Here is a 115343-nt window from a genome sequence, read left to right on the forward strand (position 1 = left end):
TCAAGATCTTTACCTGAGTGTATTGTCTCAATAACTGCTCTTATTCCATAAATGAGATTCTCAAACTTCTTCTCCATTACATTCCCTTTCTAAGTTCTCCTACTTGATTGTACCAGACCTGCTCATACTCGCGATCTCGCTTCAATGTGTACATTGAGGGTGTAAAGAGAGTTGAAATCCGAATGAATTCAAATTCTTCACCTGTAATATATTGCCAGACCTCTGATCTTTCAGACCTAAAAACCTTGTCTGGCTTACCGAAGATTAAGTAAATAACTCCTCGATCCGTTTTCCAACCTTGTTTATAATCTGTGAACAAACGATTCACTGTTTCTACTCGGTTATAAAAGTTTCTAATGGCAGATTTGGCTCTAAAGCGAGATCCATAGGTATTCACCCAAAAGCTTTCGAAGGCTCCTTTACTCATCTTATTCGTCAATGTATTCAATTCAGACTCTGTGGAAATGTAGGTCAATGGTGGAACTAACTCCTCAATCCTTCGTTGTGCCGGATAATAACCTGGACAACTTAAAAGTGTCAATCCATTCTGTGCGGTACTGTCCTCCTGAATTAAATAAAAATGATAGGTTCCTAATTGAGAAAGCTGTCCATCAAAGAAAAACGAACTATCAATTTCCAAACTAGGTGCAATTGGTCGCATACGCCCCATTGCAGGATCTGCTGGACCAAAATCATCTAAATACGCGTATGAATGATAAGATGTTAAATCACCTTTCAATTTGATCGATCCAGACACGTAATTAGTTAAAATTGGAACTCCTTGTTCATCTACCGGATAAAACGAAGGAAAACCTACCGGAGAATTGACACGAACATCTTCCACCTTGAAAACACCACGATTTATATCAAACCAGGCTATTAACAGCAGCGACTTACTTGTTTTAGACAATGTCAGTTGAAAATACTTTGCTTCTCCTTGATCAAAAAGCGTATCCAATGTGTAAGATCGAAGTGTATCGTGAGCTACCGAGTTATATTCATCTTGAATTAAAAAAGTCTGATCCCAATGATTAATGGTGTCGGTGACTACTTTATATATCACTTTGATTTGACCTCCTTCTTCCACCACTCGGTGCGCAAACTGAATCCCTGATTCCGGGTCATATTGATAAGTCAAATTCACCTTGGACATATCGATCCCAACTGCATATGCAACACATACAATTTGTAAAAGAAAAAACGGAAAAAGTCTGGTTCTTGTCATAGGTGGAAAAAGTTAACTAATAATTTGGTTTCTTTGCCAAAAAAAGAAGGAATGAGTGTTTACACTACGGAAATAGCATCGGATCAGATTCCATCTGACAACCCAATACATCAGCGTTTGTTACAAGCCTATTACGAAGCTGCTCCATTCATTGAAGGTGATTTACTTGAATTAGGCTGTGGTGAAGGACGAGGAGTAGAAATACTAACAGAAAAAGCAAACAGCTATTTAGGATTAGACAAGATTGAAGAAGTAATTGCCAATCTAAAAGCAAAATTCCCAGACCATCAATTTGAGTCCAGTGTATTTCCTCCTTTTAAAATACCTGACAATTCATTTGATACCGTGGTTAGTTTCCAGGTGATTGAGCACATCAAAAAAGATGAATTGTTCCTATCTGAAATTCAAAGAATACTAAAGCCAGGTGGCAAGGCGATCTTATCTACTCCAAATATCAAAATGACTCTGAGTAGAAATCCATGGCACGAAAGAGAATATACAGCTGATGAGTTGGTTGGTTTAGCCGGGAAATATTTCAGTAAAGTGGACATGCGTGGCATAGCGGGGAATGAAAAAGTCCTTGAATACCATGAAAGAAACAGAAAATCTGTACAAAAAATAATGAAGTACGATTTCCTTGATCTACAGTATAAATTACCTGCTTCTTTCCTAAGGTTACCATATGATTTGCTAAATCGAAGAAACCGCAATAAACTTCAAAATGAAGCTGACGAATTAGTACTTTCTATCATACGAGAAGACTACTTTTTAAACGAAAAATCCGAAACAAATCTGGATCTGTTTTGTATACTATATAAGTAACAAAACATTAATAAAATGGCTTCAGATAAATTATTAACAGAATTAAATCAGCTTTTAAGCGACTTACATATCTACTATCAAAACACTCGTGGATTCCACTGGAACATCAAAGGAAAAAGATTCTTTGAGTTGCATGTGAAATTTGAAGAGTTGTATACAGAAGCGCTTGAAAATATCGATGAAATTGCAGAACGAATTTTAACCATAAAAGGTCAACCGCTACATTCTTTTGAGGCTTACCTAGAAACAAGTAACATCAAGCCTGTGACCAATATGTCAAAAGATGAAGACATTGTGGCTTCTCTTCTTGATCAGATTGGATTATTGGTAAAGCAAGAAAATGTAGTGAAGGAATTGGCTGCTTCTGAAGATGATTCAGAAACGGAGGACATGATGATCGCATTGACTAACTCACATGAAAAAACCATGTGGATGTTCAGATCATGGTTAGGCTAAAAATCGCTTATACCATTTATTAAAAACATATAAAGACCATACAAGTATGGCTGAATCGCCCGGATCGAAAGAGTGCAATTGCTTTTTGATTCGGGCGATTTGTTTCCACTCAAATATTCCTTGTGACTCAATCAACTGTTGATTGAAAACAAACTGATCAAGCTCACTACTCAGTTCTTTTCTAAACCAATCCAATAAAGGCACTTCAAAACCGTGCTTTGGTCGGGAATAAAGCTCCTCTGGTAAATAATCTCTGAAAGCTTCTCTTAATACAATCTTTCGTTGATTTCCTTTGATCTTCATGTCCTGATCCATTTGGAATGCCTGGGCCACCACACGATGATCCAAAAACGGCACTCTAACTTCCAAACTATTGGCCATAGACATCAGATCCACTTTCTGAAGCATATCTCCTTGCAACACCATTTGTGCATCTGAGGCTAACACCTCATTGATATGTCCGGAAGAAATCAGTTGAGTAAACTCTTTTTCCAGCTCTTCCGTGTCGGACTGATAATCTGACTTCAGCAGCTGATTTACTGTAGACTTCTGAATGAAACTAGCCAAATACCAATAGCGCTCGGGTAAGGTCAATCCTTGCAACTGCGCAAATCGATCCAGCTGTCGGAAAGTATTGGTGAGTTTATTATTTCTGGAATGAGGCAACGCAGACCATATTGGACCTAATGACTTAATCAATCCATTTCTAGCAGACTGCTGCTGACTCAAAAGCCAGGCACTGTGTTTGTTATATCCAGAAAAGATTTCATCTGCACCATCTCCAGATAAAGCAACGGTCACATGTTTGCGAGTCTGCTGACTCAGGATATACACCGGCAATGCGGATGAATCTGCAAATGGCTCATCGATATACTCAACCACATCACCCACTTGAGACAATAAATCATCATTGCTTAATGAGAAAACCTGATGATCGGTCTTATATTTTTCTGCAACCAGATTGGCATAGTGTGTTTCATCAAAGAACTTATTGTCTTTAAACCCAATACTAAAAGTTTTAAGCTGTTTAACCTGCTCGCTCGCTAATGCTGTGATGATGGAAGAATCTATTCCACCACTGAGAAACGCACCCAAAGGCACATCGGCCACCAATCGATCCTGCACAGAAGAACGCAAAGCATCTATCACTGCCTGCTTGGCATTTGTCAAATCATGAATGGAAGGATTGGTATGATCAGGAAATTGATAGAATTGATGCTTAGAAACTTTTCGATCCTTGATCTCTAAATAGTGACCAGGTTCCAACTTATTAACTCCTTCAAATATTGAATGTGGCGCCGGAATATAGGTCAACTGAAAATACAAGTTCAGCGCGGCTTTGTCAATCTTGCGGTCAATACCATAAGTCATCAAAGACTTCATTTCTGAAGAGAATAGAACTCTATCTTCATTGATGGTATACAGAAGTGGTTTTATACCAAAGCGATCACGAGCAATCAACATGACCTCCTCACTTTTATCATAAATGGCAAAGGCAAAGAATCCATTTAGCATATTGAGCATTTCTGCTCCCCAATGAATGTACGCTTTGAGTAATACTTCAGTATCGCTTTCAGTTAGAAATGAAAATCCCTTCTGGAGTAGTTCCTGACGAATGGACTGGTAATTATAGATTTCCCCATTAAAAACAATCCCATACCGACCAGATTCATCAAACATTGGTTGATTAGCTCCCGTAGAGGTATCTATAATGGAAAGTCTGCGGTGTCCGATCCCCGCAATATCATCAAACCAGGTATTGTGCGCATCTGGTCCACGCTTAGATAGACTTCTTGTAGCAGCCTCTAAGTGAACTAAATTGATCCTTCCAATGGAGTTAAATGCAAAAATCCCTGTAATCCCGCACATATGGCATTAAATTTATGGACTTACATGGAATCCGATAGCCAATTACGAAAAAAGATAGAAAATCAGAAGAGGATATGAATAGTGTTTATGTAAGACTGGTGATTTTTACATTTTTTACAATGAGTTTTCTTGCTCCTACTCTCGCTCAGAGCAAGAAAAAAATGAAGAAAATTGAGAAGGTGATTTCAATGGCTCACACCTATCTAGGAGTTCCTTATAGATATGGTGGAATGGGCAAAAATGGCATTGATTGTTCTGCTTTGATCTACAATTGCTACCGTGTAATCGATGTAGATCTTCCAAGAACTGCTAAAGAACAATCCAAAATAGGTAGCAGCAAAGGCTGGGGCAATTTGCGACCTGGTGATATTGTCTATTTCAAATTCAAAAACAAAGGTGAAAAATGGTACCACAGTGGCATGATCACCTATGTAGGAAAAGACGACATCAAATTCATTCATGCATCTACCAGTAGAGGCGTTACCATGTCCAGCCTGATGTCTGACTACTATAAAAAGAATGTCAAGAAATTCAGAAGAGTGATTTAATTATCCAGATTAAGATCACTCATCATTTTCTTTATGGCTTTCAATGAGCCAAAAAGCACCATTCGATCATTTTCTTTGAAGATAGTACCACCGTGAACAACCCCAGTAACCTGGTGATTGACCACTTCATGACCTAAGATGTTTTTAGAGATCTTTTGACCAAGAACTGTCACTAAAGAAACTTTATAGGTATCAATAATCTTCAATTCATTGATCGATTTACCAATAAATGATTCTGGAACTTCCACTTCAGTGATTTCATAAGTATCATCCAAAGCAAATGATTTTATAGAACCCGACACCATCAATCGATTGGCAAACTGATGTGCAAAATCAGACTCTGGATTAACCACTTCTGTTACTCCCATGGCTTCAAGGATCGTCTGATGCACAGGCGATATCGCACGACCAATGATACGGGTCTTACCACAATGCTTTTTCAAGAGTGCTGTGGTTGTAACTGAAGCTCCTACATCTTCACCTATTCCCACCACTACTACATCAGAATCCGCAAGTGGCAATTCCGTCAACGCAAATTCGTTGGTACTATCCATTACCAACGTATGCGTGAGTTTATCCTGCAAATGATTAACATAGGTTGCATTTGTATCAACACCAATTACTTCATGTCCTTCTTCCATTAAGCGCAGCGATAGCGCAGCACCAAAATTTCCGAGACCTATTACAATGCATTTCATATCAATATTGGTTAGTTGATAAATATCTTTTCTTCTGGGTATTGAATCGGTTTGTACTCATACGTATAGAACTGACGGGCAATTCCTGTTAATAAAGTGAGCAATCCTACACGACCAACAAACATGGTTACAATTATCACTACTTTACTAGGAACACTCAAGTCTCCTGTGATTCCCATACTCAATCCTACAGTACTAAATGCAGAGAAGCATTCAAATGCGATTGGCAAGATTCCCAATTGCTCATCGAATGTGATTAGCAAGAATGTAGACAATCCAATCACAATAAGCGAAAGAGAAATAATAGAGGTAGACCGTTGTAAAGCTCCCTGATCTATTCGCTTCCAGCCCACACGAATACTTTTAAAGCCAAATGCCTGCTGGAAAATATTCAAGGTGGCCACAGCAAATGTGGTTGTTTTAATACCTCCTCCTGTAGATCCTGGCGATGCACCAATCCACATCAACAACATGACTATCATAATACATGAATGAGTCAGTGCTCCAGTATTGACAGTATTAAATCCAGCAGTTCTAGTAGTGATAGAACCAAATAAGGCAGTTACAAATTTACCAAACGCACCATGTTCCTTCAGTGTATTATCGTATTCCAGCACATAAAATAAAATGGCTCCAAATACAATCAGAATCAATGAAGTAACCAGTACAATTTTGGTATTCAAACTTAGCTGTGGGCGTATCTTGTTGTTATTGTTATTTCCAAGAACCAGGTCAAACCATCTGAAGATTCGATAGCTAACACTTCTTTTACTGTACTGATACAGATTAATAATTACTCCATATCCAATACCTCCGAGTACTATCAAGACACAGATCACCAAATGCAGTGAGTAATTGAACCGAAAACTCTCTTCGTACAATGAATTGCTCAAAGTAGAGAATCCTGCATTACAAAAAGCTGAAATGGAATGGAAGAAGGAGAAAAACCATCGATTATCTGAAAATCGAAAATCCTCACCCACTGTATAGTAGATCAAAATGGCTCCCACTACCTCCACAAACACTACGAAAACCAGTATTTGAATTAACGTCTTGAAGGTGTTTCCTAAAGTTTCGGCATTGATAAGGTTCTTTAGGTTAAGTCTATTTTCATAAGAGCCAAATCCTTTGAACAATAAACCAAACATGGAAGTAAAACTCAACATGCCAAGAGCACCACATTGGATCAAAAACAAAATTGCTAATTGACCTACATGGGAAAAATCTTTACTCGTATCCAATACAGCCAATCCAGTCACACAAACGGCACTTGTTGACGTAAACAACGCATCCACAAATGATATCCCATTTGTTGTTGAATTTGGCAACATCAAAATAAGTGTGCCAATGAATATCAGCACCAGGAAACTAATGACGAATACCAATGCTGGATGTAGTGTTTGTCTATCCAATGTTGCTAATCGACTAGATAAGTCAAACATGGCAACAAGGAACACCAACATCGCAGTAACAAAATTGAGATCCTTGTTCTGAAACAGCACAAATAGCAGTGTATTCACGATAGAAATTATCGCGAGAATCAGTACAATCCCAAAAACTACGTAGGTTCCTCTTCTCTTAACAGGCTTGTGATATCCTGGAGGTCGCAACGTGTTTTTCATAAACACCAGCACTGCCCAACCAAGTATCATATAATAGATATCGGTCACCAGGTGATGCCAATAATTCTCAGGATATCCATAATCAAGAATTAAAGCAACCAGTGCGAGAACACTGAGAATAAAAATATGCCAGTCCGGTGTTTTGGTCGATCGATTCATTGAGCAATCAATGTAAGCAGCTCAAAGATAACTGATCAATCGAGGGATAGTTCATGACGACACCACAAATAAAAAAACCACTCAGATTTCTCGAAGTGGTTTCTGTGGAGCATATCGGGTGATGACGAGCCGAAGGCTATCATCATAGTGACAAGCTATGCTTCGTCACTATTCGAACTTGCTTAAAGGATTAATTAGAAAAAGCCTGACCGATAAGTCAGGCTTTTAATGGTGGAGCATATCGGATTCGAACCGATGACCCCTACGCTGCCAGCGTAGTGCTCTAGCCAGCTGAGCTAATGCCCCGTAAATCTGCTCTAGCCTCCCGATAGTTATCGGGAGAGCTAATGCCCCATTTATTCAAATGGATAAATTCTTATCACTATCATAGCGTAGTGCTCTATCCTGCGCGGACCGACCAGCTAAGCTAATCCCCGTAACTCTGTGGGTTAGCGAATTTAATCCAAAAATCTAATTCACCAAGGTTTAGCCTAGAATTGAAAATAGTTTAACACATTCGGAAATCTTTGCAATTCTTTTTTCGTTACGGTTTGATGTAACTTTCGAAAACACCCCGTTTTCACTAATCAATCCTAATGAGTAAATCTAAAGTAACCATAGGCCATGTGTTTAAAACGATCGTGTGGCCACGTAGAAATATTTTAGCCGTAGGGCTTGTTTTAATCATCATCAGCCGGCTTGCAAGCCTTGTTTTACCAGGCGCAAGTAAGTATCTGATGGATGATGTTATCCAGAAAGGAGATATGGAAATGCTGAAAACCCTGGTTCTTGCAGTTGCTGGATCCATTGTTATTCAGTCCATCACATCCTTTTTATTGACCCGAATATTAAGTGTAGAAGCACAACACCTAATCGCCCAACTTAGAGCAAGGGTACAAAAAAAGATCATCTACTTGCCAGTTCGCTTTTTTGACAATAGCAAAAGTGGAGAGCTTGTTTCGAGAATCATGTCTGATGTAGAAGGCGTGAGAAACCTGGTAGGTACAGGCTTGGTACAATTAGTTGGAGGACTGATCACTGCAGTTATTTCATTGGTGTTGCTCATCAACATCAGTCCTATGATGACACTCTATGTATTGGTTCCTGTTACCATTTTCGGAGTGATCTCCTTAAAAGCATTCGGGTACATCCGTCCAATCTTTAGAGAGCGAGGCAAAATCAATGCTGAAGTAACTGGCCGACTGACAGAGACTCTGAATGGAATCCGTGTAATCAAAGGATTCAATGCGGAAAAGCAGGAGGTAAAAACTTTTGAAGATGGAGTGGAGCGTTTATATCTCAATGTAAAAAAGAGTTTAACCTCTACAAGCTTCGTTACTAGCTCGGCAACATTCCTGTTAGGCTTGGCCAGCACGGGAATTATGGGAATCGGAGGCTACATGATCATTGAAGGAGATATTACCATTGGTGATTTCCTTTCTTTCACATTGTATCTAGGCTTCATGATTGCACCAATTGTGCAGATGAGCAATATTGGCAGTCAACTAACAGAGGCCTTCGCAGGACTGGATCGTACAGAAGAAATCATGAATATGGATCCGGAAGATGATGGATCGGTTAGAAATATTCAAATTCCTCAAATCAAAGGAGATGTAAGTTTTCAGAACGTGAGCTTCGCGTATGAAGAAGAAAACCGAGTGATAAAAAATGTTTCTTTTGAAGCTCCAGCAGGAAGTGTTACCGCATTGGTCGGAACTTCAGGATCAGGTAAATCCACGATTGCCAGTCTAGCAGCATCATTCTTAAACCCAGATGACGGCACAATTTTCATCGATGGTCAGGACCTATCTAAAGTTTCTTTAGACAGCTATCGAAGACAACTCGGTGTAGTACTTCAAGACGACTTTTTATTCGAAGGTACTATTCGAGAAAACATTCTTTTCCCGAAACCAGACGCCACCGAAACTGAACTGTTAGAAGCAGTGAAAGCAGCTCATGTGGATGAGTTTACCGATCGATTCGAAAAAGGACTAGATACTACTATTGGAGAGCGTGGAGTTAAACTTTCTGGTGGCCAGAAGCAGCGCATTGCAATAGCCAGAGCCATACTAGCGGATCCGAGAGTACTCATTTTGGATGAAGCAACTTCCAATCTGGACACAGAAAGTGAAAGCTATATTCAGGAAAGTTTGGCTCGACTCATGAAAGGTAGAACCTCCTTTGTGATCGCTCACCGGTTAAGCACCATTCGTCAAGCAAACCAAATTTTGGTTATTGAAAACGGGCAAATTGCAGAGCAAGGAACACATGATGACTTAATTGCAAAGCAAGGAAGGTATTATGATTTGTATACCTATCAAGCAAGAATCTAAAGGGTTTAGAAAATTCCAAGGATTTTTTGCACTTAGATTTGTATATTTATGATTCCCAAACCAGAAGAGACTGTGACTTTGCTCCCCAACCGAGCATAGATTTAGTAGTGTTAAGCAGTATATAGAGAAGAGAATCAAATGATTATAGGTATTGGTGGCGTGAGCCGCGCAGGGAAATCTACGCTAGCAGAAAGACTAAAAGAGCATTTCGAGAAAAATGGCAAAACAGCAAGCGTCTATTGTCAAGACGAATATGTGAAACCAACCATTTCTTTACCAAAGGTGCAAGGAGTACCAGATTGGGAGAGGCCAAGTACTATTAAATGGGACAAACTTCTGAAAGATGTTCAGAAGTCAGACACAGATGTTAAAATCATCGAGGGCCTTTTTTCCTTCTATCCAGCGTCGCTCAGATCTGAATATGATTTGAAGATTTTTGTAGAAATACAAAAAACAACGTTCCTTAAAAGAAAGCTTGAAGACAATCGATGGGAAGAAGAACCAGATTGGTATGCAGAGCATGTCTGGAGATCTTTCTTGAAATACGGCCAGATGAAAGGTGACAAACAAGAGTATATTCCCATATCTGGAGAATCTGAAATTAACTTACAGGAGATTATCAATCTGATACCAGATTAAGCAACCTCCTCAATTAGATAAACAATTTTATTAAAGGTGACTTGTTCACCTTTTTTTGTACCCAAAAACATCTTCCCAAGAGGCGAAACAGGAGACAAACAAAAAACATCCACTCCTTCATGTTTGATTTTACCAAGACTCACAGACAGGTAAAACAGGCCTTTATTGGTTTTGATCACAGATCCAAGTTCTGCTACCTGATCTGTCTGAGCATCTAATTGATCCAACACTTTTTTCTGCTTTAACACCTCATTGAGTGCATGAGCGACCTTCTCTTTTTCCAGATGCATCATAGCTCTTCCGGTCTCATACTTATCTCCAGCGCTACTTTTCGTTTCTTCATTCGCGGCATCTTGAAACCCCTTCAAATTCGTCTGAAGACCAGCAATTTTCTCACCTACAATGCCCAAACACTCCGATAACAACTTCTGTTTCAGCTCTTTCATATCCTGATTCATCCAGATTACTTCTCAACTCAGTTAAACCGATATGCAACCTAGTGATAGTTTTTGACATCTTTAAAAGGAATAACGCCAATCACCATGCTAAAAAATTTCTTTAAAACTACTTTTCGTAACCTCTGGAAAAACAAAAGCTACGTCATCATCAACATCCTTGGCCTTAGCCTTTCGCTTGCTTGTTGTATCGTTGCCTACCTCAATTACAATTTTGCAGCAGATTATGATAGCAATCATTTAAATCAGGATCGCATCTACAAAATACAGGTTGCTAAATCAGTCCAAAATCAGGAAGTTCCTTATGGAATAACTCCGTTACCACTTGGAGCCGGTCTAGCAGATCAACTGAGCGAAGTGGAGTATAGCACACGCTACACACAAGGAGGAATGATTTTCAAAAAAGGCAACAATGTGCTAGACGAGGGCATAGGTTTTGGCGAGGAACATTTCTTTGACATCTTCACCTTTCCTTTCAAATACGGAAACAAAGAAGCCTTTAAAGATCCTGGCCAAATCATTCTATCTCAGGAAACATCAGAAAAACTTTTTGGCCAAATCGACCCAACCGGAGAAATGGTCACCCTTATAAAAGAAGATGGATCTCAACTAACCAAACTAGTAGGAGGAGTCCTTGAAGAGATCCCTATGAACTCTAGTGTTCATTTTAGCGGACTCCTTCCTTTTGATGAATACTTTTCAATTTATGAGGTGGACCGAAATGATTGGGGCCGGTTTTTAGCTGCGACGTTCATCATGACAAACACCAATCAATATCCAGAAAATGCCATCAAGGCGTTAAATGATCAATACATCACTATTCAAAATGAAGCGCGTGATGACTGGAAAGTAGCGACATACACTTTAGAATCACTAAATACACTTGGTGTAAACGGCGAAGACCTAAGAGCCAACTGGCTATATCAAGCTCCACCAAAGCCTGCCGTCATCGTACCGTTTATTATGGCTATCTTAATGTTGCTCATTGCTTGTTTCAATTTCACTAATACGTCCATTGCGATTTCCAGTAAGCGACTAAAAGAAATAGGAATACGTAAAGTAATGGGCGGAAATAGAAGTCAGCTAATATTTCAATTTCTTGGTGAGAATATTGTATTGACTTTCATTTCATTGGCCCTATCCACCATCATCGCCATGTATCTGGTTCCAGCATATTCTGCGATGTGGGACTTCATTGATTTGGAGCTGAATTTCACTGCGAACCCTGAATTATATCTATTCCTGGGTGGTTTGCTGGTATTCACCTCATTGATAGCAGGAGGTTATCCTTCGATTTACATTAGCGCTTATCAACCGGTAAAAATTCTACGAGGCAATCTTAGCATGGGTGGCACGAGCATTTTTTCAAAGGTGCTTCTCACTTCTCAGTATGTCCTTACTGCCATTGCGCTGATCGCCAGCTTGGCCTTTTCTCAAAACGCCAAGTATCAAAGTGATTTGGATGTTGGGTTTGAGAAATCAGATGTCATTTTCGTGAGAGTACCAAATGAATCCACATATGACCGATTGGCTCAACGAATTGAACAAAACCCTTCTATTGAAAAGATTGCTCAGACTGAAGAACATATTGGTATGTGGAACTACAGTCGTACGCTGAAAAATGAAGATCAGGAACTAGAGGCATTTATGCTGGATCTAGGCTTAGATTATCCTGAAGTGATGGAATTGGAAATGGTAGCGGGAAGATACTTTACCGAAGACCTTTACGAACACGACAAACAAAACTCCATTATTGTCAATGAAAAACTAGTGGAAGAATTCGGATGGGAAGAACCCATTGGAAAAATGGTAAAGATCGATGATTCTACTAGACTTCAGGTGGTGGGTGTAATGAAGAACTTCTACATGGATGGATTCTGGAACCCTCTAGAACCTTACGGAATCAGGCCAGCACATAAGGATCGTACAACTTTTGCAGTGATCAAAGCAGCTCCGGGCACGAGCAAGGCTACCAATAAAATCATTGAAGAGGCATGGTATGAAATAGAACCCAACAAACCATATCCAGGCAGATATCAAGATGAATATTTGAGAGATGCCGAAGAAGTAAATGGCAATATCATGGTCATGTTTAGTTTCCTCGGAATTTTGGCATTGGTATTATCTTCAATAGGGCTATTCACTCTTGTTTCACTTAACATCATTAAACGAGTCAAAGAAATTGGCGTGAGAAAAGTGTTGGGCGCTTCAATCGCTCAAATCATCGCCAAAGTCAACACCCAATTTGTCTGGATTTTGATGATTGCGATCACTTTAGGTGGCGCACTCTCTTACCTGGCAATAGATGCACTGATGGGATCCATTTTTGCATATTATAAAACCATGTCCGTGCTGACTCTCTTTGTACCTATTGGAGTTTTATTGCTAGTAGCTGCTGGCACATCCATTGGGCGCACATTAAATGCAGCCAGGAAGAATCCGGTGGACTCGCTGAGGTATGAGTAAAAGTTTTCCCATAGCGTAATCAACAGAAGTTGTCATTTCGAGCCTGTCTGTCTACAGACAAGGAAACCAGAAATCTTTCCGTGATATAGGTTAGCCCTATTGAAAAAGAGAGATTTCTCCTTTGTAGAAATGACAGCAATGGGAAAAGTTAAAAATCTATATCAAATCAAAATTCAAATTTGATTCCTTGTGCTAAAGGAAGCTCAGTTGAATAATTAATTGTATTGGTTTGTCTTCTCATGTAAGCTTTCCACGCATCAGATCCAGACTCACGTCCACCGCCAGTTTCTTTCTCACCACCAAATGCTCCACCAATCTCAGCTCCTGAAGTACCGATGTTTACATTGGCAATACCACAATCTGAACCAGCATGTGATAAGAACAACTCTGACTCACGCATATTGGTCGTCATAATAGCAGAAGAAAGACCTTGAGGAACTGCATTTTGCATTTCAATCGCTTCATCCAATGTGCTGTATTTAATTAAATACAAAATTGGAGCGAATGTCTCATGTTGCACCATTTCAAATTCATTCTTCACTTCGAAGATTGCCGGCTTCACATAGCATCCAGACTCATAGCCTTCACCAGAAAGCACTTCACCTTTGATGATTTCCGTTCCACCTTCAGCTACAACTTTACCAAGCGCATCCTCAAACATCTGAACAGCATCTTTATCGATCAATGGACCAACGTGATTGTTTTGATCCAACGGATTACCAATTCGCAATTGGCCGTAAGCCTTCACTAATCGCTGCTTCACTTCTTCGAACAGACTTTCGTGAATGATCAATCTTCTGGTACTTGTACAACGCTGACCTGCTGTTCCAACTGCACCAAACACCGCACCTGGAATCGCTACGTTAAGATCCGCATTCTCGGTAATGATGATCGCGTTGTTACCTCCCAGCTCAAGAATGGTTTTACCCAATCTTCTACCAACTGCTTCTCCAACAGATTTACCCATGCGAGTAGAACCCGTAGCAGAGATCAATGGCATACGCTTATCATCAGCCATTTTCTTACCTATGGTTGCGTCACCAATAATGAGGTTACACACACCCGGGTGAACACCGTTTTTATCAAAAATGCCCTGAACGATTTTCTGACATCCTATAGCTGACAAAGGAACTTTCTCAGATGGCTTCCAAACACATACATCACCACAAACCCATGCGATAGCAGCATTCCATGCCCAAACAGCCACTGGGAAGTTAAAAGCAGAAATGATTCCTACAATCCCAATTGGATGCCATTGTTCGTACATTCTGTGAGCAGGACGCTCCGAGTGCATAGTCAAACCATAAAGCTGACGCGATAGACCCACTGCAAAATCACAGATATCGATCATTTCCTGCACTTCACCAAGACCTTCCTGAAGCGACTTACCCATTTCGTAAGACACTAATGCCCCAAGATCATCTTTGTGCTTTCTAAGCTCCTCACCGATTTGACGTACGATTTCTCCTCTTTGCGGAGCTGGCTTCAATCTCCAGGTTTTGTATGCCTCTTTAGCAGCTTTGATTACTTTTTCATAAGCATCTTCGTCTGCCAAAGTCACCTCTGCAATCGCTTTTCCATCAGCTGGTGAAAATGAAGTAATCTTCTGTCCTCGAGTTGGCAACCATTTGGTTCCTATCGCAGCACCGGGGTTTGATGCCTCTACACCGAGATTCTTCAGAATCACACTAATTTCTTTTGTTGAACTTGCCATATTCAAGTATTGGTTATTTTGTTGTTTCGAGGTGGCAAAGCTAAAAAAATATCCCACCTAAAAGCATAAAAAATGCCACTCCGGCAAATAATTCCGAAGTGGCACTAAAACTACTCTAACCTAACTAATCACCAACCTAAGCCGTAATATGCTTTTTCTCCGCTCGGATAAATTCCTTCTATCAACACTCCTTCTCCCCTTGCTGCATCCAACGATGCTGTAAGGTCATCGACGGTTCGGATTGGTCGTCTATCTATTTTAGTAATAATGAAGCCCTCTTCTATTCCAGCTTCCTTAAACTTACCATTGTCCAAATCTCTAACCTGAACTCCGTTATCCAATTTTAACTTTTGCTTCATGGTATCAGAAACAGGCTCTACCTTAGCTCCGCTTACCTCATAAGCTCCTTTTTCAGATGCTGAACTTGCCGTAACTACTTCAGTAGTCATAAACTGATTCTTCAAAGTAGCTTTTACCGTTTCCGTTTTTCCATCTCTGATATAAGTCACATCGATTTGATCACCTGGTCTATTCAGTGCCACCTGCTCTTGCAACTGAGCTACATTAGAAACCTTCTTACCATCAATAGCGATGATGACATCTTTCTCTTTCAATCCTGCATCTGCAGCCGAAGTACCTTCATTCACTCTAGCTACGAATACTCCCTTCAGCACATTCAGATTTTCGGCATCAGCCAACTCAGCCGTTACATCACGAATTTGAATTCCAAGAAGTGGACGCTGTACAGCACCAAAATCCTTCAAGTCATAGATCACCTTTTTCACCAAAGTGGCTGGAACTGCAAATGAATACCCTGCGAACGCTCCTGTAGGAGAAGCAATTGCTGTATTGATTCCCACAAGCTGACCTTTCAGGTTAACCAATGCTCCACCTGAGTTCCCAGGGTTAACCGCAGCATCTGTTTGAATAAACGCTTCAATTCTGGTATTGCTTCCACCTCTTGCCAAAATATTGATGTTACGCGCTTTTGCACTTACAATACCTGCAGTTACGGTAGATCTAAACTCGAATGGATTACCAATTGCCAATACCCATTCGCCGATCTGAATATTCTCTGAATCTCCAAAACTCACATAAGGCAGCTGTTCTTCATCTATTTTAATCAAAGCCAAATCCGTATCAGGATCAGTTCCTATCAAAGTTGCCTTGTATGTTCTGTTATCATTGAGCATCACCTCAATATCAGAAGCTCCTTCTACCACGTGATTATTGGTTGCGATGTATCCATCTTCCGAAATGATCACACCCGAACCAGCTCCCTGACGCGGAGATCGCTCACCTCGTTCATATCGATCGCCGAAATATTCTTTAAAGAATTCATCCATCGGGTTTCTAGATGCATAATCTCTAGCTGCTCCAGAGTACTCCGTTTTGATATGAACTACTCCAGGAGTTGCTTGCTTGGCAGCAAATACAAAGTTCAATCCTTCTGGCACCACATAATCTGTGGTATCAAACACATAATTATTAGTCAAACTAACCGGACTAGATCCGTTCACAGGAGTTACCTGTGGCACACGCTGTGGCTCTATTACCAATGAATAGCCTCCAATAGCTATAACCGCTCCCAGGAACGAGGAGAGCACCATAGCAAAATACACGTTTCTCTTACTCATATTCATTTCCTTGTCTTGTCAAAAAAGTCGTACTAATTATACTCAATTCTTTCACTCATTGTTCTACCAAAAACGGACCAAGTGCCCTATGAGTGCTATACCTTAACAATTCTTAACAAAAAACCCCAGCCAATAGTCTGACCAGGGTTTCCAACTTCACATCGCTCACCTAATTACTTTATAGTAATGGTTTTTTTAGTTTCCTTTTTCTCGTCTTTAGGAATCACGATGTTCAAAATGCCGTCCTGATAAGAAGCGTCAATTTTTTCAAGATTCACATTGTCTGGCAGATAGAATGATCTACTGAACGTACCGTAGAAACTCTCAACGCTATGATAGTTTTTCTCATTCTTTTCGTTTTTGAATTTTCTTTCGCCGCTTACAGTGAGACGATCGTCATTTACATCAATTTTGATATCGTCTTTATTTACCCCAGCTAAATGAAATTGCAACTCAAATTCGTTTTCAGTTTCAGCGATATCTACTTTAGGTGAGAAGCTTGAAGCTCTTTTACCTCCAAAGAAATCATCGTCAAAAAACTTGTCAACGAAGCTGCTAAATGTTGCTGGTCTGTAACTGTTTGGGTTGTACTTTATAAGTGCCATTGTTTTAATGTTTTAGTTATTGTTGAAAATCTTTTAAATCAAATACACTAGGCAATAGACGAATTCTGTGCCAAGCCAAAAAATTCAAGATTTCATGCCATTATGTCTGCTTTTATGCGATTCAGGGAAAATAAACATGTCATTTTGTCTGCAACCGATGTAAAAAACGTCAGTTTGATAAAAAGTGAAAAAAATTTAGCGCTAGGCATTGCAGATTATCAAACAGAAAATTAAGTTTGCAATCCTTTTGAGAGACACATAGAAAAGTGACTCAAAAAAAGACCCTAAATTCCTCAGTAGCTCAGTTGGTTAGAGCATCTGACTGTTAATCAGAGGGTCGCTGGTTCGAGCCCAGCCTGAGGAGCTGAAAATCAAGGAGTTACATTGTTATAAATGTAACTCCTTTTTTATTGGGTACACCATTGGATACACATTTCCAATTTACTAAATCACCAGCTAACTAGCAGAATTACAGCAACTTACATATTTTTCCTTTTTCTACTAATTCCTACCATTTTTCACCCAAAACCACCCAAAGCAGGAAGTTAATTTTCACACCTGTTGAATATTGCAAACTATTGATAAACAAGTTTACTTATGGAAAATCCTTTTACCTCCAATGAAGCCCATTAAATTCTATTACTAATTCATGAGAGCAGAAGTTAATTCTTCAAGTTAAATGCATTACGTACGTGAACACTACCATCCTGGCATTCATCCTATGACAAACATAAAAGAACAGACCTTTTGAGCCTGTCCTAGTTCTCAACTAAATATAACTGCTTCTATCAATTAATAATGGGGTTTTTATGACCGGGAAAATCACAGAGTTTTGCACAAATAGTCATGTAGGAATTTTCTCATAACCACCTTGGATATGGTGGAAACCATTTTGAACCAAATATTGGCAGTTACGACATACCCGGCATGAGCGGGTATAACCATGGCCTGACCAGCCTACAGAGTATAGAATATTGTCATCGATAGACACATTAGCAACCCTATCAATAATCTGAATGAACGTATCAAAAGGTGTTATCTTTTCTGTGATCGTTTCTCCTGAATCAAAGGGTAAAGCACCAATACTCCCTGTAGTTTTCTTGATGATTGTTTTTATTACTATAGATTTAAGAACATATTCATTGAACCCCAATTCGATCCATGCTTTACAGCTTCGGGCTTATCTCTATTCATTAGTTAGTATTAATCTCTCCCAATATTTTGGATTGATTTTACTTTAGCAATTGCCAATGGACTTGTTAAAACAAGTTTTACAGATAACCACCAAGAATAGAGCCCCTTTGATCTCAAAGAAGCTCATGCCTGATTGCTACAGGAATTATGTAAACTAATGCCCAAATAAGACTACATGATTATGAGACTCACCATAAGGTGAACATCAAATGAAATTTTCGCTCCAGCACTCGACTAGATCATTCCGTTGTACTGTCTTCAGGAATGATTTTGTTAATTTGATAAATGACTTCCGCGCGATTAAGGTCTAAACGAGTCTGCATTCTTTTTAGCAAATCCTCTTCTTTACCCTTTTCTAATATTAAGTCTTCATCGGTAAGGCTTGGGAATTTCGTTTTTAGTTGGTTTGATTGCTCCTTCCAGTTGCCTAATATTTTGTAAGGTACGAAGGTATAGGTCATCTTTTCCATAGGCTCTTTTATTTACGGCATTGCACCTATGTAAAGATGGGTGGAATTATTGCCTTACATGTTACAAGATGACTGTTCAAATTTACAAGAATCACAGATTATTCTTTTTTATAAAATCCCCCATAACTAACTGTTAACCAAAACAATAAGCTGTACCTTGTGGCGCTTCTGCAGTTACTTCATGCTGTGGTGAAAATGCAACCCTATGAGAGTTTCTGTTAATCGAAAACACTTCCAGTTTTTACCCGATTCCAGTAGAGTGATTGCCCGATTTTTTATGAATGGGGATGTCCGCACCATACATTTGATACAGCGGATTCAGGCAATGCAAGAACATAACGTCCACCACATGCTGGAACACACACTACGTGAGTTTGCCAACCGTCATCGAAACATATCCCGCATTTTTTTCAAACACTGTCAATACATTGAAGACATCATTGAACATATGGGAATTGACTACTCTCAGCTTTCCGATGAGCGTAAAATGCTGATCGGCTCTTATCTAACAATGGAGTACTCCATAGAATCTGCTGCCTTTTTTAACCCTTCTTTGATTGCCGACTCTGATCAGAGGCATCTGGACAATGGAGAAAAACGGGTCATCTTCTCCTTTCGAGCTACTGGGGAAGGGCATATTTCATCTTTAGTTTTCAGACGAGGAATACTAGACCAGCACAATGACCTCCGGATTATGCCTATCGGTGACCATGTAGACATGGCAGATGTGATCCACAAGCGGCTTTACAACAAGGAACGCTTTATCAAGAAACTAAGTGAAATGCGTATTCCTGAAAAATACTTTGAATTAATCATGCAAGACCTTCCAGAAGACTTTGAATACTTTGCCTTAAAGAAAAATGTGAACAGGGTGTTGGATGAACCTGGCATCAGTGGAGCAAGAAAGATGGCACTTGAGGAAATCACCTGGCTGGCAGATTCGTTTTACGACATCCAATTTCAGCGAGATTCGGATATTTCTGAAAGAGTTTTGTTCCCTATTTCTGATTCTGAAAGCAAAGGGATAGAAGACGCACGGTTTGTGCGTTTTAGAGAAGATGATGGCTCTGAAAAAATCTACGCCACATACACTGCGTACAATGGACACACCATTTTGCCAAAACTTCTGTCTACAGAAGACTTCTACACCTTCAGGGTGATGCCGCTACACGGCAAAGGAGCTCAAAATAAAAACCTGGCTTTGTTTCCTCAAAAAATCAAAGGGAAATATGCCATGCTGGCCAGAATAGATGGAGTGAATAACTACCTGATGTACTCTGACCGCAACACCGTCTGGAATAACCCAAAAATCATTCAGGAACCAAAGTATCCCTGGGAATTTACCCAAATAGGTAATTGCGGCTCGCCCATCTGGACAAAGGAGGGCTGGCTGATCATATCTCATGGAGTGGGTCCTATGCGGCGCTATTGCCTGGGTGCATCTCTTTTTGATTTGGAGGATCCCTCAAAGGAAATTGGACGACTGGACGAGCCTTTGCTTGTGCCAAGGGAAGAAGAGCGGGAAGGATATGTGCCCAATGTAGTCTATTCCTGTGGCGCTATGATTCATAATGACAGCCTGATCCTACCTTACGCCGTTTCCGATTATTCATCTACTTACGGAGTTGTAAACCTTGAGGAACTTTTCCATGCATTAAAGTACCCCAATTGATTTACAAAAAACCATCAAGAGGCACACTACCTCGACTTCAATATTTTTCGATATATGCTGATATAGTCATCAATCATTCGGTCCTGATGAAAGTTTTTTATAGCATGATGATGGCAATTTTCAGGAAGGATGTCAGATAACCTTTGAATAGCCTGAACAGCCTCAGCTACATCATTTACCAAGTATCCCGTTTTTCCATCTACAATAAGTTCACCCATACTGCCTTTATTAAAGGCAATTACAGGAGTTCCTGACATCATGGCTTCTATTACACTCAATCCAAAAGGCTCTTCGAACCCAATAGGGTGTAGTAAGGCTGCTGCATTGGCCAATAGTTTATTCCTAATTACCGATCCGGCATTTCCCGCATAAAGCACCTCCCCACTATCTATATGAGGCTTGATTTTATCATTGAAATATTCCTCATCTTGTATCAGTCCAGCTATTTTCAGCGATAAGCCTGCCTCTTTGGCGATTTTTATAGCCAGATGTGTCCCCTTGTCCGGATGTATTCGTCCAAACGATAGCAGGTAATTTTCTTTCTTACTACTGTAGGTGTATTCTTCTGGATTAATGCCATGATGGATACAACCCTGATAAGACAGTTCCCGGTGTTGATCTGATTTAGATATGGAAATATAGGAAGTGGTCTTATTGTATTTTTTGTAAACAGGCAAAATATCCGAAGACGAAAAACCATGAATGGTAGTCACCATTGGAGTCTCTATGAGCCGAGAATAAGTCAAAGGAAGAAAATCGAAATGATTGTGAATGATATCAAATTCTTGAGCTCTCTCCATCATATGACTGATATGCAGACATTCCCATACCTTGGCATTTGACGCAGAACTCTCTCCCAGTGGAATTTTGCAGACAGAACCTAGTTTAGCCTGAGTCTGAGAATCAGATGTAGCAAATAAAGTAACATCCATTCCACGCTCCACCAGACCTTCTGTCAGCACAGAGGCCACAAGCTCCCAAGGACCATATTTTTTAGGGGGTGTTCTCCAGGAAATAGGTGAAAGTATAGCTATTTTCATATGTATTGTGTCATTATATTAATCCAGTACTGAAATGCGCTGGAAAGTTCGAATCAATTATTTTTCGAGCGGCTGGATCGTCCTTGAAGAGTGCTCACCTCAAGATTCGGTTTGGTAAAATTCTTCATAGGCCTTTTGGACAGTGAGGTGTGATATAAGGTATGCTAGAGAACTTTCTGCTCCTTGATTTCGATTGACCCCATAGTTTTCAAATCCATCACAGCATCCTTTGGTTTCAAAGTCATACAGACTCATGCGGAGATCATTGTCACCCAAAAACCACATAAAAGCGGTAAAGAGCTTGTTGAGGTATTCTTTGTCTTTCGTCAGGTGGAATACCTGATGATACATGAGCACCATTGCCAAAGCATCAATTGGCTGCTGAGCATATCGAGACCTTTTACCCTCCTGCTTATACCACTCCTTATTGCCAATAATAGATAGGTAGCCATCTTTCATGGTCACTCCAGTTAAAAAATGCATACTTTCCATTGCTGTCTGAGTGATCTCTTCATCGTTGAGGATCTCTGCAGCATGCAGCATCGCTAGTGGCAAGATGCCATTGTCATAAGCAAGTAACGCTTCATACCAGTGCCATTTTTCTGTCCTATGCTCTTTGTATTGCTTGTTCAGTTTTTGGGCAAGGTTTCTGAGACGCTCAGTCATTTGATCATCACCTGGATTGCTTAGCAGGTAATGACAGATCCCTATGATGGTATTCGCAATACTTCGAATGGATCTGAGTTTTTCAAAATTGGGAGCTGCTTCAAAAAAGACCAATTTTCCCGTCTGATAATAGGCATCATTTGGAGGATTTCCTAGGAGGTAACCCAATGCCCAGATAGTCCGGCCGAAAGAATCTTCAGACCCTACATCATCCAGAAAATGACGACTGAAGCTAAGGAAATTGCCAAATAACCCGTTTTTTCGCTGCATGTAGTGAATGTAACTCAGATAAACAGGCATCATATCAAAGGCTAATGCATCTTTTTTCTGTTTATAGGCCATCAAAGCCACCAGGAGTGCTCGTGCATTGTCATCCAGACAATAGCCTTCCTTCAGGTTAGGGATGCCAAATTTTGCATGCTGAATGATCCCCGTATCGTCTGTCAATCTTTTAATATGGGTCAATAAAAAAGGAGGCAAGAGTAACAGGTCGATTTTACTGTCCTTTTTTACTGTCACATGATCTTGTTCACGCTGTACTGAGAATGCCAAAGACAAATATTTCTGTCCTGTTTTGGACCAGGTCATTTGCCTGCCATGTTGCAGCGCTCGCTTTTTCAAACTCTGCAATTTACCCGGATGGCTTAGCGTTTCATTTAACAAGTCTGAAAGTTCTTCTGATTGGTTGAAACCAAAAAGCAGGCCCCGGTCGTCAGCCAATAATTCCGTAGCATGCCAATAGGGAGTGGAGACAACTGCGCACCCTGCACCCATGGCATACGAGAGCGTACCACTGGTAATCTGCGCTTCATTGGTATAAGGGGTGATATAAATATCACAGGCTGCCAAGTACTTGAATAGCTCAGTTTGCTCAACAAATTCATTGAGAAAAGAGACATGCTGAGACAGGTCTAATTTTTTGACCAATAGTTGCAAATAAGAGCGGTATTCTTCCCCAGAGTGCCGCGAGACATTAGGATGTGTCTTGCCCAGAACCAGATAGAGCACATCAGGATGTTCTTTGATGACAGCAGGCAGCGATTGAATAACAGTCTCAATACCCTTATTCCTCCCTAGAAAACCAAAAGTCAACAGAACTTTCTTGTCCCTGAGTTTAAATTCTTTTCGAGCCTGGTTGTAGTCAAAATGTATGTCAGGCACCCCATGCTCGATAAACGTAATTTTGGTCTCCGGCACATCATATATTCCTACCAGGAATTCGATGGCCTTGTGACTCATTACCACCACCTGATGTGCCATGTTACATATTTCTTTCAGAATGGCCTTTTCGTTATAAGAGGGCACCTTTAAGACCGTATGTAGGGTGACTATTACGGGAATCTTCAACCGATGAAGCAACGGAAGAAGGTATACACCTCCCTGACCACCAAAAACACCAAACTCATGCTGTATCACACAAACATCCGCACCACTGAGATTAATGAAATTGGCTGCCTCCAGATAATCGGTTTGCTGCTCCTGATCTATGCTTAATTTGACCTCCGGCGGATAGGTATAATTGAAATGATGATCATTAATAGCCACTACATAACTTTCCTCAATGGCATCATTTCTGGCATCTTGCATTGAGAATACCAGATTTTTAGTAAAAGTACCTATACCACATTCTCTTGGTGGGTATGTGCCAATGTAGGCTATCTTCATAAGCTTGGAGTCAGTGTAATATTATCAATGATTTTTACGGCCTTTTTTTGTGGGTCGGATTGGCGCTAGCGACAAGATCCGTTTCAGCATGTAATTGCTCTATATTTCTGGGATGATTATGCACTCTACAGCGATAACCACTCCCAGTAAATTCTCTAACTATTAACTTCACAGACGGAATTGCCGATGCATAAACCACATCTCCCGGCTTGAATAAATTTTCCATAATTTGCTCGTATTTAGGATGGTCTATTAGCCATCTCATCAGTTCGTGGGTGAGTCACCAGTTCTCTTTCATAATAAACCAGTTCCGGCTTATCAGGATCATCTTTAACCCTGCAGTAATAAACTCGGTCTATGTACCTCCTTACCGTAAGCTCTAATGTAGGGTTAACTTTTGCGTAGACTACATCTCCGGCTTGGTAGCTGTTTGGTTTTAGTTCCGTTCTCATAGCTGAATACTTTGATTTTAACCTTCATCATGGATGAGGTTTTGAGGGTGGAATTTCGCATGAATAGGCTGTGGAAGCATTACATATCAACCAATGCTTCTTACATAAATCACGGTTTGAAAATGGGCAACATCATTATCATCTTGATGGCCGCACCCGCAGCAGCAGCAATATTAAAAAACCAGCCACTATCAATACTAACGCAATGAAGGTGGCCTGATGAAAGGGATTTAGCAGTGAAAGAGTTTGATTACTTTCACTAATGCTATCAAATGTGAGTGATTTTAACCCAACAAAAATCAGAATTAACCCCCCTAAAGTCATCAAAAAGGACCCAAATGATTTGATCGTGTTAGCCAAGGCAATACTCACTGTTTTCATAGCTGGTTGTATAGAAAGCACACTAGTAACATAATTCTGATAATGAATCTATTAAACCCGGATTATTCAATAGAAAAATAAAAGGAGGTAAGCCAAATATTCTATTGAATAATGACGAAATAATTCTTTACTATAGAATTATTTGTCAGGGTTACCGCTGCGGCGGACCGTCCTGACAAAGCGAAGCTTTCGTCAGCCCTTTGGGTAAATTATGCTTAATGCATAATTTGGGTTAAAACCAGGAAAACACTCTTATTTCCCCTAGTAAGACTTAACGAGTTATCTCCTCTTTTCTTTTAGAAAACCAATACACGTTTAACTCACACAATTTTTATTCAGAAAGGCGATTAACATTTTAATCTCCTCTATGGTAAGCTGGAATGATTTCATCTTCTGATCCTGGTGATCAATGAAAGATATGCCTAGGTTGGCACCCGGCTCAAAAGCAAGAGTTGAACCATTTACGGTCATTCTTAAACCAGTTGATGTTTTCACAAAATTCATCACTAGGGATTCAGACCCATCAATTCTTTCTGTAGCACTTGTATTGACACGAAGGTGTTCAATGTACTGGATGCTTCTCCTCTAAAAGACCCTGTCACGGGCATTGCATCTTTGTAGCTTGCGCAAGAGCATAGTGGTATGTAACGATCTCCGGCAATTGACCCATTGCTGGGATCGAAAGCAATCCATCCTGCCCCTGGCAGGTACACCTCCAGCCACGCATGAAGATCATATTTAGCGCTTCCAGATTCAATAAAAAAGTAGCCACTCACAAACTTTGTGGCTATACCCATCGCCCTCAATAACTGTATTTGCATCCATGCCAAATCCCTACAAGACCCACTTTTGATATCAAAAGTATGATTTGCATTATGCGGCTCGCCTTCTTCACGATACACTAATTTAAAATCCTGATGTATCTGATGTGTAAGATTATTTATGAAACTGAGTGTTTTATAATCAGATCCAATCATGATATTTTGACCATACTCTTCTAATTCATCCATTACCACTTCTCCAGTTAGAGAAGGTGACAAAGTCACGATGAGTTTATCAGAATAACTAAAAGGCAAGTCCAGATATGATTGAGGAAATAGGATGAAGTCAAATGGATTATTATCCTCAATCGTCACTATAGATTTAGCCTTAATTCTAAGCTCGTTACAAGAGCCCTGAAACCAGCCAAATTGTATTAAGTTTTTCTCACAATCATTTTGCGTTGAAATACTTAAGGGTTTTGGAGAGACATCCAGATCAAAACTTTGCAAACTATTATTAGGAGTTATCCCAGGCTGCAACCTAAAGTAGTGTGGCTCGAGGCAAACCTCTTGACTAAATGTATACAACGTGTCATGGACAATTTGTAATTTCATTTCCATAGATTTTTTATTGAGTTTCCACCCTACTCGAAGCTGGTTTTCAGGAGAGATTAGATTTTTCTAATTTATTTTTCTCAGTTTTTTTAGCAGCTTTGGCAGCTCTTTTTTCTTTCAATGTTTTTGTGGGAGCGGTCTTATCTGACTTGGCTTTGCCATTTTTTTCTTTTGACATAATTTGCTTGAATAAGTTTAATTCAAAGCTCGATATCTGTCAGTTGATAACCCTTACATAATGGATGCTATCAATTGCACAAATCACAGGTTTGGAGGTGCATTTACTTAAGTTGACTGTTTCACTATTTTTCTCATCAGAAAAATCCAGAGAGGACTAATGATGAGGGTAAGGGATATAACAGAAATAATTAGTTGGTAGCTATATTCAGATATCAGTTCAGTGATAAAGGCTGTGGCACCCAGTATGAAACTAAACTCCCCAATTTGGGCTAAAAGAGCTCCGGTATAAAAGCTATCTCTCCACGTTTCACCCAGAAACCGCACAATCAAGGAATTAATCAGGGTATTGGTGAACAAAACGGATAGAACAAGCAACAATATTGTACTCAGATTTTCCATTAAAAATACCAGGTCTATTAACATCCCAACTGAGACAAAGAACAAAGCAACGAATACAATCCGAAAGGAATGCAAACTCGTCTTAACCCAATTGGTTTCTTTGGCAGAAGAAACAATTACGCCAGCCACAAATGCACCTAATGCAGATGATAGACTCAGGAAAGCAGTAAGCAAAGAAAAACCAAAACAGAAGGTAAAGGCGATGAAAACTTGTATTTCGTGATCTTTCCGAATACGTTCTGCAAATGGCAAATGAATCTTTTTTTTGTCAGCACCCACAACGTAATTCCAAGGATCAAACATCCGCCAATTATTTGCTTAATCATTTCGAGCGTGTCTGGCCTAGCCCCCGATACGTAGTTGATAATGATGAGCATAGGTACCACTAAAATGTCTTGAATTAGAAGAATTCCAATAACATTTTGACCCACTTTTGAATGAATAAGGTTCTGATTCTCGAGGTAATTGAAAACAATAGCCGAGCTACTCAGACTAATCACAAAGCCAATAACCACTATGCGGTTAATAGGCCAATTGAGGTAATATCCAACCAGCCCTACTACTCCCACACTTACCATGATTTGTACAATGGTACCAATTAACGATATCCGCCAATTGGCAAGTAATTTAGGAAGGGATATTTCCATCCCAACGAAGAAGAGCAGAAGTACCAACCCAAAAGACCCCATATCGGAGATCAGGACTTCATCTATCACGAAGCGGAAACCATGTGGCCCCATTAGTATACCTACCAAAATGTAAGCAATGACGTATGGTTGTCTGAGTAATTTGAAAATAATACTGATCAGGACAATACCAATAGACAACACCACCAGAATGGAGAGAACAGGATCAATCTGAATGGATAAATGTACTGTATGGCCAATCAAAATGTTCAATAAAGTGATCGATTTATTATGGATATAAGAATAACTCCCCGACCATTCAGGGACACTATATTAACTCAACTTATAATCCCTGGGTGGCTAATTTAGAGAAATTGTCAGTCTGAGATTTAGCCCTGACAGGAAGCACTCCGGCCAAATCTCCTATCACATTCACGAGATCCGCTCCTGCTGGCACCACAATCTTCGTATTATTTTCAAGTGCAACTTCCATTGCTTCTAACTTGCGTAACAATTGAGCATTGCCAATGAAATACTTATCCGCTGCTTCATTAACCAGTTTGATCGCTTCTGCTTCTCCTTCAGCTTTCAGTATCTTGGCGCGTTTGGAGCCTTCTGCTTCTTTGATTTTAGCTCGTTTTATTCCATCCGCTACTGTTTCGGCTGCAGTAGCAGAATCTACAGCGGCAATTTTTTCATTCTCTGCTTTCACCACTTTGTTCATGGTCTCCTGTACATCTGTTGGCGGGTCTATTTCCTTCAACTCTGTACGAATGATCTCAATTCCCCAGCTGGCCGTTTCTTTGTGAAGCGTCTCATGAAGTTCTTTATTTATTCTACCCCGTTCGCTATTGGCAGACTTCAAGGTGAGTGTGCCAATAATGTTTCTCAGAGTTGTTCTTGCCAAGTTGACAATCTGCCAACTGTAGTCATTGACATCATAGGTAGATCCTTTTACACTTTTTTCATCGGACTTCACTCTGAAGTACACCTGAGCATCCACCCGTGCGTTCAGATTGTCGTTGGTAATGATTTCCTGTGGCTCTGCATCGATCATTTGTTCAGTGATATTGACTCGAAACATACGATCGACTATTGGTATGATCCAATGGAAACCTGGTTGTGCAAGTTTGTGATATTTTCCAAGTCTCTCAATTAAACCTTTGTGGGTAGGTCTGACAATTTTGATGCCCCAAAAGAAGAAGATCAGGATGGGAATGATATAAAAAGCAACAGTTAGAATCATAGTTATTATTGTAGAAGTGTACTATTGGGACTAATGAATTGGTCAACTTTTATAAACCATGACGGACACTAAAACAAAACATGCCTGGAGAGATTTATAAATGCGTCTATTTTACTGCTTTAACCTCTTTATCTAATTCCTTCAATGATTCAGAGGTGCCATTAGAAATAAGTGTGAGTTTGTCAAGAATCTGGCTCAGGTATTCATCTCCCTTGTCAATTATTTGCTTGCGAAAGGTCTTGCCTTTTTGGGAAGTAAATCCTAACCCTATCAGAATGCCTCCTGACATTCCTACCAGTACTCCGATGATTACATTTCTATTTTTCATATTGATATGGATTTAATTGCTTTCCTTTCAGAAAGCAGAAGTGAGAGTAGTTTAAGTCTTTCTTTTAAAGTGTTAGATATATCATGTTTCTAAAGATTGACTTGTTTGGGCACTAAAAATATTTATTCACAAATAGCATGATGAAAAGAATAATGAGAACGATGGTGCTACCGATGGATAGATACAAACCTCCACCAATTCTTTGAAGTCGAACTTTTATTGATTTGATTTCTTCCCTTTGATCAGAGGTCATTTTCATTTTGATGCTCATTTTGATTGTATGAAGTCGTTGTTTCAACGTGATGGTCTCCATTTCCTCATTATCCGTTGACGGTTCATCCTGAGCCTGGAAGTTTACCAGATAAAGTGGTGAGGGTATCAGCGACAATAGTTGTATCGTACTTATCAGTCTACATTTCTTCATACCAGTCAATCCTTTTCGGATTAGTTTTCCGTATTGTCCAGGTTCAAATCCTTGAAAGATTTTCCCAGTTCATCCAACTCCTTACTGAATTCCATTTTGAAGGCATCCCATTGTTCCTTATCAATGGCTTTAAAGTCGTTCAGACGTTTTTTCAAGTCCGCGTTTTTTTGTTCCAATTCAGCTACTCTTAGCGCATAAGCTTCTTTAGTTTCTTTCTTAACTTTAGCTACGCGGGCTTCAAATTCAACAATACTTCTTTGATTGGCCGCAATTTTATCATCAGTCTCCTTCTTGTAGGTTTCCATATCAGCCAGATAGTCCTGATTGGCTTTTACCAGATCTTCATCAGCATCTATTACTGCATTTTGTGCTTTCTCCAGCTTTTGTGCGGAACTGTCACAACTAACAGTTATCACCGCTCCTATGATGACAAAAGCTGCGATGTATAGGGTTGAGTTTCTCATCTTTTTTTCACAAAGGTGAGTGGTTTTACTTCAGTTACAGTTACACTTTTAGACTTTAGTCTTACATGAATCGCTTATTGATATAATACGCCAGACTATTATTCCATCAACCACCTGATTCATGACTGATTCTCCAAATAAAAATACTATTCCATGAATTCGAATTCATTATAAGTTCTCCAGATTGATCTTACGTTTTTCTTTGAGATGCTTGTAGAAAGTAGGAGATAAACCTGTGACCTTTTTGAACTGATTAGACAAATGCGCCACGCTGCTGTAGTGCAGTTTATAAGATATCTCGGTTAAGTTAAGTTCATCATATAGCATCAGTTCCTTTACCTTTTCAATCTTGTGCAAGATGATGAACTGCTGTATAGTCGTACCTTTTACCTCCGAAAAAATATTGGATAAGTATGTGTAGTCATATCCAAGCTTTTCACTGATGTAGTCGGAGTAATTTACATTGGGCAACTCATCTGAGTAATGGATCATTTCTATGATCAGATTCTTAATGCGTTCAATAAGTATCGTTCGCTTATCATCAAGTAGTTCTAACCCTGACTTGAGTAGGTTTGCCTTTAGCTGATCATGTTGTTTAGAACTTATATTTTCCAGGATTTCTACCATCCCAAGGTCCAAGACCGTGTGATGCAATCCCAGCCTTTCAAGCTCTTGTTTGACCATGAGTTTGCATCGTAGACTAACCATGTATTTAATGTAGAGCTTCATGAGAACAAGGTAGTTCTAATTTTGGCCGAACAGGTCCGTTTAGTCATTCTTTTATACAAGATTTGTTTATAGTTAACAATGACTTATTTGCATTTGGTTCGGCTTATTTTTAGAGTATGTAATTGCATGCTATTTGTTCATCCAAAATAGATACAAGTATCTTTTAAAAAGATGTAACGAATCAGGATCCTGGTAGAGCGAGCTTTGTTGTCAGAAAACAATCGCACGTGATCAACTAAAACGATAAGATGAGTAATACTGCACCAATAACGTTTAATCCTGACAGACGAGACTTCACCACCACCATGAACAAACGGGTTAATGCCTATTTTAAGGACCGTCAACTTGGTCGTCATGCCAATACTGAAATGGTGATTAAGTCGATGGTGATGTTGGCCCTATATTTTGGGCCTTTGGCGTTTATCCTGACTGGGGTGATTACGGGAGTATTTACTACTCTCGCTTTGGTAGTGGTGATGGGATTTGGCCTGGCAGGTATCGGCTTATCTGTTATGCATGATGGGAATCATGGTGCTTATTCTAGCAAACGATGGATCAATACTTTAATTGGCTATTCACTGAACCTTATTGGAGCTAATTCCTTCAACTGGAAAATACAACACAATGTGCTGCACCATACACATACCAATATCTATGGAGTCGATGAAGACGTCAGTTCACATGGTATTTTGAGGTTTACGCCTCATTCCGAGTGGAGATGGTTTCATAAATATCAGTTTGTGTATGCGTGGTTTTTGTATGGATTAATGACCCTTTCCTGGATGTTTTACAAAGACTTTCACCAGCTTTATTTGTATCATCACCAAGGGCTGATCAAAGGCCGTACGAACCCAAAACGAGAATGGGTCATCCTGATATCGACCAAAATCATTTATCTCAGCTATATTTTGCTGCTTCCAATACTGCTGACACCCTGGAGCTGGTGGCAGGTATTGCTGGGAATTGTCATCATGCATTACATCACCGGATTCCTGTTAGCCATTGTCTTTCAGCCTGCACACGTCATTATGGGGTCGGAATTTCCAACACCTGACAATCAGGGCAGCCCACGAGATATTCGGGCAATACACCAGTTGCGAACTACCACCAACTTTGCGAATAAAAGTCGGTGGTTTACCTGGATGGTAGGTGGATTAAACTTTCAGATAGAACATCACTTGTATCCATCCATTTGTCACGTTCATTATCGAAAGATCGCGCCGATCGTACAAGCCACGGCTCATGATTTCAATTTACCTTACAAAACTGTTCCTTCTTTTCTTAGGGCTTTGAAAGGGCATACGCAACTCCTTAAGCAATTAGGCAAACGTACTAAACTAACTTCCCAGACATGAACAATCCCTGGCATGAAGTTTCCTATGGGAATCAATCACCTGAGATCGTCAACGCCATTATCGAAATCGCCAAAGGGAGCAAAGGTAAATTTGAGATGGATAAGAAAACCGGTCTTCTCAAGTTGGATCGGGTTTTATTCTCTGCTGTTCACTATCCAGCCAATTATGGATTCATACCTCAGACCTATTGCGAAGATGGTGATGCATTGGACATTTTAGTACTTACCTCCGTGGAGTTGCCACCATTATGCCTGATCGAAGCAAGAGTCATCGGCGTAATGCGTATGCATGATCAGGGACTTGCGGATGATAAAATCATTGGGATTGCTCTTCATGACATTGGGTTTGAACACATCAAACAGCTGGAAGATTTACCACCACATACGATGATGGAGGTACGTCGTTTTTTTGAAGATTATAAGAAGTTGGAAAAGAAGGAAGTGTTAGTGAAAACGATATTGGGCAAAACCCAGGCTTATGAAATTGTGGAGGAAGGCATTAAACACTACAAGGAAAACTATGAGCATTTAATACAATAGACAATACCAGAACTTCCTGATAAACTACAAACAGTGTCATCCGATATCACATTTTATGTATCTGTAAGAAAGAGACTTCTAACGAGACAATTGATTTTGAAATTTCCTATCATTAATATGGTTCAGAACTGGGTTCACACGCTCAATCTTGAAGATTTCTATCCATATATCAACAAGTGATTCTGGAGACTTATAGAAGTAAAAGTCATTTTGTCTAGAGTTTTTACATCGTGTAAAATGATTGTGGGGAGGAAGAATCCTCGTTTTCAATGTTCTGATTGAGGAGATCCAAAATATCTTTCTCAATATTTTCAGCAATCTTGGTCATTGGAGTGTCTGTGGGTATGTTTTCAAAAGGATCCTGCATTCTAAAGGCCGCTTTCTCCAAGAAAAAAAACACTGTAGACACAATCACCAAAATAAAAAACTCTAGTGCAAAGTGTTGTAATTTGAAGGCCACCGACAGGGACAAGAATATCACAAACAAATAGATAGAAGTATGTAGTCCATATCGGTATATCGGTGGGAATACCGTGTTTTTGATGCGCTCACATTTACCCATTGATTCTGTAAGCCTGGTAATCGTTTCCTCTATTTTAATTTGAGAAAATTTATCAAGCTCTCCATCATCGTGCAATTGTTTGACAGCATGTGATTGAATTGAAAGAATACCTAATGGAACATTGTGATATTTCTTAATGAATTCATAGTCTTTCACTTGCATCTTTTTCTTAATCAGTTCAGTAACGCTTTGTTTTCTTAAGACCATCCCTAAACAATAATTCCATGTTATTTGGCGCTTAGCGATACTTTCAATCTCAGGATGAACATCCCTCACGTACATTTGCAACTGCAATATCAGCGTTCTTGAATCATTGACAATACTCCCCCATATTTTTCTTGCCTCCCACCATCTATCATACGATTGATTGATCATGTAAGACAACAAAATGGATATCGCAACTCCTAATGTACTGGATATGCTGATTGGAATATCAGACAGAAATGAACGAAAATAAATCGGAAGTATTCCTGTAATACATGCAATCAGTACCACATAGAACAAGGGTATTTTAAGTTCATTGAATAGATATAAAATCGGGATTTTACTTTTGACAATCATAACAGAGATTTTTTAAATTGTATAATGATATTCAATGAACTTCTTTTGATAAATGAGATGCTACTGGTTTTCTGATACAAGCCAGGTCAACATGATCGTATTCGCGCTAAAGCTAATCCTAGGGTTTGTAAGCGAGAGAAGTAAATTTCCTGGGCCACTTTTGGATTCTATAAACTCGACCCAAGTGAAGATGGTCTATCACCTATTTGTTCTGAACGAAAACACAAAAGGTAAACGTTGTAAATGCTTTACACCTAAAGTCACCGATCTGGATATTACAAAAGACCTTATAATAAATGACAAGAACTATTTATAGAGGTGTTTTTTCTGGCTGGGGGATCCAAGTTAATCTTGGAAAGTACTTTTATCTCGATTAACCTTACCGTGTTCCCTCCATTAAACCTATTCTTTCTTTTTTTGCTTCTTTTTTCCATCAATAGCTCAAACTTTCTCAAACCAGACACCTGCAAAATCAAATCTATAAATATTGCAAACAGAACCTTAAAATGTTTGCTAATGGAAAATCCTTTTGACGAAATCAACCAACGATTGGTAAAGATCGAGAACCTCATTCTCGCGAATAACAAAACTAATTCTACCTCCTCAATTCCTGAAACAGAACCTTTCATTGATGTCAAAGAGGCCTCTGAGTTTCTAGGTGAAGCTATTCCCACTATTTATGGGCGAACGTCCCGACTTGATATCCCATTCTATAAGCGAGGCAAGAAGCTTTATTTCAAAAAATCGGAATTAACAGAATGGGTTGAGGAAGGAAAAAGCAAGACAAAGGATGCCCTGAGGCAAGAACTAAAGATTGTATCTCGTAAATGAGTTTATATCTATATGAATCCTGAAGCTGGGAACACTAGGATTATTTGGAGTCATTTACAGCTAAATGAAAGATAGAGTCCCAAACCCCACCAGAAAACTTACCAAGGTTACCAAATGATTATGTTTCAACCTTTTTGAAACTCATTAAACACCAAATAGAACAGATAAAAATAGCTGGTTGAAAACTGCTACTTCATTTCTTAATCTTACCAAAAACACTTACCACAATGGAAGAATTCATAGCTACTCCAATGAGCCTCTCAGAGCTTGCAACTGCATATGACGTAAGCACCAAGATCATGAACAAATGGCTTGATCCTCACCGAAAAGAAATAGGTAAGCGCATAGGACTTCTATATACGCCTAAGCAGGTCCACAAAATTTATGAATGTCTTGGATACCCTCCTTACCTGGACATCAAATGAAGAAATTTCAACAGGTTACCGAACGCTTCGAAAAAGCTGTAACAAAGCTCCAGGAAAACCTGCAATACCTGGCAGATCAAGATAAGGTCAGCGACCGATTCCTGAATATCCAAAACAAGATCATCAAGACCCTTATTGATTACCAACATGAGGTGATGAGGACTTTGAAGGCGTATGATCAACTGGCCGTAAAACTTTCACTAAAGGGATCAGCAGATTATCAACAATTACTGAATGACAAACAGAGTCTGGAGGCGATCTGTATCATTCATGGCATCATAGATTTTACTTCATGGATGAACAAGGGCAAATCTTACCTCATACAAGAGGCTATTTATCACTATCAGCATAGCGAAGTACAGTTCTCACATTCTATCATGGAGATGATCAGGAATATGGATCCGCATGATCGCGAGCAGCTCTGGAGCCTCTTCAACAAACAAGCTCACCTACGCTGGGAAAAAGCACTATCTGAAATGAAAATGAAGACCTATGCTTGAACATCAGGAAATCAATAAGCAATCCAGCGAAAAAAAGAAAAAACACCACATTCTGGAAGTAAAGGATTATCTGGATCTCAAGTATGAGTTCAGAAGAAATGATCTTACACTGGAGGTGGAATATCGCCCAGTGGATGAAGAACGCTTTCAGGTACTAGATGAAGCCCGGATAAATTCCATTTGGATTGAACTTCAAGTAGATGGTTTCAAAGTGTCGGATGCTGTTCTTATCAAGATATTGAACTCTCACCTGGTAAGCAATCACCATCCTTTAAAGGCTTACTTTGAAACACTACCAGATCATGATGGGGTTGATCACATTACAAAATTGGCCGAAAGTGTGCAGATCGATGAAGCTTCAGTTGAGAAGGTGCAGCTGCAGCAGCTCTGGAAACCTTACCTCCAAAAATGGTTAGTGGGAAGTGTCGCCACTGTTTTAGGACAAGGAACTAACCAACTCTGTCTGATTCTAGCAGGTGGCCAAGGAATCGGAAAAACTACCTGGTTAAATAGATTATGTCCAAAAGGACTGGAGGACTTTCTCGTCTGCTCCCATATTAATCCATCACTGACCGATAACAACACCGCCAATTACCTGGCTGAGAAGTGGTTTGTTAATATTGACGACCAGCTGGAGACCATCTTTGGCAAAGACTTTAACAGCATGAAAGCCATTATTACGGCTCCCTTTGTAACCAATCGGAAAACCTGGCATAAGTTTAGCCGGAAGCGTGATCGGGTTTGCAGTTTCATGGGGAGTGTGAACAACACCCAATTCCTTACAGACAATGAAAATAGGCGGTATTTGGTTTTTAAGGTCAATGGAATTCACTTCGATCACCAAGTGAACATGACCAAAGTATGGGCTCAGGCAATGCATCTATTAAAACAAGGCTTTCCATATTGGTTCCAGCAGGAAGAGATGCGGATACTCAATGTAATGAACAACCTTTTCCGGCAAAGCTCTCCTGAAGAAGACTGGTTGATACGCTTGTATGAGCCCACTACACCAGACAATCCTCTAGCCACCTTCCTGATGCCCTCCGAAATTCTTAGCAAACTCAATGCCTTCTCTAATATGAAGCTCTCAATCCGGAAGCTGAATATGGCTATGGAAAAACTAGGGTTTAACAACAAAGTATCCAAGAGGATTCATGGTCAGCCCAGGTACGTCCATCCTGTAATCGAGCATCTCTCTAACTCTGAAATGCAATACCAGCACAGTATTCGCAACGGAGACTCGTAGTTGTAAACTCCCCCACTTTACTACCTCTACTTCCTTTTTCTCATCAAAGTACTCGAACCAGACATTTCCTGTAAGTGTCTGGTTACTGGTGTTTTACATGATAGGGACAGTGTAATTTGAAGACTCTACTATATTCTTTACTACTCAACTACATTACACTTTATAAATCTGTAAATCAATTACTTAGACGTAGTAGCAAGTGTAGTAATACCGTAGTAAAAGTAGTTACTGTAGTAGCGTAGTAAGCATCGATCATAAAATATCAAACCATGAACCATCCATGGAGTATCCATGGGGATGGTATGGGGTTGACTTTAGGAATCTATAGCCCACTTTTCTCCGACATGGAGTTTGTTAACATTCACTTTTCACCAAGTTCTGCCAATAGTAGCCCGAACACTCCAAAAGCAGGAAGGCACATTTTCGGGTAGTGACATCTTGCCAGTGATAAAAATGCTTTTATATAATGGCAAGACAGAAAGGTATAATGAAATTAGAAGGAACCATCGGGGATGTTTCCTTTTACAAGACCTCCGATGGCTACCTGGCCAGAGAAAAGGGAGGTGTGGACGCTGACAGGATCAAGAATGATCCAGCCTTTGCTCGTACTCGAGAGAACATCACAGAGTTTGGTAAGGCTGGAAGAGCAGGAAGGGTTCTGAGAACTGCTTTCAGACTCTTGCTGCAGAATGCAGCGGACAAGAAAGTCACCAGCCGATTAACTAAGGAAATGATCCGTGTAATCCAGGCTGACTCTACCAACGAACGTGGAAAACGAATAGTTACAGCGGGAAATCAACTACTGCTCAATGGCTTTGATTTTAACATCAATAGCAAATTAAGCGCTACGTTCTTTACTCCATATGTTCCAGCAATTGATCGAGCTGCAGGCACACTGAGCATCAATATCCCTGAGTTTGTTCCAGGCAATACCATTGTTGGTCCGCAAGGAGCCACGCATGTGAAAATTGTCTCTGCAGGAGCGGCGATCAATTATGAGGAGGAAACCTTTGAGGTAACTGTAACCAAATCCAATGATCTGGCTTTAGGATCTCAGTTGGAGGAAGCTATTGAACTGAGCAATGCAGTTGCTGGGAATAATGCACTAAGTATGTATCTGGTTATGGGATTAGAGTTTACCCAATCTGTAAATGGAGAGATGTACCCATTGAAAAATGGTGGATTCAATCCACTTTCATTGGTGGCCATTGATCAGCCTGCATTAGAAGAAGGATAGACTAATTTATGGAATTAGTACTCACCCGTAAGTATTTCCCAAAAGGAACCAATGGCCGACTGACGTTTAATGGCAGCATTATTTGCTACACTATAGAACTTCCCTGGTGGAATAATCAGCGAAATATATCCTGCATTCCAGAGGGCAGGTATCTAATTGCTAAGCGTCATACGGAAGAAAGAGGATTTCATTTGATCGTGAAAGATGTGCCAGGAAGAGATGGTATTTTATTTCATCCGGCCAATAATGCATTGAAAGAACTGGAAGGCTGCATAGCTCCAGTTAGCCTACTTACCGGACCAGGTCGTGGAGATTCATCCAAGAAAGCCTGTGAAGTCTTGAATAGTCATGTATTCAGTGCCAAACACTTGCGGGAAGATGTATTTCTCAAAATTATCAGCGATGGAAAACATTGAATTGACGATGCTTTTCGGAGGCGTGATGTCTCTACTACTTGGCGTAGTGGTTTACTTTCTTAAGCAGCTTTTGTCTGATTTTAAGAAGGTAGAGCAGGACCTGACACAGGTAAAGAATACGACAGAGATCATTCGAGCTGAATTTAAAGGCATGAATGACCTTTTGAATCAAAGGATCAACTTTCTGGAAAAACGGGTTGATCGGCTGGAAAATCAAACTTTTAATGATTAAAAATGACAAAGTCTGTTAACGATCTGAATTTGGTAGAGCGTGCAAAGGCGCCTACACCCAAATTTTTCAGGGTACTCCGAAATGTCGGATTGACCCTTGCTGCTGTCAGTGGAGCCGTTCTCGCAGCTCCAGTGACACTACCCGCAGCTCTAATAACTGCAGCTACCTATATAGGCGTTGCTGGAGGAGTGCTCACAGCTGTGAGTCAAGTAACTGTGGATGAAGAAGAGTTTGCTCTTCAGGAAGCCGCAGGAAAATCGATTTTTAAATCTTAACTATAATAACTATGAAGAATTTTTTAGTATGCTATGACTTGTTTGGGAATAAGAACTACGAAAAATTAAATCACCGAATAGAGCAATACCCGGTCGCTCAAAAAGTGATGAATACAACTTTCCTCATCAAAACAGAGGAAGATGAGGAAGCATCCAATGTATTGGAGAACCTAAGACAATGCGTGGAAGCTGACGACAGGATCCTGGTGATTCAGGTAAAAGGAGATTCTGCTCAGTTCAATTCACTAACTAGTGATTCCGGATTGAGCGTATTGATTAAGTGAGCCATATTTTTTTTGTTTAGGACAGGGCACCAGGTGCCCTGTTTTTTTATGTCTCCAGAGTTTTTAAGGTTTTTTGAATGATGACCATTTTAAGCTGTTCGAATAACTGTAGTTGTTTTGTGATTACTTTGGTTTTGGCCTCCATGTCCTGAAGTAATTTCAAGCTAGAAGTGAGTTCGGCAGCACAATCAGGGATAGTGCTTATCTACAATCTGCAAACCTACACGCAAGTCATTAATTCGAAGAAACGGAATGACTGATCCAACCAGGTCCTTTTTGAAATATCCAGATTTCCACAAAGCAAAACAAAGCCAATAGAACAGTTGGCGATTCTCTTCGAACTCAGTACAAACCAGATAACAATTAGGGCAAGGTTTGTCAAGTGGTTTTCCAGCATTCAGGCCTTTCGATAATACATAAAAATGAGGAGTTGTTGGATTTTCCTTTCCGGAGAAAGTGGATACACGGTATCTAAACATGGTTTGAGCATTTAAAAGTTATGCTCAGTCCAGTTGGTCACCGCCTGCGGCGCTTGCCTAGCCGGCCGCATATTCCAAAAGAAAAAAAAGAGAAAAAAAGAAAGCTCAGCTATTAGGTGGCACCTTGGTCTCAGCAAGGAGGAACGGAATAAGTCTTATGCAGGAAATTCCTTGATGCGACCAGTTGGTAGTTTCCAAAAAATGCAGAAACTTTTACAATTAAGAAATTCTAATAGTTAACCAATCTGTGCCACCTAACTTGACTTCCTTTTTTGAATTATTCGGTCATTCCTTAGTTTTTAGGGAGGTTTTTCCAAAAGAAAAAAGACTAGGCGTCCCCGACTAGCCGTCCGCAAGAGAAAAAAGAAAGCTTTTTTCTCAGCAGGCGATGGCAGGCCAGGCAAGGAGTAACGGAATAAAAGAAAGCGTTGCGGGATGGGAGTGTTTATGCCGTAGTTCTTTAGCCAGACTCCAATTGCTTGTTTCCGGTTAACTACTCTTTATAAACTATGTTGCCAAATCTGCAATTGAGAAATTATTAAATCCTACCTGTTGTGATAAAGTAACCAATTGTCCACGATGATAGGTGGAGTGGTTAATAAAGTGCAGAAATGTTTGCCAAAAGATCATTTTTCCTTCTCTTCCGTTTGGATAAATAAACCTGATGTGGTCTTCATAGTTCTCTTGAGGAAAGTTTTCGATAAAGCTTTTTATATCAACGTATGTTTTCTTCCATATCTGGATCACGTCTACCTTGGTCCCATTAAAATCAGAAGATAAATAGATAGGGTTATGAACGTTTGTCCAAAAGTCAAACCAAATCTATTTTTTGCACTGACTTGGTGTATTGAGGTTTTTTAATGCTATTGAAACTGCTTATAATGGTCTGATTCCATTGGTCATCATGGATTTGATCTAACCATTCCATGGCAAGATTCTTAGCCAAATGAATAAAAATTTTTTTACGTTTAAAATTCAACGTAAAGGTAGAATGTTAGCACCCACTCAATTATAGCTAATCACTCAAAAGCTGTTTGGAAACGGTCATCCTTTGTTTTTGGAAATGTTTTGGACTTAACCCATAGATTCTTTTGAAGGACTGAGAAAAGCTAGAGTGATTTTCATATCCTACTTTGTAGAAAATTTCACTCGGGTTTTCGTTTTGCAATAACATTGATGCTGCGATTTGCATTTTCCTCTGCAGGAAATATTTGCTAGGAGTAGTTTTGTAGAGCTTGACGAATTTTCTTTTAAAAGTGGAAATGCTCGTATGGCATAAAAAGGCCAACTCGTTCAAGGTAAGATTATTTGTGATATTTTCTTCAACGGCTTTTTTTATTTCCATTTCTGAATATTCTTCCTGCATTTTTGATTTGAAAGACATCATTTGCTGAGGGTTTTTCTCCAAGAGATACAGCATCAATTCTTCAAACTTTATTTGTAGTAAAAGGGGCAAGATATCAGATGGTTTCCGCTGAATTATTCTAAGTGAAGAAATGTAGTTCATGATAAAGTCATCCTTAGGAAATACAAGGAAAGGCTTTTCTTGGGACGTTATTGGAGATACGCTATCAATAAGGGTTTGATAATTAAGAAAGAAGTTTAGTAGATGCTGATTATCGAAGAAGAAAAGAGTACTCCGGTATTCTTTATCTATTGCTAGTTTTTCTGTCATTAAACAATTGTTTGATGATAGAATGACAAAGTGGGTATCTCTAACAATTGTGCTAGCACTTGCATAATGTAAAACCTTCTCACCTTTTTCTAAAAAGTTGATGAAGTTACTTGGAGGTACGAATTTGTTTCTTTGAGCTGGCTTTACAGAGACATAACTTCTTATACTTAAAGCGTTCAGGTCATTTTCGTTTATTCTTTGCACTTTCTTCAGTGTTATTCACGTACTGATACGTTTAATCTGGTAATGGTACGACCTTATGAATAAAGGGCCTCATGAGTGAGAAAATTTAGTTAAAGGATCGTTTAAACTCCAAAGGAGATATGTTCGTTTTTGATTTGAAGAACTTACTAAATGACTGTGGATGCTCAAAACCCAATAAGTATGCAACTTCACTTATTGATAAATTGGTCGTTGATAGCCTTTCCTTTGCTTTGGTAATGAGTTTGCTCTGTATGTGTTGTTGTGTAGTTTGCCCTGTTAACGTTTTCAGCATACTACTCAGGTAGTTAGGCGAGACATTGAGCCTACTGGCCATGTATTGAACTGTTGGTAAACCTTGATCTCTTATTGCATCAGTTTGTAACCAATCAGCCATGACTTCTTCAAATTTTTCGAGCAGCTGATGGCTACTCTTTTTTCGTGTGACGAACTGCCGTTCATAGAATCTTTTGGCATAAATGAGCAGCATTTCTATTTGTGCGATGATGAGTTCCTGGCTGAATTTGTCAATATTAGATTGGTATTCACTTTCTATTTTCTGCAATAACTCTACGATAACAGTTTCCTCTTTATCTGAAAGGAATAGTGCTTCATTGACCGAATAGTGAAAGAACTCATAGTCATTGATCTTTTTAGCGAGATTGGTGTTCCATAGAAAGTCAGGATGGATGAGCAATAACCACCCAGTGGGCTCCACTACAACATTGTGATTGATTTCTATTTTTAAAAATTGTAACGGGGAGACAAAGGTTAGTACTCCTGAGTCAAAGTCATACTGCTGTTGGCCGTAATTAAACTTGGCATTGACATTTCGCTTCAATCCAATCGAATAAAAATTCTGGATCCATTTCAACTCTTCTGTATCTACCGGGTAAGCTACTCTGCTATAGTCTATCAGACTAATCATCGGGTGCTCGGGAGGAGGTAGTTTACAAAATGAATGAAATTCAGAAAGTGAATTGAATCGAAATGTCTCTTCCATTTAATGATAATTTACTTGATTATAATTCTTTGTACAAAACCATACCCGCATGATAGAGCACTCCTTCTTTGAATTCTCCATCAGCTGTAAAGCCTGTATCGTCTTTGTAATCGATGTGGTTGCCTGTTACCTGATAGCTACCATGGTAGGCACTTTTACGGCTACCACGTGCTTCATCATATCTGTTATTTGGGAGTAGTTCATGACGAATGTAACCGTCTTCTGTTACCCACATTCCCAGATATTCTTTGGTTAGTTCTATTGTTTTTTCTGGTTTCATTATTTACTTCTTTTTGGAAAGAAACTGTCGCTTCTCTTTCTTAAAAGTTTTAGTCTTAAGTAAGAAATAAGGCTGGAAACATGCCTTTTCCAGCCTTCTGAATAAACTAAACGGCCCCTGTTTTTACTTCTAACAGGTGTGAATAGTTCATAATTCGAAATACTCGTTCTGTTAGCGTTTCTCTAACAGCATTTCCGGGTTCTGCGAGGTAATCTGAGTAGTCCACTGTACTCCGCATTGGTTTTTCACCAACAGGCAGCTTCAAGATTTCAGCGATTTTATCAGCTACACCCTGAATGGGTGCTTCACCAAATCGAAAAAGGTTTCTCAATCCTGGCTCGTAGTTATCATAATCTTTCTGCAACCTATCGTATTGTTTCAGTATTTCTTTATCACCAGGGAATTCAGCTGTTTCAAAGTGAGAGGTGCCCTCCATGAAAACTCCGGGCATAATGATGCAAGTTTCTATGCCAAACTGACCCACTTCGTAAGCGGTGTTTTCTGCTAATGCATCAAATGCGGCTTTGCCCATTACATAAGGTGTCATAAACGGTGCTGTCAGGTTTGTGATCCCACTACCCACATAAATAAGTGTTCCCTTTTTCTGCTTGCGCATGTAAGGAAGTGCAGCCCTGTTTAGTCGGTGAGCTCCAACGGCATTCGTATTTAATGAACTCAACAATTGTTCAGGAGTGTAGCCCTCTGCAAACCCGATGAAAAGGTGTGCGGCATTCTGAACGATCACATCAATGTAACCTTCTCTAACAACAATCTTATCAACTGCTGTCTGGCAAGATTCTTCCAGATGGATGTCTAAGTCTACAATTTCAACTGATTTTCCATGACCTTCTACATAGCTTCGTAATTTTGACGACTTATGTGTATTCCTTCCGTTTGGATCTCGAATACCAGCATAAACTTTATAGCCTTCCAGAGCAAGGGTTTGTGCGGTGTGTAAACCCATCCCTGATCCCGCACCAGTTATTAGTACTGTTTTTCTATTTGTTTCCATTTTTTCCAAGTTTTAATTAGTTGATTCTACTTCTGTAGCCGTACCTATTTGTTCGTTTTTGGCCAATTCTGCCTGAATGAGTTCCATTTTTAACCCGGCATAGTGGTAAGCATCCTTTCCGAGAAACAAATGACCAGGAGGCGTTTGCTGTTGACATATCTTAATCAATGCGTCAGCTGCCTTTTCAGGATCATTTGGTTGGTTGCCATCGATTTGTCCTAAATGAGCTTGTTCTAGTTCTCGGGCTGATTCATAGGCCTCAATGGGCTTTTCAGGTGTCTTTACAGATCCTTTCGATAAGAAATTCGTTCTGAAGTATCCAGGATAAACCAAGGTAACATTTACGTTAAATGCCTTCATTTCTTCAGCTAATGCTTCTGTAAACCCTGCAACAGCAAATTTGGTAGAGCAGTATATCCCAAACCCAGGAAAGTTCCCTACATATCCGCCTATGGAGGATATGTTGAAAATGTGACCAGACTTTTGCTTTCTCAAATGAGATGTGACATTTCGAATGACATTCAGATATCCGAAGACATTTACATCATAACTGTTTTTGACCTCCTGGTCGCTTAGTTCTTCCAATGTCCCGATCTGACCAAAGCCAGCATTGTTTACGACGACATCAATCACTCCAAAGTGATCAATTGTTTGGATTATTGCTTCTTTGACGTCTTTGTCATTGGTCACATCCATCTCCAAGGGTAGAAAGGTCTCGGATGCATTGCCCAGCTCCTGTATTAGAGCATTTAAACTTCTAGAGGTCCCTGCTACGTAATAGCCGTTTTCGATTAATTTCTTTGCCAGCGCAAGACCGAGCCCTCTGGAAGCACCGGTGATAAACCATACTTTTTTAGTCTTCATTTTTTTTGATTTCGTTTTTCTAAATGCAAGACAAAGATGAAGACCGTACAAACGTTGGACTTTGCTCGATCTACGGATGTTGTAGCCGAAACAACTATTCTTATATTAGAGAATAGAAAAAATGATAATTGGGGGCATCCAAAGCATAAATGCCGTTTGAGCATAGACTGCTTAGGTTTTTCAACTTAGAAAATATGCCCTTCTTGATCGATTATTCGTTCAGTTAAAGGATTGCCTGAATTCAGAAGGAGTCAAGTCAGTTTTACTCTTAAATAATTTACTAAAAGATTGTAGGTGTTCAAAGCCTAATTCATAGGCGATTTCACTCACTGATAGATCAGTGGTTGACAGTCTTTCCTTTGCTACATCAATTATTTTATCTTGTATAAAATGTTTGGTGCTTTTTCCTGTTAAATTTTTGAGCAAGCGACTCAAATAATTAGCGGATAGATTCAATTCATTAGCAAAATACTGAACTGTTGGTATTGGCTTTTCTATTACATGTTCTTTTCTATAATAAGCCACTAGTAATTCCTCAAATTGGTTTAAGATCGTGTGATTTGTGATTTTTCGTGTAGTAAATTGACGCTGATAAAAACGTTCTGAATAGGTCAATAATAACATTAACAGCGCAATGATCACCTCTTGACTAAAATGATCAATACTTGCCTGATATTCTTGTGCAATACTTTCCATAACACCAACAATCATTTTTTCCTCTCTGTCAGACAAATGCAGTGCTTCATTGATTTTGTATTCAAAATACTCATAGTCCTTTATCTTTTTGGAAAGGGGAGTGCCCCAAAGGAAATCGGGATGTACCAGTAATAGCCATCCTTTATGTTTTAATTCCTCATCAGCTCTGAATTCAAAAGAAAGCACTTGTTTTGGTGACATAAAATGCAATACCCCTTCATCAAAATCATATGCTTGCTGTCCATATTTTAATTTGGCATTAAAATCCTTCTTTAAAGCGATGGAGTAGAAGTCATTGGTGATAGTTGTGGGACTGGCCTGATGATGCTTGATATCCTCAAATTTCACTAGACTAATAAGTGGATGTAGGGGTTTCTGCAAATCCATAACCTTATGGTATTCGGTTATGGATTTTATGTGATATGGTTTTGACATAGTACGAAATTAGATTTTATAATCCAAAAAGTGTTTTTAACCCTTCCTGTAGTGTAGTTGGTTTGCGTCCAAGCTTAGCTTCTAAATCATTCGTTATTTCATCTTCCTGTCCGTTTTTTATATCCGTATTGAATTCAACCACTTTTTGAAGCATACTTTGCGATATTCCTGTTGGTCTCATTCTTTCTTGAAAGGTAGAAATATCTACTGGATGGTATTTTACTTCTTTTCCAGATAGTATTGTCAATGCCTCGGCAACATCATAAAAGGAATAAGCTTCGGAGTTTGTGAATTTGTATGTTTTGTTTTCACAAATCTCATTTGATAGCACGTTAGCTATTGCTTCACCCATTTCTTTTCTTAGAGCAAAAGCTACCTTTCCATCCCCAGCAGGTTGGAAAATACCGCTTTCAAACACTTTTTTGCCAACAAAAATTGGAAGTACATCCATATACAAGGTGTTTCTAAAAATGGTATAGTTTAATCCACTTGCTTTGATATAATCTTCTGTGAGGAAGTGTTCTTCCATCAGATCGTGAGCGAGCGTTTCCCTATTTCGCATTGCTCTACTCGTATAAGCAATATTTGCAACTCTTGATTTTTTAGCAATATCAATGACATTTCTGTGCTGCTGCATTCTGTCACCCTGGTCGCCTGCAGAAATTAAAAGAACGGTATCTACCTTCTTCATTGCACTTTCAAGAGAGGATACATTATCATAATCACCTGGAAAAACATTTATTCCTTTTGCCTTTATTTCTGGTATTTTTTCTTCTTCTCGAACCAGGGCCGAAATATTTTTAGCAGGAATATTTTTTACTAATGTTTCAATGACCGCACTACCCAGATTTCCGGTGGCACCTGTTACTAGTATTTGCATAATGATCTGTTTTTTGATTTATGCAAAGCTCTCTAGTGTTTAGCCCGAAATTTTAGTCGAATCTTGCATTGTTGTAATCGTTTCTGGCTTTTTCCAATTATATAAAGCAATTGTTAAGTAAGATGTGATAAGTTAAAGAACATCCATCAGGTAAAGGAGCCCTCAGCTAGCGTAAGCATCGCGGGCCTTAGCGGGCGCCACCGCCAGCCTGCCAGAAGATAATGATCCGCCAGTTGGCGGAAAATGGCTGGGAGTGCGTACAGCTTTGGTTCGAGTGTTGGGAAAGTGCTGCTGTACGGTACTGGTGGTGGCCGCAGGCCCGCACAAACTATGGGCAGTGGCTGGGCTGGGAGCTGGTTATTTATTTCAGCTACGAACGAGTTATTGAATAAGAATGAGAAACATCCCCCTACCCCCTTCAAAGGGGGAAATGACCTGCTCCTAGAACAGAGAGAACTGCCGTGATGGCCAGACAGAAGGCAAAGCAGAGGGTGTGACATACTCCCCTTCGACTTGGCTCAGGGCAGGCGGGGATCTTTAGGCAGACAGTGTTCCGCCAGCTGGCGGATCTCTGGCTAGTATGGCGCAAGCTCTGCCGCTCTGGCTGGGCAGCACTCCGCTTTACCTGCGTGAATCCGCTAATTTGATTAACCTAAATAGGATTTAAGAAGTGCACCTCCACTTGGGTTGTGCTGAAGCTTGCGAATAGCGCACTCTTTAATCTGACGCACACGTTCTCTTGTCAGATCAAATCGCTCTCCAATATCATTTAGTGTCATGCTTGGCTCATCATTGAGACCGTAAAAAAGAATTAATACCTGTGATTCACGGAATGTCAGTACCTTAAAAGCACTGCGAATATCTGTCTTTAACGAATTTTCCATGGAATTTTCCTCAGGATTATGCCCTTGTGGGTCAACCATTACATCTAAGAGATTTACAGCTTCATCAGCCATAAAAGGAGCATCTAGAGAAGAAGTTTTAGCCCCCATCTGTTTAATATCCGTAATTTGATCATCGGGTAGATCCATCACTTCAGCCAATTCCCCATCTGTTGGTTCTCGTTCAAGCCTTTGCTCTAAGAGTGCTAAAGAATTGATCAGTTTATTGTAACTATTCACTCTGTTTAAAGGCTGTCTCACTGTTCTAGAGTTTTGAGAAATCGCTGATACCATCGATTGACGTATCCACCATACAGCATAGGAAATGAACTTAAACCCTCTGGTTTCATCAAACCGAGTAGCTGCCTTTATTAGACCAATGTTTCCCTCACTGATCAAATCAAGAAGCGTAATATTTGGAAAGCCACGATCATATTGCTTTGCTACGGAAACAACAAACCTTAAATTGGCTTTGGTCAATTTTTCCAGCGCTTGTTCATCTCCTTCTCGTATACGCTGCGTCAGCCGAACTTCTTCTTCAGCAGAAATCAGCTGCACTTTGTCAATCTCCTGAAAATACCGCTCTAATGAATGCGTTCTTTTCGTTATTTGAACAAGTATTTTAAGTTGTTTCATTGCTTGGTGTAGTTAGAGAAAAATCAAGGGTGAAAGGCACTTGAATAACTCTGGTTTGGATGAACAGTATCCAAATTATTACGTTTCTTGGCGAAACCTATTTACATTAAAAAACCATCACTTAGGATGGTTTTTTAATGTGTGATTTTAGTTTACAACTTTTACGTTGACAGCATTCATTCCTTTTTTTCCTCTTTCCAGGTCATAGGTTACTTTATCATTTTCACGGATGTCATCAATCAGTCCTGATTCATGAACAAACACATCTTCTCTTGACTCTGTGGGACTAATAAATCCAAAACCCTTGGAATTATTGAAAAACTTTACAGTTCCTTCTTGCATTATATAATGATTAATTAATTACGTGTTACCAAGCTGCAGAAATCACTATGAAGTTTCATCATCTTCCAGTGGGTGCTCCATGAAGGCATTTCAAATGATCGGCCTAGATTGTACTCTTTATTCGGGGCTTTCAATGAACCCAACTGAAAGAGCGATTAGCTTAGTCGAGAGAGGTGCTTATTGATGGGAATCAAATAAAAAATTTATTCAATTCTTTGGCTCAAAATGAGAATAAGAATTTGTCTAATTCTAAATACAGCGTAGCAAAGCTAGTTCTTAATTTTTGGATATTCCTATTCCTCTCAGGATTTAAACTGGATTCTAGTGATTATCAGCAAGAAACCATAAAAAACATGTAGATGACAGAATCTATTGAGATAATAGGTATTGTCAATTTAATTGTCGTCCTTTGGCACATCAAGTTCAGAGACTTCTCAAGTCAAATCCTTACAACGTTTCCCTTTTGCATTTTCTGGCTGCATTATTCATTGAGAGAAAATCTCTCGATATTCTTTTGTTTCAGAACCAGTAAATCAAGTTTAAATGATTAGTTACTGCTTCCAAACAGAAACTAACTTTTAACTTATCATACTTGATAAATTGCCAATTCTCATCCGAGATCAATTCAGCGTTCGCTAAAACATTACAATCACGGGTCAATTCCTATTTTAAAGACAACCACATCAGCAAAGGAGCCAACACAGAAATGGTAATGAAAACCATCTCTGCACTGAGTATTTACCTGTTGCCATTTGTTGCTTTATTCGTATTTCAAATCTCCTCACTCCCATTGCTATTTCTACTTTGGGCCATTATGGGGTTTGGTAAGGCGTTTATAGGCATGTCAGTAATGCATGACAGTCTGCATGGATCATTTTCAAACAAACAATCTACCAACCGACTCGTGGCACTATGCACTTGGCTTCTTGGAGTGGATCCACGAAACTGGAAAATCCAACACAATGTACTTCATCATAGCTTTACCAATATAGAACACGCTGACGAAGACATAGAACCCAGGTTCATCTTTCGGTTTTCACCACATCAGCCCAGGTTATCTATTCAAAAATACCAACATCTTTATGCTTTATTCTTTTATGGGTTAGGCACACTGATTTGGGTAACAGTCAAAGACTTTGCCAAAGCTGTAAAATACAAAAATGAGGGTTTTATTAAGTCGGGCAAAGATTTCAATCTCCACATCACCCAAATCATCATACGAAAAGCTGTTTATTTTTCTCTTTTTCTTGTTCTTCCATCCATATGGTTGGCTTACCCGTTTTGGATGGTAGCTCTGATGTTCCTGACCATGCACTTTGTGGCTGGAAATATACTGACATTTACCTTCCAGTGCGCGCACGTGATGGATTCATCAGAGTTTATCAATTCACCAGATGGTCATATACCTGAGAATAGACTGGCTCATCAACTGAAAACCACCGCCAACTTTGGAACTAATAGCAGACTCTTATTTTGGTTTACCGGAGGTCTTAATCATCAGATAGAGCACCACCTGTTTCCTCATATTTGCCACATTCATTACCGTAAAATTTCCGGCATAGTAGCAGCCACCGCCAGCGAGTACAACCTGCCCTATCATACACAGCCTACATTAGCTACTGCTGTCTATCAACATTTATACATGCTCAAAGAACTCGGTTCAGAGCCTACAAAAACGAAAAAATCATATGCATAATATATCATACAGTCGCAGAAAGCGAACAAGAAAACAAACAACCACTAAATCTGTCAATAAAACGATAGACGTCAATCAATACATTCATACTAGTGAACAAAGTCCTGAAACGGCTACAGTTTATCAAAATAAATATACGTTTACAGAGTTCCCTTTGCATCAAAAGCTGCAAGCTATGATCGCTCAGAAAGGTTATTCAAGACCTTCTGAAATTCAAGACAAATCCATCATACCGATACTTCAAGGCGAAGATATAATTGGGATAGCAGGTACAGGTACTGGAAAAACAGCTGCTTTTCTGATTCCACTCATCCAACAGCTACTTGAAAACAAGCGTCATAATCATGCTTTGATCATTGCACCTACCAGAGAACTAGCCACCCAAATCAACGAAGAGTTCGCCTCGCTATCCAAGGGACTTGGTCTTTACTCTACAGTATTAATCGGTGGCACCTCCGTATTTCAGACATTGAATACGCTGAAAAGAACCAACCATGTAATCATTGGCACTCCAGGCAGGCTACAAGATATGAATGCACAGGGTGCAATAGACTATAGTCAGTTCAAAGTATTGGTATTGGATGAGTTTGATCGAATGCTAGACATGGGTTTCTCCAGAGAAGTTCAAAAGATCAATAATCAGATGACAAGCAAAGAACAGTCCCTACTCTTTTCTGCTACGTTGGATCCTGCGCAAGAACATCTAATCCATGAAATTACCAATAAGCCTATTGTGGTAAAATCAGCCACATCCACGCACAGGTCCTCGTCTATCGATCAACAGGTGGTTTATACAGAAGGTAAGGATAAGTTTCAGGTGCTGAAAAGCATTCTCAACCAGCCAATAGATGCTAAAACAATCCTTTTTTGTGAAACTAAAAGACACGCAAATCAATTATTAAAGAAGCTAATCAACGACTCCTATGCTGCCGACGCTATCCATGGTAACAAGTCACAAAATAGACGTGATCAAACACTTAGCAGCTTCAAGACAGGGAAGATAAACATTCTGATCGCTACGGATGTGATCGCTCGTGGCATTGATATCAGTGATGTAGAATTAGTCATCAATTATCAAACTCCTCGAAACTACGCTGATTATGTCCACAGAATAGGTAGAACAGGAAGGGCAGGTAAAACAGGAAGAGCAATTACGCTAATCGATTAATCAAATAAGATATCGTATGGCAAAGTCACAGAACAAATTCATGAAAAAACAACGCGCTATTGGCAAGAACAAAAAGCGTGAAGAAAAACTCCAAAGGAAACGAGATCATAAAGCCACTAAGTCTAGTGGGAAGCTGGAAGACATGATCGCTTATATAGACTTTAATGGCAATATTCAGAGCACACCGGGTATTGAACAAAATTTAATAACACAATAAAAATGGAAAAAGGAACAGTAAAATTCTTTAATGAGGATAAAGGGTTTGGATTCATCACACATGATGAGAGCAACAAAGAATTATTTGTGCATAAATCAAATACCAAAGAGATCCTTTTTGAAAATGACAAAGTGGAATTTGTTATTGAGAATGGAAACAGAGGAGAATACGCGGCCAAAGTAAAGATTATCTAATTGTATTGATATTCGGTTACTGAGAGGTTCAAGCTAATGCTTGAGCCTTTTTTGTTTGTGGCATTCGCATCCACATAAATAACTGGCATTGATCACAGAAGATCACAGTTTGGGCTACCTGATTTTAGGTATTAATATTAATACGGCAACACGACGTTACTGCATGATTTTTTTTGAGAGGGATAATAGTCAATATTTGTAGTTTAAGAAGATCAGCTCTCAGCCCTTCCTTATGCTGGTATAACATCCTGCATTCTTTATTTGAAGATCACCTATACTCGCTTTTTGTTTGCTGGCTGGAGTCTACAGCGCTACTTGCTCCAGTGATTTTGATTAATTTATCTTCAATAATTTCCATGATTTAATCTTAAACTAGATCATTTAATTCAACGATCTATATTGGCTTGGTGACTTACCCGTTTTGGATTTGAATAATTTTGAGAAATGCGAAGGGTATTCAAATCCAAGATCATAAGCAATTTCACTTACAGATTTTGAGGTTCCTAAAAGCATAGTTTTAGCCTTATCCACAAGTGCTAAATGAATATGTTCCTGTGAGTTTTTCCCCGTTTGATTTTTGAGAACATCCGTGAGGTAGTTGGGTGAAAGGTTCAATTGATCGGCGAAGTAAGTGACACTTGGCAAACCGCTTTCAATCAGGCTATTTTCGTTGATGTATTCTCTCAACAAGCTATCGAATCGTTCGATTATGCCAGAGTTCACCTTTTTCCGAGTAATAAACTGTCTTTGATAAAAACGTTTGCTGTAGTAAAAGAACCAGTCAAGATTTTATTGTCAAACTGAACAAACGTATTTATGAATCCATCCAGCTGATTCATAAATACTCATGTCTTCTGCATCAAAAACCTCTCTTCAAAGACAACTTGAATTTATTCGTGATATTGAAATAATCCCGATATATCAAACCAAAATTCACTTCTATCAACTGATTATCAATTTATTAGGCAGAACTTTATTTACAGTTAATGGCATTGCATTAACAATACCTTGACAAGGTCATTCACTGCTCGGATTAATGACCACCATATAAGTAAGACAGCTATGAAACTTAATAGTGAGGTTACATCCCAAGTAATTACAGGTTTGCTAGTGTTGCTTTTTGTCTATACGGCAGTAAGTAAAATAGCAGATTGGGAGGCTTTTGAATACCAAATATCTAAGCAGCCTTTACCCGAGTGGTTTAATGATCTATTGGTTTGGGCCTTACCAATAGCTGAATTAACAACATCCCTCCTCTTATTACTAAGAGCAACGCGAAAGATTGGATTGCTTATATCATTTGTCTTAATGATGAGCTTCACAGTATATGTAGGTCTGGCTGTGCTTAATGTTTTTGGAGAGGTTCCGTGTTCCTGTGGAGGTGTATTGCAGAGCCTAAGTTGGGAAGCGCACTTGGTTTTTAATGTGGTGTTTTTAGGGATTGCTACAACGGGGTTGTGGATTGTTAGGAGTGACCAGTAATCGGTAGATCGGTTATTAGCTGATAGTCTTTAGACCATAGTCGATAGTGATTAGTAATCGGCAAACTAGTTATAAGTTATCGTGGAGATGAATTAGAAATGGTTGTAGGAATGCCAGATGGTACTTGGGTGTGGCTACATAATACTGAGAATCTGCCACTTGGTACTCTCAACAGGAGGGTGACTAGTATTCAGTAGGGCAGTGTGTTTGTAGATCGGTAATCAGTGGGGCAGTGATCAGTGAAACGGTAATCGGTAGGTCGGTACCTGTTTGAAGGTAGATCCCTCCTTTGTCGGGATGACAAGCTCAGGATAACTTATCGAAATGATGAATAAACAAGAAGCGGAGATCTCGAGGAGAACTCCGCTTCAGGTATGGTCATCTACCTAAGTGATGACGCATAATTCATTAATAAATTCTAATTCTAAAATTATGAAAAAGTTCGTTAAAAAGCTGCCTATGGTAGCGTTTGTATTTGCTCTAGTAGCAGCGTTTGCATTCAATATGCCAGAAGATGAGGCTGTTACTACACATTGGTTTGAGCTGGATGATGCAGGCAACATTGGAGATCCAATAAACCCAATGGTTGTTTGCCTCGGCAGTTCACAAAATTGTGCTGTTGGCTTATCTGATGATCAAGTTGACTCTGGAACTGGGGAACCTCTTTATGACTCTATTGATGAGTATGATGAGGAACCACAAGTCGCAAAGAGAAGTTAATCTATTTGAAGCCGGGGAGAACCCGGCTTCTTTTTTCTAGCCTATTTTTTAGCGAGGGTTTTGCTGCATCCCTGAAAGAGCAATCACATCATCGGGGATTGGAAATACATACTTGTTGCTTTCAGGACTGAGTGTATAATTGGTCCCCTGAACTGTTCTTTCAAGTGTGACGGCCCACTCGGGCTCTTGATTTAACCTTTTTAAATCTGACCAGCGAATCCCCCTAAAGAGCAATGATTTTCTACGCTCCAGTAGGATAATCTCCAGTAATTCACGCTCTTCTAAAGCAGAAACGGGTGTATATTTCCCTTCTACCCACCGTGTCTGCAAAAGCTGATTTAATGTATTTGTGGACTCATTTAGTTGCCCAAGTCTCACTTCACTTTCAGCCTTTATCAAATAGATTTCGTCAATGGCGATACCATTGAACTGCTGAACTGAACCGTCATAAGTTCCTTTGAAAGCAATCTTGTCCCCATTCTGCCAGAAAAACAGTTTCTTTCTCAAGTCGAATTCATCGTATGAACCGTAGACCTCATCCGTTATACCCAGACTGTTGAAAACTTCGAAAAATGGATAGGTTGTGCTTTGGAAAACAACCTCTTCGTTCATTTGAGTAAAAGGATAAGTGGCTGTAGTATCTAATTCATTGTATTCAATTAGTTGGTTTTGTAGCTCAAGTGTGGCACTGGCATACATCAATGCCTCCTCATACCTACCCATTTGTAAGAACACCTTTGCCAGAAGTCCATTGGCTGCAGCCTGTCCTGGCCTGGTTTTGACTATCGGTGTCTGAGGAAGTAACTCCAATGATTCTCTAGTGTCCCTGATGATCTGATCATACGTTTTCTGAACTGAAGATCTTGTGGAAGGGAGGTTCACATCAGATTCTAGACGCAGAGCAATTCCTAAGTCTGTTTCTGCTGTTGTAGCATTGTATTGTTTGGTATAAAGCTGCGCTAACTGATAAAACATCCAACTTCTGTAATACAGCGCACTGCCTCTAATATTGTTCCAATCCTGTTGTTGCTGATTAGACGGGGCAATGTTCTCAAGCCCTTCCAGTGCAATGTTGGCCAGCAGTATTGCTTTGTAAGGATTGTTGTAACTGTAACTGGTATTACCCTGGTAGACATCTTCGTTCCAGATGTACGCATTTTTTTCTTCTGCATAGCTTAAGGAATTCCAGTCTTCATCGTCTAAGTAGAAATTGTCTGCACTAATGATCCCGAGCATAGGTGTGCAAGCAAAGTTCAGTTCCGGACTATTGTCTAGTAATGCCCGAAGATCAGCGAGTGATTGAGGTACTACTATTGATTTGTCTTGTTTAATGTCCAGCCATTCTTCTGCGCATGAGGTCATGGTGAAGAGTAGTATTATATATGTGAATTTTATTGATTTCATGTTTTTGGTGTTTGTTAAAGAGTATTTACCCCCTCCGCCTTTCAGGCACCTCCCCAAGGGAAGAAAAGTCTAGCGAGGAGAACTAAAATGTAGCATTGAGGCCGATGGAATAGGTTCTTGGTGTTCGGTACGAAGCATTGGGGTAATCGGGATCGAGACCGGACTTACTTGCTTGCCACAGGATGCCCAGATTGCGCGCATAGGCAAATACTCTTAGCTCCTTCAATGGTAACCATGGTGATGCATTCTGAGAAAAGGTGTATCCAATATTGATGTCCTCCAGGCGGATATGATCCCCTTTTTCAATCATCAGTTCTGATCCCGTGTAAACAAAATCCCGGTAAGCATTTGCTTGCTCTGGCATGGAAGGAACATTGGTATGTGCTTCATCACCTGGCTGTTGCCATCTATCCAAAAAGTCTCTATGCATTGCCTGATCATCAAAAAGGTTATCATAATTGAGTCCACTTTTTCTAAAATAGTAGTTGGCCTTCCAGCTGATATTGACACTTAGTGCCCACTCTTTCCAGCTCATGTTATTTCTGACTGCACCGTAAAGTGGTGCCACGTTCACTCCATGGTATATAAGGTCTTTAAAGGTTAGGTTTTGAGTATACTCCCGGTATTCTTTTACCAGTTCACCATTCATTTCCACTAAAGGATCACCTGTCTCCGGATCAAGGCCCCACCAGGGAACGCTGTACAGTCCATCAATGGATTTTCCCTGCTGAGGAAGCATGGAACGGTTCTGCGCCGTACCGGCCCTGATCATGCTGTATGTAGTGGATTCATCGTAGTAGTTGAGAATCTTATTGGAGGCAAAGCTGAAAATTACATTCGTGTTCCATTGAAAATCCTGATCGATATTTATGGACTTGAGTTGAACATCCATGCCTCTTGTCATGGTTTCGGCATAATTGACCTTGTTTGACAAGTTTGAGCCCAACATTGCTCCGGTTGTGGGATCCAGAGGTACCTCACCAATAATGTCTTTTCCATGTTTTTTAAAGTATTCAATGGTGCCTGAGAGTCGTTGATTCTTGAATTCAAAATCCACACCAAAATTGGTTATGGCTACTTTTTCCCACCGGAGTTGTGGATTGCCTGGAGTACGAAGGTATAGTATTGGCAAGTTGGTGTACCAATCGGTGGAGTATGCTGCCGTAGGGTAAGCAGTGACTGATTTGTTGATGTTGCCATTGTACCCATACGTGGCCCTCAGACGAAGGTATGGAAGGACTGACACGTCGTAAAATGGTTCGTCAGATAGATCCCAGCTTATGCCAGTCGACCATAAAGGAATTCCTTTCTGATTGGTCTTCACACCAAATAAATTAGAGGCATCATACCTGGCACTGGCCGATAGCCGATAGCGGAGATTGAAGGTGTAGGACGCATTGCCAAAGTAGGACAAATATCTATCTGTTAAGTCATTGATTGTATTGGCAGGACGTGGCAAATAAGAAGTTCCTCTTGGATAAACAGGGTACCTCGTAGTATAGTCCAGTTGTGAGTTGAAAGTCAAAACTTTATCATCATATCCAAATAGTTGCAGCCCATTTCCAGAAGCATGTACCTGCCTGATCTCTGCACCAGCAAGGCCTTGAATGGAGTGACGGTTGATGGTTTGATCATAATTGAGTTGAATTCTACCAGAGTGGGATAGCTGCTGATCAAAGCGTTCGGTCAATATGTCCCCTAGAGGAAAGATGCGAGAACCATCAGCCTGTGTGAAACGGTTCACACGATCCCTTATGTAGTAACTATCCTGATCCTGCAAAGATCGCGCGTGTGAACTGGTCTGCTGATACTGATATTTTGCCTCTAGTTTCAAATTATCTATCATCCGATAGCTCAACCCGGCATCCACGCGTTGGCTTGTTGATTTAGTTTTTGAATTGGTCAAGCTTATCTCCTGCAATGGCCTGTACTGCCAATCCAGTAGGCCATTTTCAGTCATTTCTTCTGTGTAGGTTGTACGAAGAGTATTTACAACAGGAAGCCAGTTGCCATTCTGATCAGCAAACCGGTTATAAGGTAATTCTGTGCCAGGGCTACCCCATCGAAGCCCGTTATTGTTTTGCTGTTGATTGGAAATATTAATTCCTAAGCTGATTTGAAAGGATTCAGAAGGGGAATACGTATTGTTTGAAACCAGGGTGATGCGCTGAAGGTCGTTCCCCTCAACGTTGGTCATGTTTTTATCATATCCTGCTGATACATAGTGCTGAGTCTTGTCACCACCACCACGGATATTGAATGCATGTTGCTGGAGAAAGCTTTTGCGATAGAAGTACTTCTCTGCCTGATCGCGAACATCATACTGACCGAGCTGTGTCAATGCTTCGTCCAGCTCTTCGGATGTTATCTGACCATCCCTTTCTTTGATTAGTAGTTCTACCACTGGTGAAAGAGCTGGTTTTGAGGAGCTGTTTTCATCACTATTATAAAATCCCCTACTAAAAAGCTCCTTTTCAAGACCGATGAACTCCTGTGAGGGAATGAATTCAGGAGAATAATTAAGGTCAGGACGATCTCCCACCGTAACATTGGAGCTGAAGGATATTGTTAGCGGCTGGTTTTTCTTCCCTTGCTTGAGTGTAATTACAATAACTCCGTTGGCAGCACGAGCTCCCCAGATTGATGCTGCAGCGGCATCTCTCAAGACAGTAATGCTTTCTACGTCATTCGGGTTGATGTTGTTGATATTTCCTTCATACGGAAAGTTGTCAACGACAATCAAGGGACTGTTGTCTGACTCGATGCTGTTTACTCCTCTGATTCGCAGGTTGCGCTGATCCATTCCTGTATCATCACCTGCTCCCCTCTTATCGAAAAGCAAACCGGGTGTTACACTTTCCAGTCTGGAAATGATGTCCGTGCTGGTCGATCTTTTGATCAGCTCCTGATCAACGAAGGCAAAGGAACCGGTGGCACGCTCAGGAGGTAGCTGCTGGTAACCTGTGGAGTAAATCTCTACAGCATTTAATTGCTGGAGATCTTCTTCCATGACCAAATCAATGGTGGTTTGTCGTGCTATTGGTACTTCTACTGTTTTGTATCCAATAAATGAGAGGATCAGGATTGCATTTTCTGAGGAAACAGTAATTCTATAGTTGCCTTCCATGTCGGTAATGACACCATTGGAAGTGCCTTTTTCTACGATGTTGACGCCCGGAATGGGGGAGCCTTCAGGATCTGTAATGGTGCCCGTTATTTGAACCCCCTCTATATCTCCGAATCGTCGGACCGCCCCTTGAAAATGGGGAGAAGATTCTGCAATTGGATTTAGTAAATCCTCTTTGTTGAGATAACTATTATCTATTATAACTTCCCATAAAATAGGAGAGTGCAATTCGGATCGGACACTTGCATAAACTGGGCGAATACTATTTGCCAATAGCAAAGTGATACTTAACGTTAATAATGGTAAAAAGTGTTTCATAGGTATATTGGTTTTAGGTTTTTGAGTTGGTGTGTTGAACCCCCTCTGCCTTACGGCATCTTCGGACCGCCGAACCGCCCCTTGAATATGGGGAGAGCGGATTCGGGAAAGTTTCTAGTCGATGGTTCATAGATTTGCTAGTTTGTGGGAAGTTTCTCTGAGGACGACTACTTCGATTTCGTGATCCTGCTCCACGAATTGGAGCCCATAGTCAGCAAGTCCCTGGTTTACTGTTTTTAAATCTTTGAGCCCCCCTTTAATCTCCAGATCTATGTTGCCTGTAAATCCAGTAGCATTGATTATCGGCATGCCTAATTCATCATGCTGGTATGCTATTTGGCGAATTAGGATCTTAATTGGCTTGTTGATGATTTTGTAATGTGAACTGTTATTGGTTAATGATGGTGAGTCACCACCAGATCGGTACCTGACTTGATAGTCAGTATTTACCAGTGTGAGACATTTAACCTTTCTTTTTTCGAGAGCTCCTGTGATTCCCATATAATCAGCAAAAAAATAGTTAAGGTCTTGTGTCATTTTAGTTCGCAAAATCGATTGTTGGATTTCAGTACCTTGCGAACAGGTATAACCATAGCAAAATGTGTATCTGTCACGCCATAAAAGCAACATGCTATCCAACTGGTAATGTCCTGTAATTTGACCTTCCGGTCCTTTGATTAACCGACTTAAAGAATCACTAGCTTCAGAGATCACATAAGCATAATGAGGAGAGGAAGGCCTATTGAATGCATATCGGTACAACTCTCTTATGTCTGAATTGAATAAGGTGAATTGTCGTTGCTCTATTCTGGTACCTGAACCATAGTTGATAGGCGGAGTAATTTCGGATTGATAATATGGACTGATGCCATTCTGTGTGAGTGATTTTGAGAAGTCAATGAAGTCATCATTTTTAAAGGTGGTTTTGACTGAATTACCAGCTAATAGTTTACTTATATTGACTTCATTGGCATATTCCCAATTAGTAATTGCTTCAATCCTTTTGTTTTTGATCCATACCTGATGAGGGACGGTGAGGTAGGGGAATAGCTGACTAAGCGTAGTGTCTTCAGTAATAATTGGTAACGACCAACCTAAATTCGAAGAGAGTGACCTTACCAGTGAATCTCTTTGTTTTGTAATCAGTAATATGGTCAGGTCGTCATTGAATGTTTGCTGCAGTCGCTGAAGGTGAGGAATAGACTCACGGCTTACACTACAGTGGGTATCGATGAACTCCAGGATAATCAGCTTGTCACTTGAGGTCTTTAGCGTTTCTCTATTGTCTAGTGCGTTGATGCTGATGGTGGTACTCATAGCTGGCATTTGGTCACCTACGGTGAGTGGTTTTAATTCTGTCACAGATATTCCATCCTGGCAGGATTGGAAACCTACTGTGACCAGTATGATGATGCTGAATATGGAGAATGTGATGATGATTGGTATGAGGTTTTTCATGTGTTTGGTAGTTGGTATTCTGTTTTTGTCGCTACTGCTAAAGCTTTGTGATACTAATAGAGCAATCTTCCTTTCCACTTTTTCTTGACCTAGCCGGTCGCACAAAAAGTGGAGCAAAAGTCAAGAACTAGCCGTTCGCACTGTGAAATCAACTGCGGTATACCCAACTCCTCCGCTGGAAATGTTTAAATCGCACCGGCGACCCGGTCACTTCGTTCAAACACTAAACCTTTCTTAACCGCTTCATAGTTGGTTCTACTAATCGCATTGATTTCAAGGCCGATCCTTAATATCCTAATTTCTTAAGGGCGGTCCTTTTTTAGTCTTTAACGCTGGCAATACTTTATTTCATTAAGTTCCTTTTGGGTGTGTTTCTGGTGGGGGATTTATGTCTTGATTTTTTCATATTGTTATTGTCTTATGTTATACATGTGAATTGGATGTACTACCCCCAGCCCCTAAAGGGGTGCCACTGGCCGTGCGCCACCGAAACGTCGGACCGTTGCCGTGCACCACTAGTCGTGCACCAATTGAATTTTGTTATCAATAGAGACAGATTCAAGACCTCCTCCGTCTTTTCGTACCTCAAGACACCTCCTCCTAGTTTAGGAGGAGGATAAGTACACTCCCCGCCTTACTTTTACCCCTAACCCCTAAAGGGGAATTTGATTAGAGGTAAAATTTAGGCATGGCTCTCCCTGTCTGCTTTTGGACCTTATGTGGTTCACCGCTGATCACAAGGTCTTTAGCTGATTGATGGTTCACCTCACTCCTCTCCTACCGATTCATGATGAATGAGATGTGTCAGGGATTTGGGGATGTGTATGAAGAGGGCTTTTCTGTTACTTTCTGTCTTGACCGCAGCGGCGGACCGTACAGAAAGTAACCAAAGAAGTCAAGGCTGTGAATTCATGCCGGAAATTCAGATTTATTCGTGCAATTGAATCCAAATCGCACCGGCGACCCGGTCCCTGCGGTCAGACAGTGGATTCAACCATAATTATCAAGAATCTGAATTTCAGAGCGGCATTTATTCAAGGCCGATCCTACGCCCATTCTATAGATCAATTGATTTCAAGGTCAGTCCCTTTTCAAAATATCTTCAAGGCATGTCCTTTTTTAATATCAGACTGGGTTTTTGGGTTTGAGAGGGAAGAGGATTTCTTTGGTAGTGAGTACTGAGTACATTGTATAGGGTATATAGTACAGGGTAGTCAGTAATCGGTAACCAGTTGGCCGGTGACCAGTAGATCGGTGATCAGTGTGCCAGTGAACGGTGATTAGTGACTGGAGTTCTCTTCCGAAATTAAGGAATGAATGAAGTGCACAATGCAAGTTGCCCTTCGAGAGCCTCAGGACGCCATTGACCAAGCTCACGGCGAAGTGGCGCCCCTGATGTAACAGGGTGCTGAAGCTAAGATCTGGTCTAAGCTGTGTGAGTGAGCGATATGTGGGCACTTTCCTATGCATGGTGTTATATGGAAAGTCTCCAAAGGATAAGCCAGGGACCGGCCAGAAAAAAGGATGGCGTGGAACCTAACTTACCGTCTTAGAGGTACTGGTATACCTGGACACGAATAAGCAGGCCCACGCCAAAGGCGTGAGCACCTCACTTATTATCTCGTGTCTAATGAAATTTACCAGTTTTCTAAGACGAGACAACTAAGTGCGAATGCTTTGAATTTCTTTAAGATTCGCAAATTAACAATAACCCAGAACGAATTCTATACTCAGTTGTGGCTTTAACTCGTTCTTTGTATAAAGATATGAAAAAACTTTAGAACAGGACAAATGTGTCCTAATAATTTTAAAGTATTTGCCCAATCTTAGCTTCGTGGCTAATTATAGGGATCAATCTTTCTTAATGAAAATAGGTCAAAGAATTGACGAGATTCGAATAGAAAAGAAACTGACACATGAAATGTTGGCAAAAAGGATGGGAGTCACAGAAACACGCCAAGTTGGTAGGGTGATTAATGCCGTGAGTAATTTCAGTGCGAGTGAGTTATCAAGATTTGCAAATGCTCTAGGGGTCCACCCTAGGGAATTACTGGATTTTCATTTCGAAATTAATGAACAGCATAGTTCTAATAACTACTAGCCACATTCCACCCTCTCTTTTTAAGCCAGAAGCACCTTCTCAAACGAAAGTTATGATGGAGACGAATAAAGACATTATATGGAGATCATAAATCAGTGTGTCAATACACTTGTTTTTATGGGAAATTCAGATTTCACTAACTTCAAATTCATGATGAAAAATTGAGGGGATTTGCTTCTTAATTTGAAATTTGACTTGTCAACTTACTAAAAGAATATCGTAGTTTCTTGTATAGTGGATTATCAATAGTTTCAGGTCCATCTAGTGACCAAAAAGGGATATCAATTAGGCTTATATTTATTTTATCATCAGGATTTGTTTCTCTCGGAACAACAAACGTAAAATCATCATGCAGCTGACTGCTAGAATTAGGGTAAATCAATAAAACATTTTGTACACCACGTCTGTATGCGTAACTAATCATTTGGTACATATCAGATTGCGATACACCTTTTTTATTATCCAGCTCTAAAGAATTCCAACGAGGCTTGTACTTTGTATCGATAATTAGCTTTTTACCGGTTTCACGATTTATGAGAAGTATATCATGCTGAATATTAAATGTTCTGGGGTTATTGTGAAGGTAAAGGTCTGATTTCTGTATTTGAACCTCATAATCTGATGAAAATTTTTTCTCTATAAATCGTGCTATAAAGTCTTCAAAAATAATCTCCATGGGAAGTAGTAGACTCCATGTGCTAAGATCATTTTGATCACTTGAATAAGATTGGTTAAGTAGTATAAATCTGCAAGTATCTAATATGTCGTTGTAAGAATCAAACATCACAGATAGATGGATATTCTCTAAGTCGGCACTAGTAAACCTAATAGAATCCACTTCATCTAACAGGTGGTCAATTTCAGATGCAAGGTTTAAATTCTCTGAAATCGAAGTTTTTTGAGCTAATAACTTGGTGCAGTATTTAATGATCCGATTGATTTTGTTATTGAAAACAAAAGGTTCATGATCACAATCAATTAAGTAGTGTTGACCTATAGATACGGATTTTGCGTACCGGTTGAAATTGATTCGACCTCTAGGAGAATATAGCTGTTCATTCACTTCTTCATATGACCAATATGGTTCAGAAAGGAGAGTATCGTGAAATTGCTTGAGTATTAAGTAAATCAGGATCTCAGGAAAATAATCTGAGTCGATACCTGTTAATTTATTCAGGTTGAATGGGAACTTTACTTTCTTGCATATTTGTAGCCAATAAAGCAAATGACGCTGCATTAGTGCTTTGTCAATTGACGTAGTGTGTTTGAAAATTTTAGGATAGACTTCAATGAAATCATTGCCAAAGTTGACAAAGCCAACATAGTTTCTCGCACTGGCGGTCAATCCATCGAAGGAGAAAAAAGGTTGATAATTTGATCCCTCATTTTCATCTGAAATGTCAGACCATAATGCTTTATATTCAGCCCAAATATTTTTTAAATATTTTTCTAGACCGACTCTGTCGGATATTGAGACATAAGGAGAGTGTTCGAATAATGTGATCATTCTGAGATGGATTGTACTGACCACTTAAATCGCTCATAGTCATATGAGACATTCCAACCACTATCTCTAAATATCTCTTCTACCAAATCAGATTTAGAATTGAAATACTCCATGAGCAGTGGTATTACTTTATTTTTCAGAATATCGGCTGTATCAGTATCTGTCATAAAATATCCATGCCCGATGAGAAAGTCGGCTGACTTTTTATGATCAAAAATTCTCTTATTAATGTGTTTAAGTAATTCTGAATCAGTATGTTCTAAGACATCATAATCAGGATAAAATCCAATAAACTGAAATCTTCTTCTTAAGGCAACATCAAGATGAGCAATGGATTTATCCGCAGTGTTCATTGTTCCAATGAGATATAAGTTTGGCGGTATACCAAATCCTTTTTCTCCATTTGGCAATGTTATAAGAAGCTCATTATCTGCATCTATTCTTTTGTCTTCTTCCAATAAAGTGATCAATTCACCAAAAACTCTCGAAATATTGGCTCTATTGATTTCATCAATAATTAGCACAAAGTTTTTTTTGATTTCCTGAACCTGGACTTCATTACCCTCTTTTCTTTTTTTGCGAATTAAGTCGGCCAAAGGGTTGTAATAAGGACCTAATCCAGTGGTAAACTGACGTGTGCCATTCACTATATCTTCAAGAGTTTTTATACTTAATGTGTGTTCTGATTTACCATTTGGTTTTGTAAATGCAATGCTGTATTCACTTAAATCAGTAATACTGTAATGAATACCAGAAGCCATTTCGATTTTTATACTTTCACCTTTTAGGTTTATAGGTTCCATGATTTCAGTGAAAACTTCCGAGAAACTCCTCCCTTTTTTTGCCGACTTGGAGGAGTTGAAATAATTATCAGAGGCCCTTTTTGCTAGCTGATAAAATATGCCCTTGTATGGAATAAACCTCAATTGATCATTCGTGATGTCAGGGCGTATTCCGGCAATGAAATCTTCATACGAATAGTTTTGGTGGAACGTGATAAATTCAACTTGTCCAGACTCTCTCAAGCTTTTAAATGTATCCTTTCTAGTTTCTTTTTCTACTTCAAGTCCTGTCGCAATTTCAATGGCTTTGTCAATGGTAGTGTAGGTTTTTCCAGTGCCGGGAGGGCCATATAGGATTATATTTCGTGGACCAGTATTAGGAAGGTCTGTTGTTTGAGTTTGATTTGAACCTGCAATAAATTCAATCCCAAAATAAGGTCTGAAAAGAGCGTCATTTACTTCATCAAGTTTGAAAGGTTTAATTTGTGTAATGGTACTATTGCCACTTGGGTAAATCAACTCCTGTTTGTTTCGCAATGAACTAGGATTACTATTTATTGCTGATCGGATGTATTCTACCTCTCGATAAATCCAACCGTCTTGATTTGTAATATCTTCAGGTACATAACTCCAAGATCCCTCTTTGACTTGAGCAATGGCTATTAATTCATTTCCACCAATGGTAATGTATACATAGTCACCCTCTTCCAGTTCATTTTTAAAAATATCAGCTTGGTTCTTACCTGTGTGCTCATGAACAACAATCCAGTGATTTTTCTTAAAGCTTTCAATTATTTCTTTACTTGTTTTAGCCTTGAAGTGTCCATGAGAAATTTTGAAAAGTTTGTGCTCTTTCAAAGGAATAGATAGGAGTTTGCTGGTTTGCGGGCTGTCATTTAGAATCAAGTCTCGGTTGTCCGAAAAAAACTCAATCATCTCTTTAAAATCAAAATCTTCAGATCCACTTTCTATTGGCCCCTTCAAATATTGTTGATCCTTATGTTTATAAATGCCATACTTTACTTTGCCGTGATAGAAATCGACAAACATTTGAAGTCCGGTTGATTGAGTTTCCTGTCCACGGTTATATATGGCTAGCCATAATCTATCACTACCCTGTTGACGAGCGCCCTGGAAATCCATATAAATGGATTTTACTTTTTCCGATACTCCGCTTTTCTCTATTATTTCATGAATGAAACTCTCAATAAACTCTCTAGCAGGGTTGTGTCCATAGAATGTGATGATTGGAAAGAAAATGGAGTAATAGTTTTTATAAGACCGGTATTGCCTTTCTTTATCTTTTTTGTGTTTTGAAACAAAGCCATCCAAGGTTTCAACATCCAATTCTTTCCCCTGTATTAAATAATCAAGGACTTCTTTTCTTAGATCTACAATTACGCCTGATCTCCCCGTGTAGTACTCATTGACTTTATCTAATTCTTCCTTGGAAACACTATTTAATTTGGACACCAATGCTTCTTTATTCTCATAAAAGGTGGCCACTTCAGCTGAAATGTCACAAACGAGCTTTATTCCTTGATGTACTTCCTGAATAGTCATTTTTTAATTACTTCTTGAAATCAGATACTTGATAAAAATTTCTAGTTAATAGCTAGTTATTGATTGCCTTTGGGCTTCTGTGTGATCTTCTCATATATCTCTTTTGCCAGAACACCATAAGCTGCATTCTGAAATTCGACATCCTCCATGTATCTGGAGACTATATCATCATTTTCGGACATGCGCTGAATCATCAGGTTTTCAATAGCCTTTCTAATACCAAGCTGAAACTTATCCAGAGGATTAGCTTCTGCTGTCTGTATAATCTTTTGATCCTTGGAAGCCTTTTCACGGATCTGTTCAAAGAACAGGCGGTCTTCCTCAGAGAAGTCAGTACCAAACTTATTGTTGAGTACCTCAATGATCTCTGATAAAGGTTTTTTTGGTTCTTTCGATTTGCCCGAGCCTACTTCTGTTATTCCCTTTACTCCATAGGGTTCACCTTCTTCCATTACTATTGAGCCACTTGAAACTCGTTCAATGCGGTAGTAATGGAGGCTGACATCATCTTCAGGTTTGATGATTTCATAATCCCTTTCTCGTGGCAGATGAGGGAGTAGAAACCTGCTAAAACTGTAGAGCATTTCAAGCTCTGCATCTGCATAAGGAATGATTTGGCTTAAAAACGAGTAAGACTTGACAAATGCAGATACTTTATCTCTGAACAACTTGGCAGGCTCTTCTTCTAACGTTTTATATCTGTCAACTGCTGGCTGAATATGTTTTTGCATTCTTGCATGATCAGACGGGTTTTGCGTTTCCAGGGCTTTGTAAAATACCTGGGCAAATGCTTCCACCTCTGACCAATAGTATACCTGCATTGCGTTCAATTCATGCTTCAATGTTTCTAACAGCTGTGGGTCAGTTGTTTCCTGAAGTGAAGTTTGGTCATAGTAAGGTTTAAAGGCCTTATAAATGTCTTCTGCACTGTTGACAAAATCCAAAACAAAGGGTGTTTCTTTACCTGGACTAATCCGGTTGAGCCTTGATAGGGTTTGAACAGCCTGAACACCATCCAACCTCTTATCTACATACATGGTATGGAGTAGTGGTTGATCAAACCCCGTTTGGTACTTGTTAGCCACCAGTAGAATCTGAAAATCGTCTGTATCGAATTTCTCAGGAAGCTGGCTTTCGCTGATGGGCTTGCCGGTAACTACATCCGTATTCATTTCTGGTTCCGAGTATTCCAGTCCTGTATCAGGGTCTTGTACTTTACCACTAAATGCTACCATTGGTCTTACATCTTCGTATCCTCGTTGTTCAATATATCGCTGAAAAGCAAGCATGTACTTTACAGCGTGGAGTCTTGAGCCTGTAACAAGCATAGCCTTAGCTTTCCCATTGATTCGATGTTTGACAGAAGCACGAAAGTGTTCGATGATTATCTGAGTTCGTTGTTCCACATTCACTGGATGCAAGGCCATGAATTTTCCTAAAGCCTTTGCTGCTTTTTTCTGGGGAAATTCTGGGTCTTCATCTATTGCCTTAACAAGCTTGAAAAAAGTATCAAACGTTGTATAATTCTCCAGAACATTTAAAATGAATCCTTCCTGAATGGCTTGGCGCATGGAGTATACATGGATGGCTTCATCTTTTCTACCGAATAACTGTAAGGTTTTTCCTTTAGGAGTGGCTGTGAAAGCAAAGAAGCTGATATTCTTCTGCTTACCTCTCGACTCCATTACCTGATTCAATCGGTCTTCCCAGTCGGATTCTGCTTCTTCGGATTCTATTGTTGTTCCTGCTCCTAATATTTCTTTAAGTTCTCTGGCCGTTTCTCCTGTCTGGCTTGAATGGGCTTCATCTACAATGATTGCGTAATTCCGTTTGGCAATTTCTTCTTGCCAGGCTTTTGATGTTGCAATCTGATCTTCAGTAGCTTTACCGGAACTATCAGCTCCTGCCACTTTGAGCAATCCCTTTAAGACAAAAGGAAACTTTTGTAGTGTGGTGATAACAATTTTAGTCCCGTCAACTAGGGCTTCTGCCAACTGTTGAGAATTTTGATCTATGGCTTTAACAACACCCTGAGCATGCTCGATTTGATAAATCGCATCCTGTAGTTGTCTATCAAGGACTTTTCGGTCTGTGATAACCACTACGCAATCAAAAACCTTTTGATCATCATCTGTATGCAGGCTGGCTAAACGATGTGAAAGCCATGAAATACTGTTTGTTTTGCCACTACCGGCTGAATGTTGGATCAGGTAATTGTGGCCTGTGCCTTCATCTCTTGATGTCTTAATTAATTCCCTAACGACATCCAATTGATGGTATCGGGGGAAGATGACAGTTTCCTTGGTATATTTCTTTTTTACCCCATATTCATCTGTTGTGGTTTCTTCTTTTGTTTCAATGAACATGAAGCTACCGATGATCTCCAAAAAGCTGTCATGCTGAAGGACTTCTTCCCAGAAATAACCCGTACGATGACCTGAGGGATGTTGTGGGTTTCCTGCACCACATTGAATTTCTCCAGGATGGCTTCCTCTGTTGAAGGGCAGAAAAAATGTTTTTTCACCTCTCAGATGGGTAGACATGTGAACTTCATCCGTATCGGCAGCAAAGTGTACCACTGCACCCGATTTGAATTTGAAGAGTGGCATCCTCCAATCCCTATCTTTTCGATATTGAGCTACCGCATTTTTCCAATTCTGACCTGTTGCAGGATTCTTTAATTCGCAGGTAGCTACCGGAAGGCCATTAATTGAAAAAACCAGATCCATAGTATCATGTCTAGACGTATGACAAGGAACCTGACGGGTTACTGTCAATTGGTTTTTTTGATAGCGTTCTAGAATCTCGGGGTTGAGCTGATGGGCAGGTTTGAAATAAGCCATTTGAAAGGTCTTGCCGAAGAACTTGAATCCGTGCCGCAAGATGTGAAGTGTTCCTTTCAGGTTCCTTTCTTTAACCAGCGTGTCAAGGATTTTAGTGTCCAATTCTTGACCGTGAAGTTTTAGCATTTGCTGATAAAGCTCCTGCTGACTGGACTGGATAAAGGAAAGGACACGATCTGTGAAGAATCCATGCTTTCGATCAAATTCTTTATTCGTTCCTTGTGTCCAACCACCTTGCGTGAGGAGGACTTCCTCTATGTAGGCTTCAAAGGCTTGTTCTGCTGTTGCTTTCATAGTCCGTTTTCAAATTCTTTATATTTCAGCCACTTGGCCATGCCGTCCAGATCAGGAAACAATTGCTTGTCAAATACACCATATTGCTCCAACTGCTTACATATCTTCCTGTGGTTGTCTTTTTTGTGTTCGATCACATACTCTATATAGTCATCTTCATCTATAGGAGTCAAAGGCCGGTGGCAGGCTAAAAGCACTCCATCTTGTGCCCTTATCCTTGGCGATACGTGCGCAGGGTCGTAAATGATGTTTTCGCTAATGTCAAAAGGGGATGCAACCTCTTCTTTTGTTAATTCACTTGATTTGGCTACACTTTTATCTCTTGATTGTTTTTCTGATTCATATGCATCTCTTAGCATCGTTTGAAGATTAGACATCATGGCAAGGTCCAAATCGCTCTTCTCACTTAAACTACCAAGTTCATATTCATCATAAGGGTCTTCTTCTTCAAAATCATGTACTTTTTCTGTCATAGAGTCACCAACTGGTAAGATGTCACGATGTTTATTCTCCTCATACCTCAGGAAATCACTGTATTTCTTCACTGGCTTAGTCAAAATATAAACTGCACTGTCTGACCCGTTAATGGCATTTCTACAAGCAAAGTATAAGGCAACCAAAGGGTTGGTGGTCCAGTCCATAAAGCGGGTAGGAAGTCCATGATGTTGGGCTAGAGCCAGCATTTCCCAGTCGTTTCTGGGAATGTGGTTCACATGGCCTATCACATGATTTGCAAATGTGTCTAATACCCGGCACTCGAAATCAAAGAGATCTGATAACCGCTTGGGTACTTTAAAATCCGGCCTGCCAAGGGAAGGAACCAAAACAAAGCCATCGGAAACCCTTTTGGCTTGTCCTCTGAAATAAGGTCTGGGTACAGTGACTTCCTCGATCTCTTTTAAGTACTTTTCAAATGAATCTATGTAAATGGTGTTCATGACGGTTCTGTGACTTTGATTTTACCGGTTACCGCTGCAGATATCAGAGCGGTTTTATATTCTTGAAGTTTTCGTACCGTTTCACCTGTTTTATTAATTAGATTATCTATTTGGCTAATTTCTGGCTTTGTTAAAGTTATTATGCTGTCTTGCTCAGTATCCGGAGGTACAGGAACTTGAATTGACATTAATCTGTCAGATGTCAACTTTGGTTGTGCAGAGCCAGTTATGAGTGGGTAATATTCAAATATTTGCAATAGCCATTCCCAGAATTCAATGTTTCCATATTTATGCTTCAATATGTGCGCATGGTTATTTACCCAATATTTCCCAGTTGCAATGAAGGCTAATGGAGTACTCCTTGAATATAAATTGGCACCATCCTCTGCAACTAGAATATGTGCTTCATCAAATAGATAGTTATCAACAAAATCAATTATTCCTGATGCTCCATAATAAGGATAAACTTTTTCCAATGAGGCTCTGTCTTCACCTGCTAAGGGAATTCTTCGAAAGTTTAGGTTTTGAAAAATGTACTTTAGCTTTTTTACCTCCCAATGCTTCGGAATATCTCCGAGCCATTCAATCCCACTTGGCTTTAATTCCACTGTGGGATCAATCCCCTTGGTGACGGCATTGGTGATTACTGCCAGTCGCTTTTCCTTTAGTCTTTCAATGAACTGTTGTTTCTTCTCTATAAGCGTGTCCAGTCGGGAGACTTCTTTATCCAGGAAGTTGGCGATGGATTGTTGTTCTACTACAGAGGGAGGAATTGAGAAATATAGAGAAGCGTATTTCTCAGCACTTACATTTTGGATGGTGGCTTGAATTGTAATTGATTCAATCCATTGAGCATACCCATTAGACTTGGTCGTATAGTAAAGGAATTGAGGGTCGTACTTTTTCGTATTAATTCGAGCCCTAATGAGGTAACCTGCGTATGCAGATTGACCCCACGAATCCTTATATATAAATGATTTCCCTACGGTTGCTCCACTTCTTGCCAACAGAATATCACCTTCTTGAAGCAAGTATGGTTGTGCAATTTCTGGCTCTAGTGAACGAAAGGTTTCATCTTTTAAATTGCCATTAGTATCAACATCTGTAATTCTTACATATCGCGGGAAGCCAGGTTCGATTAATTCTGCCGGAACATTTGCTCCGTACTTTAAACTTTCTTTGGTTAAAAATTTAAGCCGTTTAATACTCCAATGACTGGGTATTTCTCCAATCCATTCGACACCACTTTCGGTGTAGCTATTGTATTTATCTATACCCATTTTAAATAGATTCAGAATCAGTTACTTCTTTCAATAATCCTAAAATGTCCTTCTCCAAATCCTTTAGCTCCTCTTCGATCAATTCCAAATCTCTTGGGGGTTCATATTGAAAGAAGTGTTTGTTTAAAGGAATCTCATAACCCACTTTGGTTTTGGAGTGGTCTATCCATGCATCGGGTACATGGGGTAGCACTTCTCTTTCAAAGTAGGTCTGAATGCTTTCTTTGAGTGGGATCATTTCGGTATCCCTTAGTTGTGGATCGGGTTCCGGGTCGCCTTTTTTATCCCTGCATATCTCGGCTGTTTCGTCCCGTTCACTTAGTGCCTCTAAGATGGCTTTTAGTTCAGAAGCGTTGAGCTTCATTTCTTTTTTCTTGTCCACTTCCCTCAGATCAAGTAAAAAGCTTTTGCGGTCGTTGTACAACTTCTCGTTGTGTGCTTTACCAAAGTCCTTGAGCATGTCTTTGATTGCCTGTTGGCGTTGTTCTCCGGCTTCTATTTCCTTCAAGCGCACATTTTCATCTTTCTTATTGCTGCTAGCAATGTTTTGAAATGAGCTAATACCATCTAGTAGGGCAATCCGCTCGGCAGTGGCCTGGAAGTTTAGTCTTAGCGGACGCTCTACGGTAATTTTGTTGTAGCCAAAGTCTTCATTGTCGAAGACCTTGCTCACAGGCAATTCTTTTTCTTTGCCATCAATGGTGAATTTGGCTTTTTCGTCATTCTGAAAGCGATCATAAATGCCTGTGATTTCAGCTATCTGATTGGGTCGGTTTTCTTCTCCATCGCCAATTTGCTTTCGCTTATTTCCAAGACTCTTTTTCATTTGAATCCAGAAATTACGACCATCGATCAATTGAATTTTGCCTTTACGGGTTTTACTCTTTCGGTTGGTCACAATCCAGATATAGGTGGAAATTCCAGTATTGTAGAATAGCTGATCTGGTAGGGCGACAATGGCATCCAGCCAGTCATTTTCGATGATCCATCTGCGTATTTCTGACTCTCCACCTCCGGCATCACCGGTAAAGAGTGGGGAACCATTAAAAACTATAGCAATCCTACTACCGTCTTCATTCACTGGTCTCATCTTTGACACCATGTGTTGTAGAAACAGTAATGCTCCGTCATTGACCCTTGGTAATCCTGCTCCAAATCGACCATTATATCCGAGAGATTCGGCTTCTCGTTTGATGTATTTTTCTTGCTGCTTCCAGGAAACCCCGAAAGGAGGGTTGGCTAGCATGTAATCAAACCTTTCGGAGGGGAACGCATCTTTGGTGAAGCTGTCTCCAAGTTTAATCTTTTCTTCATCATGTCCTTTGATCAACATGTCCGAGCGGCAAATAGCCCAGGCCTCATCGTTCCAGTCCTGTCCAAATAGATGAGGTTGGGCGTCTTCATTGAGTTGTTTGATGTATTGCTCTGCTTCAGAAAGCATACCTCCGGTTCCACAAGCCGGGTCATAGATCATTTTCACTTTAAAACTCTGAGCCAAGTCGTCTTCAGGTGACAGTAAAAGATCAACCATCAACTTGATGACCTCTCGAGGAGTGAAGTGCTCTCCGGCCTCTTCATTGGACTGTTCAGCTCCGATCCTAATGAGTTCCTCAAAGATGTAACCCATTTGGAGGTTATCGATCCTGCCTGGTGACAGGTCGATGGTCGAGAATTTCTTGATAACCTGATAAAGAATGTTCTTTTCAGCCATCTTTCGGATTTCATCCTCAAATTCAAATCTTACGAAGATTTCCCGAACATTGGGGGAGAAGTTGTTGATGTAGCTATTGAGGTTCGGAGCAATCTGGTTGGCATCATCCAAAAGCCTTTGAAAGTCCAGTTTCGACAAGTTGTAGAATTTAACGCCTGTTACCTCTTGTACTTTAGCATCTACGATACTTTGTGATTTGCCTTTGTACTGGCTGTAACGCTCCAAGGTGGCTTGCTTGGTTGGTGCAAGGATGCAATCAAACCTTCTAAGTACTGTTAGCGGTAAGATTACTTTCCTGTATTCATTGCGTTTGTAGGGGCCTCTGAGGAGGTTGCATATATCCCAAATAAAATCCGCCATCTGGCGGTGAGTTTCTACTGTCATGTTTTACTTTTAATTCGCGCTAAAGTAAGAATTGAATATTCAAATTTAAGTATCTGCCTTTGGATTACCCGAATATTGGTCTTCTGCGCTTGCATCAAACTTGTTGTCTATTTTCTGGGTAATTGCTTTGAGTTTTTTGGAAAGCACTATCATCATTGAAATACCTGTAATAAAAGCAGTGACGATCTTATTGGTGTCTTTTTGGACATTAAGTTCATGGGCCTCTTCGTTTCTGTAGATCTTAAGTACTGACACTAAGTGATAGTCCTCTGTTGATATAACTCCTTTTATTCTGGCAAACTCTAAGTAATCATGGAAAACGCCTTTTCTATTGTTTTTCTTAAGGAAGTCTTTGAATGACTGATCTTGCTTGTAGAGTTTTTTGAGCAGGTTTTCAATGATCTTAGCGAGTGCTGATAGTGCTTTGGTTTCTTCTTTGATTTCTATAAGTCCGCTAATGCTCATTAATTCAGCCTGAGTATCTTCATCCAAATGATCATCGGATTGCACCAATTCTTTTAATCGGGATTTGATTTCCTTCGTAATCAGATCATTCTCTTCAATTACTTTTTCTAAGTTATCGACTGTAGCTATTAGTTTTTTTCGATCTAGGGCAAGCCAAAGAATAATCATACCTGCAACTACTGCAAGCGAAACTGCAATGTCTTTCCATTTATTATCGGCCATATTGGTTAAGATTTAAGTAATTAATAGGAATTGAATAGTCAAATTTGAAAAAGGTCCTATACATAATTTCCATGTTCAAGAACACTTATTGCTGAATCAATAAGATTGTCATAATGTAAAATAAGGATGCTGCTCTCTTTCTTCATTTTTCGAGCAATTCGATAACTATGGTCATTGAAGTCCTCTCTCAAGCCCGCAACAACTGCAAAATGCATCCTGGTTGTGTCTAACGATAAAAACTCCATAGGCAGGCTACTATGTTTGCCTTGATTCTTTTCAAACATAAGTTTTAGATGAGAAAAATTTGACTCTAGCCAATAACTCCAATCTTCTACTTGTTTAATGCCTTTCCGAAAGGTGGTTCCAAGGTTTCCATCCTTTGTGGTAATATCTGTGTTTGGGCGTTCGAGTTCGACAAAAACAAATTCGTGCCCATATGAACTCTTTCCAATTACTAAATAGTCAACTTTGTAGTTGGGTGGTAGTTCAAACTCTGGAAATAGAAAAGCTGAGTGGTGGCCAAATCGATAATTTTGAAGGATAGATCCAATAATGAAATATGCTTTTTGGATTTTAATGAATCTTAGGATGTCTCTTTCATTAGAGGATTTGTCATGAATGATAGATTTAAATTGATTCATGATGTCGGTGGTAGTTTCGTTCACATCAAGCTCATCAGTGTCAAGAATGTAATTAGGGAATATTGATTCATGAAAGAAAAAAGCCTTAGGTGTTTTTATGAAATCAACTATATCCATTGAACTTCCAAATCCCTTCTTTTTTGCAGCCAGGTATTCTTTCTTTTCTTCTTTTGTTAAGTCAAAATATCCTCTGTCGTAAAGCATTAAAATAGAATTTAAAATTGAACTTAAGCTGATGCTGTTTCTTCGATAGCTTCTGTGTTTTCTGTTTCTTCTTCAACCGATATTCCATCTTTGGCCAGGCTGTCATAATAAAGCTTAGTTAGTTCAGAGGTGAGGAGATCATCATTGAGGATTTTCATGAACAAATCTTTAGAAACCCTTGTGTCCAATGTGAATTGTGTCTCATCTGCATTATATCGCATTCTGTTCCGAGTGGCAGGGTGTAATTTGGAAAATGCTATAATATTTGAATTGGGGATTTGATGTTGAATAACAGGTGAACTTCTAGCTATCCGAGTGAGTTTTCTGGCAAAACTGATGTCAGATACTAGCTCCTCAAGTGTTTCTAAATTGCTAACTAAAGCTATTTCCCTAATAGTATCCAAGCCTGCGATAGCTTCACGCTCAATGACATCATGAAACCCGAAACTACGCTCGATAGCTGCCAAATCAGTAATGATGATTTCTTCATTGACTCTGATCACTTGAAATCTTGGACTCATTCTAAGTAGTTGGTCATCAAAACGTTCTAGTCGTTCAGAAGCTCTGGCTTTACCAAAAATAAGGCCTCCGCGACCAATCACTTCGACAGGGGATAGTTTCTTGAATAAAGAAATTTCAGTGTCTTCATCAGCTAAAACTACAATTAAGGATTTTACCTGGGATAATTGGTTATCACCGAAATTGAAATTATTTATTTCGTCATTGCCAATGACACTACTCAGTAGTTCAAACTCATTAGGTAGTTCTAAGTCATAAGCATAGAAGCAGTTCTTTCGTTCATCAGCAGTTGATAATGGAAGAACGGAATACTCATCTTTATCTATTATTGACTGCTTAATATAGCTAACAAAGAGTTCGTGGATGGGAGGTAGGTCGTCTGCTTTGATGTCTAGTTTTTTAGGGTCGTTTTCACCATCAAGTAATGCATACAAAATGATTTGAAGATCACCCTGCGGATTTTGTAAAAATTGCAGTGCCTCATTTAGTTCTGTTTTAGTCATATGTCATTTATTAGATGTTTTATAAGCATAGTAAATCCGTTCATCAAGTTTGAGGTATTTCACATGGTCATCCTTTAATAATTTCTGTTTACAAATAATTATTTTGCTTTCTCGGATTGAACCATTTCTGAATTGACCATCAACTTTATAAATTCTGAATTGAAGGATAGCTAAGGTAGGATTAGCATAAAACAGATCTGTGCGCACATAGATGATACCAATCACAAGAAGAATTATCACAAATACCAATTGGTACCGAACTGAGTCAAACTGAAAACACACTAAGGGAATAATGTATGTTGTAAGGAATGTTAAGTGTTCATAATCTATATTTTCTATTTTAATGATTTGGAATGAAAGCTCTGGTGACCCTTTAGTTTGATAACTGAAATCCCAATAAGATATACCACCGATTATAAGACAGACAAGGCAAATAATTGGAATAACATTTCCAAATAACAGAGGATACCAACCAATAAATTCACAACCCGAAAAGCATACAGGAACATTAATTGTAATTATTATTATCAAAACAAAGAGAAGCCAAAGCGATAGGGCAAAAAGACCAACTTTTCTTAACATAAGCTTCAGCTATCTGGTAATAAGCCTTTTAAGAACTTACTAGGATTGTGAAATATCAACTCTATTTTCATATGCGGTGAACTTTACAATAATATGGCAGGATCAAATTATATCATTTCGTTATGTGCTGCAAGGTGGTTAATGGAAGGATTTGGGTGGTTTATCGAAAGCTTCTTCTGACAAAACGGTGTAGTGCTTTTTAATCTTGGAATAGTGATAGTTAGCAGTTGGCATTGGCTTTTTGCTTTTGGCCGTTGGCCATTCGTTCCTGGTCATCGGGTAAATCAACTACTCAGAAATGGTATCTCCTGTATTTTCTTTCTGTAGGGTGGGATTTTCTTTCTGAACCGTGTGTCCCCCTCCGCCTTTCAGGCACCTCCCCCAACAAGGGAGGAAAGTGTTTGGTTGAGTAGTGGTTAGTTATTAGTGGATTAGTGATTGTCGGGTCGGAAAGGACCCTCTCTGTCCTTCGGACATCACTGGCCGTGCGCCACCGAATCGTCGGACCGCCCCTGAATCATGGGGAGAAAAGAGAAGTGGTCCGGTTAAAGATTGGTGTTTTGGGTGAGTTGGTGATTAGTGATTGGTAGGTCGGTAATCGGTAGGTCAGTAAATCAGTGAACGGCAGAGGTGAATTGAGAATTGAAAATGGAGAGTTGAGAATAATTGGCGAAAGTGTGAGATTCTTCTATCATCAGATTGACAAAGTTGTTTGTGATCGGTAGACTAGTGATTAGTGGATTAGTGATCGGTGGGTCGGTTGATAGTTCCACCCCCTGCGCCCAATGACATAATATTAAGTACATTCTTTGGTTGTCTCTCCCTTCCCGCTCTTTGGAAGAGAGGGTAGCGATGGCATTAACTTAATAGCATTACATCGCCGCCAGCGGGGATAGTTTAATTCGGGAATAAGTATGAGATTGCTTCTCTCGCTCTAAAGAGACGAGATCGCAATGACGGTTTTGGAGAGAAGATTCCACTAGAATTCATTTCAATTAACCTAACTAGTTTAAGGAGCCAAGATGAATTCGGGGAATGACGGATAGTTAGATTGCTGAGCTGAGAGCCATTAAGGTGTTGGTTCCTGATTTTAAGGCAGTCAAAAAACCACCCCCTACCCCCGCCAGCGGGGGATATTTTATTTTGGAGTGAGGTAGGAGTCTATTCTCCATCACATTTAGGACTAAAAAGCTGTCCACGAGATACAGATCAGGTAGGGGCACAAGTGAAAACACTTGAACTGGTCGATTGTGATAAGATAATTATAAACTAAAATGGTGAATACGAAAAGAGGGTAGATTTAGTTGATGTGGATGTACCTATAAGTCAACATATTTATTGAACTGATTTACCCTTTTTCCTAAATACGCTATATCAATTTTGGAAATTGATAAGCCTTAATAAAGGATTTGATCCTACCCATAGAATCCAAAATGGAGTCAGAACTTGGTAGATCATCTGACCAGATTAGCTTAGAGAGTTCTCTCTGGTATGTTTCTTTTAAAGGAGCCCACATATCATCTATGTCTCTAAGTAATGGGGAATCATGAATAGGAAGTGATACCCAATCACCAGAGAAGGTATTATTCTGCTGGTCATCCTGTAGCACCAAAGTAATGAGCTCAAAATTCTCCTGTACTAAAAGAGAGTTCTTCAAGTCTGGCTCATTTAGAAGTTTATGTATATCGTAGAAGTGTCGGATTTTCTGTTTTAGTTCATCTGCCCCTTCATAGGATAACCGAACCAAAGACATGAGTTTTTCATAGAAGGTTCGTTCTCGCTTTAATACGTTGATTTCAAACGCCTCCAGATTATGCTCCCTAATCAATTCCTCCTCACCTACATTGGATAGAAACTGAGCAACATAGGACTGAATAGTTTTCCTCTCAAAAGGAACGGGATTGGTAAAGCAATTGATCTCTAGCTGAATTTGTGGTTTTACGGGATCAAATATCTCTTCTTCAACAGCACGTGGGTAGCTGTAAAAAGTCCTTCTGTTTCTACCTCTCTTTTCTTCATTCGGGTGTTTGAAGTATTCCAACCCATCGGAAGCTTCTGTCTCAACTGCCTTAATAACCCTTTTGAGTTGATTATCCGTTACACTCTCCTCTTTTAATATGGCCAGATCAATGTCTTCAGAAAATCTGTCAATGCAATTGAAAGCTTTGGATAATGAGGTACCCCCTTTGAAAATTACTTGATCACTTGAACTAGCCTGTGCAACATTTCTTAAGACATAAGTCACCCAATAGTCTTTTTCTATAAATATGTCTCTAAGTCTGAAATGTGCTGCAGCTGCACGTATGGCATCTTCAAAGTCTGACGACTGGTGAAAGGTCATAGAATGTTCCAGTTTCTTTTGTCAGGCAATACCTGCTCACTTACTCCAATGTTGTACCTGGTAAGCTTGTTCAATGACTTTGATAGCTGATCAAGCATTACATTAATACCAACCTTCTGAAAGATTGCCCCTAGCAAAGCTCTAGTAGCGGCATTGTAGTTCAAAGCTAATTTGGCCAAGCGTTGCTGCTCCTGAGGTTTAAGATTCTTTATTTGTTTGAAAACAACAGGCAAAACCTGATCTGGGGAAGAGTCCGGAATATTTTTGATGTCCTTTATAGCATCCAACAATTGAAGTAATGAAATGTCCTGATCCCTAATCGGGACAGTTCTTTGCTGATACTTCACCCGATAGCCTTGTACCTCTTTTGATGGAAGTGGCTTATTGGTGGCAATCTCCAACGTATTGGATACTTGCGAGGTTAACCCCAGCTTATTGTATACCGGAATACCTGTGAGATAACCTATTCTTTGACCATTCTTTGTTGTGAGTGCCTCAATGATAGCTGACTCTTTGGGGCGTAATGGCCCAAACCTGGATAGCTCAGGTTTGTAGTATTTTCCTTTGGCTATACGCATGATCTTGCCCTCCTTACTCAATCTACTCAAAGTCATGGCAAGAGCAGATTCTTCGATCTTATCTTTCTGAAAACGAGCATACCCAAAAACAGAACCTGGCTCCATTTTTTCAATTCGCTTTTTTACTAAAGATGATGAAGTAGACATGATAACAATTCAAGTAATACCAAATAGTGTGCTATCAGATAAACCTATAGCTAATGCTATATATGATTATGATATAATAGCCAACAAAAGTATATACGAATAATATATAATATAAGTTTTTAATATAATAAACTTAACAATTTGATATATGTAATTACTAAATGCATAACCTGGTTGAGTTTTAGAATTGGTGAATAAGTAATTCAGTATGGCTTATAAGTAACGTCCCCCTCTGTATCTCTGTAACGTCGGACCGCCCCTGAATCATGGGGAGAAAAGAGAAGTGGTTCGGTTAAAGATTGGTGTTTTGGGTGGGTTAGTGACTAGTGATTGGTGTGTCGGTAATTGGTCGGTCAGTAAATCAGTGATCGGCAGAGGTGATTGGATAATTGAGAATAGTTGGCGAAAGAGTAAGATTCTTCCTTCGTCAGAAGGACAAAGTTGTTTGTGATCAATGGTCGGTGAATCAGTGACCAGTGATCGGTAGGCTAGTGATTAGTGGATTAGTGATCGAATCGGTTAGTCGGTTCAGTGTTCCACCCCCTGCGTCCCCGCAATGTTTGACATTACTTGTAACGACATTCTGGTGAGAAGATTCCCCTATAATTCATTTCAATTAACCTAACTAGTTTAAGGAACCAACATGAATTCGGGGAATGACGTATGGGTAGTCTGTAGTAGAAGATACAATTAGATCCACCCCCTGCCCCACCAGCGGGGATAATTTATTTGATCTTATTCTTCCTAAGGAGCTCAATGATGTCGTCATACTCGTAAAGGATGATCCCTGATATTTTGGAGTGTGGCAGGATTCTTTTCTCCCGGAGGTTGTGGAGGGTGCTTGGACTGATATTGAGCATGTCCTGGACGTCCTGGCTCCTGAGCCAAGGATGATGTGCACTTCCCTGCAGCATCTGTTTGATTTCACTGAGAAGTTCGAGTTTGAAATGGTCGAGATCATCTATTGTTATCACGTTAATTTTCATAGCCTAAGTGTAAGTTGAGTATTAGTTATCGATGGTGGCTTAACAAATATTTGAAATAAGTTTATAAAATGTTAGTTACAGGGGTGACGTCACCCTAAGGTTAAGCTTTTGATAAAGAGCGGATTAAATAGATTTTTCGATAGTGAATTAGTTGGTAGAACAGTGAGTCAGTGATCAGTGTTTCGGTAATCTATGGCTAGCAGTTAAAAAGTCGATATTCAGTAGCTAGAAGCTAGAATGAGTGGATCGGTAATCGGTGAGTCAGTGATCGGTGATCGGTGGGTTGGTAGTTTAGCAGTCCATAGACCGTAGTCTATAGGGATTGATAATTCACCAGCATGGTAATCGGTAGGTCGGTGATTAGTAGCTATCGATAGACGACAATTTAAAATGAAGAATTGAGGACTTGCTTTTTTGCAACCACACAAGGAGTAGCTACTTGTTTGAGGTTTGGGAGTCAATTTCGTTATTTGACTACATCTAGCGTGAAAATACGCCGTGCTTACGCACGACGCTCATCAACCAGCTTTAAGCGTTCCTTTAGGAACTTTAAATATGTATGTAAGATAGAAATGATTGAAGTGAAGGAGTAATAAGCTAACGTCACTTTGAAAGGATTCATCGAAAAGTGTGGGTATCCTGCCTACAGGTAAATCAGCAGCTACAAGTCAACAGACTACTGTCGTTAGTCGGGAGCTGGAAGCTAGAATGAGCAAAGCGATGATCGATGGCTAAGTGATCGGTAAGTTTGTAGTCTGTAAGTCAGTCAAGGGACAATAGCTGAAAATCGGAAGTTACAGGATAAGAGGCAAGGTGGTGATCTGTGAATCGGTAGGTTTGGCTAATTTCAAAGAGCGTAATTAAGGAATTGACTTTGTATTGTCTCCTGGAAGTTGGAGACAAAGTCTACAAAATGAGGCTTATCAAAATCCTCTTCTCTTAAGACTAAATAGATTTCTCTCATCAATTTGTTTTTACCAATGGCTTTGAAGATTAATTCGCTTTGATGGGCAAATGGCTTCAACATCCATCTAGGAATGCACGTTATTCCTCGGTTTGCCCGGACCATCTCCAAGCTGAGCTCTGTAAGGGGAATAGCAGAAATTTTGAAAGGGCTGATCTGATTTGGCTTCAGGTATTTATCATAGACTGATACAGTTTCCAGAGGATACGAGTGAATGATCAGGTGCTGGGAAGCGAAATCCTTCGCTACTACATATTTACTATCTGATAAGGCATTTTCTCTATGCATTACTACTAAGAGCTCATCCCTGAGTACTTTGATGCATTTGAGATTTTCCTGTGCTGGCCTGGCTGTCACCATGGCTATGTCCACTTCATAATTGAGAAGGTTCTCTAATGGCTGATGTGTGGTATTGTATAGAAGCTGAATATCGATCCGTGGATAAAGAGCCGACATTCGATCCAGAAACTGAGGAAACAGTAGGTAGAACGTATAGCATTCACTACTCACCCTGATCTTACCTCCTGCACTTTGATGGTTGCTTTTAATCTGAAGAAGTTTTTCATCTACTGAATTGAGAATATTGGTAGCCAATGCATACAATTCTTCTCCTGATTCGGTCAGCTTCCATTTGACTCTTCTACGTTCAAATATTTTAAAACCCAAATCCATTTCTAAGGAACGAAGTTGATGGCTCAAAGCTGAAGTGGTCAGGCATAGTTCATCTTTTGCTCTGGCAATGCTACCAAGATCGGCAATTGTTTTTATGAGTCGGAGGTGCTTGAATTCCATGTCACAAATGTATTACAACAGAGGTACAAGGTTAGTTGAACAGATTTCAACAATAGACACAATTCTTCTCAACAAAGCTCCAGTTATTCAAGGTAGTTGATCTGATAAGTTTGTGGTTTGGAAAAGCCAGCAACATGAATAACATGGTACGTAGGAATCTGAGAATCGCCAAATACATTTTTTATCGTGAGACGCTGCTCGAAAAAAGGGAGCTGCTCTGGACTTTTTTAGGTTCATTTTGCGGGATTGGTCTAATTGGATTAATGCAAAATTATGTCTTAGCAAGTACTGACATTGTTTTTCTTATTGGTTCATTTGGAGCATCCAGCGTGTTGATATTTGGGGCTATTCAGAGTCCATTGGCTCAACCCAGGAATCTAATAGGTGGACACCTGATATCTGCTGTTGTTGGTATAGGATGTTCCAGCCTATTCGGTACATTTCCAATGTTCGCGGCACCATTAGCTGTAGCGGTGTCCATAATGGTTATGCAGATCTCAAAAACACTTCATCCACCAGGAGGAGCAACTGCTCTAATTGCCGTGATAGGATCAGATCAGATTAAATCATTAGGATGGTGGTATGTGTTGTTTCCGGTGATGAGTGGGGTAATTATTTTACTGTTAGCAGCCTTGTTATTTAATAACTTATCCAAAGAAAGAAGATATCCCACCTCAACACGGTATACAAGGGTATTCAACAAAAGGAGGTAATGTTTGGTAGGTATTCGTGACCATATCATTAATCACAAGATGTATTCAAGAATTCATAAATGCCTGGTAAGGCTTATTTATGTGAATGATTAAGGTGATTAAGCATCTCTATAAGCTTGGCCTTTACATTTTTCTTTGTAGACTCATCAGTTCCATAATATTTTGCTCTGAGGCTATTTAAAGAGATATCCTTGGCATTGGAAGTAACAAAATGGGTGGAGATCACTTTTAACATTTCAATTTGCGTTCCATTTGTAAAATATCCCAAATCATGAAATAATCGACATAAAAAGGCTAGCTGTGCCACTGTTAAGGAAGTTTCAATTTTGGGTAACTCAATATGCGTAGTAGCAGATGCCTGAATTTTCTGAGGCTTGCTGAGATCCAAGCTGATACGAAGGTTGATGTCCAATTCCTTTTTGATATATACTTCTATAAAAAAGTGAAACCATAGAGATAAAGCAAAGCTGACAGATATCGAATCTAAGGAATTTGTTTGCGCAAAGTGCTTGGACTGAATCCAAATTTGCTTTTGAATGCATTTGAGAAAGGTGATAGCTCACTATAGCCAGCCAATTCGGCAATTTGCTTCAGTGGAAGATCTGTTTCCAGTATTGCCTGTTGGGCATTCAACAAACGCTCCTCCAAAAGGAAAGCATAAATCGATGTTCCGAACACACTTTTGAATGACTTCTTTAACTTAAAGTCATTAAGGCCAAAACGTAGAGCAATCTGGTGTGTGGTTCCAGGGTTCGTGAGGTTATTGAGCAAGTATTCCTTCACATCAAGCATTCTCTTTATCTCTTCATATTCCGTCTCAAATTCCAGTTTGCGATAGTCCGCATTTTGTAATGCATAAAAGGTTATTTCAGAAGTTTTAATGCTCAGAAATCTCTTTTTTAACAAGCCCGAATAATTGCATTGGAGCATATTGAAAAGTGGAACAATCATTCTAGGGGTTGAATTGGCCGGTGTGTTTCTTAAACGATATGGCACTTTTGAATTGACAGAAGTGATCAGGGATTTTAACGGTTTGAAGACATTACTCCAGACTTTAAATGAAGAAGTCGAATAGTTAAAGCCACATATAATGTACGTCTTTGAATCAAAATTATATTCCAGCTGAATACTTGGAGCATAGAACAGGTCATATTGATGCTCTTCAACTACAATAGAACTTAGTCCTTTCAAATAGTATTGCAGCCTATTCTTCAGGACGAAAAGGAATCCCAGGTATTGTTTGTTAATCGAAATAATCAGTCGAACAGGTTGCTTAATCTGATAAGTAGCATGCCACAGGTTAAATTTCTTGTAATTAGAAATTGTCCATTTAATTGTTCCAAATGGCTGATTTGTTTCAAGGATTATTACATTAGGTTCATCCTCATGGCTAGAAACATTCAAGGGAATTTTCCCAAATTCTGGTGAAATGATGGAAATAGCTCGGTATGGCATCTTTTATCTGGTTTCCACCCAGGGATTTCAGTTCTGTATTGGGGTAAACCATAAAAATTAAAATAATGCTGGTTGAAAAGAAATCGGTAGGGTCATTAAGTATTCTCTAAACTATTGAAAAGAGCCACTAAGTTATTTGCGATATAAGGAATAAAACTTGATGAATCGGGATTATTTCGTAATTGTTACTCAAATGTTATCCCATCATTACATATACAGGTTTCAACCTGTATCAGGAAGCCTCATTGGATACAATTTATAGCAGATGTTGATTTGCTTCGTCAATTACTTGTTTTTCAAATCCATCCAAATAGACTTGCGTTGTTTTTTCGGAATAGTGTCCAAGGCTCTCACTGATGATATTAGTAGCCACTCCACTTCTTTTAAGCACAGTAGCATAGGAATGTCTTGCAACATAGCTGGTGAGCTTGAAGTTGATTTCGAGCTTGTCAGCAATTTTCTTTAACCACTTATTGGTGATTTTAATGGACAACAACTTCACAGACTTAGCCGTTCTCTTGGTCTTTCTCCGGATGTAGTTGATTCGACCATCATATATGTTCTCATTCTTGAGAAAGGCAATATCTGTAAAATTCATTCCCTGACATAGATATGAAAGTAGCCAGTAGTTCTGTGCAAACCATTCTGAAGAATGAGGAAGTGCCTCGTAATTGTAGATATTCAAAACCTGCTGTTTGGTTAACGCCCGTTTCATGGCGCCTTCACTTGGAATCTTATATTGTCGGAACGGATAGTCATTCTGTCCTACAATACTCTTATCGATAGCCCTATTATAAATGGTACGCAAAGACCTCATGTAAATGCCGATAGAAGTCACCGATAGATTTTTGCGCATATGCCTCTCAAAGTCTTTTAGAAACGTAACAGTAAGATCTGCAAAAAGTAGATCCCTGTTGTTTCGGAACTTCTTCAAGGCATTTAGCGCGTTTCGGTATGAGATGGCTGTACCTATTCGCTCCTCGCTCTCGAGATCACGAATGATGGAATTGAAAAGGGCAAAGACGGATGTCTCCTCTCCTAATGCAATAAACTCCGATTCGAAAAGATCAAATGAAAATGCTCGCCCCTTCTTTTCGATTTCAGTGATGATCTCTTCAGCCAATTTTTCATATTCAACAAGCTTAAACTTTATCTCCTTAAGTTTCTCCTTTGGTCTCTGACCCATGACCTTTTCCCAGTCCTCCTCAGATAGGTATATCACCTCACTGGGGTTTAACATAAGGGAGAAGTATTTCCGCTTACGACGATAAGTAAGTCGCAAGCGAACCGGATATCTACCGTCATTTAATTGTCTCTTTTTATGAAGAATTGTTGATACAGTTACTTTTTCCATAAGCCAGATTGGATACACGATTGGATACACATTTCAAATTATAATATTGAAATATCTATAATCAAATATAACGTAAATTTGTGTAAATACCTGACTTACAGCACCTTAAATTAGGTCGGATAAAAATGTATTACTAAAAATAATAGTATGGAGATGACTGTTAATCAGAGGGTCGCTGGTTCGAGCCCAGCCTGAGGAGCAAAAAAAGCAGAAACCTGATCATTATTGGTCAGGTTTTTTTTATTGTCATTTCCAAAAGGCTCGAACTCACTCGAGAACGAAATTCACCCAATTGTCAAGCAGTCTACCCAATCATTCTTCAATAAAAGATACCTATCCTTTATAGAGAGCACTCCTTTTATTGAAACCGGATATTGAGGCTTATTCATCTTGTATTTTTCAATTGTATCTGCAATTTAAGACCAGCTCACGCTCAACCACACAGCTATCTTCTTATATCACAAGTCTTTAGTCATTAATTACACATAATGTTCTGTAAATTGCCCTATGTTCAATAAAATATACCATAACGTTATGAAAAATTTATTCAAAATTCTTATCCTTGTTGTTGTAACATCTTTTGTTCTTCCATCTTGCTCTTCTGATGATGATTTTACGGATATTGTAGAATCTTCTCAGCTTGATGCAAAGGCAACTACTAGCGGATCGGATGATGAGGATGATGATAAAATAAAACCTAGTTCCACTAATTCGGGAAACTAATACAATCAGCGGTGAACTTTTACAGAAGACGGGCTTAAGCCTGTCTTCTAGATTTACAAAATGAAATATTTTCTAATAGCCTTGTTTAGTGTTCTATTATCGGAGGTAATTGCTTCTGATAAAGATATCATTGTCAAGCTTCATGACAAGTGCTATTCACTTCTTGATAATAACCTCGATAGTGCAATTATTCTCGCCGAACAAGCCGAAAAATTAGCATTACAAGAAAATAATTTATTCCTAGAAGCCAAATCACTATACATCAAGGCATTCGCTTATGATGCAAAACAAGACTTAGGCAAATCATTCGTACTAAACCTAAAAGCACTAGAATTACTAAACAAGCTTAAATCCAAACAAGCTTCAGATACAAGAATAGAAATCCTCAACAATACTGGATTGATACTCAAACAACACTATGTTTATAGTGAGGCTATAAAATATTACGACGAAGGGATTGATTTAGCCATTGAAAATGGCAATATGGAATTACTCGCTCCTCTCTACTACAATAAAGCATTGGCACTAAGGCACAATAACCAACTAAATGAGGCACTGGAAATTATCGAACTTAGCTTATTATCTGCTCAAAAAGCCAAAGATGAGTCACGAGTATTAAGAGGACTAAATCAAAAAGGACTGATTCTAAAAGACCTTGAAGAATTCAATCGTGCAAGAGACACCTACACTGAAATTATCAAGTACCCTTTTGAGAAGAAATCTCCGGAAAAGTATCTAGGTCAAGCATGGCACAATATTGCCGTCACTTATTTGAATGAAAACAATCTCGACAAAGCGAAAAAAGCATATCAAAAAGCAATCTTAATCAAGGAACAAAGAAATAAGCCAGAAGACCTCTTCATAACCTATCAAGATTATTCCCAAACGTTACTCAACTTAAGCGAGCTTAATGAGGCTTATTCCTACGCACAAAAATGCCTAGTACTTTACGAACACTGCGACTTAGACCCTGACAACTACAAATTCTTCAACTTAATGTCTGAAATAGCCTACAGACAGAATAAACCAAAGTTAGTCCGAGAGTATTCTCAGAAGTATTTTGATGAAAATGAGAAATTCCTCACTCAACAGAGAGAAATCCTGGAAGTGAAAGATCGTTACAAAATGGAAGTGCTAACCGCGGGATTCTTCTCAGAGCTACACGCAGATCAAAACATCTCCCTTTTAGAAAGAGTCCTCTGGACCGTAGGCATTCTTTTTACCTGCATTTTACTTATCACACGCATTTACACTTACTTACGTAAGCGTTCATTAAGCATCCAAATTACTCAAATCAAAGAAGAAGGCACCGTCTAACCACTGGCTGTAACCATTGTTACATTAACCCTTTCCGTTCTCTAGTAACTTCACACCAATAAACTATTGCGCTATGATCGGATTGTTAAAAAACATATTTGTCCAAAAATGCCCAAGATGCAGACAAGGAGAACTTTTTGTTAGCAGTGCTTACAACCTCAAATCATTCACAAAAATGAATGAGAAGTGCGACTGCTGTGGATTAAAATACGAAATGGAACCTTCATTCTTTTACGGAGCTCTATATGTCAGCTACGCACTTCAAGTAGCCCTATTCATTACAGTATTTGTAGCAATTAATGTATTAGCTCCAGACGCACCAGCTTCCTGGTTCATCACAGGAGTGGTTCTTTCAATTATCGTGTTTTATCCTCTGGTAATGAGATGGAGCAGATCCATTTGGGTACATATTTTCGTAAAATATGACCCTGAGTACAAATGCAAGGTAAAACACCAGCATTCTCACTAAACGTAACTTAAGTTACTTCAACAACTTGGCTTTTTCTATTATCACTTAAAAGAGATAATACGATATTTAATTAGATTAATATAAAATGGAGCAATCAATTGTATACTCCATTCTATTTAATCTAAAATCAAACAAATCTATTCACATGGAACACAACATCCCTAAAGAAGAGTATGAAGCAATCCAACAAATGATAGCCAGCACCGAAAGTGTAGTAGGTATTGATGCGAAAAAGACTCACATCATTATCATCCACAAATTACTCGAAATAGAAAAACGCTTAGACGTACTGGAAAAGAAGCAATAGTTAGAGTTTCGGCTCCCAGCCTGGCTCGTATTCACGCTTAACTTTTGCTGAAGCCTTAGGATTGTCTAGAATCTTACCATTCTTATCAATGTTGAGGCTTACTTTTAAATCCTGCGCAATATTCCCCAGGTGACACATATGCGTAGACATACTCGCATCATCAATTGGCGCATTGAGCTTTTCCTTTCCTGCTATGGTATTGACAAAGTTCTGAATGTGCTTCACTGTCAACCCATCAAAACCACTGGTATCACTTGTACTTGCCGAAGTTCCCGGACTCCCTTCTTTTACATAACTAATTTCCTTCCCCTGAAGATCCAGCAGCTGATATCCTGCTCTATCTAAAAGTACCGAACCTTTGGTTCCATGAATGATAGCACCACGACCTCTACCATACAAGCCCATTCCATTACAACTTTTACCTTCCCACTGAATTGTTTTTCCATCAGCATATTCAAAGTTGGCAAGCTGTGTATCATAATACTGCCAGTCGTCTCCTGAGAAATGCAAACGACCGCCTGTAGAAGTCACTCGTGAAGGCAATCCAGCACCCAGCGCCCAACGACAGACATCAATTTCATGTGTACCATTATTGTGAATCTCACCTGTTCCCCAGGTACGGAACCAATGCCAGTTGTAAGGATGCACATTGTCTCTATAGTTTTCACGTGGTGCTGGGCCTTGCCAGAGATCCCAATCCAGATAATCAGGAACAGCCACATTTTTACCCTGCCCAATGGACCCTCTAGTATTGGCATACCAGGCTTTCGCATAATATGGGTCACCTATTTTACCATCTCTAATATCCTTTATTGCTTGATTAGAGGTAATGGATGACCGTTGTTGATTACCCATCTGACAAAGCTTGCCATACTTTTTGTAAGCGTTCACCAATAATTCATTTTCATACAGATTGTGTGAACAAGGCTTCTCTACATACACATGCTTTCCAGCCTGCATTCCCATGATAGCCATTGGCGCGTGCCAATGCTCAGGAGTAGCCACAAATACCACGTCTATACTTTTATCTTCGAGCACCTTTCGGAAGTCACGTTGACCTTTCACTTTATAGCCTAATGCATCCAGTGAGTACTGCTTGAATTTCTCCAAACGATTGTTATCCACATCACAAACCGTAGCCAATTTAATATTAGAGCAAAGTCCGATAGATTGTGCCAAAGCATGTGCTCGCCCACCTGTTCCCAGGATAGCGGCATTCACAGTCTCATTTGAAGAGAATGCCCACACGTTATTCGCAGACATGAAATAAGTAGCACCAGCCGTAGCCAATGCAGTATTTTTTATAAAAGATCTTCTATTCGATTTCATCATTTGAGGAGTTAAGAGAATTGTAATGCTGGATAGTCATCCCAGCTTTTGATTTGGTTCTGATAAAGTGCATCCAATGAGATTTGAACACACTTGGCAGTAAGCGCACCCGTCTGAAGACTTGATATAACAGGAGTTCCATTGGCTATGGATTCGTAGAACTGCTTAAGTGCGTCAAGGGTAGGATCATTTCCTGGTGCATCAATAGATGCTCCCTCACCCTTTTGCCAGGCTTGCATAGTAGCTCCAGACACTCCATCTACCAGACCCTTTTCTTTGATACCTTGTGCCTCACTGAAAATGGTACCTTTGGTGTAATCTAGAATAATCGTCCCTTTGGAACCTAGCACTTTGATCTGATAATCCTGATACCCATTAGTGGTAGTACATTCAAATGATGCATCTAAACCAGATGGATACTTAAACAATAGATGGACATTATCATATGTCTCCCGACCATCTTTCCAGTGATCAATACCTCCAAATCCAGTTACCTGATCGGGATGACTATCTGTCACCCAATTGATAAAGTCAATTTGATGAGACATTAATTCAGCCACCAAACCACCTGAATACTCTCGATACATTCGCCAGTTGATCATCCGTTCCCATTTAGGATCAGGAACTGGTCTACGCCAACTCCCATTACGATTCCACTGGCATTCATATGCCGTCACATCACCAATATATCCTGATCGGATAATTTCTCTAGCCTTATTATACAGCGGGCTACTATGGTACTGATGCCCCGTCTGGAATACTTTCCCTGAAGCGTTTACAGTATCTATCACTGATTGAATTTGAGCAATGCCTTTCGTCATGGTCTTTTCACAGTACACATGCTTACCTGCTTTGAGTGCAGCAATGGCTATTTCATCATGCGTACTGAAAGGAGTGGACACAATCACCGCGTCAACTTTCTTATCCGCTAGTAGATCACTGTAATCAGGGTATGCCTTAGCCGATTTAGCCAACTTGATCGCGTCATCCAGTCGAAACGGAATTATATCAGAGCATGCCACCACTTCCAAACCTTCAATCTGGTTCATTAAGCGAATTAGACCTGATCCGCGATCTCCTGTCCCTATAACCCCAACGTTGACTATCTCCTTTCCAAAATGAATGGGCATGGCATTCAAGTACCTCGCACCAAGCACAGCACCTCCAATCAGTGTTGCTCCTGTTTTAAAAAATTTCCGTCTTGAATCCCCCATTTAGTTAAGTTCTCTGATTTTGATACTTCGGAAACTCACTTCATTACCATGATCTTGCAACAAGATACTTCCCTCTGGCCATCTACCGAAGTTTGGCCAGTCCTTGTATTTGCTATAAGCAACAAGTGCTTTGAATATTTGAGAATTGCGATCATATTCAATGATTTTCTCATTGTTTAGCCAGTGCTCTACTTTGCCATCCCTAGAGACAATTCGTGCCTTGTTCCATTTTCCCACACCTTTGAACTGTTTACCTCTTCCCGGAACAGAAAGATTTTCTGCTGTAATTAAATCATATAATGATCCAACCGTACGATTACCATTAACACCCATCTTAGCATCAGGGTGACGCTGATCATCCAATATCTGAAATTCACAACCTATAGCTGATCCTTGCCCTTTGTTTAATGATGGATCCACGAAGTACTTTATACCACTATTGGCACCTTCTGTGATCTTAAACTCCAATTCCAATTCAAAATTGCTATAGTTGGAAGTAGTAACAATATCACCAGGACCTGTTGATTCTCCACCGTCTGTCGCCAAAACTGTAAGTACTCCATCTTTCATTTGCCATCCTGACTTTGGAAACCCATCCAATTTTGCACCTCTCCAGCCTTCAGAAGTTTTACCATCCCAAAGCAAACGCCAACCATTTCTCTTCTCCCATTCGGTCAGTTCATTTTTAAGATAACTCATTTGCATCACTTCCGGATCTGGAGCTAAACGATGAACCACTACATCCTCAGTTAAAATTCGAAGGTCTTTCCACTTGACGATATAGCCTTTTTCTTTCTCGCCAATACTATGCACCTGCAACCCAATAAATCCTTCACTTGTCATATCATCTACCAGATTGCTACACATCTGACCATTGATATAAGTTCGAATTTCACTGCCAAGACATTCAATTCGGACTCTATTCCACATTCCTAATTGAAATGCAGCTGATGCTTTTGTATTTAGACTGATCGGATAGATCCATCCTCGACGTTGCTCATCGTAAATCCCACCTGAAAAAGCCCGTGTGGAAGGATCAATTTCGCATTGATATCCATTTACTACGGTGCTAAAATTACTCCTAAACTGCACTCCGGTATTCAAATGATTGGGCAGGAGGATTTCAAATTCCAGTATAAAATCTGAATAGGTTTTCTTCGTACATAAAAAAGTATTCGGACTATTTAGGACTGCAGTCCCAACAATTACACCATCCTCTATTTTAAAAGGAGCTTTACCCCCTTTGGATTCCCAACCAGTTAGGTCCTTCCCATTGAAGAGAGGCTGCCAGTTTTGTGCAAACGAAGAATAGAACAGGCCCACTAATAGCAGGCTCAAAAAACACTGTCTCATTTTTTGGTTATAGTTTCAACAAATAAAATTGGGGGCAACTCAATTTAGCTATTAATCTTTAGTAGCCGAAACGATTTATGTAAATCCCACTATTTCAAAGCAATGCAAACAGGTTAGAATCATGCAATAAGTCTCGTCACGTATTTCACGTGTTTGGTCCCATAGGCAAATCACATAAACGAGAAAATACCTTTAGTTAAATCTAAAAAGAACCATCTCAACGAATGTTTTCCAAAAAACAGTATTGATTAAAATAGTTTTGAATTATTAATAAAGGATAATAAAATGAGAAGTAGCAAAATCCTTACGGAAAGAGAAATATCAAATGCCACCAAAACAGAAAATGTAGACTCTTTGGCATTTTTCTTTGATTCGTTCGCACAAGTTCACCCAAACACACAAGAAAAAATCCTTAAGGATATGGGATTCAACATCTATCGTCAATTCGGCACGCTCTTCATGAATTGACATACCCGTTCTGTACCATTCCATTTTTCAGCTGATTATCCATATATGTATGGTAGATAAATGGATTGGATGGAGAAATCAGACAGTTCACCGAAATACATCAGGCATCATAACGATCAGGGTGTACATTCACAATTATAACTATCCGATCTAAGCATATGAAAGCAAGAAAATACCCTACTCAAAGCGAGATTCTTAACGCAACTAAAATCGAGGTATTCCACGTATTAAATGAGAATTTCGGATCTACAGCCACATTTGCCAACAGACGAGCAAATGCCTTCCAGGAAATGAATTTCAAATTAGACAGGTTATTTTCTGTAATCCACAATAACTAAAAAGGGCTTCCTTTACGGAAACCCTTCTAACCAACTATCAATATCCTAAGCGAGGTTTATTTAGCCCAGTTAGCAGCCATTCGGTACATTTGGTCAAACAACTCATGAACCACAGTTACCATCTCTTCTTTCAGGTCATCTGGTAAAAGATCAACCAGGTGTGAAATCTCATCATCACTAATACCTGTAGAGTGATTCTCTTCAGTATCCTGATGCTTTTTGCCAAAATACTCCAATTGATCATATAGATCTTCAGCTTTCAACACAGGGTGAATAGCTGCTTTGAATTTATCAAAAGTAATTTCTAATACTTCGATCATCAACATTCTAGCCACCGGATGATCGTACTGCTGCACGTATCTATTGAAACTATAGATCGTCTTTCTAACTTCCAAGGTATCATCTGCCCATGTTTTGGTGATTAGGTCTAAACCTTTGTTTTCCTCAAAGTGACCAGTCATGAAAGCTAAATCCTTCAAATACCACTCCCAGTGATTTGAATCTTCATCACTGTGTGTATTTACGCTTTCTTGCAAATCACTAGTCTCACCCTCATATCTTACCAATTCCATGATATCCTTAAATCCTAGAACGAAAAACAACATTCTTGGAATGAAAGTCAGTTTATCCTGAATGGAGATGTCAGACTTTAGTTTTTGATGCAACGCATTACCTGCAAATTTCTCTGCGCCGATCATAAACTCTTCTCTGAGCTGATGATTTAATTGTTCAACTTGAGCCGCTGAAATAGGGTTTTCAACTTTCGTTTTCATGTGAGTACTATTTGTTAAGTTAATAAATAATTAAAGTGCTAATTCACCGAGATATACTGATTCTATCGAGTCGCTGGTCCAATAGATTTTAAATGATAGTTTATCCTATGTTAGATTTTTGAAAACAGAGACGCCAAGTGGCGTCTCCTGTCAATTAATTAAGTGTTACCAGTTAATGATAAAAGTGCATGTTTCTCCTCCAGTACGTCTAGTTTCCTTGGTTTCATCAAGGGTTACTTTTGTTCTGATAGAGCCTTCCGGCTTGAACTTTCTTACAATTTGAAGGATTAGTCCTTCTTCAAATTTGCTTGGGTAAGGCGTATGACACACCATCACAGCTTCCTTAGCATCCTGATCAAATCGAGTAAGTTTATAATGGCCAATACCTTCAAGCATTTGTCCTGTAGATGGATTAAACATCGGAACTCCCGCTTTTCTGTGGTTCATGTGATATGCCACATCCAATGATTCCAACGCTTCTTTCAATCCATTCATGGGCGGGAATTGTGCATTATCCATTACCGCTTTCCCAATTAAGAACAAGTTCATTTCTCCAAACTGGTTCTTGACTTCCTCAAATGCACTCAAAAACTTCTGCAAGTCATAAAATGTATTCGGATCATCTTTGTATTCAAGGCCATGCTTTTTTAGAATAGCAAGTCTACTGTCTTTAGACATGGAACCTACTAAAAATGGCTGAATAGCGTTGGTTTCTATCCCCCCTTCAAAGGATTTAAATTCACTCATTTGTTAATGTATTTTGATGATAATTGCTGATAAAATGTACTTTGTAGTCTTTCAAAAAGGCTTCAAAGCTGGTTTGATTTTGGCTTGTTAGATGAGTAAAATCTTTGGTAAATAAATCATATCGATCATTCTGAGCTGAATGATATATTTCTTGCAACATTTCAATTTTCCAATCAGGAACGCCTTTACTTCTTAGCTGAAATATCACTTCGGCCACAGGTGCATCGATGTACTCATAAGGCAACTCGATCACACCATTAAACATATTAGCAACTTCTGTTACTGTATAAGACTTATCCCCTGTTAGATAGTTGACAATCACTTGATTATCCGAGCTTTCCTCCCAATCCCTAAGAGCACAAAAACTAGCATTTGCCACATCACGAACATCGATATAGCTAACTCGTCCCTGGCCCATCGGCAATATTAGCTTCCCGTCCGGTGTTGGAGGAAACTGGTTAATGTAGTTCTGCATGAAGAACACAGACCTCAAGATGATTCCACTCATGCCTGATTCTGAAAACAACATTTCCATGGCCTGTAGACGCTTACTTACTATGTTATTAGGAGAAGCAGTTACTCCTGCTCCGCTTATCAAAACGAAATGCTTAACTTGATTAACAGAACAAGCGGTAACGATATTCCGGGCGAATTGATCCATCACAGGAGTGTCTGGAATCACTACAAAAATCTGATCAATGCCTTTTGTAGCAGCTATTAGCGTTTCCGGCTTTGCATAGTCGACTAGGTGGTGATTTTGATGAAGTTTGGAAGGGAGAGACTCGCCTGAATAGTAGCCTGCTCGAACTTTGATTCCTTCATTAACCAATATCGCTAAGAGATGCCCGCCTACGTTGCCGGTTGCACCCAATACCAATATCTTGTCAGTCTCCATTTCTGTTAATGCGTTATTTGCGGATTAATATATTCAATTTATTTTACTCTGTGTTAGATACTTACATGAAATTTAGGTTATTAAGCTAAAAAACATTTTATCATACACAACGCATTTATCTTGTAATATTGAAATTTCCTCTCCTATTTTGGCACTGAATCCAGGGTTCACATGTGATGAATTTCACTACCCCAAGTGGCACCCAGTAATTTTCACAATTCTTTAAATTGATTGGTCTTGAAAAGAAATTTCATTCAGTTGTCTTCATTGAACATCAGAAGCACCGTCCTGACGTTGCTAATTATAACAGTAATTTTGACGCTTCTATTACTGTCCTTGCAATATATAGCCAACAGTGGGTCATATACTAAAATAATTGCAACATTATTCGCAATAATTCAAATAGCCTCGCTTGCAGGACTTGGTTACACAATACACTATCGGAACTTTAATAAGCTAGAACAAATAGAAAAACTCACACAGCAAATGGTGAAGGGGCATTCTTCTGACTCGTACAATTTTAATCTAGATCTCATTCTTGACAACCTAAATCAGCTTCAAGAAAGAACCGAGAAAACCACTAGGTTTTTACGAGATGTTAGGCAAGGTGATTTTTTCACCAACTTCACTGCCGATGGAGAAGGTGACCTGTTAGGTCAAGAGGCAAATGATTTACGAAGAAATATAACAGATTTCATTACAGAGCAAAGAATCATTTTAGACGAGGCGGGTAAAGATGGAGATCTGGAAAGACGTGCTGAAACCTCTGGCAAATCAGGCGCCTGGCTTTATTTATCAGAGTCATTAAATGAACTTCTGGAAGCTATTTCCAAGCCTATAAGTGAAGTAATCCAAATTGTTCAGGCAATGTCTGATGGCGATTTAACTAAACGCTACAATGATGAGGCTGCAGGGGACTTTTACGAATTGGTTCTTGGCCTGAATCTATCTTTAGACAACTTATCTGCTCTGGTTAATTCTATCACCCAATATTCTGAAAGTATAGAAGAACAAATGATTGTGATGAAAGTAAGTGGTCAGGAAATGGAAACCAGCACTAAAGAAATTGCTACAAGCATTGGGGAGATGAGTCATGGCGCTCAAACTCAGGTACAAAAAGTAGATGAATCTTCAAACTTAATCGAATTGATCCTCACCAGCTCAGGAAATATGAGTGACAAGTCGCATTCCATCAATGAAGCAGCCAATAAAAGTGTAGACAACTGTATCAAAGGCACAAACATCATCAATGATGTCGTATTCAAAATATCTGAGATCAACAGCATGTCCAGTGAGACCATTCAGTCAATGAACATACTTTCTCAACGCTCAGCCGAAATCTCCAGAGTACTGGGAATGATAACCGAAATCTCCGCACAAACCAATCTTTTAGCACTGAATGCCGCCATTGAAGCAGCTAACGCTGGCGAGTATGGAAGAGGATTCTCTGTAGTAGCGGAGGAAATCAGAAAGCTAGCAGAAGACTCAAAGCGATCCGCGAATGAAATTCAACTACTTGTAGATAGTGTTCAAAAAGACACACAACAAGCTGTATCCATAACCGAGCGCATGAATGAAAACATTAGTTTCAGCGTATCTGCTTCAAAAGAAGCTTCTCAAGTATTTGAAGAAATGGCTGTGGCATCTAACCAAACTCTTGAACAATCAAAGAGCATATTGGACGCTGCAAAATCACAAAATGATTACGTTTCGCAGATGGTTGGTATTACAGAATCTATAGTAGTGGTGGCCGAAGAGACCGCCGCTGGAACGGAACAAATAGCAAGTTCAGCGACTGAATTGTCTGCAGGAATGGAGAATTACATGAAGATGGCTGCTACTTTAACCAACATAGCAGAAGGCTTATCTAATGCTGTTGAGAAATTCAAACTAGACAAACAAAGCGAAAAGCCCATACTAGAAGAAATAGTCTAATAAATCAAAACCCCGGCCTTTTCAGGCTGGGGTTTTATAATCTCAGGACTCTAAGATTGTTTTGATCTTGGCGATTTCATCTACAGAGAAATCCAGAGTGTCCAATGCTTTTACGTTTGACACTAATTGCTCAGCACTACTAACCCCTACTAAAACAGAAGTTACTCGCTTATCTTTCAACAACCAGGCAATGGCCATATCGCTCAGTGTCTGACCTCTTCCCTGAGCGATTTCATGCAAAGCTTTGATCTTCGGTAAGTTTTTCTCAACGGTATCTTTCTGCAAATAAGTCATCGACTTAGCTGCTCTACTACCTTCAGGAATTCCATTGATGTATTTATTGGACAGCATTCCTTGCTCTAAAGGACTGAATGCGATACATCCTACTCCATTGTCTCCAAGTACATCCAGCAATCCATCTTCTACCCAACGATCCAGCATAGAATATCTAGCCTGATGAATCAAGCAAGGAGTTCCCAAATCATTTAGGATCTCAATCGCTTTTTTGGCCAATTCTGCTGGATAATTGGAAATCCCAACATAAAGTGCACGCCCTGATCTCACAATGAAATCAAGTGCGGACATGGTTTCCTCCAATGGAGTATCTGGATCCGGTCTGTGATGATAGAATAAATCTACATAGTCCAGATTCATGCGCTTCAAGCTCTGATCCAAACTGGATACTAAATATTTTCTGGAACCGAGATTGCCATAAGGACCGGGCCACATGTCATATCCTGCTTTAGAAGAGATAAACAACTCATCTCTAAGCGGCTCAAAATCTTGCTTGAAGAGTCTTCCAAAGTTCGTTTCTGCTGCGCCATATGGAGGTCCGTAGTTATTTGCTAAATCAAAGTGAACAATCCCATTATCAAAGGCCGTTCGTAGTATCTCCTGACCTTTCAACAGATCATCCGCATGACCAAAGTTATGCCATAGACCAAGTGACAACATCGGCAATTGGATACCACTTTTACCACATCGTTTGTATTTCATCTGAGCGTATCGCTCATCATTGGCATAATATGCCTTATATCCTGATTTATCGTTGATTTGCATCAATCTTGTTTTTTAATGTATTGGTAAATTTCTAATGACCCATTGTTTACTCCAAACAATAGGTATTGATTTCCATCAATGGTGATTTGTTCTATATCTCGAACATCTCCCTGGATTTGGAAGCCTGACTTAGATTGAGCTTCCACGTCAAAAGTACCATCTCCTTTTCCCAGAAGAAGCAATCCATGGTTTCCGTCACTGGATCCGAAATACGTATTTGCCCAGGAGCGATTTCCTGCCACAATTAAATCTGGTATTTGATCTTGATTTACATCAACTGGCTGAATAGCGTATATCGGAGAAACCTGCGCCATCAATGGCAACTCAATTCTCTTGAAATTGAAATTTCCTTCATTAATAAGAACCACTGAAGCAAAATCATTCGCCTGATACTTCAATCCCTTAGCAATGGATTCTTTATTCAACACTTCCGTAACCGTCTTGCCTGAAAAGTCGCGATAGTTTGTAAAAGACTTTTTGATCATTGGCATTTGCTTCGCCAACTCATCTCGATTCGCAACCGGGTATTCACTGCTATCTTTGGTGTACGTAATGATTTGATCCAGATAGCCATTTCCATCAAAATCGTTCACATACATTTTGACCGGGTCAGATACACTTGGCTTTAGCTTATTGTTAAATCCTTCGTTACCCAACACAAAGTCCATATCTCCATCACCATCCAAATCCACAGACTCTATACAATTCCACCATCCATTGGAAGATTCTAGAGCAGCTATCTCCTTAGGAGCCAATTGTCCTCCTTGATTCATAAATACTCTTATAGGCATCCATTCACCTATCGCAATAAGGTCTTCATACCCATCACCATCCAGATCCTCCCAAACCGCATCGGTTACCATACCCATATAGCGAAGAGATCTATTATCCTTCACAGAAAACTGACCAGAGCCATTGTTCTCTAATAAATAACTTGACGGAATCAATCCGTACCTTGAAGACATCACCCTGCCTCCGATAAATAAGTCTAAATCACCATCATTATCAAAATCGGCTGGTTTAGCAACAGAACTATGGGAGTTCAAATATGGAATCGCATTGTTTGCTTGCACATAGTTTCCAGACTCATTGAGGTACAGTAAGTCCGCAATCCAGGGACTGTTATCTGGGTATTCATTTCCACCGGTTATGATCAGCAAATCATCATCTCCATCTCCATCCGCATCAAAGAAGACATTATTCGTTTCTTCGTAAAGTACTTCAGCTAATGATTGTGATTTCTTCCTCGAAAATAAGGTACCCGGTTGACCTGAAGGTCCACCTATGTAAACATCACCTGATTTGCTCAAAGCAATCTTTGGCCCCTCACGAGAAACCACATGCGGTATCAGAGACTGATGATTGAAATCAACGAAAGTGTTTTCTTGATGTTCAAAGGATATATCAAAGCCATCAACCTTAGCAAAATAAGGAGAGACAACCTCAATACTTTCAGAAGAGCGCTCTACAGCATTCGTATAATCAAAAACAATTTTTGTACCTGATTTCACATTCTGTAATCCTTCAACATTGCCATCCGGCCAGAGCACGGTAATAGAGTCTGCCGCAATAGCATCCCCCAACCCAAACAGTGAATGATACGAACCTGAAGATTGAAATCCTCGAACAGGATACATCTCCTTTACTTGAACACTACCTTTAGAATATACATTGATCCTTGCTCCAATACCGAAAGGATTATCTGTAGAGCCTTTCAAATCAACGGAAATCACATTTCCCTTTTGCTGCAATGTATTCTCATAGACAAAAGCCTGATCGTTGATATTGTTAACTACCAAATCTAAGTCTCCATCAAGGTCTAGGTCAGCGTAAATTCCGGCCGTAGAATAGGCAGGAATATCCGGAAGCCAATTAGGCGTCTCATCCTCAAAACCAGCTGCTGCTTCATTTCTAAACACCCTATTAACAACTTTGCCGCCCGGCATCTGATCGATTAAGGCTTGATCATTGACTTTGCTATTGTTGGATAGGTTTCCTGCTGTTATGTTATTGCCGGACATGAAAGACACATAATCCAAATCATTTGGTCGTTTGACAATACCATTGGTAATAAAAATGTCATTGAATCCATCCAGGTCATAATCTGCAATCAATGGGGACCAGCTCCAATCTGTGGCAGCTACGCCATACATTAAGGCAACATCCGAGAACGTTCCATCACCATTGTTTAATTGCAGAGAGTTTCTGGCGAACTGAGGTTCATATCCAAACTCCAACTTTAACTTATAGATCTCAAAAGCATCTTCACCTGCAGAGTTTTTCAACACTTCTTCATCATCTGGAAGCATATCCAGGGTCATGATTTCCGGATATCCATCCTGATTGATGTCTGCAATGTCATTTCCCATTGAGAAGCGACTGGTATGACCTACCATTTGACCAATTGACTCGGTGAAAGTCCCATCCTGGTTATTGATATAGAGATAATCGTTTTCATGAAAGTCATTGGACACATAGATGTCTGGCCATCCATCCCTATTGATATCGGAAACGGCCAATCCTAACCCATAACCAACCTGTGAATTGTAGATTCCGGCAGAAGAAGTTGCATCTGTAAAAACGCCATCATCATTGCGATAGATTCTATCACCAGCCAGTTCATCTGAGTCCTTCCTTAAAGATGCCTTTCCATAACTTCTGGACGTATGAACTGAATGATTCAAGAGATACATATCTAAATCACCATCCAGGTCGTAATCGAAAAATGCTGCCTGAGTGGAGAATCCGGAAAAATCCAGGCCATAATCTGCTGCCTTTTCTGTGAAAGTGTTATCTCCGTTATTGATATATAATTCATTCTTTCCCTTTACATCTCGATAAGCTCCAACTCTACACAGATAGATATCGAGAAATCCGTCGGCATTGACATCCGCCATGGTAACACCTGTCTTCCATGAACCTTCCGAAGCAACTCCTGCCGTTTCAGTAATATCCTCAAAAGTCATATTGCCTTTGTTGAGGTAAAGCTTGTTGACACCCATATTGGCGGAAAAGTACAAGTCTTCCAGGCCATCATTATTGATATCACCTACCCCTAAACCACCTCCATTGTAGAAATAGAGGTAATCAATGATATTGAAATTATCCGAGTACTCCAGATCATTCGAAAAAGTAATGTTGGACTGATTACTCTCTACCAGCTGGAACAACGTATTCTTAGCAGGCTTTTGTTTTTCTGCTCCACAAGAAACCAGTAGCCAAATCGCAACAAGTATGTAGCTGTGTTTTAAAACCCTCACTGAACTTTGAATTTGACTAATGTCTCGCTGTTTCTCGAAATGATGATTTCTTCTCCATTGACAATGATGTCACGAATCTCTCCATCTACTCTGAATCCACGCCCATCTTTGATCACCACAAAGTTTCCTTTACCATCATTCTCCAAATAAACACCGTAACTCGCGTCATATCGGCCAACTTCTGGTTTAGCACCATACAGGTTTCCTCCCATAATGATATCCTGATCTCCATCTTGATCAAAGTCTCCTGTTTTTATCGCAAACATTGGAGAAAGTTGAGTTTCAACAGGAAGTGCAGACGGCTTGAACTTAAATCCTCCTTCATTGATTAAGAGCATCGTTTCCAGAGTATTTACTTCAAGCACTTTGGATGAAGCCAACTCCTCAGGAGTGAAAATATCCTGAACAGGGGCATTTTTATAGGACTCATAATCTGGGAATCGCTTCTTAAAACTCTTAATCTGATCAATTAAGTTGTGTCTCAAGGCATAAGGATACTCTCGTCCATCTTCTGCGAAACCAGTAATAATTGGATCAATGAATCCATTGTTGTCAAAATCATTGATATATAACCTAATTGGCTCATCAACTGTTGCTCTAAATCGGCTATTCAAACCATGATTTCCAACAATTAAATCCAAATCGCCATCACCATCGACATCAGCTGAAGTGATAGATCTCCACCAACCCGTAAGGTTATTCAATGAACCAGAAACGTTGGTAAATGTGCCATTATCATTTTTGAACAAGTTCACTCCCATAAACTCGCCAACTGCTACAAGATCCAAATCACTATCACCATCAATATCAATTAGCTGACTTGCAGTGATCATTCCAATATTCTCGAAATCCTTAACCGGTGCATTGGTAAACTTACCTGAACCATCATTTACAAGAAGGTAGCCATTACCTGCCACACCATAGTTGAGCAATTTCATTCGCTCTCCAACGAACAGATCGATATCACCATCACCATCTACGTCTCCAGCAGAAACAGTCGATGAACTAACATATCCAGCGGTGCTAGGCAAGAATTGATCACTCAACACAAAGTTCCCTTTGCCATCATTGACATAATAGCGATCCTTTAGCGCAGAAGATGATTGTGAAAACTCCGTACCACCACTACACACATACAAATCCATATCTCCGTCATTGTCTCCATCAAAGAATACGCTCTCAGCATCCTCAGAAATCTTATCCTTATCAAATGATGTCTGCTGGCTAGCGACATAATCACTTCCTTTAGACATTAGCAAAGTACCTGCTATATCTTTTGCCCCACCGATGTAGTAATCCAGTTTTCCATCGCCATTGATATCTGCACTAGCCATCTTAGGCCCTTCAGTACTGTTCATGTGGTACAACAATCGATCTCTATCAAAATCAATAAAGGCATTTTCCTGATGTTTAAATTCTGGAGCTTCGGCAGCAACGAACAAAGCATCGTTTACTTTTGCATCTTCAATTGACTCTAATATTTCAAGCTTATTTTGATCCAACTCCATTATCTGATTAACCTTCACATCCTTTAACACAGAATATTTTCCTTGTGGCCAGAAAACGGTCACATTGATATTTGCATCAGATGGCAATCCAATATTTGGTCTTGGATCTACACTTGATTGGAAGCCTCGAATAGGTTGCTGCTCCACATAGTAAGTCGCTCCTTGCTGTTCTACTCTAATTTTGGCCCCAATAGCATTTGTGTTCTTGCCTTGCCCTTTTACCACAAATTTGATGAAGTGGTTACTAGTCATGGTGTCTGCATGATTTTCAAACACCCAGGTAGGCATATTGACATTATTCACAATGAGATCAAGGTCGCCATCATTATCCAAGTCTCCATACGCAGAACCATTGGAGAAACTTGGCTCACCAAGACCAAAGTCGTCAGATACCAATTGAAATCTCAGGCCACCCAGGTTTTTATAGGTGTGATTAGGAATCGGATTAGATGGGATTAAATCAATTAATTTGGCGTAATCCACTTTGTTGTTGGTTACAATACTTTTCAGCACTTCTTCATTCGAAATGTACTGTAGATAATCCTGGTTTGTTAAGTCCTGATAGATCCCGTTAGCAATGAATAAATCACGCAAACCATCATTATCCATATCAAAGAACAATGCTCCCCAGCTCCAGTCAGAAGCTTCAACTCCAGCCAATCTTCCAATTTCACTAAATGAGCTATCACCATTATTCAATTGGAAAGTATTTCTTGTAAACTGATGATAGTAACCATTCGTAAGATTGTATTGATAACGATCCCAGTTTTCAAATGTGGTTACAGATTTGAGTCGCTGGTTATCTGATGGGAGCATCTCGGTTACGAACAGGTCATTGTAACCATCATTGTTGATATCAGCCAAATCAGCACCCATGGATGCGCCACTGATTGACTTCATTTGGCTAGTCAGATCCTCAGCAAACGTTCCATCACCTTGATTGATGTATAAGTAGTCACGCTCGAAAAAATCATTGGACACGTAAATATCATCCCAGGTATCTCCATTCACATCTCCGATAGTTACCCCTAATCCGAATCCTATGATACTTCCATAAACTCCGGCTTCAGCACTTACATCTTTGAAGATTCCATTGTCATTACGCATTAACTTATCTCCGCCAAGCGAATCACGCTTAGGTCGTTCATTTCTACGAAGGTTAAATGAACCGATGGCTTGATAAGAATTGTTCAACATGTAAGCATCCAGATCGCCATCCTTATCATAATCAAAGAACGAAGCATGCGTAGAAAAACCTCTATCGGCCAAACCATATTGCTCCGCTGACTCAGTGAAGGTTAAGTCTCCATTATTAATGAACAGTTCATTTTGCTTATTATCTCCAGCTATATCGCCGGAGTTACAGACATAAATATCTAACCAACCATCACCATTCACATCAGCCATAGTAACTCCTGTCGACCATGCCTTATCACCAGAGATTCCTGCACTTTCTGAAATGTCTTTGAAATGAAGTCCACCTTCATTCAAATAAAGCTTATTGGGACCAAGGTTGGAAGTGAGATAAACATCTACTAATCCATCATTATTAATATCACCGATAGATACTCCTCCACCGTTGTAGTAATTCCGATAGGTGTACACATTGAAATCAGCATCATAGTGCAGCTTATTTTCGAAATTAATACCTGTACTTTCACTGGATAGCTTTGTAAAAAGTGTTGCAGGCTTTGTCTCTTTCTTTTCACAAGAAAAAATAACAACAACCCCACAAGCAATAGCTAGTATATTCTTAAACATATCTTATTGTTTCTTATAGTCTGGATGATTCAAATCCTTAATATATCCTTGAATGTATTGGTCGTCAATTTTAGAAAGGTTAATCAATCTGTTTCCATCCAATTTCACCAATGACTCCTGTTGTTCATTGGGTAGTTTCATTTGTACAAACTCATTCCCACCATACCATCTTTGCAAAGTATCCTGAAGAGCAATCATCAATGAGTCACTTGAAAACTTCTTATTCCATGGTGACCAGCCAGAATAAGTAAAAGTCAACTTCATGTATTTGATTTTTTGAGCTTTATCAAACTCAGGGAAAAACAACATATGAATTGGAGACTCTCCCAATTTATCATTCGGCATGATGTACAGGACATTTTGGTTTCTTGGCCCTTGAGCTATCAATCCTTTTTTATTCTTCTCCCAACCTGTTTTGAAAAATTCCTCGCGAGTATTCCCAAAATAAAACTCCAGAAATAGCGAGTCCTCAGTTACGCTGGACTTGAGCTCCCGGTCTACTAACTTTTCATAAGGCGTGCGATCATCGCACCCAACCACTATCCACAGTAGTAAACCTATTACCAGTAAATCACTGCTTTTCATACACTTCTACCTTTGAATTATTATTTGCTACAATTACCACTTTACGTCCTTCATACTCTTCGATAACAATACCTCTTACTTGATTGATAATGTTACTCAAATGCACTTTGGAACCAGTACTTTCATCATCCAAAACTAATAGTGGCAAGGCATCATACCTACCAAATTGCGGTTTAACCAAAAACTGATTACCACCTACAACTACTTCATTTAGATTATCGCCATCCAGATCTCCGGAGGCAAATGAATATATTGGTCCATATTGAAGGACTCCAGGAAGCTTTTTAATTCTGAATGACCCTCCTTCATTAATGAGGGTAACAGAAGATTTCATATATGCATCCAAAATAATAGAACTAGCCAATTGCTCCTGACTAAAGATGTCTTCCACCTTCATCGTGGCATAGTCTTTATAATACAACAGCTTTTTCTTTAATATCGGCAACTGACTAATCAGCTCGTTTTTATCAGCTACAGGATAATAGGAGCCATTTATTCTTTCACAGAATATATAATCATAGGTTCCATTTCCATCAAAATCATTGACATACAACCTGGTAGAATCCTGAAAGAAACTATTCAATCCGTGATTTCCTGCCAACACATCCAAATCACCATCTTGATCTATATCCTGAATTGCAAGCGCATGCCACCACCCTTTGGTTTGTCCCAAACCATAAGCATTGGTTTGCTCTTTAAAATCACTTCCAGAATTGATGAAGATTCTTAAGTTATCCCAATCAGTTGCGATGAGAATGTCATCCAACCCATCTCCATTTATATCTCCTACTTTAGAATCTGTAATCATCGACGACTTCATGATCTCAGGGATACGATCTTTGGTTACATCAGTAAAGTGACCTGTTCCATCATTTTCCATTAAGAATCCGCGAACCTGATCACCATATCTAAACGGATGAAATCTCTCAGTTACGAATAGATCTTGATCACCATCAGCATCAAAATCGATAACGCTCACACTACTACTACTGAAATATTCACCCAGAAAGTAGTCATTCATTTTTTCGAATAATCCTCCTTTGTTAAGGTAAATACGATCATTTAGTGCGCTGCTACTTTTCGAATAAGCCCGCCCACCGCTTGCTACATATAAATCAAGATCATTATCACCATCAATGTCTACAAAAACGGCATCTACATCTTCAGATATTGAATCGGCAGCAATTGCAGGAGAATCCATTTTCTTAAACACTCCACCTTTGTACTTATATAAAGCTCCAGGCTGGTTCTTAGCTCCCCCAACAAAAATTTCCATCACACCATCTCCGTCAATATCTCCTGAGGCAAGTGCTGGACCTTCATTATGAAGCATATGAGGTAAAAGTCGATCTCTATCGAAATCATTAAATTCATTTTCCTGATGAGCATAGTCAAGCTTGATAGCCGATTTAATGAAATAACCGTTTCGATTAGACTTGGATCGATCATAAGTATCAGTTGCGTCAGATTGCCTTACGGCGAGTAATTGATTGGACTGAACTTCTCTTAGAACATTTTGATTTCCATTCTCCCAGGTGATCACCAAAGAATCTATTTGAGTGATATCTCCAAGGCCAAAATGAATAATTGGCTCCACTGTACTTTGGAATCCCTTAAATGGAAAGTTTTCTGAAGAGAACACTTGATCACCTGAATAAGCCAATACCAGAGCACCAACTCCTTGTGTATTCTTTTCTTCCCCTTCTAACTTCAGGCGAAGATATTTATGCGTTAAAGGATCTGAATTGTTTTTGTAGACTAAAGCAGGCATGTTGACATTGTTAATGACTAAATCCAAATCTCCATCATTGTCCAAATCTCCATATGCACTTCCATTACTGAAAGTAGGCAACCCAAGCCCCCATTCTTCACTTACATTATCAAACTCAAAATCACCCTTATTGGCAAACATCTGATTAGGCACAGCCTGTGAAGGCATTAAGTCAATCAATTCCTTGATGACATTTCCATCCTGCTTCAGCTGAGTTTTAATCTGCTGCTCGTTTGCTGTATAGGTCAGATAGTCCCTATCTAGTAGATCCTTATATATTCCATTCGCAACAAAAATATCTCTCAAACCGTCATTGTTCGCATCAAACATGAGCGCTCCCCAGCTCCAGTCTGTGGCAGAGACGTTGGAATATCTACCCACTTCAACGAACAGGCTGTCATTTATTTTTTGTTGCAATACGTTTCTCGGGAATTGATGGAAATAACCTTGTCTAACATTCAACTGGTACTTATCCCAGTTCTCGTAAACCGCCTTAGTTCTCTTACGCTCTACATTAGAAGGGAGCATTTCTGTCACAAATAAATCTGGCTCTGTATCATTGTTCAAATCCGCAGCATCAGCTCCCATTGAACCCATGGAAATACTGGTAAAATAGTCTTCTAAGCTTTCTTTGAATCGCTCACCCTTCTGATTGATATATAGATAATCCCGTTCAAAGAAGTCGTTGGATATAAACACATCGGTCCATCCATCTTTATTAAAATCACTCAAGGTGATACCTAATCCAAATCCGATGCTGCTGGCATAAATACCAGACTCTAGTGTAACATCAACAAACTTTACTCCATCATTTCTGAAAAGCTTATTACCACCGCCAGTTTCATCAGGTATTTCTCGTTGGTTTTTAATCAGATCAAAACCTCCAATAGATTTTAAGGAATTAGTTAAGACATAGCAGTCTAAATCTCCATCCTTGTCATAATCGAAGAATGCAGCGTGAGTAGACAGACCGGTTATGTTAAGACCGTATTCCTTTGATTTCTCGGAAAACGTCAAATCACCATTGTTAATGAACAATTCATTGTGTCTGTTATCCCCTTCTGGCTTGCCAGACTTACAAACATACAGATCCAGTAATCCATCACCATTGACGTCCACAAAAGTGGCTCCAGAGGACCACACATTTGGGCATTCAACACCCGCTCTGTGAGTGATATCTTCAAATGTCCAATCACCTTTATTCAGGAATAACTTGTTATCCACCATATTTCCTGTGAAATAGATATCCAACAACCCATCATTATTAATATCACCTAATGCAACTCCCCCTCCGTTAAAAAAACTGCGGTAGGTATAGGGATTGAAATCTTCTGTATAACTAAGGTTGTTTGCAAATGACACTCCAGCACTTGAAGCAACATCTTGAAATAGAAGATTCTTATCCTCGGTAGGATCACAAGAAGCCAATAGAACTAAAAAAATGATTGTATATACTTTTCGAAAAGTCGATACGCAAATGCTATTCACTTAATGCCTTTTATTTTTAAAGATCGTCACAAATGTGACAATCATCAATTGATCATAAAAAAAAAGGTTGCCGCACAACATGCAGCAACCTTTCATGAAGATTTTTATTAATTAATTATAACCTGGGTTCTGCTCAAGCTGAATACCAGCTGCAGAAGCATTGATTTGATCCAACGGAATCGGCATAATCGCACGGTAATCATTGTAATCAAACGCGTAGCTATCTTTTTCCCACCATTCGTTACCCCATCTTCTAAATCTGATCAAGTCAGTTCTTCTGATAGATTCCTGGAACATTTCACGACCTCTTTCTGCAAAGAAAGTATCTTCAGTCATAGTAGTGTATCCATCCAATCCTGCTCTGTCTCTGATCATGTTTACTAGAGAAATTGCCTCTGCGTTAGCCCAGTTACCATCTCTTCTACATAGAGCTTCTGCCTTCATCAACAATACATCACCATATCTTAGCAAAGTATAGTCATTATCCATATCGTTGATTTGACCCAGTTTGAAGGAGAACTTACCAAGTCTAGCACCTGCCTGTCTAGATCCGTTAGGAGCTAGCTCATTGATAGCTGGCGTATAGTTAATTGGAGCACCATCTGGATCAGCCTTATCGAATGCAACATCCAAAATTGGGTTACCGTTGATATCAGTTTGAGGACCCGCAATAAAGTTTGCGTCTTTTCTCATATCTGCATCGTCATAGGAGTTGTAGAACTCCTCCAAAGTAGAATAACCATTCCATGGCTGCTCTTGCAAATCATATGTCAACTGAGATGGATAGTGTAATGTCATTTGAGCAAGGTTCATTCCTCCACCTGTAGCTTCATCAAACGGAGCTACTAAGATGTGCTCAATGTTATCTACGTTATCTGGAGAGAATACTGCAGACACCATTCTTCCATCAGGACCTTCTTGATAAGTATAATCCAAATCATAGTTACCAGAATTGATCACCATGTCAGCTGCATCAATAGCATCTTGCCATCTTGCTGTACCTGTATACACTTCTGCATTCAAGTATAGACGCGCTAATAAAGCATATGCTGCACCTTGGCTAATACGACCATAGTCAGCTCTACCTTCTCCTAGATCATCTACAACTGCCAAAATTTCTGCTTCGATAAAGTTGAAAGCTTCAGTTCTTGTAGACTGAGGCACATCAACTCCAGCTGTTACAGTCAACTTAATGTTACCGAACATGTCCATCAACTTCCAGAAGTAGTATGCTCTAAGGACTCTTAGTTGAGCCACTGCATTATCAGACAAACCACCTTCACCAAGAAGGTTGTTACACTGTGCTACACCACCGTATATATCTCCCCAAGCTCCATTTAAACCCGGGTTAGTTGATCTAAAATCATGACGGTGCATGTTTAGCCAGATACCACCATCAAACCAGTCACCACCTTTTTGAGTGATAACAGCTTCATCAGTAGAGATTTCAGAAACTGAGAAATAAGATCCGTGCCATGCCACACCATTTCTGATGGTTGAAAATGCAGGTGTCAATCCATCATTTGGAATAGACCCATTTACATTGGTACTTGCACCAAACCCAGGATTGTTTACATCCTGTCGCTCTGTCAAGCTATCGTTCAAATCCTCCTCTAAGTCAGTACAAGCAAAGCCTGAAAACAAGAGGGCTATTAATAATGTATTTTTATTTAAATATTTCATTGTCTTACATTCTTTAATTAAAACCCAATATTTACACCGAATGTGAAGGTTCTAGCTGTGAAGTAATTGTATCTTCTATCAATACCTGGAGCCAAAACATTTTGGTTCGCAGGATCAAATCTTGCTCCGTTATCTAGAGCACCTCTATCTTGTAGTACTGGCTCTGGATCAATTCCAGAATAGTTAGTGATTACAAATGCATTTTGAATATTAGCATACAATCTGATTGATTTGAATGCACTTGAATTGCTCATATCAAAATTGTAACCTACAGTAACGTTATCCAATTTGAAGAAATCAGCTCTTTCTACATAAAGTGAGCTAAACTGAGATACTGTCAAACCATCTACCGCCTTATCAGACTTGATTCTATTGTAAGAGTTGATTGCTCCCGGATCGATTGGCTCATAGAATGCACGGTATGTGTTCACCAAACTGTGACCAAAAGCACCTCTGAAGAATGCGTTGAAATCCCAGTTTTTATAAGTTACCTGGTTAGTCCATCCAAGTTCTAATGCTGGAAGTCCGTTACCTAACACTTCAAAGTCTCCGTTTTCAGCCAATGCAGATCCCTGATCAGCAACGATTTCTCCGTCACCATTCAAGTCCTTCATTACCGGCGCTCCATTTTCGTCAACATAGTCATATACTGGACCCCAGATTTGACCAATGTCTTCACCTTCTGCAACTCTAATCATAAAAGTAGAGTTTTGACCAGGTGCACCCAGGTTACCAACTACTGTAGGTATGTCTACTATAAAGTCATCTAGAGTTGATTTGTATGAACTCGCTACCACACCAGTTGTCCAAGTCAGATCTGGAGTTGTTACAGCATCGTAATTCAATGAAATCTCAGCGCCATTGGTAGTCAATGAACCAATGTTATTCCAGTAAGGAGTAGTGTTTCCACCTCCTGAAGCCTCAGGAGTAAATAGTTGCAAGAAATCAGATACATTTCTTGTATACACATCAACTGATCCAGTCAACTTACTCATCAAACCGAAATCTACACCAAGGTTTATTTCCGTTTTCTCTTCCCATTTTAAGTCAGGGTTCGCATCTCTTGTTACAGAAAACGCTCCTCCTTCGTTAAATCCATAACCAACACCTTGTTTTGAATATCCAGAAGCTGGTGGCAATGATCCTGTCACACCATATCCTACTCTCAATTTCAAAATATCAACGCCTGTTAATGCAAGGTATTTATTCAAGTCAACACCTGCTCCTAATGCAGGAAAAATACCCCACTGGTTGTCAACTCCTAGTTTTGTAGAACCTTCACGTCTCACTGACGCATTCAAGAAAATAGCATCATCTATAGTAAAGTTAGCTCGTCCAAAGAATGCGATGATTTTTTCGTCAGGAGTAGCCCAGCTATCCACGTTCACATTAGACGCAAGTCCTAATACTCTGTTACCAGACAAATCTATACCGTAGTAGCCAAGATCATCTGTTGGGAAGTTACCCAACTCCAAAAGAAGACCTTCTCTGAAGTTTTCCTGATATGAATAACCAGCTGATACCGTCATATCTACACTAGAGAACTTTGCGGAGTAAGTACCATAACCTTCAACCAAAGAGAATCGACCATCTTCGGTATATCTTCGAGCCAAACCAGTTCTGTTTAGACCTCTGAAGAATGATGTACTTGGATAGAACTCACCATTCAATGTGTTGTCATACTGCTGACCATAGTTTACAGTGAATGACAAAGCATCTGTAATATTATACTCAGCCATGATATTGAAGTTCAACTCCTTCTTTTTACCATCATTGATGTTTTGCTCAAGAATAGCTTTCGGGTTGAAGTTATCAAACAAAACTGCCTGGAAGAACTCTCCATTATCGAATCTCACTGGAGCAGTTGGGTTATAAAGAGCAGCATATCTTAATGCTTCGTTAAATGAATAATTGCTCTTTCTGTTAGTCAATGACATGTTGAAATTGATTTTCAACTTATCGTTTAGCGCATAGTGGCTAATGTTAGCTCTTGCGTTGATTTGATCAAATCCTGACTTATCAAGAATACCATTGATATCTCTAAAGTTTGTAGACAATCTGAAAGTAGTGTTTTCTGCTCCACCGGAGATTGCAATGTTGTGTACATTGGAAACACCAGTTCTTGTAACTTCATCTTGCCAATCTGTTTGTGCGCCAAGATCGTTACCACCAGCAGCTAGGTATTCGCTTGCAGACATAACTGGCTGCTCATTTAAGATAGTAGCAGCAGCAACATAACCATTGTAGTTAGCTGTTACTCCGCCTCCTCTTTTACCTTTTTTAGTTGTTACAAGGATAACCCCTGATGAACCGCGAGAACCGTAGATCGCAGCAGCAGATCCATCCTTCAATACGTTAATCGACTCGATATCATTCGGGTCAACGTTCTGAAGCGATGCACCAATTACTCCATCGATTACAACTAATGGCTCTGTGTTAGCACCTACAGTAGAGATACCTCTCAAACGAATTGTTGACGTTGAGTTAGGATCACCACCTTTGTTGTAAACTGAAAGACCTGGTACTTTACCTTGTAATAATTGTGTAGGGTCGTTGATGTTACCTTTGTTGAATTCTTTTTCGTCCAATGCAACAACAGAAGATGTAATCTCTTTTTTCTGCTGAGATCCATATCCTACTACCACAACCTCTGCAAGCTCCTCAACATCCAAGTTAAGACCTACATTCACTACACTTCTGTTACCAACCTCTACTTCAGATGGTGAATAACCAACGAAAGTGAAGACTAGAACTGCGTCTGATCCCACCGAAATTTGGTACTTTCCATCAAAGTCTGTGATTGTTCCGTTTGTTGTTCCTTTGACAACAACGTTGGCTCCTGGGACAGATTCTCCTGTCTCAGCATCCGTTACTGTTCCTGTTATCGTCCGTTCCTGAGCCCATAGCGATGCACCCAGGATTAGCGATAATCCTAAGAGTAAATACTTCTTCATACTATTACAATTTGTTTCTAAACTTTACTATTAACTAAAGTTGCTAATGAAATACTACTTATTTCAAAGGCCAATAAAACTAAATTAACAGAATTTTAAAAAAGAATTACAATAAAAAGTACATGTTTTTAACAATTGCACAATTACAAACGTTTGCAACTGTAGGTATTTTTCTGATGTCATAATTTATGACTTTTCTAAGAAGCCTAAATGGCATTTTAATGCATTTTTCATACTCGATCGAATCTCAAAAAACTCCAACCTAAAAACACACCTCAAACCAGAGTTGACTATCTTGCCTTCAACATGAAAAAAGGACCTGTTACCATTAAAGACATTGCCCGAGAACTTAATGTGTCAGTATCCACTGTATCTAGGGCATTAGCGGACAACCCTCTAGTAAAACTCGAAACACGACTAGCAGTAAAAGAACTTGCTAAAAAACACAACTATCGACCACACTTTACCGCACTTAGCTTACGAAGCAACAAAACAAAAACCCTGGGAATCATTATCCCTCAGTTGGTACACGAGTTCTTCTCCATGGTCATTAGAGGAATAGAAGATCACGCCTACGCCAATGGGTACAATGTAATCATCAGCTCATCACATGAATCCTACGAACGGGAAGTGCTTGATACGAAAGCCTTAATCAACGGGCGCGTGGACGGCTTAATGGCCTGCATTTCCAAAGAAACCAAGGACTATGAGCATTTCAAGGAATTTGTAGACAGAAGCATCCCATTAGTATTTTTTGACTGTATCTGTGACGAAATAGAGGCTCCAAAAGTTGTATTGGATGATTTTGATGCTGGCTATCAAGCAACTAAACACCTTATCCAACAAGGATGCACCAGCATAGCCTATGTTGGAGGCCCGATCAACCTATTAATTAATAGAGACCGACTAGCCGGATACAACAAAGCATTAAGTGAAGCAAACCTCAATACTAAGGATGATTGGATTATTCACTGCGACTCTGGGGATTACGAAGAAGGCCGCCAAAAGAGTGAACCTTTGATTAACTCAAAAGAAATAGACGGCATATTTGCCGCAACAGACATGCTTGCAATAGGCGCAATGAAGAACGCAAAAAAAGCAGGACTTAAGCTACCTGATGATCTTCTTGTTGTCGGATTTAGTAATTGGTCTATAGGCACACTATATGAACCTTCGCTAAGCACCATGTCTCAACCTGGGTACGAAATGGGGCTTAAAGCTGCTGAACTCCTTATAAAACAAATTGACAACCCAGAGCAAACGATCACAGAAACCTTTGTACTTAAGAGTGAATTGATTGTTAGGGAGAGTTCAATGACGGATTAATAAATTAATGTTATCAACTA

103 protein-coding genes and 2 tRNA genes (1 of these 105 only partly in view) are annotated in these 115343 nt (G+C 39.6%); 36 read left to right on the top strand and 69 right to left on the bottom strand.

Annotation, left to right across the window (positions count from 1 at the left end; all coding sequences use genetic code 11):
• A protein-coding gene (gene rlmB, locus NXS00_RS17520; protein WP_258100555.1) for a 23S rRNA (guanosine(2251)-2'-O)-methyltransferase RlmB crosses the window boundary here: on the bottom strand, window positions 1-77 show its start. 667 nt of this gene lie to the left of the window's left edge; only the first 77 of its 744 coding nucleotides appear in the window; it begins with the start codon at window positions 75-77; its stop codon lies beyond the left edge, outside the window.
• Window positions 77-1225, bottom strand: coding sequence for a GWxTD domain-containing protein (locus tag NXS00_RS17525; protein ID WP_258100556.1), 1149 nt, complete (start codon window positions 1223-1225; stop codon window positions 77-79). The genes rlmB and NXS00_RS17525 overlap by 1 nt, the downstream gene beginning before the upstream one ends.
• 51 nt (window positions 1226-1276) lie before the next feature.
• On the opposite strand from NXS00_RS17525, the gene NXS00_RS17530 reads away from it, so the two are divergent.
• Together NXS00_RS17530 and NXS00_RS17535 are read left to right on the top strand one after the other, a co-directional pair.
• Window positions 1277-2047: a class I SAM-dependent methyltransferase gene (locus NXS00_RS17530; protein ID WP_258100557.1), complete on the top strand. Its 771-nt coding sequence runs from the start codon at window positions 1277-1279 to the stop codon at window positions 2045-2047.
• A 15-nt stretch (window positions 2048-2062) separates the two neighbouring features.
• Window positions 2063-2503, top strand: a complete 441-nt coding sequence (locus tag NXS00_RS17535; RefSeq protein ID WP_258100558.1) for a Dps family protein — start codon at window positions 2063-2065, stop codon at window positions 2501-2503.
• Here NXS00_RS17535 and asnB read toward each other — a convergent pair.
• Entirely contained in the window at window positions 2495-4372 is a 1878-nt protein-coding gene (gene asnB / locus NXS00_RS17540; protein ID WP_258100559.1) for an asparagine synthase (glutamine-hydrolyzing), read from the bottom strand. The genes NXS00_RS17535 and asnB overlap by 9 nt on opposite strands.
• A 119-nt stretch (window positions 4373-4491) precedes the next feature.
• Between asnB and NXS00_RS17545 the strand changes: the two genes are divergently transcribed.
• On the top strand, window positions 4492-4920 hold the full coding sequence (locus NXS00_RS17545) for a C40 family peptidase (protein WP_258100560.1): 429 nt from the start codon (window positions 4492-4494) through the stop codon (window positions 4918-4920).
• Here NXS00_RS17545 and NXS00_RS17550 read toward each other — a convergent pair.
• The 3 genes from NXS00_RS17550 to NXS00_RS17560 all read right to left on the bottom strand — a co-directional run bounded on the left by NXS00_RS17550 (window position 4917) and on the right by NXS00_RS17560 (window position 7705).
• Window positions 4917-5618, bottom strand: a complete 702-nt coding sequence (locus NXS00_RS17550; RefSeq protein WP_258100561.1) for a potassium channel family protein — start codon at window positions 5616-5618, stop codon at window positions 4917-4919. The genes NXS00_RS17545 and NXS00_RS17550 overlap by 4 nt on opposite strands.
• 11 nt (window positions 5619-5629) lie before the next feature.
• Window positions 5630-7399 carry a TrkH family potassium uptake protein gene (locus NXS00_RS17555; RefSeq protein WP_258100562.1) on the bottom strand — a complete coding sequence of 590 codons (1770 nt, stop codon included), beginning with the start codon at window positions 7397-7399 and terminating at the stop codon, window positions 5630-5632.
• A 229-nt stretch (window positions 7400-7628) separates the two neighbouring features.
• Window positions 7629-7705: transfer RNA gene (locus NXS00_RS17560), tRNA-Ala, on the bottom strand.
• A 290-nt stretch (window positions 7706-7995) separates the two neighbouring features.
• Between NXS00_RS17560 and NXS00_RS17565 the strand changes: the two genes are divergently transcribed.
• Window positions 7996-9732, top strand: coding sequence for an ABC transporter ATP-binding protein (locus NXS00_RS17565; protein WP_258100563.1), 1737 nt, complete (start codon window positions 7996-7998; stop codon window positions 9730-9732).
• A 138-nt stretch (window positions 9733-9870) separates the two neighbouring features.
• Window positions 9871-10371 carry a uridine kinase family protein gene (locus NXS00_RS17570; RefSeq protein WP_258100564.1) on the top strand — a complete coding sequence of 167 codons (501 nt, stop codon included), beginning with the start codon at window positions 9871-9873 and terminating at the stop codon, window positions 10369-10371.
• Here NXS00_RS17570 and NXS00_RS17575 read toward each other — a convergent pair.
• Complete coding sequence (locus NXS00_RS17575) at window positions 10368-10817, bottom strand: 3-oxoacyl-ACP synthase (protein ID WP_258100565.1); 450 nt, start codon at window positions 10815-10817, stop codon at window positions 10368-10370. The two genes, NXS00_RS17570 and NXS00_RS17575, sit on opposite strands and share 4 nt — an antisense overlap.
• 96 nt (window positions 10818-10913) lie before the next feature.
• Between NXS00_RS17575 and NXS00_RS17580 the strand changes: the two genes are divergently transcribed.
• Window positions 10914-13292 (top strand): ABC transporter permease, encoded by a 2379-nt coding sequence (locus NXS00_RS17580; RefSeq protein ID WP_258100566.1) that lies wholly within the window; start codon window positions 10914-10916, stop codon window positions 13290-13292.
• Between the two features lie 166 nt (window positions 13293-13458).
• Here NXS00_RS17580 and amaB read toward each other — a convergent pair whose 3' ends face one another.
• The 3 genes from amaB to NXS00_RS17595 form a co-directional block, all read right to left on the bottom strand.
• Window positions 13459-15006, bottom strand: a complete 1548-nt coding sequence (gene amaB / locus NXS00_RS17585; RefSeq protein WP_258100567.1) for an L-piperidine-6-carboxylate dehydrogenase — start codon at window positions 15004-15006, stop codon at window positions 13459-13461.
• A 128-nt stretch (window positions 15007-15134) separates the two neighbouring features.
• Window positions 15135-16643 carry a Do family serine endopeptidase gene (locus NXS00_RS17590; RefSeq protein WP_258100568.1) on the bottom strand — a complete coding sequence of 503 codons (1509 nt, stop codon included), beginning with the start codon at window positions 16641-16643 and terminating at the stop codon, window positions 15135-15137.
• 173 nt (window positions 16644-16816) lie between these two features.
• Complete coding sequence (locus tag NXS00_RS17595) at window positions 16817-17248, bottom strand: Hsp20/alpha crystallin family protein (RefSeq protein ID WP_258100569.1); 432 nt, start codon at window positions 17246-17248, stop codon at window positions 16817-16819.
• Window positions 17249-17538: 290 nt separating this feature from the next.
• On the opposite strand from NXS00_RS17595, the gene NXS00_RS17600 reads away from it, so the two are divergent.
• A tRNA-Asn gene (locus NXS00_RS17600) sits at window positions 17539-17612 on the top strand.
• Window positions 17613-18681: 1069 nt separating this feature from the next.
• Here the strand turns inward: NXS00_RS17600 and NXS00_RS17605 are convergent.
• Window positions 18682-18912 carry a CsbD family protein gene (locus NXS00_RS17605; RefSeq protein ID WP_258100570.1) on the bottom strand — a complete coding sequence of 77 codons (231 nt, stop codon included), beginning with the start codon at window positions 18910-18912 and terminating at the stop codon, window positions 18682-18684.
• Window positions 18913-19117: 205 nt separating this feature from the next.
• Here NXS00_RS17605 and NXS00_RS17610 point away from each other — a divergent pair, with 205 nt between their 5' ends.
• The gene (locus tag NXS00_RS17610; protein WP_258100571.1) at window positions 19118-20584 is read left to right on the top strand and encodes a glycoside hydrolase family 130 protein; all 1467 of its coding nucleotides are present in this window, start codon (window positions 19118-19120) and stop codon (window positions 20582-20584) included.
• 26 nt (window positions 20585-20610) lie between these two features.
• Here NXS00_RS17610 and NXS00_RS17615 read toward each other — a convergent pair whose 3' ends face one another.
• The 12 genes from NXS00_RS17615 to NXS00_RS17670 all read right to left on the bottom strand — a co-directional run bounded on the left by NXS00_RS17615 (window position 20611) and on the right by NXS00_RS17670 (window position 30560).
• Window positions 20611-21624 (bottom strand): glycosyltransferase family 4 protein, encoded by a 1014-nt coding sequence (locus tag NXS00_RS17615; RefSeq protein WP_258100572.1) that lies wholly within the window; start codon window positions 21622-21624, stop codon window positions 20611-20613.
• A 99-nt stretch (window positions 21625-21723) separates the two neighbouring features.
• Window positions 21724-23955: a glycosyltransferase family 4 protein gene (locus tag NXS00_RS17620; RefSeq protein WP_258100573.1), complete on the bottom strand. Its 2232-nt coding sequence runs from the start codon at window positions 23953-23955 to the stop codon at window positions 21724-21726.
• 239 nt (window positions 23956-24194) lie between these two features.
• A complete protein-coding gene (locus tag NXS00_RS17625; RefSeq protein ID WP_258100574.1) occupies window positions 24195-24407 on the bottom strand; it encodes a hypothetical protein in 213 nt (70 codons plus the stop codon).
• Window positions 24408-25294: 887 nt separating this feature from the next.
• Window positions 25295-26164 (bottom strand): transglutaminase family protein, encoded by an 870-nt coding sequence (locus NXS00_RS17630; protein ID WP_258100575.1) that lies wholly within the window; start codon window positions 26162-26164, stop codon window positions 25295-25297.
• A 46-nt stretch (window positions 26165-26210) separates the two neighbouring features.
• The gene (locus NXS00_RS17635; RefSeq protein WP_258100576.1) at window positions 26211-26342 is read right to left on the bottom strand and encodes a hypothetical protein; all 132 of its coding nucleotides are present in this window, start codon (window positions 26340-26342) and stop codon (window positions 26211-26213) included.
• A 107-nt stretch (window positions 26343-26449) separates the two neighbouring features.
• Window positions 26450-26995: a cation:proton antiporter domain-containing protein gene (locus NXS00_RS17640; protein ID WP_258100577.1), complete on the bottom strand. Its 546-nt coding sequence runs from the start codon at window positions 26993-26995 to the stop codon at window positions 26450-26452.
• A complete protein-coding gene (locus NXS00_RS17645; RefSeq protein WP_258100578.1) occupies window positions 26899-27642 on the bottom strand; it encodes a cation:proton antiporter domain-containing protein in 744 nt (247 codons plus the stop codon). Before NXS00_RS17645 ends, NXS00_RS17640 begins: the two co-directional genes overlap by 97 nt.
• A gap of 70 nt (window positions 27643-27712) precedes the next feature.
• Window positions 27713-28615, bottom strand: a complete 903-nt coding sequence (locus NXS00_RS17650; protein WP_258100579.1) for an SPFH domain-containing protein — start codon at window positions 28613-28615, stop codon at window positions 27713-27715.
• 106 nt (window positions 28616-28721) lie between these two features.
• A complete protein-coding gene (locus tag NXS00_RS17655; RefSeq protein WP_258100580.1) occupies window positions 28722-28943 on the bottom strand; it encodes a YtxH domain-containing protein in 222 nt (73 codons plus the stop codon).
• A gap of 112 nt (window positions 28944-29055) precedes the next feature.
• Window positions 29056-29367 carry a hypothetical protein gene (locus NXS00_RS17660; protein WP_258100581.1) on the bottom strand — a complete coding sequence of 104 codons (312 nt, stop codon included), beginning with the start codon at window positions 29365-29367 and terminating at the stop codon, window positions 29056-29058.
• A 20-nt stretch (window positions 29368-29387) separates the two neighbouring features.
• Window positions 29388-29831: a sll1863 family stress response protein gene (locus tag NXS00_RS17665; protein ID WP_258100582.1), complete on the bottom strand. Its 444-nt coding sequence runs from the start codon at window positions 29829-29831 to the stop codon at window positions 29388-29390.
• A gap of 168 nt (window positions 29832-29999) precedes the next feature.
• Window positions 30000-30560 carry a helix-turn-helix domain-containing protein gene (locus tag NXS00_RS17670; protein ID WP_258100583.1) on the bottom strand — a complete coding sequence of 187 codons (561 nt, stop codon included), beginning with the start codon at window positions 30558-30560 and terminating at the stop codon, window positions 30000-30002.
• 248 nt (window positions 30561-30808) lie between these two features.
• Here NXS00_RS17670 and NXS00_RS17675 point away from each other — a divergent pair, with 248 nt between their 5' ends.
• Together NXS00_RS17675 and NXS00_RS17680 are read left to right on the top strand one after the other, a co-directional pair.
• Window positions 30809-31915 (top strand): fatty acid desaturase family protein, encoded by a 1107-nt coding sequence (locus NXS00_RS17675; protein ID WP_258100584.1) that lies wholly within the window; start codon window positions 30809-30811, stop codon window positions 31913-31915.
• Window positions 31912-32454 carry an inorganic diphosphatase gene (locus NXS00_RS17680; protein ID WP_258100585.1) on the top strand — a complete coding sequence of 181 codons (543 nt, stop codon included), beginning with the start codon at window positions 31912-31914 and terminating at the stop codon, window positions 32452-32454. The genes NXS00_RS17675 and NXS00_RS17680 overlap by 4 nt, the downstream gene beginning before the upstream one ends.
• Window positions 32455-32677: 223 nt before the next feature.
• Here the strand turns inward: NXS00_RS17680 and NXS00_RS17685 are convergent, their stop codons facing one another.
• Window positions 32678-33577 carry a bestrophin family protein gene (locus tag NXS00_RS17685; protein ID WP_258100586.1) on the bottom strand — a complete coding sequence of 300 codons (900 nt, stop codon included), beginning with the start codon at window positions 33575-33577 and terminating at the stop codon, window positions 32678-32680.
• Between the two features lie 516 nt (window positions 33578-34093).
• Here NXS00_RS17685 and NXS00_RS17690 point away from each other — a divergent pair.
• The 10 genes from NXS00_RS17690 (at window position 34094) to NXS00_RS17735 (ending at window position 39023) form a co-directional block, all read left to right on the top strand.
• Window positions 34094-34408: a helix-turn-helix domain-containing protein gene (locus NXS00_RS17690; protein WP_258100587.1), complete on the top strand. Its 315-nt coding sequence runs from the start codon at window positions 34094-34096 to the stop codon at window positions 34406-34408.
• A gap of 227 nt (window positions 34409-34635) precedes the next feature.
• Complete coding sequence (locus NXS00_RS17695; RefSeq protein ID WP_258100588.1) at window positions 34636-34833, top strand: DUF4248 domain-containing protein; 198 nt, start codon at window positions 34636-34638, stop codon at window positions 34831-34833.
• The gene (locus tag NXS00_RS17700) at window positions 34830-35333 is read left to right on the top strand and encodes a hypothetical protein (RefSeq protein ID WP_258100589.1); all 504 of its coding nucleotides are present in this window, start codon (window positions 34830-34832) and stop codon (window positions 35331-35333) included. The genes NXS00_RS17695 and NXS00_RS17700 overlap by 4 nt, the downstream gene beginning before the upstream one ends.
• Complete coding sequence (locus NXS00_RS17705) at window positions 35326-36579, top strand: VapE domain-containing protein (protein WP_258100590.1); 1254 nt, start codon at window positions 35326-35328, stop codon at window positions 36577-36579. The genes NXS00_RS17700 and NXS00_RS17705 overlap by 8 nt, the downstream gene beginning before the upstream one ends.
• 269 nt (window positions 36580-36848) lie before the next feature.
• Window positions 36849-37010 (top strand): hypothetical protein, encoded by a 162-nt coding sequence (locus NXS00_RS17710; RefSeq protein WP_258100591.1) that lies wholly within the window; start codon window positions 36849-36851, stop codon window positions 37008-37010.
• A gap of 35 nt (window positions 37011-37045) precedes the next feature.
• Window positions 37046-37816 carry a hypothetical protein gene (locus tag NXS00_RS17715; protein WP_258100592.1) on the top strand — a complete coding sequence of 257 codons (771 nt, stop codon included), beginning with the start codon at window positions 37046-37048 and terminating at the stop codon, window positions 37814-37816.
• An 8-nt stretch (window positions 37817-37824) separates the two neighbouring features.
• Complete coding sequence (locus tag NXS00_RS17720) at window positions 37825-38232, top strand: DUF5675 family protein (protein WP_258100593.1); 408 nt, start codon at window positions 37825-37827, stop codon at window positions 38230-38232.
• The gene (locus NXS00_RS17725; RefSeq protein ID WP_258100594.1) at window positions 38219-38464 is read left to right on the top strand and encodes a hypothetical protein; all 246 of its coding nucleotides are present in this window, start codon (window positions 38219-38221) and stop codon (window positions 38462-38464) included. Before NXS00_RS17720 ends, NXS00_RS17725 begins: the two co-directional genes overlap by 14 nt.
• A 2-nt stretch (window positions 38465-38466) precedes the next feature.
• Window positions 38467-38739 (top strand): hypothetical protein, encoded by a 273-nt coding sequence (locus NXS00_RS17730; protein WP_258100595.1) that lies wholly within the window; start codon window positions 38467-38469, stop codon window positions 38737-38739.
• 11 nt (window positions 38740-38750) lie between these two features.
• Complete coding sequence (locus tag NXS00_RS17735) at window positions 38751-39023, top strand: hypothetical protein (protein WP_258100596.1); 273 nt, start codon at window positions 38751-38753, stop codon at window positions 39021-39023.
• A gap of 188 nt (window positions 39024-39211) precedes the next feature.
• On the opposite strand, the gene NXS00_RS17740 is transcribed toward NXS00_RS17735, so the two are convergent.
• From NXS00_RS17740 to NXS00_RS17785, 11 genes are all read right to left on the bottom strand, one after another.
• On the bottom strand, window positions 39212-39502 hold the full coding sequence (locus tag NXS00_RS17740; protein WP_258100597.1) for a DUF6943 family protein: 291 nt from the start codon (window positions 39500-39502) through the stop codon (window positions 39212-39214).
• A 507-nt stretch (window positions 39503-40009) separates the two neighbouring features.
• A complete protein-coding gene (locus tag NXS00_RS26955) occupies window positions 40010-40249 on the bottom strand; it encodes a DinB family protein (protein ID WP_373418670.1) in 240 nt (79 codons plus the stop codon).
• A 268-nt stretch (window positions 40250-40517) separates the two neighbouring features.
• Window positions 40518-41381 (bottom strand): helix-turn-helix domain-containing protein, encoded by an 864-nt coding sequence (locus NXS00_RS17745; RefSeq protein ID WP_373418671.1) that lies wholly within the window; start codon window positions 41379-41381, stop codon window positions 40518-40520.
• Window positions 41382-41466: 85 nt separating this feature from the next.
• Complete coding sequence (locus NXS00_RS17750) at window positions 41467-42381, bottom strand: helix-turn-helix domain-containing protein (protein ID WP_258100599.1); 915 nt, start codon at window positions 42379-42381, stop codon at window positions 41467-41469.
• A gap of 19 nt (window positions 42382-42400) precedes the next feature.
• Window positions 42401-42661, bottom strand: a complete 261-nt coding sequence (locus NXS00_RS17755; RefSeq protein WP_258100600.1) for an Atu4866 domain-containing protein — start codon at window positions 42659-42661, stop codon at window positions 42401-42403.
• 106 nt (window positions 42662-42767) lie between these two features.
• Window positions 42768-43673: an SDR family NAD(P)-dependent oxidoreductase gene (locus tag NXS00_RS17760; RefSeq protein ID WP_258100601.1), complete on the bottom strand. Its 906-nt coding sequence runs from the start codon at window positions 43671-43673 to the stop codon at window positions 42768-42770.
• Between the two features lie 12 nt (window positions 43674-43685).
• A complete protein-coding gene (locus NXS00_RS17765) occupies window positions 43686-44537 on the bottom strand; it encodes an SDR family oxidoreductase (RefSeq protein WP_258100602.1) in 852 nt (283 codons plus the stop codon).
• 219 nt (window positions 44538-44756) lie between these two features.
• On the bottom strand, window positions 44757-45668 hold the full coding sequence (locus NXS00_RS17770; RefSeq protein WP_258100603.1) for a helix-turn-helix domain-containing protein: 912 nt from the start codon (window positions 45666-45668) through the stop codon (window positions 44757-44759).
• A 16-nt stretch (window positions 45669-45684) separates the two neighbouring features.
• Entirely contained in the window at window positions 45685-46548 is an 864-nt protein-coding gene (locus NXS00_RS17775; protein ID WP_258100604.1) for an SDR family oxidoreductase, read from the bottom strand.
• A 647-nt stretch (window positions 46549-47195) separates the two neighbouring features.
• Window positions 47196-48065 carry a sigma-70 family RNA polymerase sigma factor gene (locus NXS00_RS17780; RefSeq protein ID WP_258100605.1) on the bottom strand — a complete coding sequence of 290 codons (870 nt, stop codon included), beginning with the start codon at window positions 48063-48065 and terminating at the stop codon, window positions 47196-47198.
• A gap of 147 nt (window positions 48066-48212) precedes the next feature.
• Window positions 48213-48407 carry a cold-shock protein gene (locus tag NXS00_RS17785; protein ID WP_258100606.1) on the bottom strand — a complete coding sequence of 65 codons (195 nt, stop codon included), beginning with the start codon at window positions 48405-48407 and terminating at the stop codon, window positions 48213-48215.
• Window positions 48408-49119: 712 nt separating this feature from the next.
• Here NXS00_RS17785 and NXS00_RS17790 point away from each other — a divergent pair.
• Genes NXS00_RS17790 through NXS00_RS17805 form a run of 4 tightly spaced genes read left to right on the top strand, consistent with a single transcriptional unit; the run spans window position 49120 to window position 51682 of the window.
• A complete protein-coding gene (locus NXS00_RS17790) occupies window positions 49120-50103 on the top strand; it encodes a fatty acid desaturase family protein (protein WP_258100607.1) in 984 nt (327 codons plus the stop codon).
• Window positions 50096-51271 (top strand): DEAD/DEAH box helicase, encoded by a 1176-nt coding sequence (locus NXS00_RS17795; RefSeq protein WP_258100608.1) that lies wholly within the window; start codon window positions 50096-50098, stop codon window positions 51269-51271. The genes NXS00_RS17790 and NXS00_RS17795 overlap by 8 nt, the downstream gene beginning before the upstream one ends.
• 16 nt (window positions 51272-51287) lie before the next feature.
• A complete protein-coding gene (locus NXS00_RS17800; RefSeq protein WP_258100609.1) occupies window positions 51288-51488 on the top strand; it encodes a cold-shock protein in 201 nt (66 codons plus the stop codon).
• A gap of 2 nt (window positions 51489-51490) precedes the next feature.
• Entirely contained in the window at window positions 51491-51682 is a 192-nt protein-coding gene (locus tag NXS00_RS17805; protein WP_258100610.1) for a cold-shock protein, read from the top strand.
• A 381-nt stretch (window positions 51683-52063) separates the two neighbouring features.
• On the opposite strand, the gene NXS00_RS17810 is transcribed toward NXS00_RS17805, so the two are convergent.
• On the bottom strand, window positions 52064-52405 hold the full coding sequence (locus NXS00_RS17810) for a helix-turn-helix domain-containing protein (protein ID WP_258100611.1): 342 nt from the start codon (window positions 52403-52405) through the stop codon (window positions 52064-52066).
• 339 nt (window positions 52406-52744) lie between these two features.
• Between NXS00_RS17810 and NXS00_RS17815 the strand changes: the two genes are divergently transcribed.
• Both NXS00_RS17815 and NXS00_RS17820 read left to right on the top strand, forming a co-directional pair.
• On the top strand, window positions 52745-53164 hold the full coding sequence (locus tag NXS00_RS17815; RefSeq protein ID WP_258100612.1) for a MauE/DoxX family redox-associated membrane protein: 420 nt from the start codon (window positions 52745-52747) through the stop codon (window positions 53162-53164).
• A 432-nt stretch (window positions 53165-53596) separates the two neighbouring features.
• Window positions 53597-53884 (top strand): DUF6520 family protein, encoded by a 288-nt coding sequence (locus tag NXS00_RS17820; protein WP_258100613.1) that lies wholly within the window; start codon window positions 53597-53599, stop codon window positions 53882-53884.
• Window positions 53885-53932: 48 nt separating this feature from the next.
• Here NXS00_RS17820 and NXS00_RS17825 read toward each other — a convergent pair whose 3' ends face one another.
• From NXS00_RS17825 to NXS00_RS17835, 3 genes are all read right to left on the bottom strand, one after another.
• Complete coding sequence (locus NXS00_RS17825; protein WP_258100614.1) at window positions 53933-55288, bottom strand: RagB/SusD family nutrient uptake outer membrane protein; 1356 nt, start codon at window positions 55286-55288, stop codon at window positions 53933-53935.
• An 82-nt stretch (window positions 55289-55370) separates the two neighbouring features.
• Window positions 55371-58733, bottom strand: coding sequence for a SusC/RagA family TonB-linked outer membrane protein (locus NXS00_RS17830; protein WP_258100615.1), 3363 nt, complete (start codon window positions 58731-58733; stop codon window positions 55371-55373).
• A gap of 126 nt (window positions 58734-58859) precedes the next feature.
• Entirely contained in the window at window positions 58860-60191 is a 1332-nt protein-coding gene (locus NXS00_RS17835; protein WP_258100616.1) for a TlpA family protein disulfide reductase, read from the bottom strand.
• Between the two features lie 1864 nt (window positions 60192-62055).
• Between NXS00_RS17835 and NXS00_RS26960 the strand changes: the two genes are divergently transcribed.
• Window positions 62056-62292 carry a helix-turn-helix domain-containing protein gene (locus NXS00_RS26960; RefSeq protein WP_373418672.1) on the top strand — a complete coding sequence of 79 codons (237 nt, stop codon included), beginning with the start codon at window positions 62056-62058 and terminating at the stop codon, window positions 62290-62292.
• A gap of 178 nt (window positions 62293-62470) precedes the next feature.
• On the opposite strand, the gene NXS00_RS17840 is transcribed toward NXS00_RS26960, so the two are convergent.
• From NXS00_RS17840 to NXS00_RS17905, 14 genes are all read right to left on the bottom strand, one after another.
• Entirely contained in the window at window positions 62471-63799 is a 1329-nt protein-coding gene (locus tag NXS00_RS17840) for an McrC family protein (RefSeq protein WP_258100617.1), read from the bottom strand.
• Window positions 63796-66144 carry an McrB family protein gene (locus tag NXS00_RS17845; RefSeq protein WP_258100618.1) on the bottom strand — a complete coding sequence of 783 codons (2349 nt, stop codon included), beginning with the start codon at window positions 66142-66144 and terminating at the stop codon, window positions 63796-63798. The genes NXS00_RS17840 and NXS00_RS17845 overlap by 4 nt, the downstream gene beginning before the upstream one ends.
• A 56-nt stretch (window positions 66145-66200) precedes the next feature.
• Window positions 66201-69281: a type I restriction endonuclease subunit R gene (locus tag NXS00_RS17850; RefSeq protein WP_258100619.1), complete on the bottom strand. Its 3081-nt coding sequence runs from the start codon at window positions 69279-69281 to the stop codon at window positions 66201-66203.
• Entirely contained in the window at window positions 69278-70219 is a 942-nt protein-coding gene (locus NXS00_RS17855) for an FRG domain-containing protein (RefSeq protein WP_258100620.1), read from the bottom strand. The genes NXS00_RS17850 and NXS00_RS17855 overlap by 4 nt, the downstream gene beginning before the upstream one ends.
• On the bottom strand, window positions 70216-71499 hold the full coding sequence (locus NXS00_RS17860) for a restriction endonuclease subunit S (RefSeq protein ID WP_258100621.1): 1284 nt from the start codon (window positions 71497-71499) through the stop codon (window positions 70216-70218). Before NXS00_RS17860 ends, NXS00_RS17855 begins: the two co-directional genes overlap by 4 nt.
• A 1-nt stretch (window position 71500) precedes the next feature.
• Window positions 71501-73594, bottom strand: a complete 2094-nt coding sequence (locus NXS00_RS17865) for a type I restriction-modification system subunit M (RefSeq protein WP_258100622.1) — start codon at window positions 73592-73594, stop codon at window positions 71501-71503.
• Between the two features lie 45 nt (window positions 73595-73639).
• Entirely contained in the window at window positions 73640-74281 is a 642-nt protein-coding gene (locus NXS00_RS17870; RefSeq protein WP_258100623.1) for a hypothetical protein, read from the bottom strand.
• A 56-nt stretch (window positions 74282-74337) separates the two neighbouring features.
• Window positions 74338-75126: a Shedu anti-phage system protein SduA domain-containing protein gene (locus NXS00_RS17875; protein ID WP_258100624.1), complete on the bottom strand. Its 789-nt coding sequence runs from the start codon at window positions 75124-75126 to the stop codon at window positions 74338-74340.
• Window positions 75127-75149: 23 nt separating this feature from the next.
• Window positions 75150-76148 carry an anti-phage protein KwaB gene (gene kwaB / locus NXS00_RS17880; protein WP_258100625.1) on the bottom strand — a complete coding sequence of 333 codons (999 nt, stop codon included), beginning with the start codon at window positions 76146-76148 and terminating at the stop codon, window positions 75150-75152.
• Window positions 76149-76151: 3 nt separating this feature from the next.
• Window positions 76152-76730, bottom strand: a complete 579-nt coding sequence (kwaA, locus tag NXS00_RS17885; protein WP_258100626.1) for an anti-phage protein KwaA — start codon at window positions 76728-76730, stop codon at window positions 76152-76154.
• A gap of 1369 nt (window positions 76731-78099) precedes the next feature.
• Complete coding sequence (locus tag NXS00_RS17890; RefSeq protein WP_258100627.1) at window positions 78100-79071, bottom strand: nucleotidyl transferase AbiEii/AbiGii toxin family protein; 972 nt, start codon at window positions 79069-79071, stop codon at window positions 78100-78102.
• Window positions 79068-79796 carry a DUF6088 family protein gene (locus NXS00_RS17895; protein ID WP_258100628.1) on the bottom strand — a complete coding sequence of 243 codons (729 nt, stop codon included), beginning with the start codon at window positions 79794-79796 and terminating at the stop codon, window positions 79068-79070. The genes NXS00_RS17890 and NXS00_RS17895 overlap by 4 nt, the downstream gene beginning before the upstream one ends.
• Before the next feature lie 725 nt (window positions 79797-80521).
• On the bottom strand, window positions 80522-80782 hold the full coding sequence (locus NXS00_RS17900) for a helix-turn-helix domain-containing protein (RefSeq protein ID WP_258100629.1): 261 nt from the start codon (window positions 80780-80782) through the stop codon (window positions 80522-80524).
• 847 nt (window positions 80783-81629) lie between these two features.
• Window positions 81630-82538 carry a LysR family transcriptional regulator gene (locus NXS00_RS17905; protein WP_258100630.1) on the bottom strand — a complete coding sequence of 303 codons (909 nt, stop codon included), beginning with the start codon at window positions 82536-82538 and terminating at the stop codon, window positions 81630-81632.
• A 143-nt stretch (window positions 82539-82681) separates the two neighbouring features.
• On the opposite strand from NXS00_RS17905, the gene NXS00_RS17910 reads away from it, so the two are divergent.
• Entirely contained in the window at window positions 82682-83251 is a 570-nt protein-coding gene (locus NXS00_RS17910) for an HPP family protein (protein ID WP_444701744.1), read from the top strand.
• Between the two features lie 73 nt (window positions 83252-83324).
• Here the strand turns inward: NXS00_RS17910 and NXS00_RS17915 are convergent, their stop codons facing one another.
• The 3 genes from NXS00_RS17915 to NXS00_RS17925 form a co-directional block, all read right to left on the bottom strand.
• Window positions 83325-83639, bottom strand: a complete 315-nt coding sequence (locus NXS00_RS17915) for a hypothetical protein (RefSeq protein WP_258100632.1) — start codon at window positions 83637-83639, stop codon at window positions 83325-83327.
• 95 nt (window positions 83640-83734) lie between these two features.
• Entirely contained in the window at window positions 83735-84706 is a 972-nt protein-coding gene (locus NXS00_RS17920) for a helix-turn-helix transcriptional regulator (protein ID WP_258100633.1), read from the bottom strand.
• A 256-nt stretch (window positions 84707-84962) separates the two neighbouring features.
• The gene (locus tag NXS00_RS17925; protein WP_258100634.1) at window positions 84963-86060 is read right to left on the bottom strand and encodes a site-specific integrase; all 1098 of its coding nucleotides are present in this window, start codon (window positions 86058-86060) and stop codon (window positions 84963-84965) included.
• Between the two features lie 534 nt (window positions 86061-86594).
• Between NXS00_RS17925 and NXS00_RS17930 the strand changes: the two genes are divergently transcribed.
• The 4 genes from NXS00_RS17930 (at window position 86595) to NXS00_RS17945 (ending at window position 88876) form a co-directional block, all read left to right on the top strand.
• Window positions 86595-86783: a hypothetical protein gene (locus NXS00_RS17930; protein ID WP_258100635.1), complete on the top strand. Its 189-nt coding sequence runs from the start codon at window positions 86595-86597 to the stop codon at window positions 86781-86783.
• Between the two features lie 60 nt (window positions 86784-86843).
• The gene (locus tag NXS00_RS17935) at window positions 86844-88100 is read left to right on the top strand and encodes a tetratricopeptide repeat protein (RefSeq protein ID WP_258100636.1); all 1257 of its coding nucleotides are present in this window, start codon (window positions 86844-86846) and stop codon (window positions 88098-88100) included.
• Window positions 88101-88275: 175 nt separating this feature from the next.
• On the top strand, window positions 88276-88569 hold the full coding sequence (locus tag NXS00_RS17940; RefSeq protein WP_373418673.1) for a DUF983 domain-containing protein: 294 nt from the start codon (window positions 88276-88278) through the stop codon (window positions 88567-88569).
• A gap of 145 nt (window positions 88570-88714) precedes the next feature.
• Window positions 88715-88876: a hypothetical protein gene (locus NXS00_RS17945; protein ID WP_258100638.1), complete on the top strand. Its 162-nt coding sequence runs from the start codon at window positions 88715-88717 to the stop codon at window positions 88874-88876.
• Here NXS00_RS17945 and NXS00_RS17950 read toward each other — a convergent pair whose 3' ends face one another.
• From NXS00_RS17950 to NXS00_RS17960, 3 genes are read right to left on the bottom strand one after another with little or no spacing between them, the layout of a single operon-like run.
• Complete coding sequence (locus NXS00_RS17950; RefSeq protein ID WP_258100639.1) at window positions 88877-90208, bottom strand: Gfo/Idh/MocA family protein; 1332 nt, start codon at window positions 90206-90208, stop codon at window positions 88877-88879.
• A gap of 8 nt (window positions 90209-90216) precedes the next feature.
• The gene (locus tag NXS00_RS17955) at window positions 90217-91419 is read right to left on the bottom strand and encodes a Gfo/Idh/MocA family protein (protein WP_258100640.1); all 1203 of its coding nucleotides are present in this window, start codon (window positions 91417-91419) and stop codon (window positions 90217-90219) included.
• Complete coding sequence (locus NXS00_RS17960) at window positions 91420-92772, bottom strand: 3-keto-disaccharide hydrolase (protein WP_258100641.1); 1353 nt, start codon at window positions 92770-92772, stop codon at window positions 91420-91422.
• Between the two features lie 285 nt (window positions 92773-93057).
• Between NXS00_RS17960 and NXS00_RS17965 the strand changes: the two genes are divergently transcribed.
• Window positions 93058-93240, top strand: a complete 183-nt coding sequence (locus NXS00_RS17965) for a hypothetical protein (RefSeq protein ID WP_258100642.1) — start codon at window positions 93058-93060, stop codon at window positions 93238-93240.
• A gap of 158 nt (window positions 93241-93398) precedes the next feature.
• On the top strand, window positions 93399-93578 hold the full coding sequence (locus NXS00_RS17970; RefSeq protein ID WP_258100643.1) for a hypothetical protein: 180 nt from the start codon (window positions 93399-93401) through the stop codon (window positions 93576-93578).
• 56 nt (window positions 93579-93634) lie between these two features.
• Here the strand turns inward: NXS00_RS17970 and NXS00_RS17975 are convergent, their stop codons facing one another.
• From NXS00_RS17975 to NXS00_RS17985, 3 genes are all read right to left on the bottom strand, one after another.
• The gene (locus NXS00_RS17975; protein WP_258100644.1) at window positions 93635-94351 is read right to left on the bottom strand and encodes a hypothetical protein; all 717 of its coding nucleotides are present in this window, start codon (window positions 94349-94351) and stop codon (window positions 93635-93637) included.
• Between the two features lie 165 nt (window positions 94352-94516).
• Window positions 94517-95098, bottom strand: a complete 582-nt coding sequence (locus tag NXS00_RS17980; RefSeq protein ID WP_258100645.1) for a hypothetical protein — start codon at window positions 95096-95098, stop codon at window positions 94517-94519.
• Entirely contained in the window at window positions 95091-95993 is a 903-nt protein-coding gene (locus NXS00_RS17985; RefSeq protein WP_258100646.1) for an NAD(P)H-binding protein, read from the bottom strand. The genes NXS00_RS17980 and NXS00_RS17985 overlap by 8 nt, the downstream gene beginning before the upstream one ends.
• Window positions 95994-96230: 237 nt before the next feature.
• Here NXS00_RS17985 and NXS00_RS17990 point away from each other — a divergent pair, with 237 nt between their 5' ends.
• Window positions 96231-97928, top strand: a complete 1698-nt coding sequence (locus NXS00_RS17990) for a methyl-accepting chemotaxis protein (RefSeq protein ID WP_258100647.1) — start codon at window positions 96231-96233, stop codon at window positions 97926-97928.
• 42 nt (window positions 97929-97970) lie between these two features.
• Here the strand turns inward: NXS00_RS17990 and mgrA are convergent, their stop codons facing one another.
• The 7 genes from mgrA to NXS00_RS18025 form a co-directional block, all read right to left on the bottom strand.
• Window positions 97971-98987 carry an L-glyceraldehyde 3-phosphate reductase gene (gene mgrA / locus NXS00_RS17995; protein ID WP_258100648.1) on the bottom strand — a complete coding sequence of 339 codons (1017 nt, stop codon included), beginning with the start codon at window positions 98985-98987 and terminating at the stop codon, window positions 97971-97973.
• On the bottom strand, window positions 98987-102247 hold the full coding sequence (locus NXS00_RS18000; RefSeq protein WP_258100649.1) for a VCBS repeat-containing protein: 3261 nt from the start codon (window positions 102245-102247) through the stop codon (window positions 98987-98989). The genes mgrA and NXS00_RS18000 overlap by 1 nt, the downstream gene beginning before the upstream one ends.
• On the bottom strand, window positions 102244-105516 hold the full coding sequence (locus tag NXS00_RS18005; protein WP_258100650.1) for a CRTAC1 family protein: 3273 nt from the start codon (window positions 105514-105516) through the stop codon (window positions 102244-102246). Before NXS00_RS18005 ends, NXS00_RS18000 begins: the two co-directional genes overlap by 4 nt.
• A 3-nt stretch (window positions 105517-105519) precedes the next feature.
• Window positions 105520-106101 (bottom strand): hypothetical protein, encoded by a 582-nt coding sequence (locus NXS00_RS18010; protein ID WP_258100651.1) that lies wholly within the window; start codon window positions 106099-106101, stop codon window positions 105520-105522.
• Window positions 106088-109360, bottom strand: coding sequence for a VCBS repeat-containing protein (locus NXS00_RS18015; RefSeq protein WP_258100652.1), 3273 nt, complete (start codon window positions 109358-109360; stop codon window positions 106088-106090). Before NXS00_RS18015 ends, NXS00_RS18010 begins: the two co-directional genes overlap by 14 nt.
• A gap of 111 nt (window positions 109361-109471) precedes the next feature.
• Window positions 109472-111043 (bottom strand): RagB/SusD family nutrient uptake outer membrane protein, encoded by a 1572-nt coding sequence (locus NXS00_RS18020; RefSeq protein ID WP_258100653.1) that lies wholly within the window; start codon window positions 111041-111043, stop codon window positions 109472-109474.
• A gap of 17 nt (window positions 111044-111060) precedes the next feature.
• Window positions 111061-113997 carry a SusC/RagA family TonB-linked outer membrane protein gene (locus NXS00_RS18025; protein WP_258100654.1) on the bottom strand — a complete coding sequence of 979 codons (2937 nt, stop codon included), beginning with the start codon at window positions 113995-113997 and terminating at the stop codon, window positions 111061-111063.
• A gap of 306 nt (window positions 113998-114303) precedes the next feature.
• Between NXS00_RS18025 and NXS00_RS18030 the strand changes: the two genes are divergently transcribed.
• Window positions 114304-115323, top strand: a complete 1020-nt coding sequence (locus tag NXS00_RS18030; RefSeq protein WP_258100655.1) for a LacI family DNA-binding transcriptional regulator — start codon at window positions 114304-114306, stop codon at window positions 115321-115323.
• Window positions 115324-115343: the final 20 nt, after the last annotated feature.

It is taken from the genome of Marinoscillum pacificum (assembly GCF_024714495.1).
GTDB lineage: Bacteria > Bacteroidota > Bacteroidia > Cytophagales > Cyclobacteriaceae > Marinoscillum > Marinoscillum pacificum.

What these genes read in the sequence shown, in the direction of transcription:
- NXS00_RS17525 (WP_258100556.1), bottom strand. Translation starts at nt 1,225, where the DNA reads ATGACAAGAACCAGACTTTTTCCGTTTTTTCTTTTACAAATTGTATGT.
- NXS00_RS17530 (WP_258100557.1), top strand. Translation starts at nt 1,277, where the DNA reads ATGAGTGTTTACACTACGGAAATAGCATCGGATCAGATTCCATCTGAC.
- NXS00_RS17535 (WP_258100558.1), top strand. Translation starts at nt 2,063, where the DNA reads ATGGCTTCAGATAAATTATTAACAGAATTAAATCAGCTTTTAAGCGAC.
- asnB (WP_258100559.1), bottom strand. Translation starts at nt 4,372, where the DNA reads ATGTGCGGGATTACAGGGATTTTTGCATTTAACTCCATTGGAAGGATC.
- NXS00_RS17545 (WP_258100560.1), top strand. Translation starts at nt 4,492, where the DNA reads ATGAGTTTTCTTGCTCCTACTCTCGCTCAGAGCAAGAAAAAAATGAAG.
- NXS00_RS17550 (WP_258100561.1), bottom strand. Translation starts at nt 5,618, where the DNA reads ATGAAATGCATTGTAATAGGTCTCGGAAATTTTGGTGCTGCGCTATCG.
- NXS00_RS17555 (WP_258100562.1), bottom strand. Translation starts at nt 7,399, where the DNA reads ATGAATCGATCGACCAAAACACCGGACTGGCATATTTTTATTCTCAGT.
- NXS00_RS17565 (WP_258100563.1), top strand. Translation starts at nt 7,996, where the DNA reads ATGAGTAAATCTAAAGTAACCATAGGCCATGTGTTTAAAACGATCGTG.
- NXS00_RS17570 (WP_258100564.1), top strand. Translation starts at nt 9,871, where the DNA reads ATGATTATAGGTATTGGTGGCGTGAGCCGCGCAGGGAAATCTACGCTA.
- NXS00_RS17575 (WP_258100565.1), bottom strand. Translation starts at nt 10,817, where the DNA reads ATGAAAGAGCTGAAACAGAAGTTGTTATCGGAGTGTTTGGGCATTGTA.
- NXS00_RS17580 (WP_258100566.1), top strand. Translation starts at nt 10,914, where the DNA reads ATGCTAAAAAATTTCTTTAAAACTACTTTTCGTAACCTCTGGAAAAAC.
- amaB (WP_258100567.1), bottom strand. Translation starts at nt 15,006, where the DNA reads ATGGCAAGTTCAACAAAAGAAATTAGTGTGATTCTGAAGAATCTCGGT.
- NXS00_RS17590 (WP_258100568.1), bottom strand. Translation starts at nt 16,643, where the DNA reads ATGAGTAAGAGAAACGTGTATTTTGCTATGGTGCTCTCCTCGTTCCTG.
- NXS00_RS17595 (WP_258100569.1), bottom strand. Translation starts at nt 17,248, where the DNA reads ATGGCACTTATAAAGTACAACCCAAACAGTTACAGACCAGCAACATTT.
- NXS00_RS17605 (WP_258100570.1), bottom strand. Translation starts at nt 18,912, where the DNA reads ATGGAAAAGATGACCTATACCTTCGTACCTTACAAAATATTAGGCAAC.
- NXS00_RS17610 (WP_258100571.1), top strand. Translation starts at nt 19,118, where the DNA reads ATGAGAGTTTCTGTTAATCGAAAACACTTCCAGTTTTTACCCGATTCC.
- NXS00_RS17615 (WP_258100572.1), bottom strand. Translation starts at nt 21,624, where the DNA reads ATGAAAATAGCTATACTTTCACCTATTTCCTGGAGAACACCCCCTAAA.
- NXS00_RS17620 (WP_258100573.1), bottom strand. Translation starts at nt 23,955, where the DNA reads ATGAAGATAGCCTACATTGGCACATACCCACCAAGAGAATGTGGTATA.
- NXS00_RS17625 (WP_258100574.1), bottom strand. Translation starts at nt 24,407, where the DNA reads ATGAGAACGGAACTAAAACCAAACAGCTACCAAGCCGGAGATGTAGTC.
- NXS00_RS17630 (WP_258100575.1), bottom strand. Translation starts at nt 26,164, where the DNA reads ATGAAATTACAAATTGTCCATGACACGTTGTATACATTTAGTCAAGAG.
- NXS00_RS17635 (WP_258100576.1), bottom strand. Translation starts at nt 26,342, where the DNA reads ATGTCAAAAGAAAAAAATGGCAAAGCCAAGTCAGATAAGACCGCTCCC.
- NXS00_RS17650 (WP_258100579.1), bottom strand. Translation starts at nt 28,615, where the DNA reads ATGATTCTAACTGTTGCTTTTTATATCATTCCCATCCTGATCTTCTTC.
- NXS00_RS17655 (WP_258100580.1), bottom strand. Translation starts at nt 28,943, where the DNA reads ATGAAAAATAGAAATGTAATCATCGGAGTACTGGTAGGAATGTCAGGA.
- NXS00_RS17660 (WP_258100581.1), bottom strand. Translation starts at nt 29,367, where the DNA reads ATGAAGAAATGTAGACTGATAAGTACGATACAACTATTGTCGCTGATA.
- NXS00_RS17665 (WP_258100582.1), bottom strand. Translation starts at nt 29,831, where the DNA reads ATGAGAAACTCAACCCTATACATCGCAGCTTTTGTCATCATAGGAGCG.
- NXS00_RS17670 (WP_258100583.1), bottom strand. Translation starts at nt 30,560, where the DNA reads ATGAAGCTCTACATTAAATACATGGTTAGTCTACGATGCAAACTCATG.
- NXS00_RS17675 (WP_258100584.1), top strand. Translation starts at nt 30,809, where the DNA reads ATGAGTAATACTGCACCAATAACGTTTAATCCTGACAGACGAGACTTC.
- NXS00_RS17680 (WP_258100585.1), top strand. Translation starts at nt 31,912, where the DNA reads ATGAACAATCCCTGGCATGAAGTTTCCTATGGGAATCAATCACCTGAG.
- NXS00_RS17685 (WP_258100586.1), bottom strand. Translation starts at nt 33,577, where the DNA reads ATGATTGTCAAAAGTAAAATCCCGATTTTATATCTATTCAATGAACTT.
- NXS00_RS17690 (WP_258100587.1), top strand. Translation starts at nt 34,094, where the DNA reads ATGGAAAATCCTTTTGACGAAATCAACCAACGATTGGTAAAGATCGAG.
- NXS00_RS17695 (WP_258100588.1), top strand. Translation starts at nt 34,636, where the DNA reads ATGGAAGAATTCATAGCTACTCCAATGAGCCTCTCAGAGCTTGCAACT.
- NXS00_RS17700 (WP_258100589.1), top strand. Translation starts at nt 34,830, where the DNA reads ATGAAGAAATTTCAACAGGTTACCGAACGCTTCGAAAAAGCTGTAACA.
- NXS00_RS17705 (WP_258100590.1), top strand. Translation starts at nt 35,326, where the DNA reads ATGCTTGAACATCAGGAAATCAATAAGCAATCCAGCGAAAAAAAGAAA.
- NXS00_RS17710 (WP_258100591.1), top strand. Translation starts at nt 36,849, where the DNA reads ATGAACCATCCATGGAGTATCCATGGGGATGGTATGGGGTTGACTTTA.
- NXS00_RS17715 (WP_258100592.1), top strand. Translation starts at nt 37,046, where the DNA reads ATGGCAAGACAGAAAGGTATAATGAAATTAGAAGGAACCATCGGGGAT.
- NXS00_RS17720 (WP_258100593.1), top strand. Translation starts at nt 37,825, where the DNA reads ATGGAATTAGTACTCACCCGTAAGTATTTCCCAAAAGGAACCAATGGC.
- NXS00_RS17725 (WP_258100594.1), top strand. Translation starts at nt 38,219, where the DNA reads ATGGAAAACATTGAATTGACGATGCTTTTCGGAGGCGTGATGTCTCTA.
- NXS00_RS17730 (WP_258100595.1), top strand. Translation starts at nt 38,467, where the DNA reads ATGACAAAGTCTGTTAACGATCTGAATTTGGTAGAGCGTGCAAAGGCG.
- NXS00_RS17735 (WP_258100596.1), top strand. Translation starts at nt 38,751, where the DNA reads ATGAAGAATTTTTTAGTATGCTATGACTTGTTTGGGAATAAGAACTAC.
- NXS00_RS17740 (WP_258100597.1), bottom strand. Translation starts at nt 39,502, where the DNA reads ATGTTTAGATACCGTGTATCCACTTTCTCCGGAAAGGAAAATCCAACA.
- NXS00_RS17750 (WP_258100599.1), bottom strand. Translation starts at nt 42,381, where the DNA reads ATGGAAGAGACATTTCGATTCAATTCACTTTCTGAATTTCATTCATTT.
- NXS00_RS17755 (WP_258100600.1), bottom strand. Translation starts at nt 42,661, where the DNA reads ATGAAACCAGAAAAAACAATAGAACTAACCAAAGAATATCTGGGAATG.
- NXS00_RS17760 (WP_258100601.1), bottom strand. Translation starts at nt 43,673, where the DNA reads ATGGAAACAAATAGAAAAACAGTACTAATAACTGGTGCGGGATCAGGG.
- NXS00_RS17765 (WP_258100602.1), bottom strand. Translation starts at nt 44,537, where the DNA reads ATGAAGACTAAAAAAGTATGGTTTATCACCGGTGCTTCCAGAGGGCTC.
- NXS00_RS17770 (WP_258100603.1), bottom strand. Translation starts at nt 45,668, where the DNA reads ATGTCAAAACCATATCACATAAAATCCATAACCGAATACCATAAGGTT.
- NXS00_RS17775 (WP_258100604.1), bottom strand. Translation starts at nt 46,548, where the DNA reads ATGCAAATACTAGTAACAGGTGCCACCGGAAATCTGGGTAGTGCGGTC.
- NXS00_RS17780 (WP_258100605.1), bottom strand. Translation starts at nt 48,065, where the DNA reads ATGAAACAACTTAAAATACTTGTTCAAATAACGAAAAGAACGCATTCA.
- NXS00_RS17785 (WP_258100606.1), bottom strand. Translation starts at nt 48,407, where the DNA reads ATGCAAGAAGGAACTGTAAAGTTTTTCAATAATTCCAAGGGTTTTGGA.
- NXS00_RS17790 (WP_258100607.1), top strand. Translation starts at nt 49,120, where the DNA reads ATGAAAACCATCTCTGCACTGAGTATTTACCTGTTGCCATTTGTTGCT.
- NXS00_RS17795 (WP_258100608.1), top strand. Translation starts at nt 50,096, where the DNA reads ATGCATAATATATCATACAGTCGCAGAAAGCGAACAAGAAAACAAACA.
- NXS00_RS17800 (WP_258100609.1), top strand. Translation starts at nt 51,288, where the DNA reads ATGGCAAAGTCACAGAACAAATTCATGAAAAAACAACGCGCTATTGGC.
- NXS00_RS17805 (WP_258100610.1), top strand. Translation starts at nt 51,491, where the DNA reads ATGGAAAAAGGAACAGTAAAATTCTTTAATGAGGATAAAGGGTTTGGA.
- NXS00_RS17815 (WP_258100612.1), top strand. Translation starts at nt 52,745, where the DNA reads ATGAAACTTAATAGTGAGGTTACATCCCAAGTAATTACAGGTTTGCTA.
- NXS00_RS17820 (WP_258100613.1), top strand. Translation starts at nt 53,597, where the DNA reads ATGAAAAAGTTCGTTAAAAAGCTGCCTATGGTAGCGTTTGTATTTGCT.
- NXS00_RS17825 (WP_258100614.1), bottom strand. Translation starts at nt 55,288, where the DNA reads ATGAAATCAATAAAATTCACATATATAATACTACTCTTCACCATGACC.
- NXS00_RS17830 (WP_258100615.1), bottom strand. Translation starts at nt 58,733, where the DNA reads ATGAAACACTTTTTACCATTATTAACGTTAAGTATCACTTTGCTATTG.
- NXS00_RS17835 (WP_258100616.1), bottom strand. Translation starts at nt 60,191, where the DNA reads ATGAAAAACCTCATACCAATCATCATCACATTCTCCATATTCAGCATC.
- NXS00_RS26960 (WP_373418672.1), top strand. Translation starts at nt 62,056, where the DNA reads ATGAAAATAGGTCAAAGAATTGACGAGATTCGAATAGAAAAGAAACTG.
- NXS00_RS17840 (WP_258100617.1), bottom strand. Translation starts at nt 63,799, where the DNA reads ATGATCACATTATTCGAACACTCTCCTTATGTCTCAATATCCGACAGA.
- NXS00_RS17845 (WP_258100618.1), bottom strand. Translation starts at nt 66,144, where the DNA reads ATGACTATTCAGGAAGTACATCAAGGAATAAAGCTCGTTTGTGACATT.
- NXS00_RS17850 (WP_258100619.1), bottom strand. Translation starts at nt 69,281, where the DNA reads ATGAAAGCAACAGCAGAACAAGCCTTTGAAGCCTACATAGAGGAAGTC.
- NXS00_RS17855 (WP_258100620.1), bottom strand. Translation starts at nt 70,219, where the DNA reads ATGAACACCATTTACATAGATTCATTTGAAAAGTACTTAAAAGAGATC.
- NXS00_RS17860 (WP_258100621.1), bottom strand. Translation starts at nt 71,499, where the DNA reads ATGGGTATAGATAAATACAATAGCTACACCGAAAGTGGTGTCGAATGG.
- NXS00_RS17865 (WP_258100622.1), bottom strand. Translation starts at nt 73,594, where the DNA reads ATGACAGTAGAAACTCACCGCCAGATGGCGGATTTTATTTGGGATATA.
- NXS00_RS17870 (WP_258100623.1), bottom strand. Translation starts at nt 74,281, where the DNA reads ATGGCCGATAATAAATGGAAAGACATTGCAGTTTCGCTTGCAGTAGTT.
- NXS00_RS17875 (WP_258100624.1), bottom strand. Translation starts at nt 75,126, where the DNA reads ATGCTTTACGACAGAGGATATTTTGACTTAACAAAAGAAGAAAAGAAA.
- kwaB (WP_258100625.1), bottom strand. Translation starts at nt 76,148, where the DNA reads ATGACTAAAACAGAACTAAATGAGGCACTGCAATTTTTACAAAATCCG.
- kwaA (WP_258100626.1), bottom strand. Translation starts at nt 76,730, where the DNA reads ATGTTAAGAAAAGTTGGTCTTTTTGCCCTATCGCTTTGGCTTCTCTTT.
- NXS00_RS17890 (WP_258100627.1), bottom strand. Translation starts at nt 79,071, where the DNA reads ATGACCTTTCACCAGTCGTCAGACTTTGAAGATGCCATACGTGCAGCT.
- NXS00_RS17895 (WP_258100628.1), bottom strand. Translation starts at nt 79,796, where the DNA reads ATGTCTACTTCATCATCTTTAGTAAAAAAGCGAATTGAAAAAATGGAG.
- NXS00_RS17900 (WP_258100629.1), bottom strand. Translation starts at nt 80,782, where the DNA reads ATGAAAATTAACGTGATAACAATAGATGATCTCGACCATTTCAAACTC.
- NXS00_RS17905 (WP_258100630.1), bottom strand. Translation starts at nt 82,538, where the DNA reads ATGGAATTCAAGCACCTCCGACTCATAAAAACAATTGCCGATCTTGGT.
- NXS00_RS17910 (WP_444701744.1), top strand. Translation starts at nt 82,682, where the DNA reads ATGGTACGTAGGAATCTGAGAATCGCCAAATACATTTTTTATCGTGAG.
- NXS00_RS17920 (WP_258100633.1), bottom strand. Translation starts at nt 84,706, where the DNA reads ATGCCATACCGAGCTATTTCCATCATTTCACCAGAATTTGGGAAAATT.
- NXS00_RS17925 (WP_258100634.1), bottom strand. Translation starts at nt 86,060, where the DNA reads ATGGAAAAAGTAACTGTATCAACAATTCTTCATAAAAAGAGACAATTA.
- NXS00_RS17930 (WP_258100635.1), top strand. Translation starts at nt 86,595, where the DNA reads ATGAAAAATTTATTCAAAATTCTTATCCTTGTTGTTGTAACATCTTTT.
- NXS00_RS17935 (WP_258100636.1), top strand. Translation starts at nt 86,844, where the DNA reads ATGAAATATTTTCTAATAGCCTTGTTTAGTGTTCTATTATCGGAGGTA.
- NXS00_RS17940 (WP_373418673.1), top strand. Translation starts at nt 88,276, where the DNA reads ATGAATGAGAAGTGCGACTGCTGTGGATTAAAATACGAAATGGAACCT.
- NXS00_RS17945 (WP_258100638.1), top strand. Translation starts at nt 88,715, where the DNA reads ATGGAACACAACATCCCTAAAGAAGAGTATGAAGCAATCCAACAAATG.
- NXS00_RS17950 (WP_258100639.1), bottom strand. Translation starts at nt 90,208, where the DNA reads ATGATGAAATCGAATAGAAGATCTTTTATAAAAAATACTGCATTGGCT.
- NXS00_RS17955 (WP_258100640.1), bottom strand. Translation starts at nt 91,419, where the DNA reads ATGGGGGATTCAAGACGGAAATTTTTTAAAACAGGAGCAACACTGATT.
- NXS00_RS17960 (WP_258100641.1), bottom strand. Translation starts at nt 92,772, where the DNA reads ATGAGACAGTGTTTTTTGAGCCTGCTATTAGTGGGCCTGTTCTATTCT.
- NXS00_RS17965 (WP_258100642.1), top strand. Translation starts at nt 93,058, where the DNA reads ATGAGAAGTAGCAAAATCCTTACGGAAAGAGAAATATCAAATGCCACC.
- NXS00_RS17970 (WP_258100643.1), top strand. Translation starts at nt 93,399, where the DNA reads ATGAAAGCAAGAAAATACCCTACTCAAAGCGAGATTCTTAACGCAACT.
- NXS00_RS17975 (WP_258100644.1), bottom strand. Translation starts at nt 94,351, where the DNA reads ATGAAAACGAAAGTTGAAAACCCTATTTCAGCGGCTCAAGTTGAACAA.
- NXS00_RS17980 (WP_258100645.1), bottom strand. Translation starts at nt 95,098, where the DNA reads ATGAGTGAATTTAAATCCTTTGAAGGGGGGATAGAAACCAACGCTATT.
- NXS00_RS17985 (WP_258100646.1), bottom strand. Translation starts at nt 95,993, where the DNA reads ATGGAGACTGACAAGATATTGGTATTGGGTGCAACCGGCAACGTAGGC.
- mgrA (WP_258100648.1), bottom strand. Translation starts at nt 98,987, where the DNA reads ATGCAAATCAACGATAAATCAGGATATAAGGCATATTATGCCAATGAT.
- NXS00_RS18005 (WP_258100650.1), bottom strand. Translation starts at nt 105,516, where the DNA reads ATGTTTAAGAATATACTAGCTATTGCTTGTGGGGTTGTTGTTATTTTT.
- NXS00_RS18010 (WP_258100651.1), bottom strand. Translation starts at nt 106,101, where the DNA reads ATGAAAAGCAGTGATTTACTGGTAATAGGTTTACTACTGTGGATAGTG.
- NXS00_RS18020 (WP_258100653.1), bottom strand. Translation starts at nt 111,043, where the DNA reads ATGAAATATTTAAATAAAAATACATTATTAATAGCCCTCTTGTTTTCA.
- NXS00_RS18025 (WP_258100654.1), bottom strand. Translation starts at nt 113,997, where the DNA reads ATGAAGAAGTATTTACTCTTAGGATTATCGCTAATCCTGGGTGCATCG.
- NXS00_RS18030 (WP_258100655.1), top strand. Translation starts at nt 114,304, where the DNA reads ATGAAAAAAGGACCTGTTACCATTAAAGACATTGCCCGAGAACTTAAT.